This is a genomic window from Corynebacterium sp. HMSC064E07 (assembly GCF_001815745.1).
Taxonomy (GTDB): Bacteria; Actinomycetota; Actinomycetes; order Mycobacteriales; family Mycobacteriaceae; genus Corynebacterium; species Corynebacterium jeikeium_D.
On record NZ_KV821828.1, the window covers coordinates 114,546 to 227,972 of the forward strand.

Consider the following 113,427-nt stretch of genomic DNA (forward strand, 5'->3'; position numbering starts at 1 on the left):
CTGCAGAAGAGCTATTGAAATCGCCCTCCGGAGCAGCATCGTCATCCATGGTGGTCTGCGCCGCCGCAGATGAGCTAGTGGAGCTGCTAGAGCTGCTCGACAAATCGGAGGTGCCAGCGGTTGAGTCAGTTTTCATAGACAGTGCAGCAGCCGAGTCTGAGGAGGAGTCAGAGGAGCAGGCACCGAGAGCTAGACCCAATGCGAGGCACAGGGATGCCGCGATACGGGTACGAGTGCGCGAAGCATCCAGCGATTTCGTATTCATACGTCCGACGGTATGTGCGCAGTTGCGGAATTTCAACAAGTTGAACTGCAAAAGTCGAGGTCAAAGTTATTTGTTGTCAAAGTGTTGCGCAATAGTAATAAAACAGGGGTGAACGCTGCGACCTAAGACCCAATCGCAGAGGCACTCAATTACGCTTAGGTGTATGAGCCAGGCCAAATTTGATACCACCTGTTCCGCTCAGATGGCTGAGCCGCTTCCCGGTACTGCAAAAGCCGGAAAGCTCTTTATTGCGTTGGAGCACCAACTCGGTTGGTCTCACGATATTTTTGACGGCGGGGTATGGGGAGCAGAGATCACCGGTCAGGTAGAAGCCTGGTTATCTGAGCGCGGTGGCGCGTTGCAGCTAATTCGCAAACCAGGCCGAATCGGCCAGCAGCCGTGTGATGGCGTTAACGTCTATATCGCGCATTGCGAGTCAGCGGATGGCTCTGAGGTTTTCCTCGAACATCGCATGGTTGCCGATGTTAAAGGCCTGATGACTCTGGATATCCGGCTTGGACAGCCCACCGAGGGGGCCACTCGTCTAGACCATCCACTGTTTCTCATCTGTACGCACGGTAAGCGCGATCGTTGCTGTGCGATTAAAGGTCGCCCGCTCGCTGCGGCGATGCACAACCTCTACCCAGAGGTCGTGTGGGAAACTTCCCACTCTAAGGGGCACCGCTTTGCGCCGGCTAGCGTACTGCTGCCATGGAATTACAGCTTTGGACGTCTGAGTGCGGTGGACGCCAAGGGGGTTATCGAAGACGCTCAGCGGGGCATCGTGCATGCAGAGGGCTGCCGCGGCCGTGGTATCTACACCCCGCAGGGGCAGGCAGCCGAGTTGGCTGTGCGTCGTCAAGCAGATACGTGGGGCGTAGACGACGTCGCACGCGTTGACGTCGACGGTACGACTGCGGTCGTCGTGCTTTACGACGGCCCCAGCGACCGCGACAAGGTCGTGGAATACGAAGTGGCCCTGGAGAAAATCACCACAGAAGGTGTTGTGTCTTCCTGCGGTGATGCTCCAGGGCCAAAGAAGGGCTGGGCTGCGGTCGAAGTAACCCGCCGCTAGCTAATGGCTAGCTAATGTGTGCGGCTACCTGCGCATAATCTTCTTGGAGAGCCAGTTGCCGAAGATCTGCGCCAACTGGACGATGAAGATGATGACCAGGGTTGTCACCAGAGTGACGTTCCAGTCGAATGCCTGGTAGCCGTAGGTGATTGCGAAGTTGCCCAGTCCGCCGCCGCCGATGTAGCCGGCCATAGCCGACATGTCGACCACGGCGATGAATGCGAAGGTGTAGCCAAGTACCAGTGGGCCCAGTGCCTCCGGCACGACGACCGTACGGATGATGCGCCACGGACTTGCGCCCATCGCACGGGCGGCCTCAATCACGCCGGGGTCGATGGACATCAAGTTCTGCTCCACCAGTCGCGCGATGGCGAATGTGGCGGCAATCGACATGACGAACACCGCGGCTTCGGTGCCGATCGTGGTGCCGACCACGTTCTTTGTCAGTGGGCCGATGGCCGTAACCAAGATGATGAACGGGATTGGGCGAACAAAGTTAATCAGGACATTGAGGACCTGGTAGACAAACTTGTTGCGCAGTACGCCATCATCGCGGGTGGTGTAGAGCAGCACGCCGATTGCTAGACCTGCGACACCGCCAATCAGCATGGCGACACAGACCATGTAGAGCGTCTGGCCGAATGCCTCGCCCAGCATCGGGCCGAGGCTATCCCAGTTGGTGTCCTTGCCACTCACCGATGGCAGAGAGTTTAAGAGACCGATCATGATGCAAGCTCCTCTACCTGTGTCAGTTCGGAAATAGCAGCAATGGCGGCATCGAAATCAGAGGAATCCGAGGCGGAATTGCCTGTCAGCGGAGTCAATCGCAAAGTAAGGCGGCCGTAGGACTTCGCCTGCACATTGGCGACCGCGCCGTGTGCCACCGAGGCGGCGACACCGTGGGCACTAGTGGCCTGTGCTAGGGCACCGAGGTCAACACCGTCATTGATAGTGATGGTGACCAGGCGAGCTGCTGCGCTCTCGGCAGACTGATTCACCGAATCGCGTTCACGGCCAATTGGAACATCGCGCAGTGCGGTGGTGGCGAAGCGGCGGCCAACCTCAGTCTTGGGGTTGGCAAAAACCTCGTGGACCGTACCGGTTTCGACGATGTGACCATTTTCCATGATGGCCATGCGGTCAGCGATACCGCGTACAACCGACATATCATGGGTGATCAGCACGATAGTGACACCCATTTCGCGATTGATGCGACGCAGCAGATCCAGGACGCCGGAAGTAGTTTCCGGGTCGAGTGCCGAGGTGGCTTCGTCGGCAAGCAAGAGCGTCGGTTCGGTGGCGAGCGCACGGGCGATGCCGACACGCTGCTTCTGCCCACCCGAGAGCTGCTCGGGGAAGGACTCCGCCTTGTCGCCGAGACCGACGAACTCCAGCAGCTCCTGGGCGCGAGCGCGGCGCTTGGCCTTCGGCATGCCGGCCAGTTCCAGCGGGTATTCAACGTTGCGAATCGCGTTGCGCGAATGGAAGAGGTTGAAGTGCTGGAAAATCATGCCGATATTGCGGCGCAAGCCCCGTAGCTGGCGCTCGGAGATGCCGACGATGTCGGTGTCATCTAGCAAAACCTGCCCGGAGGTTGGCTTTTCCAGGCCGTTAATCATACGGATGAGCGTTGATTTACCGGCGCCGGAATAACCGATGACGCCGAGGATTTCGCCGGGTTCAACGGTTAGGTTGATGTCGGCGAGCGCGGTGACGTCGCCGAATTGCTTGTTCAGCTCGCGGAATTCGAGCTTCGTTCCCCTGTTGGTCACGAATGAATCAGTGCCCCTTGGTCTGTGTTCCCTGGTGTTGGGCGGTACTTAAGTGGCAGTGGCGTTAGTTCTGCTCGCGCTGCTGCTCTTCGACGCGGTCCAAAATGTCCTGCAGCTCCTTAGCCGAACGGTCAACCGGAACCGAGGTGCCCTTGGAGTCCTCTGCGACTGCGTCCTGGACCTCCTTGGAGTGCCAGATCTTGGAGAGCTCCGCGTACTTCGGGTTGTCAGCATTTTCAGCCTTGGTGACAAAGACGTTGATGTACGGCTCTGCCTCCGTGGAGTTCGGGTCATCCTGGAAGATGGCGGTGTTCGGGTCGATACCGGCGCGGTCCAGGAAGGAGTTATTAATAATGGCAGGCTTACCCTCGCCGTAAGCGGCCGGGGTCTGAGCAGCATCCACTGGCAGGACCGTGACTGTGGAAGCTTCCTTATCGATGTCGGCCGGGGACGGAGTCAGCAGGTCATCCTGCTTCAGCTTTAGCAGGCCAGCCTGAGCCAGCACGTTAATAGCGCGCCCCTGGTTGGAAGGGTCGTTCGGGATAACGACCTCGGTGCCCTTCTTTAGCTCATCAACTGACTTGTGGTCCTTCCAGAACAGAGCCAGCGGGACAATCTCGCTCGAGCCAATCGGAGTCAGGTCCGACTTAGCGCCGACGTTGTACTCAGCCAAGAACTTGATGTGCTGGAAGAGATTGACGTCGAGCTGGCCCTCATCGAGTGCACGGTTCGGGGTCTGGTAGTCGGAGAAGGGCTGAACATCCAGATCGATGCCCTGTTCAGAAGCCTTCTGCTCGAAAACGGTCCAGGCCTTCTTGCCGGCATCCGTGGTACCGATGCGAATGGCGTCATCCGAGCTGCCACAGGCAGTAAGGCCGGTTGCGGCGAACGCGACAGTAAGTACACCGGCGGAAAAACGCTTGAGGTTCATCGAGGGGTCTCCTTATTTAATGGGATTTGTTAGCTGAAGTTTTAAGGCAGAACTAGACCAAGCTGTCTTTAATTCTGGGGTTAAGGCTAGCACTTGCCCAGGTAGTGCTGAAAATTCAACTTCAGCCTAAGCAGTCGAGCGTGGCTGAGGTGTGACTTACGGATGCGTCCCGGGGGTAGCGCTTAATACACATAATAATCGAAAATGCGTTTGAATACAGTCCGGAGGGTGGGTTAATGTTCGTGGCATGGAAAACATCTCGGGCGGACAGTCGGAGCAGTCCGGTCGGCCACTGAGCTGGTCGCGGATTGAGCGTATTCTATCGGGTAAATTTTCAGGAAAACTACAGCCTAATGGCAGCTTCAATGGCTGGCGGGGGCAGCTGTCAGATTCCATCGTTGGGGCTTTTGAAGCTCCGGAAAGCGGTGTTAGTGGCGGAGGTGGCGTGTCATTTTCGCCTGCGGATATTAAGGCGGAATTGCACTGTCGTTCGAGCTATTCATTCCTGCATGGCGCATCGGATCCGGAAGAATTGGTGTCCGAGGCTGCGCGTTTGGGGTTAAACGTGTTGGGGCTCGCAGATCGCGATGGTTTCTATGGAATCGCTCGTTTTGCCGAGGCTGCAGCGGAGGCTGGTATCGCCACAATCATCGGCGCGGAGCTGGGGCTTCCGCAGCGGCCCCTCACAGTGCTGGGGCGGGGGCCCGAGGGCTATCGGCGCCTGAGCCACACGCTGTGTGATGCGCATATGTCGGCAGGGGAGAAGTCCGTCGTCCGCTATCCCTCGCTGCCAGAGTTAGGGGAGGCCGCAGGTGGTTTCTGGCAGGTGCTTGCCGACGTCAGCTGGGTCGGCGACTTGGAAGAGCTCATTGCGGCCTTCGGTGCGGAGAACGTGGCGCTCGAGCACCGCCTGAGCTCCACAGCAGAGGCGGCCGATGATGAGGAGGCTATTTCGGCCGCAGCTGTGAAGTATGGCCTGCGGGAGGTGGTTTCCTCTGCTGCGACGGCGGCCTCGCCTGCGGCAAGCCGGTTGGCCGGGGCGAAGCAGGCCCTTGCTGTGCGGGAGGACTTAGACGGGTTCGAGTCACGGCTGGAGCCCGCAGGCGGAGCTTGGTTGCGTTCGTGGGAGGAGCTATCGGCGGCAACACGGTATCTGGGGGCGCAGGTGCTGCAGGCAACACAGGACATTGCAGGTGAGTGTGCTTTTACGCTTGATCTCATTGCGCCTGAGTTGCCTCGCTGGGAGGTTCCTGCTGGTCACGATGAGGATTCGTGGCTACGGGAAATTGCTCGTGCGGGGGCGCGGCGGCGGTATGGTCCGGCCGATGGAGCTGGGGATAGCTCCGTGCAAGCGCGGGCGTGGGCGCAGTTAGAGAATGAGCTGACTGTGATTCGAGAGCTGGGTTTTCCAGGCTACTTCCTCATCGTGCATGACCTCTGTGAGTTCTGTCGCCGGGCGGGAATTCTGGCGCAGGGGCGCGGTTCGGCCGCTAACTCGGTGGTGTGTTTTGCGCTGGGGATCACCAATGTTGACCCCATTAGTGCCGGGCTGTTGTTCGAGAGGTTTTTGTCGCCAGAACGGGATGGGCCACCGGATATCGATGTAGACATTGAGTCTGGTCGTAGGGAAGAGGTCATCCAATACGTCTATGAAAAGTATGGTCGTGACAATGCCGCGCAGGTGGCCAATGTCATTACCTACCGGCGGCGCGGTGCATTGCGCGATGCGGCGCGGGTGTTGGGGTACTCGCCGGGCGTTATCGATGCGTGGGTCAGAGACCGGGAGGCGTGCCCGCCGGAGCCGGTGCAGCAACTGGCGGAGCAGCTTCGTGGGCAGCCTCGGCATCTAGGTATTCACTCTGGCGGAATGGTGATTTGTGATCGGCCGATTGCGGATGTCGTGCCAGTGGAATGGGCACGCATGGAAGGTCGCTCGGTAGTGCAGTGGGATAAGGATGACTGTGCGGCAGCGGGACTGGTGAAGTTCGACCTGCTTGGCCTCGGAATGCTGGAGGCCATCCACCATTGCATTGACTTGGTCTATGAACAGCATGGGCGCCGAGTGAACCTGTGGGAGATTGATGTCGCTGAACCGGAGGTTTACGAGATGTTGGCACGCGCGGACGCGGTGGGCGTGTTTCAGGTGGAATCGCGCGCGCAGCTGGCCACCTTGCCCCGACTGAAGCCGAGGGAGTTCTTTGATCTGGTGGTGGAGGTGGCACTCATTCGCCCAGGCCCCATTCAAGGCGGTAGCGTGCACCCCTACATTCGCCGCCGAAATGGACTCGAACCGGTGACCTATGAGCATCCGGTGTTGGAGAAGTCCCTCGGGAAGACACTGGGCATTCCGCTATTTCAAGAGCAGCTGATGCAAATGGCCGTCGATGCGGCGGGTTTCAGTGGGGCGGAAGCGGACTCGCTGCGTCGCGCTATGGGGTCGAAGCGCTCAGTGGCCAAAATGGAAGCGCTTCATGCCCGTTTTCTGGCTGGGCTGGAGCGCACCAGTGGCATTGATGCGGATATTGGAGAACAACTGTGGAACAAGATAGTGGCCTTTGCCGCCTACGGTTTCCCGGAATCACACGCGCAGTCGTTTGCCTCCTTGGTGTATTTCTCGGCTTGGTTTAAGTACCACTATCCGGCGGAGTTCTGTGTCGCATTGCTCCGTGCTCAGCCCATGGGGTTTTACTCTCCGCAGTCGTTGATTGCCGATGCCCGCCGGCACGGTATCGGCTGCGATGGTCCGGATATCGCAGTTTCAGGCGTGGAAGCCAGCGTCATCGATGGTCGTATTCGTTTGGGGATCGGTGCCATTGCCGGTGTGGGCAATGACGTGGCGGAACGTATCGTCGCAGCGCGGCCATTTGTCAACGCAGCAGATGTCGCCCGCAGAGCTCGGCTGGGTGTTGGGCACATGGAAGCACTGGCGCGCGCAGGAGCACTTGGGTCGCTGGGGATTGACCGTCGTCAAGCACTGTGGGCGGCGGGCGTGGCGGCGACGGAAAGTGAGGGCATGCTGCCGGGGCTCACGCTTGCCGACGCACCGGCGTTGCCCGGCATGACGGAGTTTGAGCTGGCAGCTGCCGATTTGATGGCAACGGGAGTGACCCCGGGGCAGTACCCGGTGGCCGCGTTGCGGGCAGACCTGCAGGAACGTGGAGTGGTGCCTGCGGCAGAACTGAAAGCAGTGCCCGACGGAACACGAGTAGAAGTGGCGGGAGTCGTGACACATAGGCAACGTCCAGGGACAGCTGGCGGAGTGACATTTTTGGGAATGGAGGACGAAACTGGGCTGGTGAATGTGCTGTGTACACCGGGGCTGTGGAATCGATTTCGGCCGGTAGCGGTGAATTCGCGGGCGATGGTGGTGCGCGGTATCGCGCAGACAGCCTCTGGTGCGGTGACAATCGTGGCCGATCGTCTGGTGGATATGTCCGAGGCTCTGGGGCAGCCAGTGGTGGCAGGTCGAAGTAGAGATTTTCGCTGACTACTAGAATGGATTGTCATGCGCCAGACCTATGAATCCTCGTTAGCACCGGATGGGAGTGCAATCGCCTTTATTGTCCGCGATAGCGGCTACCCGCGTGCGGTACAGCAGGAGATTACTCCGGAGGGGCTAGGGGCGGAGCGCCCCGTGAAACTGCCGGTGGAAGGCCCGGTTACCAGGGTGCTGCACTCCCCGGATGGAAAGTGGATCGCCTGCGAGGTCTCTCCGTACGGTACGGAGCGACTGCAGACCTGGCTGGTATCCACCGATCCGGAGGTCGACGGTGCCCGCCCCCTGCGTATGGATGCGGATATGCGCGCCACACTGGTGGAATGGGATAACGATCTCCTAGCGATGAACGCGGTCGATGCCCAGGGCATTAACTATGCGCGTTTGGTCAACCCGACGAACTCAAAGTATGAGGTCATTGATAAACGCACTGACAGCCAGCTGGTAGCGGCTGAAGGCGGGTTTGGCCTCGTGCGGGTGGGGCCGCGAGGCCACCGTGAGCTACTGCTGGTCGGGCCGGGGCAGCAGTGGCAGCCGCTGTTGCCGTCCGATCCCGGCTCCACCACAGATGCCGGTGTCTTATTGGCGCATCCGGGGCAGGAGAAGCTGACCGCATTCGTACTCTCAGATCATGGCGCGGAACAGCGTCGCATCCTGCGCCTGGGTATTACTCCCGATAGCGGTATCAGCACTACTGAGCCGCGCACAGCGGAATCGACCGCAGCGGAGATTTTGGATATGAAGATCGGCATCGAAGTTGATGTCGAGGAGTTCATTGGCAATCCGGATCAAGACGTCGAAGAATTTGTCATCAGTGAGGATTCCTCCACTGCGGCTGTGCTGTGGAACAGCGGTGGGGTCAGCACGCTTGAGGTGCTTACCCTTGGCCTTCACCCGCAGACTGACGACATGCGGGTGATGGTGCGCCGCAATGTGGAATTGCCGGGCATGGTTGCGCGTGAGCTGTCAATCTCCGGTGACGGTGAGCTGATCTCCCTGACAGTAGAAGGGCCAGGCCTTGCGCCAACGGTGGAGATTCTGCGCAATATCGGTGGTGTCATTGAGCCATTGGACATGGATCGCACCGAACGGATTTTGGCTCTGGAAGAGAAGAATCTGGAGACTATGCCGGCCCCAGAGCTGGTCTACTTTGTCTCCCGCGATGGGTTGGAACTGTCTGGTTGGCTCTACCTTCCGGAGTCGGTGCGCAATAGTTCTAATGACGTTTCCGGAAACGCACTACCGCCGGCTTTTATCCACATCCACGGCGGACCAGAGCTGCAGGCGAAACCCATCCACCACGATGTTCTAGCCAGCATTGTGGAGGCGGGCTTCGTGGTGTTCACTCCTAACGTGCGCGGTTCCTCGGGGTCCGGTAGGTCATTCGAGCACGCAGGTGACCGCTATGGACGCTTTGCCGCTATTGCGGATATCGCAGCGGCGCGTGCCTTCCTCGTTGATGCCGGGTTGGCGGACCCAGAACGCATTGCTCTGGGCGGGCGATCCTACGGTGGCTTCATGTCGTTGTTGGCCTCGGCATGGTATCCGGATCAGTTTGCGGCCATCGTCGATGCCTGCGGAATGACAAGTTTTGAAACCTACTACCAATCCACCGAGCCCTGGTTGGCGCAGGCCGCGTTCCCCCGATACGGCTACCCGTACCAGGATGCTGAGCTTCTGCGCGATATCTCGCCGCTGCACCGTGCGGAGGAAATGAAGGTTCCAACTCTCTTTATCCACGGCGAGTGGGATACCAACGTGCCTCCGCGAGAGTCCGGTCAGATGCGCAACGCCATGGACGCATACGGCGTGCCCACCGATTTTCTAGTGGTCGAGGGAGAGGGCCATAAGTTCTCGAAGCCGAGGAGCCGAGCGCTAATCGGTGAGACCATCATCGCGTTTTTCACCGAGCACGGTGTGTGCGATGCGGCGCCTGCCACGACAGCGGCAGCAGAAACCAACAACGAGCAGTAAAAGAAGCAGCGGAAAAGAACTGACGGAAGAAATGAATAGCGCCACGACCGAGCCAACGAACGCCGAGCCAACGAACTCCACAGACTGGATTACGAGCCACACCTGCCACGTGCTTTTTGACCGGCCTGTCATCCCGCCGAACACCGGAAACGCTATCCGCATGTGTGCGGGCTCTGGAGCTATGTTGCATCTGGCCAAGCCACTGGGGTTCAACTTCGATGACAAGAATCTGCGTCGCGCCGGGCTGGATTACCATGACCTGGCCGATGTGCGTATTCACGATTCCATCGATCAAGCGTTGGAGACCTTTGCCAGCCAAGGGTGCCGCATCTTTGCCTTTACCGCACACGCTGACACTTGGCACACAGACATTGAGTACACGAACACCGATGTACTGCTCTTTGGCCCGGAGCCAACCGGGTTGGAACAGTCAGTGCTCGATGATTCGCGAATTACGCAATTAATCCGAATTCCCATGTTGCCCGCTCGTCGCAGCATGAATCTTTCCAACGCCGCTGCAGTGGCTGCTTATGAAGTCTGGCGTCAGCAGGGCTTTATGGGCGGTAAATAGGGTCAAAGGCGAGGGCGGTTACAGGGCGTTTCTGGGCATTATTAGCTCCTGTGCCTAAGATAAATGCCATGGCAGCGACAAAGCTTGATGGCAAACTCTACCGAGACGAAATCTTCGAAAACCTGGAAAAGCGCGTTGAGCGTTTGAAGGAAGCCGGCTACACCCCGGGGCTGGCCACCGTGTTGGTTGGTGATGATCCAGGCAGCCACTCTTACGTCAAGATGAAGCATCGCGACTGTGAGCAGATTGGTATCGCCTCTATCCGCCGTGATCTCCCAGCTGACACCACGCAGGAAGAACTCGAGGCAGTAATCACCGAGCTGAACGAAAGTCCGGAGTGCACAGGCTACATTGTTCAGTTGCCACTGCCGAAGCACCTGGATGAAAACCGTATTCTGGGCCTCATCGATCCGGAGAAGGACGCCGATGGCCTCCACCCGGTAAACCTGGGCAAGCTGGTCCTCAACGAGCCAGCACCGCTGCCGTGTACCCCAAACGGCTGTATCCACCTGCTGCGACGCTTCGGCGTCGAGCTCAATGGAGCCAAGGTTGTTGTTATCGGCCGCGGTGTCACCGTCGGTCGCCCGATCGGACTGATGCTCACTCGCCGCAGCGAGAACTCCACCGTGACGCTGTGTCACACCGGCACCAAGGACTTGGCCGCTGAAACCCGTCAGGCTGATGTCATCATCGCAGCCGCTGGTGTCGCCCATATGATTACTGCAGACATGGTCAAGCCTGGCGCTGCTGTACTCGACGTGGGAGTTTCGCGTGTCGACGGCAAGCTGGCCGGTGACGTTGCTGATGACGTCTGGGACATTGCCGGTTACGTATCCCCGAACCCAGGTGGTGTCGGCCCACTGACTCGCGCTTTCCTCGTACGCAATGTCGTCGAGCGCGCTGAAAAGCTCGCTGGCCTGGCCTAGTCAGCCAGGAGGAAGAAGTCATGTCGAAAAGGGAAATTGCGCAGCGTGCCCGGCGGGAAGATCTGCCGGATCCAATGCTGAACCCGCATAGTCCGAAGACCCCGCCGCCGGGGGCATCGTGGCCAATGTGGGTGCAGTATACGATTTACGGCGCGCTCTTTTTCGGCATGTCCGCCTTCGTTGTGTTCCTGGGGCTGGAGCGGTGGCGACGCGCCACATTCATGCTGGGAAGCACAATGATGCTGCTCGGCGTGGCTAGGCAGTACCTGCCGGACAGCATTTTAGGTGTGTTCTCCGTACGATCCCGGGCCTTTGACTTATGGTTTTGCTCCATAATCGGGATGGGAATCGTATTCCTCGCAGTCAGCGTGGATGCGCTGGGAAGCTAGCTGACATTAACTGACATCGCGAGCGAGGAAACTACGCACAATCGAATCCACTCGCTCGAACTCCGTCAAGAATCCGTCGTGACCCACGGCGGATTCAATCTTTTCCAGCCCCAAGCAGTTGCCCAGATTGCGGGCGAGGTGCTCCTGCTGGTGGAAAGGGTAGAGAATGTCCGTGTCCACACCGGCAACCATGGTCGGCACGGTTGACGAGTGCAGCGCCTCGTTGAGGCCACCGCGACCACGGCCAATATTGTGCCGATTCAAGGTATCGGTGAGCACGACATACGAGCCGGCATCGAAACGCTGAGCCAGCTTCTTCGCCTGATGATCCAAGTAGCTTTCTACCTGGAAGCGATCTTCCGTGCGCATCGCGCCCAGCGGATCCTCACCGGGCTGCGCTGCCGCGCCAAAGCGGTCATCCATCTCCAGCTCGCCACGGTACGTCAAATGCGCGACCCTGCGTGCAAAACCCAGACCTCGGGCCGGAGTCACACCGCGGTCGTAGTAGTCGCCGCCATGCCAATCGGGATCGGACTCAATGAATTGAATCTGCGCAGACTGAATACCAATCTGCCAAGCAGACGCACGTGCGCCGACACACATCACCAATGCCTTGCCGACGAAATCCGGGTGCATCAGTGACCACTCAAGCGCTCGGGCCCCACCCAAGGAGCCGCCAATGACAGCTTGGAGGCGGGAAATTCCCAGTTCTTGCAGCGCCAGGTGCTCCACCGTCACCGTGTCGCGCACGGAGATTGCGGGGAAGCGAGAGCCCCAGGGCTTGCCGTCGTCCGGATGTGGACTGGAAGGGCCGGTTGTACCGCGACAGCCACCGATGACGTTGGTGCAGATAATGCAGTACTCGTCGGTATCCAGGGCGCGGGCAGAGCCAATCATCCCGTTCCACCAACCCGCAGTCGGGTGGTACTCATCCGAGGGGCCGGAAGCGTGGGCGTCGCCGGTTAGAGCGTGCTCGAGGAGGATGACATTCGAGCAGTCGTCGTTAAGCCGGCCCCAGCGTTCGAACTCGACAGTGACGTCGGGGATGACCGCGCCAGCCTCGGTTGTGACATCGCCGATAAAGACACGCCCCGGTTCGCCCTCGGGTGCGAGGGCGGCCGGGGTAGATGGGGAAAAGCTCATGCCTTATAGACTACTTAGTCCGTTCTGTGTCTGTGTACAAACGGTCTACGCGAGTGCTGCGAAGCCGCCCTCGAGATCGGCGATGATGTCATCGATGTTCTCGATACCGACAGAGAGGCGAACGGTGGCCTGGGAAATGCCGGCGCGGATCAGACCCTCCTCATCGGACTGGGAGTGAGTGGTGGTGGCCGGGTGGACAACCAGCGAGCGGACATCACCGATGTTGGCGACGTTGGAGTGCAGCTTCAGAGCGTCAATGAACTTCCACGCCTTGGCGGTGTCGGCATCCTTCAGGTCGAAGGAGAGCACGCCGCTGGCGCCGGAAAGGTCCAGCTTGTTCAGGGTCTCGTACCACGGGGAGCTCGGCAGTCCAGCGTAGTTGACCTTGGCGACCAGCGGGTGGTTCTCGAGGAACTCAGCGACAGCCTTGGCGTTCTCATTGTGGCGCTCGATGCGCAGAGCCAGGGTGTCGAGGCCCTGAGCCAGAACCCAAGCGTTGAACGGAGCCGGGGCAGCGCCGGTGTCGCGGAGAATGCCAGCGCGAGCACGCAGTGCGAAGGCCGGGGCGCCCAGGTCGGCGAACTTCAGGCCGTGGTAAGCCTCGTCGGCCTCGGTGAAGTTCGGGAAGATGGAACGGCCGTTGCGGGTCTGAGTCCAGTCGAACTTGCCGCCGTCGACGATGACACCGCCAAGGGAGGAGCCGTTACCAGTCAGGAACTTGGTGGTGGAGGAAACCACGACGTCAGCACCGTGCTCGAGCGGGCGCAGCAGGGCCGGGGTCGGAACCGTGTTGTCGACAATCAGCGGAACGTTGTTGCGGTGTGCAACCTCGGCGATGGCCGGGATATCGAGGACGTCGATCTGAGGGTTGGCGATGGACTCACCGTAGAAACCGACGGTGTTGTCCTGAACTGCTGCCTGCCAGGACTCCGGGTCATCCGGGTTCTCGACGAAAGTGCAGTCGATGCCAAGGCGCGGCAGGGTGACCTTGAACAGGGTCTCAGTACCGCCGTAGAGGCGTGGCGAAACGACGAAGTGGTCGCCTGCACGAGCCAGGGTGAGGACAGCAGCGGTCTCAGCTGCCTGGCCGGAGGAGAACAGTACGGCAGCGACGCCGCCTTCGAGGCTGGCGATGCGCTGCTCGACGGCATCCACAGTCGGGTTGGTCAGTCGGGAGTAAATCGGGCCTGCATCCGAGAGGTTGAAGCGGTTGGCAGCGTGCTCAGCGGAATCGAAGACGTAGGAGGAGGTGTTGTAAATCGGCAGGTTGCGCGCGGAGGTCTGTGCGTCCGGAGCGAAGCCGGCGTGAATAGCGCGAGTGGACAGGCCCCAGTTGGCGGCGTTGCTGTTGTCGTACTTGGTGGTCATTTCAGATACTTCCTTGCGGTTTTTTGAGGTCGTTCAAAACGTTGCTTACAAACAATAGTGAACCAAGCTGTCTATTGCAAAGTTTTGGAAAAACCCAAGGTAAGAGGGTGTGTGTATCTGTGTCGAGAGTGCTATAGCCCGCTTAGTACGGATTGGTTTGATTAGTTCTGGGGCGTGGTCGGTTGTGGGGGGTGGAGGCTGCTGTATATGGGGGCGTGGGTGGCGCGTGGTGGGTGGTGGGTGGTGCGTGGCGAGTGGTGTTCGACGGGTGGCGGTTTGCCGAAGGAGTTAGTGCCTACCTTTATGACAGTTTGAAGGCAATTTTTTGGACAAAAGTGTCATAAAGGTAGTCAGTAACTCATGGGGTGAGGCACTGCGGTGCCGGGGCATCGGGCACTGCGGTGCCGAGTGTCGGGGCGAGCCAAACAGGGGACTGAGTATGGGCGAAGGGTACCGTAAAGCGCCGAAAAGCACTGGATACTGTCAAGCCCGTTAAGGAAGTCAGGGTATAGAAAAAGCCCCTCGCACCATGTGCATCAAATGCAACATGAGCGAGGGGCTATCGCCCGAAACCGGCGGTCAGCCTAGGTCGGCCTAGGCCAGCCTGGGCTAACCAGGCCAGTCAGGAGCAAGCAGCTAGTCCTACTTCTTCAGACCGTCGATGATCTCGTTGAACTCAGCGGACGGACGCATAACTGCGGAGGTCTTCTCATCGTCCGGCAGGAAGTAGCCACCCAGGTCAGCCGGGGAGCCCTGAGCATCAATCAGGGTCTTGGTGATGGACTCTTCCTTCTCCGTGAGAGCCTTAGCAACCGGGGCGAAAGCTTCCTTCAGCTCGGAGTTCTCGTCCTGCTTGGCCAGCTCCTGTGCCCAGTAGAGAGCCAGGTAGAAGTGGGAGCCGCGGTTGTCGATTTCGCCAGCCTTGCGGGACGGTGACTTGCCCTCGTCGAGCAGGGTAGCGGTTGCCTTATCCAGGGCCTCAGCCAGGACGCGTGGACGTGGGTCGTCGTCATGCTCAGCGGCGTAGCGCAGGGACTCGGCCAGTGCAAGGAACTCACCCAGGGAGTCCCAGCGCAGGTGGTTTTCTTCCTGAACCTGCTGGACGTGCTTCGGTGCGGAACCGCCTGCGCCGGTCTCGAACAGGCCGCCCCCGGCCATCAGCGGCACGACCGACAGCATCTTGGCGGAGGTGCCCAGCTCCATGATCGGGAACAGGTCGGTGAGGTAGTCACGCAGAACGTTACCGGTTACGGAAATGGTGTTCTCGCCGCGGCGGATGCGCTCGAGGGAGAACTTGGTAGCGGACACCGGATCCATGATGCGGATATCCAGACCCTCGGTGTCGTGGTCTGCCAGGTACTCGTTGACCTTGCTGATCAGGTTGTTGTCGTGCGCACGCTGCGGGTCCAGCCAGAACACTGCAGGGTCGCCAGTGATACGAGCGCGGTTAACGGCCAGCTTCACCCAGTCGCGGATTGGGGCGTCCTTGGTCTGGCAGGAGCGCCAGATGTCACCCTCGGCGACGTGGTGCTCAATCAGAACCTCGCCAGCGGAGTTGATGACCTGCAGGACACCGTCAACCGGAATCTGGAAAGTCTTGTCGTGGGAGCCGTACTCCTCAGCCTTCTGAGCCATCAGGCCGACGTTCGGGACAGAGCCCATGGTGGCCGGGTCGAAAGCGCCATTGGCGCGGCAGTCCTCGATAACAGCCTGGTAGACGCCTGCGTAGGAAGAGTCCGGGATGACTGCGAGGGTGTCGCGCTCCTCACCATCCGGACCCCAGCCCTTGCCGCCGTTGCGGATCAGGGCCGGCATGGAAGCGTCAACGATGACGTCAGACGGAACGTGGAGGTTGGTGATGCCCTTATCGGAGTTGACCATGTAAAGGGCCGGACCTTCCTTCAGGTCCTTCTCGATAGCGGACTTGACGGCCGCCGCAGTAGCGTCGTCAAGCTTGTGTAGACCATCGAGCATGGCGCCCAGGCCGTTGTCCGGAGTCAGGTTGGCGGCAGCCAGCTTGGACTCGAACTTCGGGAAAACAGATGGCAGGAAGGCCTTGACAACCTCGCCGAAGATCAGCGGGTCGGAGACCTTCATCATGGTGGCCTTCAAGTGGACGGAGAACAGGATGTTCTCGCGCTGTGCGCGACGGATCTGAGCGCGCAGGAAGTTGTCCAGGATGTGGACGTTCATGCCCGTGCCGTCAATAATCTCGCCCTTGAGGACCGGCATGTCCTTCTTCAGGGTGATGATCTGGCCGTCGTTAGCCTCGAGCTGGTAGGTCAGCTTGTCGTCGGCCGGCATGACAACGGACTTCTCGTTGTGGCGGAAGTCGTTGGAGGCCATGGTGGCGACGTTGGTCTTGGAGTCTGCGGACCAAGCGCCCATGCGGTGCGGGTGCTTGCGGGCGTAGTTCTTCACCGGCTCCGGAGCGCGGCGGTCGGAGTTGCCCTCACGCAGTACCGGGTTAACGGCAGAGCCCTTGACCTTGTCGAACTTGGCGCGGTCGGCGGTCTCTTCCTCGCCTTCCGGCTGCGACTTGTACTTCGGAATGTCATAGCCCTTTTCCTGCAGCTCTGCGACAGCGCGCTTAATCTGCGGGACGGATGCAGAGATATTCGGCAGCTTGATGATGTTGGCGTCCGGCTCCTTGACCAGCTTGCCCAGGGCTGCCAGCGCATCCTCTACCTTCTGTTCGTCCGAAAGACGCTCCGGGAACTGAGCCAGAATGCGGCCTGCGAGGGAGATGTCGCGGGTTTCAACATTGACACCAGCCTGGCTTGCAAATGCCTCCACGATTGGCTTCAGCGAGTAGCTCGCCAGCAGAGGGGCTTCGTCAGTACGGGTCCAAATAATTGTCGCCATAATTCATGTCTCCTATCTGTTTTGTTCCACGATAACCCAGTTTTGAATCTTGGGTTGTGTCGGGGCATAGCGCAAAAACAGTGATAGTGATATGAATAACGCAATTATGTGAGGTAAGTCACGAAATGCGCAATTATTTGTCGCTTATTCGCCGCTTTTCATTCCATTTTTCGCTTTACGACGGCCCCCGCGCTCAAACCCTTCAAATACGAAAAACCGCGCTGGGGTGTCGTGCACGCCGGCGCGGTTGTTCAGGGCAGCCTAGTTAGTTCTGTGTATTGTTCGGAGGATTGTTCTGGCCGAACTGGTAGCCCTGAGTGTTCTGAGACTGGGGGTACTGCGGAGCATAGCCCTGCCCCGGCGCCGACTGGGTAGTCCTGACCAGTTTCTGGCCGCGGAACCATGCGCGCATGTCCTTGAGGAACATAAGAACGCAAGCCGCGATCAGCATGGCACCTGCGAGGAAGAGGACTACATCCACCCAGGAGCTCAAGAACAGGAGGGGGATGATGGTCATAGCCAACGCCAGTGGTGCCACGGTGACGCAGAAAAAGATTGGTGCCGTCGAGTCTTCACCGCGGAGGATGGAGTGAATCCAGTATGCGGTCAAGGTGACAAGCATCATTCCCAGCAGTAACAGGAGTGGAACAAGAACGAGGGCGGCTGCAGCGCCCATGATGTAGCCGATGTCATCCCAAGTGCCCCCCAATGATGACTCTAGGCTGCCGAGATCGTTGGCGCCCTGGATGCCGAGCGTGATTGCGTACAGAACTGCGATGATGCCAATCAGAGTTGAAAAACTGACCAAGCCGGTAGTGATTCGGGGGATGAGTGGCATGCGCTGCCACATGTTCTGCAGTGTGGCGTTTGCAGGCAGCGGTGGTACATCCGTGGTCACCGTGGTGGTTACTGTCGCAGGACTGGTTTGAGTTGGGGCGGACCACTGTGCTTGCTGGGTTTGCGTCTGGAACGAGGATTCCTGCGCAGTGGGTACCGGGCGATTTGCCAGCCCGCGCAGCGTCGCAATGGTGATGGTGGCGTTCTCATCGGCCAGCAAAGCGTCGTATTCGCGACGACGTCCCTCATCGCCAAGCACTTGCAGCGCAGTGAGCTTCTCCTGGAACTCGCCGGAGTACTCCGAGACTCCAGCATCTCGCAGTTCGGAGAGTTGATTAGAAAGATTTGCATGGAGCTCTTCGGTGCTGGCTGCGCTATCCAGCGTCAGAGACTCATAGAGGTTGTAGCGGTCGCCCATAGTGAATCAAGATCCTATCGGTATTGCAGTTCGAAATATCTTTTAAAACAATTTACCCGGTAGCTAGTACGGCAGCATCGAAGACCCGGAGCGCTCGATGGTAGGAAGTCCGTCACGCTCGAAGGGAATTCGTAGTCCTCGGCAAACAATGCCGATTACAAAATGCTTTGGGAAGAACTTGAGTGAGCGACTTCCACTAATGGCCGCAGATGTTATTCCGCGCACAAATACCCGGGGAACAGGCGGATTAAATAGCGAAATTTTTGTGTTGCGGAGTAGAGTCTCATTTTTCCCTTGCGGCTCCCCTCACGGTTTTGCGAGCCCGTCTTGGGTCGAAAGTCGAGGGGAACTGAGAGTCCACCAACTGGCGTAAGAAGAGAAAAGGAGACGGTCGCAATGACGTCGTCAAGCGAAGTAACAACCCACAACGACGACCACAAACCGCGTGCGCGTCGTGCGGGAGCGTTTAGCTCGCATCGCCGTCCTGTTCCGGTGCAGGACGACATCTCTGATCTACGCCGAATCTTGGTGATTGTGGCTCTGTCGGTCGGTGCATTCGGCATCGGCGTTACCGAGTTTGTGGCCATGGGCCTGCTGCCTTACATCGCTGATGCCTTCGGACGTGATGAGGATGCCGCAGGGCGCATGATTTCGATGTACGCACTCGGTGTTGTCGTGGGCGCACCCCTAATTACCGTGCTGACCGGCTCGATTCCGCGCAGGCGCATGCTCCTGCTGCTGATGGCGGCATTTACCATCGGCAATGGTGCCACGGTTTGGGCAGGCACACTGGGCTCTTTCGAAGCAGTCATGGTCTCGCGCTTCATTGCCGGTCTGCCGCACGGCGCGTATTTCTCGGTAGCGGCGCTGGTGGCGGCCTCCCTGGCTAAGCCGGGACAGCGCGGCAAGATGGTGGCTCTGTCGGGCGTGGGGTTGTCGGTGGCGACTGTGATTGGTGTGCCGGCCGCGCAGGTGCTGGGACAGATCTACGGTTGGCGCAGCGCCTTCGCGTTTGTCGCGGTCATCGGGCTGATTGCATTTGTTTCGCTGTGGTTCGCCGTGCCGCATATGAACCGCATGCCGAAGACACGTCCGATGGATGAGCTCTCGGCTCTGGTGACACCGCAGGTGCTGCTGACCGTCGCAATCGGCACCGTTGGTTTCGGCGGCATGTTCGCGGTTTACACCTACATCACCTGGACTATGACTCGCGAAGCGGGCATGAGCGAAAACCACATCTGGATTGTGCTGATGGCCTACGGCATCGGCATGGTTGTCGGTACTTACATCGGTGGCTGGCTCTCCGACCGCATCGGGGAGTGGGGCATCATGGTTGCGCTGGTGCTGATGGTAATCATGCTCAGCGTCTTCTACTTCACCTCACAGAATGCTGTGCTGGGCACGATCAACTTCCTCCTTATCGGTCTGCTGGGATCGGTATTGGTGCCAAATCTGCAGACCCGTCTGATGGATGTCGCCGGTCGCGCACAGACGCTGGCGGCAGCTCTCAACCAGGCCGCATTGAACATGGCCAACGCCTTTGGAGCGGCGCTCGGTGGTTGGGTCATTGCGTCCGGTTATGGCTACCGCGCACCGGCTTTGGGCGGCGCGACGTTGGCGATGTTGGCTATCTTCATCGCTCTGCCGACCATTGTTCTTTACCGCCGCTCACAGGCGAAGAAGGCTGAGCGCATCGAACTGCGCTAGGGGTCTTCAAGGCGTAGTGCACGCATAGGTAACGTATGAGGGCATGAGCCTTACAATCGCGACAATCAATGTCAACGGCATCCGCGCCGCCGTCAAGGAGCGCAGCGAAACCAACCTGGGATTGCTGGAGTGGTTGAAGCACACCAGTTCCGATGTCGTTTTGTTGCAGGAAGTCCGCGCCACCGACGACCAGGCACGCAAGGCCCTCGCGCCCGCTTTTGATGCCGGATGGCATTGGGTCGGCGCTGAAAACCTGGGTGCAAAGGGGCGCGCCGGCGTGGGCATTCTCTCGCGCTTTCCGCTTAACGACGTCCAGGTGGGCATCGGCTCCGAGGAGTTCGAAGAATCCGGTCGGTTTATCAGTGGTATTGCCCCGGCAGCGGACACCGGCCTGGATGTGGATGTCCAGATTGCCAGCCTCTACCTGCCCTCTGGTGCTGCCCTGAGCGAGAAGCAGGATGAGAAGTACCGCTTCCTCGATGCCTTCTCCGACTACCTGGCGGAACTGGGTGCCAAGGGGCGCGACGGTCACCACGCAGTCATCGGCGGCGACTGGAACATCTGCCACCGCGAACAGGATTTGAAGAACTGGAAGACCAACCGCCGCAAGAGCGGTTTCCTACCGCAGGAGCGTGCCTGGATGGACTCGGTCTTCGGCTGCTGGCCCGATGAGGTTCCCCAGGATTCGCAGGTTCAGGCCAGCGAAAAGGAGCTGGAATCCGGTGCCTTCTCCGATGGTTCTGTGTGGGAGGCCCCGAAGCTCAATGCAGATCCGGTGTGGTTTGATGTCACTCGCCGTCTGCACCCAGAGGCCGACGGCCCCTGGTCCTGGTGGACCTACCGCGGTAAGGCGTTCGATACCGATGCCGGCTGGCGCATCGACTACCAGGCGGTAACCGAACCAATGCTCAAGCGTGCCGTCAGCTCGGTAGTGGATAAGCCTGCCGCCTACGACCTTCGCTGGACGGACCACGCGCCGGTGATCGTGGAGTACGCCTAAACCCGGCATACGCCTAACCCCGAGTGGACTAGTGTGCTCCGACGTCAGCGAACTCTGGGATTATCTCAGGCTCGGGAGCAGTTACGAGATGCCGGTTCTGCCGCAACATCGAGGCGATGCCGTCAACGATGGCGTCGGCCCATTTGTCCTGCATAGCGGGGTCGGCCAAATCGCGGGTGAGTTTTTCAGCGCCCACCGCTCCCAGCGATAGCGCAATTGTCGGCGCATGTGGCCGCGAACTCTGGTTCACCGCCACTGCCGGCGCCAGGCCGGTGCGAAACTCGGTTGGCACCCCGTTTGTGCTGTAACTGCTGTGCGGATTGAAACCTCGGTACACCATTCCGTCGCGCACACCCGCCGCCAACTGCCAATCGGCAGGAGCATCGTCCTCAGGTTCGAGAGACTTCACCACAGCGGATACCGAAAAGCCACGATCGCCGATGTTATCCCCAGAAAGAGTCTGGCCCTCTGATGAGCGACCGACGATTACGGTGGCTGCGCTCGCCGTGTCGTCGGCAAGCGAATGTGCGCCAACGATTGCGCCGCGCTGACGGAGCTTGTCGCTGGCGCGTTGCACGATGCTGTCGATGTGAGCGGAAGTATCCCCACTCAAACGCAGCGCGCGAGGCAGGTCGGCGTTGATAGCCTCGATGGCCTCGCGGCGGGAGTCGACGGTGATGTGCGCGCCGGCGAGCGGATCGACAGCCTCGTCAGGGGAGGGGACGATTGGCTGGCGCGGAGGCATCCACAGCGGATTGGGGCGCGCCGGGCGGCGTGGGGAACTGTTGACAACAGCGTGCAACTCTTCCGGTGAAAACATCTTGTTGACCGCGAAAATCATCACCGAACTGTCGTGATACACAGGCGTGAGCCCCGGCGCGTGCCATGCCCAGGAACGCATCGACAGCGCCTCCGTGCCATCCGTGTTCACACCCGGCGGGGAACTAATGATGTAGTGCACTCCCAGTTTCTTCGCCATGGCATCGAATTCCGGATGTGAGCCCAGCAGGTCAACGTTGATCGGCAGCTTGTTGCTCGCCTCGGCAGTTTTGTCAGAGAAGGAGAAATGGCGGAACAGCGTCGGCAGCCCGTTGATGGCGTACATCCACGCAGAACCGTCACGACGGTCATTGAGAATATGCCCCTCAAACGCATGCGGCTGTGCGGACAGCCAATCAATAGCTTCCATATCCGCAGCGGTCACAAACGTGCTTCCGAAACTCTGGCGAATTGCCTCGCGCTGAGCAGGCCCACTCGCCCAGGTCGCAGGCACAATCGCCAGTGCCGCTACGAGCCCCATCGCCAGCGCAGGATTCCACGACTTGACCGGCTGATTTCGCTTCGCGACGATCCACTGCGCCGCAGCCACAATCCCGACAACGGCAGCCGCGACTGCGTAGCCGACCAGCACTGCGCGCAGAATTCCCATAACCGCCTGCATGCGGTACGGCATGTCGTAGAAGAAAGTGCCAATAAACTTCAGATAGGTGCCGAACGGCTCAGACCAACGGGACTGCGCACTGTCGGACACCACAAAGAGCAGCCCGAAAACCAGCGCCGGCCACGGCGCCCATGGGCTGTCTGGCAGGCGAGAGACCAGCGCCACCACCAGGCCGATGAGCACAAGAACCAGAACAGTCCGGGAAAAGATGGGCTCGTCAGCATAGCGGGAAAATCCGATGAGTGTTCGCCACAGCGATTCGGAGCGGGAAATCTCAATTTGGCCGGTAAAGCCCGCAACGGATTCGCCTTGCCCCCTCGCGGACAAAGCCGCCGGGAGAGTCATCACCAGAGCGAGCGCTCCGATAATTAGCGTGCGAACTAGGCCACTGACGCTCGGTTGGGTGATCAACCACAAGCCAACAAAGAGCACGGCAGCAATTGCGCCGGCCGGGTGCGTGATAAACGTGCCGACCAGGGCAAGCGTAGCGGGGACAATATAGCCCCGCATGGTCAAAGCCGCAGCAATCGGCAAAGCGGCCACCGCGAGCAGATACGGCATGGAGGAGGTGCGCCAAAGAGCCACCCAAATCTCCGGAAGCATCAGCGTCGCGACGGCAGCTGCAGGACCGGCATAGGCCGCCCACTTAGGACCAACTGCGGTGCGGGCTAGCACCGCAGTTGCTGCGGGAAGAAGCAGCGCCGGGGCCAAGAACGCAAACACGTTGGAATCGAGGAAGACCGAGCCGGGCAGCAGCCCCGCCATGGCATGCCAGCCGGTGGGGTAGAACATTTCGGCCCCGGTCTCCTGATTCATCAGGTCACCGGCCGCGGTGGGCGAGGCTATTGCATGTTCGTCAATGAACCGGAGGAAGTTGGTATGCCAGAGCATGTCCCAGGCTTCGCGGATAGCGCCGGGGCCGCCAGGGACGTCGTTAAGCACGAGCATGGCGCGCATCGAGCCGACTACCGTAACTCCGACGACAATCATCGCGGTGACAACGCCGGAATCGAAGCCGTCTTCGGGCGTTGCTCGGGGGACGAATCTGCGCACCAGATAGCCAATAGCACAGAACCATGCCCACATGCCGGCCACGAAGAGCCAGGTGTAATCCAGCCCGAGCGCGTGAGACAACCATGCGGAAAAACCGGTCACACCCAGCATTAATGGGCCGGCAGATGCCAACGCGAGCGTGGGACGTAGCCCACTGGCCCAACCGAGAACTGCGCCTGGGACCAGCAGGATGAAGACGGCAACCGCAATGGCAGCGAGCATGGGACTCCTGACGGATAAGAGAATTGAATTAGTCCAATAATACCTGTGGGTTAGTTCGGCACTTGGGACGCGAGCGCCTAAGATTTGAAGAAGGACTGATGGGACTTCAGCCGCTGTAAAACCCAAGCGCGAATCTGCGCGGGACTTGAAGCGAGCTCGGTGCGGACCAGGAAAGGAGAGGACATCCCCAGTGAAAAACGGCGAGAGCGATAACAAGCGGCACCAGATGGCCGATTTGGAAGCCATCGCACGGAGTCTGCAGAACGACCCTGGCACTGCTGTCAATGTCCCAGTGGTCGTGACTTCCGGTGTCATTGTTGCGTTTATCGTGCTGTCTTTTGCCTACGCGTGGCCACTGTGGATTTCCCTCGGACTCATTGTTCTGCTGGGAGCCGTGATGGTCGTGTCCTACACCCGTAGGCCACCCGTAGCCCCGCTCGAGTTGACCCAGGGGGAGCGTGAGCGTGTTCGCCGTGTTCTCTCTGAACACGGCATTCGCCCAGCGATCACGTTGGTGCGCGCACTGTACCCCGAGGAATCGCCAGCCGCTGCGGCGCGCACCGTCAAATTGCTATCCGATCGAATGCTTGTGGAGCAGGGGGACGAGGGGCGTCGGGGCTAGCTTTTGGCAGTCGGTTTCCTGCAAAAGCCCGTGGTGTTGTCGAAACGGGTACGTCGTCGACTCTCAACTGCGGGCCTCGCGCTAGACTTATTGGCTATGAGTGAAAGCAAGGGGCCTGAAGCAACTAATCCTGCACCGAGTGCTCGTAAGCAGCGCGTTCTGTCCGGCATTCAGCCGACCGCAGATTCCTACCACCTGGGCAACTACCTGGGAGCATTGAAGAACTGGATTAATCTGCAGGATGACTTCGACGCTTACTACTTCATCCCAGACCTGCACGCCATCACTGTCGAGCAGAATCCGAAGGAGCTGCGTCAGCGCACTATCGCAGGTGCCGCACAGCTGATTGCACTTGGTATTGATCCGGAGAAGTCGGTGCTGTTCGTGCAGTCGCATGTGCCCGAGCACGCGGAGCTCGGATGGGTGCTGACCTGCTTGACTGGCTTTGGTGAAGCCAGCCGTATGACGCAGTTTAAGGACAAGTCCTCTCGTCAGGGCGCGGAACACACCTCCGCTGGTTTGTTTGCGTACCCGATGCTGATGGCTGCCGACATTCTGCTCTACCGCCCACAGCTGGTGCCGGTGGGCGAGGACCAACGCCAGCACCTCGAGCTGACGCGTAACCTGGCGCAGCGCTTCAACTCCCGCTACAAGAAAACCTTCGTTGTGCCGGATCCGCACATCATGGAAGGCTCCGCCAAGATCTATGACTTGCAGGATCCGACCTCGAAGATGAGCAAGTCGGGTGCAAATCCGAAGGGCATTATTAACCTCTTGGACGACCCAAAGGTCTCCGCCAAGCGCATTCGCTCGGCCGTTACCGACAATGATGGCGAAATTCGTTTCGACCGTGAGAACAAGCCGGGCGTTTCCAACCTGCTGGTCATTCAGTCGGCGTTGACCGACAAGCCTGTCGACGAGCTCGTTGCCGGCTACGAAGGCGCAGGCTACGGCCAGCTGAAGGCTGATACCGCAGATGCGCTGGAAGCATTCACCACGCCACTGCGTGCACGCTATGAGGAACTCATGGCTGATCGCGGTGAGTTGGAACGGATCCTGGCCGAAGGCGCTGACCGCGCACGTGAAGTTGCTGCCAAGACACTTGCAGATGTGTACGAGCGCGTCGGGTTCCTGAAGGCCGCCAACCGTTAATTCAGCTGTAGACTCTGCACTTCAGTCTCCGTACCGAAAGCTGGCACGTTAAGGTAGAGGACATGGCAACCTCTACTCAAAAAGATCCGAAGAGAACGGACCGCTATGGCATCGAGCGTGTACACGCCGATGAGCCGAGCGCAATCGACCGCCTCCGCGAAAAGTGGGCGTGGTTCGATCACGTTATGCGGATGCAGGAGCGCTACTCCGAGCAGGGCGGCAACTTTTTTGCCGCCGCTGTCACGTACTTCTCCGTGCTGTCGATTTTCCCCCTTATCATGACGGCATTTGCCATCCTCGCACTTGTGTTGCGTGGTAATGAGCAACTGCTCGAGCAAATTCAGTCCGCTATCACCGACTCCATCGATGGGTCAATGGGCGACACCATCAACGCAATTATTGAAGGCGCGATCGATCAGGCCGGTGGCGTTTTCACTGTCGGTTTCATTGCCACCCTGTGGTCGGGTCTTAGTTGGATGAGCAACCTCTCCAACGCAGTGACACAGCTGTGGAAGCGCCCGCTGGGCGCTAGCAACTTCGTGATGGGAAAGGTTCGCGACCTGCTGCGTCTGCTGGGCATGCTGGTTATGATCCTGCTGACCTTCGCTGTCACCGCGGCCGGCTCTTCCGGACTGACACAGTCCCTGCTGGACAAGATTGGTCTGGCCGATGTCCCGGGAATCACAATCATCGCGGGATTGATTGCCATCGCCATTGGTCTCGTTGCCAACTGGCTGCTGTTCTTCTGGATGCTCGCTTTCCTGCCGCGCGGGGGCGCCCCGTTCCGCTCTGCGGCAAAGGGTGCGATTATCGGTGCGATTGGCCTTGAGGTTGTCAAGCAGCTCGGTAGCGTTTTCTTCTCCAACGCCCTGTCGAACCCGGCCGGTGCAGTTTTCGGTCCGGTCATTGGTCTGATGGTCGTTTTCTACCTCATCTGGCGCATCACTATGTACGCCACCGCCTGGACCGCGACGACCGAAGAAGCGCTTGCCGACGAGGAGCTGGATGCACCTGCTCCTGCTGTCATTAACGTCCGTGCGGAAGCGGCCAACCCGTCCGGATTGAACCGCCTGCTCGGTTCGAAATAACTAACCGCGATTGCGTCTGCCGAAGCGGTAGGTGACCATCGCAATCAATGCGATGACACCTACGATGGCAGCGCTGACAGTAATTTTCAGCCCGGTTCCTGTTGACTCGTCGTCCAGGATATCGGGCAATTTTTCTACCAACGTATCCTCAGTCGCTTCCGCTTCGAGGACACCGACAGAGCTGTCCTGCGGGGCCGCGAAGCCGGCGTCGAGAAGCGATGCCGCCTGCTCCCAGGGGCGCGGTGAATCCTCCACAGTGACATCGAGAACGATGACGCCGAGACGACGGCCGTCGCGCTCAGCCACCCCAGCGAAGGTGTGACGGGCATCGTCGGTAAAACCGGTTTTGCCTCCAAGCGCGCCGGGATAGTCCTGGGCAATCAGCTGATTGTCGTTGGCGATTTCGAAGTCATCGACCTCGAGAGCTTTGTCTCCGGGGATGGTGGCCAGGCGGGTGGCCGAGAGTTTGCGATAGGTCTCATTGTTGAATGCGTGCTGGAAGAACAGTGACATGTCGTATGCGGACGTCATCTGGCCCGGAGCATCGAGACCAGTCGGGTTGACCACTCGCGTATCCGTCGCCCCCAATTTCTTTGCCAGGGCGTTGACTTTTTCGGTGGTCTTATCCATGCCACCAAGTTCGCGGGCCAACGCGTGGCCGGTGTCGTTGCCGGAATTGAGCAACAGGCCAGTCAGGAGCGTTTCTACCGAGTAGTTCACGTCCTCGACGATGCCGACACGAGAGCCCTCCATGTTCGCGTCCTCGAATGTCGCTTTAACCGAGGTGTCGAGCTTCAAATCCTCGAGCGCCTCCATCGCCAGCAACACCTTAATAATCGATGCCGGACGGTAGCGGCCGTGCGGGTCCTTCGCCGCAAGGACATTGCCGGATTTCAAATCGAACACCGTCCATGCAGAGGCGGAGAGGTCTTTCGGAACGTCAAACCCCTCACCGCTGACAATGCCGCAGGCGGACATTTTGCTACCTCCAGCCGGTTTTTGGGGAACCGGAAGTGGAGGGGGAGATGTTTCGCCGGGAGCCGGAACCTCCGAGGAGTCCACTGGTGCTGGTGGGAGGGTCTTGTAGGGGCAGCCCTCCGTGTCACGGATGTCAGGTGCGGGGCCGACAATCGGGGCGTCGTCGGTAAGCGAGGTGCTCTGCGCCATGGCTGCGGGGGCAGTGCTCGGCAGAAGCAGAGCGCTGGTGGCTAGCAGCGTAACGGCAGATGAGTAGCGGCGAGAGGGAAACATGATGAAATAAGGGTAGTAAAACGTCACCCGGAATGACGTATTTCTCGTGTGTGGATGGGGGAAAACGGGGGAGAGAAAGTCTTTGTGCAAAGCGGAAATACGATTCCGCGGCAGTGAAGTAGAAGCGGAGGGCGCAGTACCGATAGTCTGGCCATTATGACTAATTCTTTGCACAGTGATGCTCAGTCTCTGGACACACAGTCTTCGGCATCGAATCTCGATGAGATGCGCAAGGTTGTCGCCAGCCTGCCCAAGGTACTGCTTCACGATCACCTCGATGGCGGCCTGCGCCCGCAGACCGTTATCGACCTGGCCGCGGACTGCGGTTACACCGATCAGCTGCCCACCACCGACGTGGATGAACTGGAGAAGTGGTTCATTGACACCGGCAACTCTGGCTCGTTGCCGAGCTACCTGACTGCCTTCGCGCACACCTGCGCCGTCATGCAGACCGCTGAGTCGCTGACGCGCGTGGCGCGTGAGGCCGTAGAGGATTTGGCTGCCGACAACGTTGTCTACGCTGAGCTGCGCCTCGCTCCGGAAAACCATCTGGAAAAGGGCCTGGATATGCAGGCTGTTATCGACGCTCTGGTCGAAGGCCTGGCGCAGGGTGAAGCTCATGCCGCCGCTGAGGGAAAGCACATCACCGCACGTCTGTTGGTCTGTGCGATGCGCCAGAATAACAATTCCAAGGAAGTCGCACAGCTGGTCATCGACAACTACGGGAAGAACTCCGACGGGTACGTTGTCGGTTTTGACATCGCTGGACCGGAAAACGGCTTCCCGCCGGCTAACCACGCCGAAGCATTTACTATGCTGCGGGAGAACCTCATTCCGGTCACCATTCACGCAGGTGAAGACGCCGGTGTGGATTCGTTGCAGGACGCTGTCGTGCAAGGTGCTCACCGCCTGGGGCACGGTGTGCGCATCTACGAGGACTTCGGTGCTTCCCTCGAGGGCATCGAATGTCAGGAGGTTGCCTCCGCTATTCGTGATCGCCAGATTCCGCTGGAAATCTGCCCGACCTCCAACGTTCAGACGGGTGTCTGTGACAGCGTTGCGGACCACCCGTTCTCGCTTCTCGACGATATGAGTTTCGCCTGCACCGTCAACACGGATAACCGCCTGATTGGTGCGACTTCCATGACCAGGGAGTGCATGGAGCTGGTGGAGAACTTCGGCTACGGCTACAGCGAGCTGTTCGAACTGACCTCGAATGCGCTGAACAACGCATTCGTGGACCTGCCGACCCGCGAACACATCATGGACACCATTATTTACCCCGCTTACCTGCAGCTTATCGACAACAGCGACGAGGACATCGAAACTGATGTCAACGGTGCGGGTTTCGGTGCCGAAGATGAACTGAACCTGACGCTGGACTAGCCAGCGCCGGCCAGCTTTGCTGGGTGGGAGCTAGATCTTGGTCGTAAACCGAGCGGCCAAGTCCTTCTCCAGCTGCCTCCAACCCTTGGCCTCATCGTCGTAAGGCGGAACTGGCTCGGACAGCTCTCCGGTGTCCAGCAGGAAGTTCAGCAGCCACTGCAGCTGCTGGTTGCCCGCCAGTACTTCGTTCACGGCATCATCACCAGCCCAGTCAGCGGCGTCTGCGAGTAGCTCGTACGCGCGGGCGAGCTGGGCGGTGTCCACGGCGTTCGGGCCCTTTTCAATATCCTCGGCCAGACCGGTAAACGAGTACTCATTGTCCTCGTGCACCACGGCCTCTAGCTCACCTGCGTTGGCTGCGGTGATGATTTCATCCCACGTCGTCAGCGCCGACATGTCGTGATGCTTGTTCTCCAGCAGCCAACGCACCATCGTGCGTGGCTGCGAGAACGTGTGAATCTCACCGGCGCTGCCCAGGAATAGCGGGCGACGCCCCATGTAACAACGCAAGGTGTATAGCGTGCGGCCAGCGATGGAGATCTTAATCGGGTCGATGCCAGCGTTGGCCCACACCGTCTGATCGTACGGATCGCCGACGGTCTCCTCTGCGGACTTCTTTTCCTCTTCGCGCTTCTTCTCCGCTGCTTCACGACGCTCACGCTCCGCGGCCTCCGCTTCCTTTAGTGCGGCTGCAGCAGTGGTTTCAGACTCTTCATCGATGTTCGGAGTATTTGCGCCGATGGCGTCGATAGCGTCAATGCAACTGTCCCAGTTGGTCAAGATGACATTGCCGATAGCCGACCACTGAGCGGCGCCACCGCCCTGGAAGTGATCAGCACCATTTTGCGTGGCAGCCAGGACAGAGTGAGAGGCGAACATCTGGTTGATCGGATTGAGATCCGCGATCGCACCAATCGAGCGAGTGATGGCAAGAATGCGGTCTGCGCGCGAAACATGGTCGTAGTCGGCCCGGCCAGCCAAAATTTCTGGCAGCCCAATCAGGTCATAACGGTGGCGTGGCGCCGCGATGGCCGCTCCCGGTAGCTGCTGGTTGAAGTTGCGCCAGCTGGGGTGCTGCGTGAAGTCGTGAGGAGCATCCGACTGAAGGAAAGCCAGGAGCTTTGCCGCTGATGAGAACAAATAGATGTCATCGCCGCGGCCGAGCAGAGCCTGCCACTCGGAGCTACCTTCACGCCAACTTGGAGCCCACAACGTGTAAAAGGTGCCCGAGGTCAGCTCGAGTTCGATAGGAACGATGCCTTTCCTGGCCATAGTTTTCGTCGCAGCCCTTCTGCTTGTCGGTGATTATTAGAACTCAAAAATTGTCATACCTGCAGCGCCCCCACGGGTGGCAAGTTTGCGTAGTCCTATCTTAGAAGTTTTACGACGCAGATACCCACCGCACTATCCGGTCGGGCGGTAGAACCCTTTAAACGGCATGCCGATGTTGGTTGTACGCACGGGGTTTACCTGTACCGGATCGCCCGCTTCGACCATCTTTCCGTCGCCGATAACCATGGCGACATGGCCGTCCCACACTGCAAGATCGCCAGGCAGCAGTTCATCCTGGCTCACCTGTCGGCCGACGGCCTGTGCTTCTGCCGTGCGGGGAATATCAACACCAGCTTGCCCGTAGGCCCAGTGCGTCAAGCCTGAGCAATCGAGCGCCTGCCCCGGAGTATTTCCGCCCCAACCGTAGGGCGTTCCGACGGCACTGAGTGCAGCCTTCACCGCAGCTTGGGCTTCTGGTGTCGGCGCGCCAGCCCCCGCATCCGCAGGCACCGGCGCGCTGCCCGAATCGGACGACGCCTCCGAACCATCTGCAGCATCGGTAGCGCTGGCCGATCCTGGGGTGTTCGTAGACGTAGAAGCGAGGGCGGCTTGAGTGGTTGCTGGGGCCTCCAACTGCGCCGGACGGGGTGGGGTAGGGGTGTCCACCGCGGCGCTTGCCTGCTGTATCAGCGACTGCACCAGAGGCCGCAGTTCTTGTTCTAGTTTCATAAGCCGCGCAATGGCCTGTGAGATCGCGGAACTGGCCGCTGAGACTAGGCTGGCACCGATCGCGGCGAGACCTGCGGGCCCCGCAGCCGTCGCAGTCAGCGAGCCCATGGCGGAAGTAACAAAATCCATGGCGATCCGGGCCAAATCAGTGGCCGCTGACATTACTGCGGCTAGGCCCTTGGCAATGTCACTGTCAATGGTTCCGGCGCGAGCTTCCAAGTCGGCTGCCGCATTTGCAGCCCGTTTGAGGCTTGTTCCCGCGGCTCCTGCCCCGGAACCAGCACCATCGCCCCAGTTGCGGTCAACGGAATCTGCCACTGAGCGCCAGGCAGTACTCGCGGCGGGGATTGCGGCCCCAGCAAGTCCCGCCAGCGCGGGTGCGATGGCAGGACTTAGCTGTTGTGCAATCGCGCTGGGGACCTCCGTAAGTAGATTGGTGGGAAGCATCACGCACCGCCAATCCCGCGAGCTGCAACGGCTCCCATTTTCGGTGAGATGGACTGCAACGCATGTGCGCCTGCATCTTCAGCAGTGGACACCGCAGAGACAAGAGCGTTCAGTGCACGAGCAGCGCTGGTGCCGTACTCATTCAGCTCAGCCACATGCTCATGCTGGTGCTGTAGAGCAGTGGCTGCAGCGTGACAGAAGGGGCCGGCAAACGGGACGTCGCCAAGCGAGTGCAGTGCGCTGATGTCCAAGGCAGTGCCGCTGTCCTGCTGCGACAATGCGTCAAGGCGCGCGGCATTGGCAGAAATAAGCTCTGGCACCAGCGTAAAGACTGAGTCATTCCCGCTAGTGGCCGGAGAGAGAAATGATTGGCTGTGGGGACTGTGCGGTGATGGACGGGACAAGATTTACGGCCTCTCTAGGAAATTCGCGTGTGGTTAAACACTCAGTGCTGTGGCAGAACGGCTTGCGGGGTTCGGACGGCGGCTGAGTGGTAAGTGGATTTGGTAGTAAGCGGGCTTACACAAATGGGGCGTAGTAAAAAGCCCTCGTATTGTTAGGCGCGAAAAAGGCCGATTCGGTTCCATCTTTTTTTGGGGAACGCGGTTTCAGAAACTTGCGATGCCGGCACCAGAGCGGCAAAAGCAAAGCAATGTATTTTGGAAGGCATGGAGATTACCGTTGTCAACCATCCCTTGGCACAGTCACGTTTGACCATTCTGCGCGACGCGCGCACTGATAACGCGGGCTTCCGTGCGGCACTCGCCGATCTGGGCGCAATGCTGATTTACGAGGCAAGCCGGGAGCTGCCCGTCGATAACTTCGATGTTCAGACTCCAATCACCACCGCGCCGGGTTACCGTCTGCAGGATCCGCCGATTATTGTTCCCGTCATTCGTGCGGGGCTTGGCATGATTGATCCGTCGCTGTCGATGATTCCGGATGCGCAGGTGGGCTTTATTGGCCTGGCTCGTAATGAGGAAACCCATGAGCCGGTGCCGTACCTCGAGGCGCTGCCGGAGGATCTGTCCGGGCGCACTGTCTTCCTGGTCGACCCAATGCTGGCAACCGGTGGTTCACTGCTGCATGCCCTGAAGCTGTTGGCAGATCGCGGAGCGGACAACATCACGGCCGTGTGCATCATTTCCGCACAGCAGGGTGTCGACGCCTTGAAGGAATCCGGTTTCCCGGTGCGTCTTGTCACCACTGTGGTGGACCCGGATCTTAACGAGGATGCCTACATTGTGCCGGGGTTGGGAGATGCGGGCGACCGTCTCTACGGTCCCCGCAACATTGATCTTTAAATTAATCTCTTAGGCAGTTCCCCAGGCTTCTGCGGCGTACTTTTTGACGACCTCGTTGTCCTTGGTCACAAGAACTCCGTCGGGGGACATCTGGTACTTGTACGAGCCGTTTTGTGCAACAACGCGGTCGCCCTCATCGACGATGATGTCCATCGATCCGGAACCCTGTGGTGTATCCGAGCGGTAGTACTTCTCGCCGGAGCGCGTCTCACAAGCAGCAGCCTTAATTCCCTGTTCAGCGGCGATAACAGCAAAGGCGCGGTCACCGTTGTCGCAGCGTGCGGAGCTGCCCACGAAGCCCAGGCCGTCCAAGTCGGAGCGGCCAGTGCCGAAGTCCTGTCCCTCCGGAGCTGTTGTCGGCTCAGAGCTCGTCGTCGTTGATGATGAAGACGTGGTGCTCGGCGTCGACGACGAGGAAGATGTCGAAGTGCTCGGCGTGCTTGACGACGTCTCGGAGGTCTTCGACGGAGTTGTCGTCGTGGTGGTCGTCTTGCTCGTAGAAGTCGAACTCGTCGAGGACGGCGGTGTCGAACTGGGCGACGTCGGCTGCGAGGAGGAGGGGACCTCCGGACGCTGGGGCTCATCATTATTGTTCAGCGACAGGCCGATGGCGATGCCGATGACAACCACGAGTGCTGTGGCCACGATGATGATGGGGATGCTGAGAGACTTAGGTGTGCCATTGCCGGACATGCCTATTATCATCGCAGACTTCCTCAAAATGTGAAACATCTGATAATTGAAGAGGTCAAAGTTAAAGAAGTGGCTCCTGGTCATGTGTACGTCTGGCGCTGACATTCAAGCGCTTGCCGGCCACTGCTATCGCTGGCGCAGTCGTCGGTAGGCCTCTTGTTACGGCCTGTCGGCGGAGCGCTTACACTGGAGAGTTGTGATTGAGGAGTTTATTAAGCACTGGTGGGCTGAGCACGCGAACGAGATTCTCGAGTGGCGGCGGCATCTTCATGCGCACCCAGAGCTATCTCACATGGAGCACGCCACCACGGCTTTTGTGGAGGAGAAGCTGCGTGCTGCAGGGCTGAAACCAGTGCTGTTTCCCAACACCGGCTTGATGGTTGACATTGGTGAAGCCGAACTCGCCGGTAGTGACGCCGGAGGTGAACTCCCAGGGCGTCTCGCTTTCCGCGGTGACATAGACGCGCTTCCAATTACTGAGACCACGGGGCTGGAGTTTGCCAGCACCAACGATGGCGTCATGCATGCCTGCGGGCATGATTTTCACACCGCGATTACGCTCGCGACGGCATTGGCCATGGCTGAGTACCACGAGAAGCACACGTTGCCTACTCCGCTGCGTTTCATTTTCCAACCGGCAGAGGAAGTCATGGTTGGCGGCGCGCCCGAAGTTATTGCCGCCGGTGCGCTCAATGGGGTTGAACGTATTTTTGCTGTCCACTGTGAGCCGAAACTACGTGTCGGTCACGTTGGCGTTCGAACAGGTGCCATCACCTCTGCAGCTGACACCCTGGAGATTCAGGTGCATGGTCCGGGCGGGCATACCTCCCGTCCGCAGATGACGGCCGATGTTGTCTATGCGCTGGGTAAATTGATTGTAGATTTGCCGGGCTTGCTGTCGCGACGCGTCGATCCTCGTACAGGCACCGTGCTGACGTTCGGCTCCGTTCACTCCGGGTACGCGCACAACGCGATTCCGTCGGAAGGCAGCGTCAGTGGCACCCTGCGCACCGCGGACATCAAGACCTGGCGCGACATCGATCCACTGGTGCGCGAACTGATTGAACAGGTCCTCGCTCCGACCGGCGCCGATTGCACCATCAACTACGAGCGTGGCGTGCCGCCTGTGCTTAACGACGAATACTGCACCGCCCTGATTGCGGAAGCGGTGCGACGAGTGGACGAGAATGCTGTCATTCAGGCCCCACAGTCGTCCGGCGGCGAGGACTTCGGTTGGTATCTCGAGCACGTCCCGGGTGCGATGGCTCGTCTGGGCTGCTGGTCCGGTCGTGGAGACAAGCACGATTTGCACCGAGATGATCTAATCGTGGACGAGCGTTGCCTGGGCGTTGGTGTGAAACTCTTCGCTGGCATCGTCGCACGCTATGAGGATGGCGCGCAGTCAACCATGACTGTCCGTTAGACTATTGGGGCAAAGCGGGGAAAACGCCTCCCGCGGTAGTTACATTGTGATATCCACGGCAACTTTGGAGGATTTGTGGCACAGAGGATCGTAATCATTGGCGGCGGCCCAGCCGGCTACGAAGCAGCGCTGGTTGGCGCCAAGTACGGTGCTGAAGTCACTGTGGTTGAGGATGCCGGTATGGGCGGTTCTTCCGTCCTGTGGGATTGCGTTCCCTCTAAGGCCTTCATCGCGGCGACGGGCGTTCGTACCGATATGCGCCGTGCGGACGAGATGGGTCTTCGCCCGGACTTCTCCCAGCGTAAAATCGACTTCACTGCGGTCAACGAGCGCGTTAAGCGCCTGGCGCAGCAGCAGTCTGACGATGTTCGCGCACAGATGGAGCGCGAGGGCATCAAAATGCTGCAGGGCCGCGGTCGTCTCGATGACCACGACCCGGGCCGTGTAACTCACTACGTCACCGTCGACTTGCTCGAGGGCGGCGAGGTCACTCTTGAAGCCGACCTGGTGCTGGTCTGCACCGGTGCGTCCCCACGTATTCTGCCGGGTGCAATTCCTGATGGTGACCGTATTTTGACCTGGCGTCAGGTTTACGAACTGGAGGAGCTGCCGGAGCACCTCATTGTGGTCGGTTCTGGTGTTACCGGTGCTGAGTTCGTATCCTCGTTCACCGAGTTGGGTGTGAAGGTCACCATGGTCGCTTCGCGTGACCGTATCCTGCCGCACGAGGATGCTGACGCTGCAGATGCCCTGGAGGAGGTCCTGCTGGAGCGCGGTGTGGACGTTGTGAAGAACGCCCGCTGTGATCTTGTCGAACGCACTGAGGACGGCGGCGTTCGCGTCGTCACTTCCGACGGCCGTGAGGTCTTCGGCTCCCACGCGTTGATGACCGTCGGATCGATTCCGAACACTGCGGATATGGGTCTGGACGCAAGTGGTGTGAAAATGACCCCGTCTGGCCACATTCACGTTGACCGTGTTTCCCGCACCAACGTGCCGGGTATCTACGCTGCCGGTGACTGCACCGACTTGTTCCCGCTGGCTTCCGTTGCAGCTATGCAAGGTCGTATTGCGATGTACCACGCCCTCGGTGAAGGTGTTTCGCCAATTCGCCTGCGCACCGTTTCCTCGGCAGTGTTCACCCGCCCGGAGATTGCGACTGTTGGTGTCTCCCAGGCTCAGATTGAGTCCGGTGAGGTCTCCGCTCGTGTTGAGGTTTTCCCGCTGGCAGGTAACCCGCGTGCGAAGATGCGCTCGCTGCGCCACGGCTTCGTCAAGCTGTTCTGCCGTAAGAATTCCGGCATGATTATCGGTGGTGTGGTGGTCGCTCCGACCGCCTCGGAGCTGATTCTGCCAATTGCTGTGTGTGTCTCCAACCAGCTCACCGTCGATGACCTGGCAAGCTCCTTCTCTGTCTACCCGTCGCTGTCTGGCTCGATTACTGAGGCTGCTCGTCAGCTGATGGCACACGACGATCTGGACTAATGCTGGTATCGCGACTGGCAACATGACCGGCCGCACTCGTAATTAAAACAAGCCGAGCCCCGAAAGTGGGGCTCGGCTTTTTGGCTGTGCAATAAGAACGTACCGATGCGCTTATGCTGCGCTTACTTGCTGGAGAGTTCAGCGTACTTAGCGGTGACTTCCTCCACAGACGGATTCGTGGCGTGCTCGCCATCGGAGTACAGCACAGTCGGCACAACGCGGTTGCCGTCATTGACGGACTCAACCCACTTCGAAAGGTCGTCGTGCTTTTCGACGTCCCAAGCCTCAAACGGAGTGCCGTTTTCCTTCAGGCCAGCAATGAGGTTCTGGCAGAAAGGGCACCAGGCCGCAGCGTAAATGGTCACGTGTTCGGTGGTCTGTGGAGTCTTCACATCAGTCATACTTAGTCCAACGCGCGGACCAAGGCCGATATTCCATTGCGCAATACGTCCGCCGGGCAGTAGCCCCACCTCAGAGCCTTGCTCGGCACCCTTCCCAGATGCTCTTCGGAGGCTTTCCTTCCGAGGCTTTTAAAGGAAGCTAATCCTCTAGACGCCGCCACGTGCAGAAGCGGTAGCGTAGGCCGGTCGTTGACGTCTGCCACGGGCCATCCTCGACACGAACCCAGTCGTAGAGGTCGGGAGCCATGACCGGTACCGGGACATTGACATCAGTATCAATGTCGGTGACCACGCATTCGTCGGCAAGCGAAAGTGCATCGCGATAGACACGTCCGCCCCCGATAATCCATGCTGCGGGCTCGTCGGCGACGGCTGCGAGTGCCGCTTCGAGGCTGGCTGCGGATTCAGCGCCGGGGAAATCGGACACGGAGCGCGAAAGGACGATGTTTCGACGACCCGGGAGTGGACGGAACTTGGGATTCAGCGAGTCCCACGTGCGACGCCCCATGATGACTGGTGCGCCCATCGTCGTTGTTTTGAAATGCTGAAGATCTTCAGGCAGATGCCAGGGCGTAGTCGCGCCGTCGCCGATAATGCCGGCCCGAGACTGCGCCCAAATCATCCCTACAAACGGGGGCTTTGCGCTGGTGGAAGCGGTGGACTCGTTCATGTCGACACTCACCTTTCGTTGACTTAGACAGCCACCTGACCGCGAATCAGAGGATGCGGGTCGTAGCCGATGACCTCGATGTCCTCGTAAGCGTAGTCGAAAATGCTGTCGGCCTTCCGAAGCTTCAGCGTGGGGTAGGGGCGTGGCTCACGGGAGACCTGCAGTTCGCACTGTTCAATGTGGTTGTCGTAGATGTGGCAATCACCACCGGTCCAGATGAACTCACCAACGTCCAAGCCCGCCTGCTGCGCCATCATGTGCGTCAACAGTGCATAGGAAGCGATGTTAAATGGCACGCCCAGGAACATGTCCGCGCTGCGCTGGTAGAGCTGGCAGCTGAGCTTGCCATCTGCGACGTAGAACTGGAACAGCAGATGGCATGGCGGCAGCGCCATATTGGAAATCTCGGAGACATTCCATGCGCTGACGATGTTGCGGCGGCTATCCGGGTTGGACTTCAAAGTCTCCAGCGCCTGTGCAATCTGGTCGATGTGGTGCCCATCCGGAGTGGGCCAGGAGCGCCACTGCACGCCATAGACCGGGCCGAGGTCGCCGTTGTTGTCTGCCCACTCATCCCAAATAGTCACTCCGCGGTCCTGGAGCCACCGGACGTTCGAATCGCCGCGGAGGAACCACAGCAGCTCGTACACGATGGACTTCAGGTGCACCTTCTTAGTGGTGATCAGTGGGAAGCCCTCGTTCAGATCAAAGCGCAGCTGGCGGCCGAACACTGAGCGAGTGCCCGTGCCAGTGCGGTCTGATTTAGCTGCTCCGTCAGCGAGAATTTCGCGCAGCAAATCCTCGTACGGAGTCTGAATGCCCTGATGAGCCTGTGTTGTGATGTCAGTGGAGTCGGTCATAGCCGCCCTAGCTTACCTACTTCTGCTCTTGATTCTTGAATTCCTTCACCGCTGCCAGAATCTCCTCCGACAGGTCCGGTCGGCAGAACAGCATATCCGGCAGGAAAGTATCGACATTATTGTAGGTCGGCGCGGAGCCGTCTAGGCGGCTGACATGCAAACCGGCGGACTTAGCGACACCAACCGGCGCTGCCGAATCCCACTCGTACTGACCACCGTCGTGGATGTAGGCGTCGTAGTCACCGAGCAGTACGTGCATTGCCTTCGCACCAGCGGAGCCCATCTCTACCAGCTCCATGCCCAGCTTGTCAGCGACGTACTTCGCCACAGCCGGTGGGCGAGTACGCGATACGACAATCTTGCCCGCACGCGGCCCCTGGACAGCCTTGGCCTCACCCGTGTGGAAAACCTGGCCGTGATCCGGCAGACCAACAGCAGCGTGGGTCGGCTGACCGTCCTCTACCAGAGCGACATGAACTGCCCAGTCCTGGCGGCCCGAAGCGAACTCACGCGTGCCATCGAGTGGGTCAATAATCCACACCCGCTTTGAGTCCAGGCGCTCACGGTTATCCGCGGCTTCCTCCGACAGCAGTCCGTCGTCCGGACGGTGCTGCTCCAGTACGCGGGCAATCCACTCCTGTGCCAGTGCGTCGCCGGCATCTCCCAGAATGCGGCCACGCAGCAGGCCTACGTTGCGGACACCCTTGAGAATTTCACTGGCGCCCACGGCAAGTCGATAGGCAAGAACATCATCTTCAATGTAGGCAGACATGACTTAGATACTATTAGCTTTTTCCCAACCCCGCTTTGCGACGGGATGCCGCGCCCCATCCTCACCGCAACCGAGTGGCCATATAAATAACAAAAGTCCGCCCGCAGCGAGAATCAGTTCAAGCCGAGGGCGGACTGTTAGTTATCTAGGCCAGTTGGCCAGAAGACGTTAGCGCTTGTCGCGGTACCAGGTCAGCAGCGCATCGGTGGAGGCATCGCCCGAATCCGGTGCAACTTCACCGGTAACAGCAGGCAGTAGGTCGCCAGCCTGCTGCTTGCCCAGCTCGACGCCCCACTGGTCGAAGGAGTTCAGGCCCCAAACAATGCCCTCGACGAAGGTGATGTGCTCGTAGAGTGCAATCAGCGCACCGACAGCGTCCGGGGTCAGTTCCTCGGCCATGATGGTCGTGGTCGGACGGTTACCTGGCATGACCTTGTGCTCTACGAGTTCCTCGGCAACGCCCTCTGCGCGAATTTCTTCTGCGGTCTTACCGAAGGCCAGCACCTTGGTCTGTGCGAAGAAGTTACTCATCAGTAGGTCGTGCATAGAACCTTCGCCGGAAGCCGTCGGCAGATCCTGGCGTGGACGGGCAAAGCCGATGAAGTCAGCCGGAACTAGGCGAGTTCCCTGGTGAAGGAGCTGGAAGAAAGCGTGCTGGCCGTTCGTTCCCGGCTCACCCCAGAAGATTTCTCCGGTGTTGTAGTCCACCCTCTTGCCGTCGGTACGCACGGACTTACCGTTCGATTCCATGGTGAGCTGCTGAAGGTACGCCGGGAAGCGAGAGAGATCTTCAGAGTAGGGCAGCACGGCATGCGACTGAGCGTCGAGGAAGTTTGAGTACCAGACATTCAGCATGCCCATCAGTACCGGCACGTTCTGCTCCAGCGGAGCGTTGAGGAAGTGCTCATCCATTGCGCGGAAGCCCTGCAGGAAGCGCATGAAGTCCATCGGACCAACGACGGCCATGATGGACAGGCCGATGGCGGAGTCGACGGAGTAGCGGCCGCCGACCCAGTCCCAGAAGCCAAACATGTTCTCAGTGTCGATGCCGAATTCGGCGACCTTTTCGGCATTCGTGGAAACGGCGACGAAGTGCTTGGCGACGGCATCTTCGCTACCCAGCTGCTGGATAAGCCAGCGGCGAGCTGCGTGAGCGTTGGAGAGCGTCTCCTGCGTGGTGAAGGTCTTGGAAGCGACGATAAACAGCGTGGACTCCGGATCGACCTCATCCAGAACCGCATGTAGATCAGATGGGTCAACGTTAGAGACAAAGCGGGCATCAATGCCGGCAGTGGCGTAGGTGCGCAGCGCCTTGGTCACCATTGCCGGGCCCAAGTCGGAGCCACCGATGCCGATGTTGACCACAGTCTTAATAGTGTGACCCGTGTATCCCAGCCAGTCTCCACTGCGGAGGCTGCGAGCAAAGTCGCGCATGCGGCCGAGCACCTCATGCACGTCGGCAGCAACATCCTGGTCGCCGACGGTCAGATTTTCCTCTGCTGGCAGGCGCAGCGCTGTGTGCAGCACGGAGCGGTTTTCAGTGGTGTTGATCTTGTCACCGCGGAACATCTTCTCGCGTGCTTCTTCGATGCCAGCGGCGCGAGCGAGCTCAACCAGCTCGGCAAAACCGTCGAGGCACATCAAGTTCTTGGAAAGGTCAACGTGGAGAGTGCCCGCATCGAAAGTCAGCTTCTCAGTGCGGCCATCTTCATTGGCGAAAAGCTCACGCAGCGAGGTGGCGCGAACATTGTCCACGCGCTTAGCCAGCTGAGCCCACTGTTCGGTTGCGGTGATATCTACAGTCATTCCTGCTCCCAGGTGAGTTTTGACGAAATGCACTTTATACCTCCCCAGACTAGTTGCGTTTTGGCGCTCTCGCCGGGCGACAGTATTCGATCAGGCGTGACCACAATCTGCTGGCAGCTCGATTCCGCGGTGCCTATGCTCCGCCTATGCGCCGACCATCCGTCGACTATCCGCCACCTACGAGTCCCTAGCCCGCTTCAGCAAAGGCACCTACCCTGGAAAATATGACTGATTTCACCCCTGATTACGACAACATCCTCAAAGATGTCCCCACAGGCCTTCTCCTCGGCGGCGAGTTCCGTCCCGCGTCGAATGGTGAGACCTTCGATGTCGTTAACCCCGCGACAGATAAGCCGCTGGTCCAGGTCGCCTCCGCCACAGAGGAGGACGCCAGGCAGGCGCTTGACGACGCCGTCGCAGCCCAGAAGGAGTGGAAGGTAACCCCGCCCCGCAAGCGCAGCGAGATTCTTTACCGCGCTTTTGAACTCATCCGTCGGGATGCAGACAAGTTGGCCCAGCTGCAGTCCCTGGAGATGGGCCGTGCGTTGCCGGATTCCAAGGCTGAGGTCGGCTACGGTGGCGAGTTTTTTCGTTGGTTCGCTGAGGAGGCCGTGCGTATCTCCGGCGATTACCGAATTTCTCCGAGCGGAACCTCGCGCGTCGCGGTGATTAAGCAGCCGGTCGGCCCGGCTTTGGCTATTACGCCGTGGAATTTCCCGCTGGCTATGGGTACCCGCAAGATCGCCCCGGCACTCGCCGCCGGCTGCCCGGTCATTATTAAGCCGGCGTCCAAAACTCCGCTGACCATGCTCTACCTGGGCAAACTGCTTATCGAAGCCGGTGTCCCCGCAGGCGTAATCTCCGTGCTGCCAACAGGACACTCAGCCAACGTTTCGGCCCTGCTTTCCGATGACCGCCTGCGCAAGTTCACCTTCACCGGTTCCACCGAAGTTGGCCAGATGCTCGCTGCGAAGGCCGCGGAAACTTCGATGAAAGTTTCCCTTGAGCTCGGCGGGAATGCTCCGTTTGTCATTCTCTCTGATGGTGATGTTGATAAGGCTGTGCAGGCAGTCAGTGACGCCAAGCTCCGCAATGGCGGCCAGGTGTGTATCGCCCCGAATCGCTTTATTGTTCATGAATCCAAGAAGGATGCGTTCGTCGAGGGCGTCGTCAAGCGTTTTGCGGAACTGAAGTTGGGCGAGGGTACCGATCCGGCGACGGACCTTGGGCCACTCGCGCTGCGTGATCAACAGGAAAAGGTTCGTGATCTGGTTGACGATGCGGTCAAGCGCGGTGCGAAAGTAGAGTGCGGCGGCAAGATCCCAGATCTCGGCGGCGCGCTTTCCGACGGCTACTTCTTCGAGCCCACAGTTCTGACCGATGTGCCCGAGGATGCGGATATTGTCCGCGAAGAGATTTTCGGTCCGGTGGTTGCAGTGACAACCTTCACGGACGATGAGCACGCGATTGAGCAGGCAAATGACACGATCTTTGGTCTGGCGGCGTATGTGTTCAGTGAGAACCTGACCAAGGCACTTGGTGCGGCAGAGGCATTGGAGTCCGGCATGGTTGCGGTCAATAAGGGCTCGCTGTCGGACCCGTCGGCGCCGTTCGGTGGTGTCAAGCAGTCCGGTCTTGGCCGTGAGGGCGGCTTCACCGGTATCAATGAGTTCCTAGAGGAAAAGCTGATTTCCCTGGAAGGCTAGCAGGACAGGTAGCTGGCGAGGGTTAGCCCAGGCGACCGCGTCCCATGCGCAGCAGCGCCGACGCGATTGCCGGGCCCTCTGGGCCAAGTGCGTCGCGGAACTCGTTGATGATCTGCACCTCTCGGCCGTGCACGAGACGCGTGCCGCCAGATCCCAGGCGGGTTTTGCCGACGGCCTTACTGATTGCGGTGCGGCGTTGAATGGCATCGATAATCAGCCCGTCAAGGCGGTTGATTTCCTTGCGGTACTGTTCGATCTCCGCGGAGCTCAACGGGTCATCGGTACCGGTGGGGGTGCGGACTTCAAAAGGGGATACTGCCGCCGCCTGCTGGCTGTGCTCGGCGCCGTCGGTGTTGTCGGTGTGTGCGGCGCGAGTGTCCGCAGGGTTTTCGCTCATAGTTCTTATTGTGCCAAAGGATTCGAACAGTCCAATCCGGGGGCTCGGCTACTGTAGTAGCCATCATGGGAAATGAAACTGGAATGCTGTTCGGGTCCTTCAATGCTGACGATGGACGTAGTGGCGATAGCCATGCTGGTTCGAACCACGGTGAGGCGGGCGGTGCTACGCCTGGCCGTGGTGGGTTCGGCCACTTCGCCAGCGCTGGTAGCAATAGCGCACCGAGTGACGCTGCCAGCTTTGGCGGCGGTTTTGGCGGTGGCTTCGAGCCCAGTTTTGATTCAGAGTCGCTGCTAGAGGGGCTTAATCCGCAGCAGCGCCAAGCAGTGGAGCACATTGGTTCACCACTGTTGATTGTGGCTGGAGCGGGTTCAGGAAAGACATCTGTGCTGACGCGCAGGATTGCATACCTGATCGGTGCGCGTGGGGTCCTGCCAAGCCAAATTTTGGCTATTACCTTTACCAATAAGGCCGCAGCCGAGATGCGCGAGCGTGTGGCGGGACTGGTCGGTGACCAGGCGCGGCGTATGTGGGTGTCCACGTTCCACTCCATGTGTGTGCGCATACTGCGCATGCAGCATGCGCTAGTACCGGGGCTTAATTCCAATTTCTCTATTTATGATTCGGACGACTCCCGGCGTTTGCTGTCCATTATCGCTAAGGACATGGACCTAGATGCCAAGAAGTTCACCGGCCGCGTGCTCTCGTCGCGTATCTCCAATCTCAAGAATGAGTTGATTGACCCGGAGAAGGCCCTCGCGGACGCGTCGACGACGCGCAATCCTTTTGATGACGTCGTTGCACGGGTTTACCTGGAGTACCAGACCAGGCTACGGGCGGCTAATGCCGTGGACTTTGACGATCTAATCGGTGAGGTCGTTCGGATTTTCACCAATCACCCGCAGGTTGCAGAGTATTACCGTCGCCGTTTCCGGCATGTGTTGGTGGACGAATACCAGGACACCAACCATGCGCAGTATGTTTTGGTCTCGACGCTCGTCGGCAAGCCCGGTGGAGATGTGCCTCCGAGTGAGCTGTGTGTGGTGGGCGATTCGGACCAGTCCATTTATGCCTTCCGTGGTGCGACTATTCGCAATATTGAGGAGTTTGAGAAGGACTATCCGGAGGCCACGTCGATTCTGCTGGAGCAAAACTATCGCTCGACGCAGACGATTCTGTCGGCGGCCAATGCGTTGATTGCGCGCAATGAGAACCGCCGGGAGAAGAAGCTGTGGACCGATCTCGGTGAGGGCGGCAAGATCAAGGGCTACGTGGCGGACAATGAGCACGATGAGGCTCGGTTTATCGCTAACGAGATTGAGCAATTGGTCGACTACGGGCCGTACTCGTATTCAGATGTGGCGATTTTCTACCGCACCAATAATTCCTCCCGTGCGCTAGAGGATGTCTTCATTCGTATGGGCGTTCCGTACACGGTGGTTGGTGGCACCAGGTTCTATGAGCGTAAGGAAGTACGCGATATTGTCGCCTACCTGCGCGTTATTGAGAACTTCGACGATGATGTTTCGCTGCGTCGCATTATCAATACGCCGCGCCGCGGAATCGGTGACCGTGCGGTGGCTCATGTGTCGCTCTATGCCGAGGACGAGAGGTGCTCGTTCGGCACGGCGCTACGTGCCGTAGCGGAGGGTAAGGTTCCGGCGGTGGCGGCGCGGAGTCGAAACGCGATGGCGGCGTTCGTCGAGATGATTGATGGCTTGGCGGCGGATATGGCATCCGGTGAACTGGCCGATATCGGTGATTTGGTCAACGCGATTATTGATCGCAGTGGGTACAAGTCGGAGCTCGAGCGCTCCAATGATCCGCAAGATGCCACGCGCCTGGACAACCTCAATGAGCTCGTCAGCGTTGCGCGGGAGTTCTCTGCAGAGGCGCGGATGATGTCGTCGGTGGATATTAGCGCTGATGTAAATGAAGGCTCTGGCGCTGCAGCTGATGCTGAAAGCGGTGCTGATACTAGTGGCGAGTCCGAGGTGGAATCTGGAATCGCGAATGACCTCGCGCGTGATTTCGCGGCCGACTTCGACAACGATGGGGAAGCGGAACCGGGAAGTCTGCAGGCATTCCTCGAGCGAGTTTCTCTGGTGGCCGATGCGGATCAGATTCCGGATGATGACACCGGTGTAGTGACGTTGATGACGCTACATACGGCTAAGGGCCTGGAGTTTCCGGTGGTATTTCTCATTGGCTGGGAAGACGGACTGTTCCCGCACCTGCGCGCCCTGGGCGATCCGAAGGAGCTGGCTGAAGAGCGACGTCTGGCCTATGTGGGTATTACCCGAGCTCGCAAGCAGCTGTATCTCACGCGCGCTGTGACTCGGTCCTCGTGGGGTTCGCCGCAGAATAATCCGCCTTCACGTTTCCTGGGGGAAGTCCCAAGCGACCTGATCGATTGGCTGCGCGAGGCTCCGGCTCGCAGCTGGGGCGCCGGTTCTGGTGGTTTTGGTTCTGGTGGCTACGGCGCGGGCAGCGCGTTTGGTCGTGGCCATGGTGCCTCGTCGGGCTTCGGTTCCAGCTCGGGCTTCGGCTCTGGTGGATCCTCTAACTCTGGTGCGTCATCCCGAAAGAAGAATCAGGTCTTGCACCTAGAGCCCGGTGACAAGGTTGTTCACGACAAGTACGGCTTAGGCACTGTGCTTGAGGTCCAAGGGGCCGCGCCCCGGGCAACTGCGATGATTGACTTTGGATCCGCAGGTAAGGTCCGCATGATGCTTATCGGCGGCGTGCCCATGGAGAAGTTGTAAAAGAACAACCACCGCCCGACTGGCCGTCCCTACCCGCGGCCGTGCACGTGCCACTATCGCGTGGAGGCTACTTAGGCTTCTTCGCTGTCACCCAGCAGTTGATGGTGGCATCTTGTACTTCGGTGCCGTTGGCATCGGTCAGCACGATGTGGACGGGAAAATCTACCCCACCAGTCTCCGGTGTGATGGTGGAGAAGTCCGGCAACTCAGCCTTGGCCACAGCCGTCAGGCCACCAACGGAGATGCGCTTGTAGTTCGTCGTCATGCCCTTTGGAACCCAGCGATGCGTTGTCGGTACGCTGGCCTCACAGAGCATGCCCATCGCGAATTCAGCGAGGTTACACGCAGCAATCGCATGCACGGACTTAATGTGATTACGCACGCCCCACCAAGCGGGCATGCGCGCTACCGCCAGTCCAGGCTGCATCGTCTCTAGCTTGGGACAGATTGTGCGGAAATATGGCGCCGTCAATGCGGCGGTTAAGGAAAATAGACGCTTGCCGACGACTGGAGTCGCAGCCAACTTCTTCCACATGCGGAATGTTTGAGTCTCTGCCATGTGTCAAGAGTAAAGCCCCAGTACCGGCGGCGATGCCGGTTTCTGAAAAATTTAATCAGGGGAGGCTTGCAGCCGCGGTCAAACAGGGGCCGGTGCACAGGTAGGGCCTTCGCAGAGCGGCCAGGCTTGCTCGTACCTGTGCCGATACCTGATTAGTTCAGGTTCAGACCACGCTGGATGAACCAGGTCACCGGGTCGACCGGAGTGGTGCCATCCGGGTGGATCTCGAAGTGGAGGTGCGTACCGGTGGAGAAGCCGCGGTTGCCCATACCGGCGATGACCTGACCAGCTCGGACAGCTTCTCCGACAGCAACGTAGATGGACTCGATGTGGCCGTAGACGGAAACAGAGCCGTCGTCATGGCGAACGCGAATCCACTGGCCGTAGCCCTGAGCCGGGCCTGCATCGATAACAGTGCCGTCCATGACGGACATGATTGGGGTGTTGGTGACGTTAGCCAGGTCGACACCGTAGTGGAAGGTTCCCCAGCGTGAGCCGAACGGTGAGGTCAGCAGCCCCACGGTCGGGATGGAGAGTTTCGGAGCGCGGGCAGCCTGGTCGCGAGCAACGCGCTCCTGGTTGTACTGCAACGCCGTAGCGAGGTGGTCGCTGAGGTTAGTGCTCGGATTGAAGGAGCTGGAGGCCAGCACCATCGGAGCGTTGTTCTTCGGCTGAGCAGCGCGGGTCTGAGTCGAAGCTGAGTTCTCCGGAGCCTTATTCTCGGTCTCAGCTGCGTGGGCGACCGCGTTGGAGGAAGCGATCGTCGATGCGGACAGTGCGACCAGTGCTGCGCGAGAAGTTGCGGAAACCTCTACCTTGCGGTGCTTTCCGCCTCCGCGACGAGCATTGAAAAACGTCACTTCAATCTCCCTGCCAACGAAACTCTTTGTAACCCAACTGTTATCTAACTTCTGCGATAATAACGGTTCGATATAGGGCAAGCAACTTGTTTTTAGAGAACTTGTTCGCTGATTCGTCAGTTTCAGTTCAATAGGGCCGTGCTGTGGCCGTGGGGCTGTTGTCTTGTATCACGGATCCGGTGAAGCGCAACCGGTGTGTTGCCAGGGGATTTATGGCGGATGCCCCTTAATCGAGGGGCTGGGTAGGGGGGGGATCGGCAAGTAGTTTCCGGGTGAACTAAGGGTGTGGTCGCGGGGGTGGCAAAAAGTAACCCATCGGCGTTGACAAATGGAAACCAAAGGTGAAGCCACTTTGGGGGGGGGAGGGGGCAAAAGGAGATCGGACTCAACGGATACCGTCCGTCCTGGGATCCGTACCTTCAAATTAGACTCTGCAATGCCTAAACAAAGAGGCGTTGTATGTATGGCACTATATGGCCATGGCTGTGACGCACCCTTGCGTGGCACCCTATCTATATAGGTGGGCAATCAGCTGTCAATGATTAGACGCGGGAAGGACGATGTCACTGTGAAAGGCGCGGATTCGCGGAGAGGTTCCTCCGGTAGCGATCGAAATCGGCGAAGCCGCACCGGTGCCGGTGGCAGCGGCGGGGGTTCCCGTAGCGTCCGCAGCGAGCGCACTGCCCGCGCATGGCAGAATACGCAGGCCGGTCAGACTGGCGGTGCGCGCAGCGTCGGTGCCGACAGCAATCGAGCCGCCACGACGAAGATGAAAGCGGGGGGCTCCGGAACGTCGTCACGCAAGGGGCGTCCCTCGGGGTTCCGTCGTTTCATTAACTCGCCTCGTACACGCCGGTTTGGGCTGTCTGTTGCCGGTTCTTACGGCGTCGTATTGCTGTTCATCATCTCGGTAGCTCTGATTGGCGTCATCGTCAGTGGCGCTGGAATGTCTCCGCTTCCAGCGAGTATCGCGTCGATGTGGATGATCTTTAACCTCGCGCCGTTCCGTTTTAACGGCACGACGCTGGGGCTCACACCAGCACTGCCCGCGGTGCTGATGGTGTTGTTCATCGCCTGGCGTGTACGCCGCGAAGTCGCTGACCGCATCAGCATCAAGGATGTCCGCGCGTTGGTCGGCGCGTATCTGGGCACGCCCATTGTTCTCACCATCATCGCGTGGCTCATGCTTTACGACGCGTCGAAGGTGTTTCCCCGCGTTCAGACCCCTAGTTTCGGCCTTGCGATTGCAGCCGCGCTGCTTGTAAATCTCGTGGCCTTGGTGCTGGGAATGGGGCAGCGGTTGCTGCGTGCACTACTGCTGCGCCGGAAGCTGCCGGAGTGGTTGCTCGGGTCGGCCCGTCTGGCGGGCAGCTACGTGGCATGGCTGTGGCTGGCCGGTGTTGTGGTGACACTCGTTTCGCTGATTTGGCATCGAGAGTTGCTGGCAGAGACATTTGCAATCACGGATACCGTCGGTGAAAGTGTTGCGGTCAGCGGCCTCTCGCTGCTGTACCTGCCAAATGTGGCCTTCGGTGCTGTCGGTGTGCTGGTGGGCGGAAAATCGACGTTTGGGCCAGCGGAGGCTGGGCTGTTCGCAGTGCACCCGGCTCAGCTGCCACCGCTGCCGATTTTGGCTGCCATGCCTCAGTCGCTGGTGCACTGGGCTTTCGGAGTGCTGATTGTGCTACCGCCAGCCGTTGCGGCTTGGCGCGTCGTGGCATTCCTGAAGAAATCTGCACCGAAGCAGCCCTACCTGGTCGTCGTTCTCGCTGCCGTGTGGTCGATCATCTTCCTCATGGGGCTGGCTTGGCTGCTCGGCGGTGAGGTTGGCATCTTTGGGTGGGCCGGTGCCTCCTGGTGGCTGACTGGACTGCTCGGCTCGATGTGGCTGGTTGTTCCGGGGGCCATCGTGGTTGTTGCGATGACCGGTGTGCCGTCACTTGGTAGGGACAAGGGAGTCTCGGAAGTGGCCGCCGAGAAGTTCCCGCCGAAGCCTGCGGGAGATGGAAACGGTCATGCTGAGGCTGAGGATGCCGGCGACGCCGATAAGTCCGACAATGACGGGAGCGGTTCGGAGGAGTCGGAGGAGATTGTCGACGGGGAAGTCGTAGCGACCTCCGAAGATGAAGCGACCTCCGAAGACGAAGCCGAGTCCGACACAGAGGAGGAATCAGAGTCCGGTGCTGAGTCTGAAGACACTTCAGAAGACGCTGAGGAATCGGACGACTCTGAAGAGGATTCAGAAAGCGCCGCAGGCGGAGAAGCATCGGGCGAAGTAGATGCGACCGACGAGGACGAATCCGATGAGGACACCGAAGACTCGGAGGAAGGCGGCGACGGGGAACCGTCGTCAAGCCAAAAGAGCTAAGCCAACTTAGGGGGAGCGGAATTTGGGGTCTCTGCCGGGCTGGGTAAGCTAAACGCCGTGACTGAAGCACAGCCCGTCGCAGAAATTTCGCACAATAATTCCTCCAGCAAGCAGCTCCGCATCGTAGTCCTGGCCTCTGGCCTGGGCTCCCTTTTGCAGTCGATGCTGGAACTGCTGGACGCTGAAAAGGTTCAGATTGTCGCGGTTGGTTCGGACAAGGATTGTCCGGCGCTGGAGAGGGCTCAAAACCTCAATATCCCAACTTTTCGGGTGCCTTTCGATGCTGAGGCAAAGAAGGACCGAGAAGGTTGGGATATTCGTGTTTTAGAGGCCGTGAACAGTTTTTCGCCGGATATCGTTGTCTCGGCGGGTTTCATGCGCATTCTGGGGCCATCATTTGTGGAGGCCTACAGCAATCGCATCATTAATACGCACCCAGCGCTGCTGCCGTCCTTCCCAGGGGCGCGTGCGGTACCGGATGCACTTGACTACGGGGTGAAGGTCACCGGCACGACCGTGCATATCGTTGATAATGGAGTGGACACCGGGCCGATTCTGGCGCAACAGCCAGTGGCCGTCGAGGACGACGACACGGTGGAGACCCTGCACGAACGAATCAAGGTTGTCGAACGCCGACTCCTGGTTGATGTATTGCACTCGATTGCCGATCACGGAATTGAGCGTGACGGACGAAAGGCTTATCTGAAATGACCAACGACAACACGCAGCGTAAACCGATCAAGCGCGCTCTGATTAGCGTCTACGACAAGACTGGGCTCGAGGAGCTGGCTCGCGACCTGCACGAGGCTGGCGTGGAAATCGTTTCCACCGGTTCCACGGCTGGCAAGATTGCTGCAGCTGGCGTGCCTGTGACCCCGGTTGAGGATCTCACTGGTTTCCCGGAGTGCCTCGAGGGCCGCGTGAAGACGCTGCACCCGCGTGTTCACGCCGGCATTCTGGCTGATACCCGCAAGGAAGACCACCTGGCTCAGCTGAAGGAGCTCGGTGTGGAGGCTTTCCAGCTCGTTGTCGTTAACCTGTACCCGTTCCGGGAGACCGTTGCCTCGGGCGCTTCCTACGACGAATGCGTGGAGCAGATCGACATTGGAGGCCCGTCGATGGTTCGCGCTGCGGCGAAGAACCACCCGTCGGTTGCCATCGTCGTCGACCCGGCTCGTTACGGCGATGTCGCTACCGCCGTGAAGGAAGGCGGCTTCACCCTCGAGCAGCGCCGTGAGTTCGCTCGCGACGCATTCCTGCACACCGCTGATTACGACGCAGCTGTGTCCAACTGGTTTGTTGAGCAGCTCGGTGGCGCTGAGGGATCCACTCCGACTCCGCTGCGCTACGGCGAGAACTCTCACCAGTCGGCAACTCTGACCCGCATTGGTACCAAGGGGCTGGCAAACGCCAAGCAGCTGAACGGCAAGGAGATGTCGTACAACAACTACCAGGATGCCGACGCCGCATGGCGTGCCGCCTGGGATCACGAGCGCCCGTGTGTGGCAATCATCAAGCACGCTAACCCGTGCGGCATCGCAGTCTCGGATGAGTCCATCGCCGCAGCTCACCGCGCAGCTCACTCATGTGACCCGATGTCCGCATTCGGCGGTGTCATTGCCGTCAACCGCGAGGTCTCCGTTGAGATGGCCGAACAGGTCAAGGACATCTTCACCGAGGTCATCGTCGCTCCGTCCTACGAAGACGGTGCCGTTGAGGTGCTGAAGGCCAAGAAGAATCTGCGTATTCTCGTCGCCGAGTACGAAGCACCGACCACCGAGAACAAGTTTATCTCGGGTGGTCTGCTCACCCAGGATCCGGATACTTACCAGGCAGAGGGTGATAAGCCGGAGAACTGGGAGCTGGCCACCGGCGAGGCATTGAATGCTGAAGAGCTGGCTGAGCTCGAGTTTGCATGGCGCTCCGTCCGCGCTGTGAAGTCCAACGCCATCCTGCTGTCCAAGAACAACGCCACCGTCGGCGTCGGCATGGGCCAGGTCAACCGCGTGGACTCCGCAAAGCTCGCCGTTGAGCGCGCAAATACGCTTGCCGACGGAGAAAACCGTACTCAGGGGGCCTACGCTGCGTCCGATGCCTTCTTCCCGTTCGCTGACGGTCTGCAGGTCCTGATTGATGCCGGTGTGAAGGCAGTTGTCCAGCCAGGTGGTTCCATCCGTGACGAAGAGGTCATAGCTGCTGCCAAGGAAGCTGGCGTCACCATGTACATGACAGGTACTCGTCACTTCTTCCACTAATTCCTTACTGGATTAGGGGCTAACCGCCGCGGTGCTAACTGTCACCTCGGCGGTTTTTCTCTACCCGGACGTGTGGGGACCTGTGGGCGAGGATGTGTGTCTGTTGTCGAGCCGTGGTCTATGTGAACACACGCTGAGGGCAGGCGCTGGTGATAATTATGCAGACGAAATGGCTCCAATGCGTTTAACATAAGGGCTTATGTCACGTAGAACCGAAGCGCGACGGCGTCGAGAAGCAGAGATTCTCTCCGCTGCTGCTGCGATCCTGGCCGACCGAGGGTTTCATCAGACTCGGTTGGAGGATGTTGGCTCCGCTGTCGGCATTTCTGGCCCAGCTCTTTACCGTTACTTCAGCGGCAAGGAAGAGCTGTTGGCGCAGATCCTCATCGATATTTCTATCCGACTTGTCGATGGTGCGCGAGCAGTTCTCGATCGAGCAAAGAGCAATGATTGGGAGCCAGAGGAGACTCTTCGGGGCCTCCTTGCGCATCACGTGCATTTTGCAGTCACGGAGCCCGATCGCATTCGTGTCCAAGAGCGCGAAGGGGGAAATCTGGCGCCAGAGCAGAGCGCAAAAGTGCGTTCCTTGCAGCGTCTTTACATGGTCTTATGGGTGGACGCTCTGCGTGAACTACAGCCCGAACTCACCTCCGACGAGGCGCAGCTTAAAGTCCAGCTCACCGCTGGGTTGATTAACTCTTCCAGGCATGTGCTCAAATGGGCGGGCCCCGAGGCGACAAGGGAAAATGCCTTTGAGATGGCCCTCGCTGCGCTGGGCATTAACAACCAATAATCCGTATTCATTCTTCTGCCGTCTGGCCTCACTGTGCTCAGCAGTGTGAGGTCAGGCGGCTTTGTTGTGCGGTGCAGGGCGCTCACATTCAGTTGAATTCACCCCCGAAACAGATTTCTAGGGGAAACATAAATCTCTATTGGAAACATGTTGCGACCTCGGGGAGAGGTGTGTATTTCAAGCTGCATAAAAGACTTCCGGGGGTGAAAGTGTGGTCTAAGAAACAAAATTTGTTGTGAGGTGACTGGGGTCACATTAATCTTTTCGTCAAGAAAGTTAATAGTCATTAACGGAAAGTATTTCGCCCATGACTCACGCTCCAGCATTGACCAACCGACAGCGCCACGAAGAGCTCGTCGCAGAGCTCAAAGAGCTGCTTAGCACAACAGCACGCGGTGGTTCCGAACGTGCCCGTGCTCGCCATATTTCCCGCGGTAAGCTGCTGCCACGTCAGCGCATCAACCAACTGCTTGACCCCGGCAGCCCTTTCCTTGAGGTCGCACCGCTAGCGGCCCACGAAATGTATGGCGGCAAGGTTCCGGCTGCTGGCGTCATCGCCGGCATTGGCATCATCGAAGGTCGTCGCTGCCTGGTTGTAGCCAATGACGCAACCGTTTCCGGCGGAACGTACTACCCGTTGACTGTCAAGAAGCACCTGCGCGCACAGGAGATTGCCAGCCTTAACCACTTGCCGTGCATTTACCTGGTCGACTCCGGCGGGGCCATGCTTCTCAACCAGGATGAAGTTTTCCCTGATCGCGATCATTTCGGTCGCATTTTCTACAACCAGGCCAACCTTTCCGCTCGCGGGATTCCGCAGATTGCCGCCGTGATGGGATCCTGTACCGCCGGTGGCGCCTATGTGCCGGCGATGAGCGATGAAGCGGTCATTGTGAAAAACCAGGGCACCATCTTCCTGGCAGGCCCGCCACTGGTTAAGGCTGCAACTGGTGAAGATGTCACACCAGAGGAACTCGGTGGCGGCGAACTGCACTCCAAGACCTCCGGCGTTACTGACCACCTCGCGGTTAACGATGCCGACGCACTGCGTCGTGTCCGCGATATCGTCGCAACGCTCCCCAAGGACCCGGAAGTTCCGTGGGACACAGAATCCACCGTCTCGCCGACTCGCAACCAGACCGATCTTTACGATGTCGTCCCCGTCGATGCCAAAGTGCCTTACGACGTTCACGAGGTTATTGAAATTATTGTGGATGGAGGTCAATACCAGGAGTTTAAGGCCGAATTTGGTACGACCCTGGTCACTGCTTTCGCCCGCATCCACGGCCACCGCGTCGGCATTATCGCCAACAACGGCATTCTCTTCGCGGAATCTGCGCAGAAGGGCGCGCACTTCATCGAGCTGTGTGATCAGCGCGGCATCCCACTGGTATTCCTGCAGAACACCACGGGCTTCATGGTTGGTCGCGAATACGAGGCCGGCGGTATCGCAAAGCACGGCGCCAAGATGGTCAACGCCGTGGCTACCACCCGCGTGCCCAAGTTCACCGTAGTCATCGGTGGTGCCTTCGGCGCCGGCAACTACTCCATGTGCGGTCGCGCATATTCGCCGCGCTTCCTCTGGATGTGGCCGAATGCTCGCATTTCCGTCATGGGCGGTCCACAGGCGGCGATGACGCTGTCGACGGTTCGTCGCAACCAGATTGAACGCTCAGGTGAGAGCTGGTCGCAGGAAGAGCAGGAGGAGTTTGAAGCTCCGATCCGCGAGCAGTTTGAGCGCCAGTCGCACTGCTATTACTCATCGGCTCGCCTGTGGGATGACGGTGTCATCGATCCCGCAGATACCCGCCGAATTCTTGGCATGGCCCTCGATGTGGCAAGTGGCGCGCCCCTGGATGAACAGGGCTTCGGCGTCTTCCGCATGTAGTAACCAGCTAAAAACTCTCGACACCGCATTTTCTGGAAAGGAAACACAGGGCACATGACAGCGCACAACACGCAGCCCCACGCAGCTGGCGGCAGCCTGAGTACCGTATTGGTCGCAAACCGCGGGGAGATTGCCTGCCGCATTATTCGAACCCTTCGTGACAACGGAATTCGCTCCGTCGCGGTCTACTCGGATGCCGATGCCGACGCCCCTCACGTCCGCATGGCGGATATGGCCATCCACATTGGCCCATCTCCGGCACGTGAGTCCTACCTGGTTATCGACAAGATTATCGATGCCGCTCGCCGCTGCGACGCAGACGGAATCCACCCCGGTTACGGCTTTCTGTCTGAAAACGCAGACTTCGCGACCGCCTGTGAGGAAGCAGGTATTGAATTCATTGGCCCACCGGCCAGTGCCATCAACACCATGGGTGACAAAATCTCCGCCCGCGCTGCCGTCGAAGCCCGCGATGTTCCCACCGTGCCGGGTCTGTCTCGCCCCGGGCTTAGCGACGAGGACCTCATTGAGGCAGCCCCATCGATTGGCTTTCCGGTACTGATTAAGCCGTCGGCAGGCGGTGGCGGCAAGGGGATGCACCGCGTGGAAAACGCTGCTGACCTGCCGGCTGCGCTCGCGACGGCCCGTCGTGAAGCGGCGGGTGCCTTCGGCGATGACTCCCTGTTCATCGAGCACTTCGTCGACACCCCGCGGCATATCGAGGTGCAGATTCTCGCAGATAAACACGGCAATGTAATCCACTTGGGCGAGCGTGAGTGCTCGCTGCAGCGACGCCATCAGAAGGTCATCGAGGAAGCACCGAGCCCTCTGCTGGATGAGGAAACGCGCAGCGCAATTGGTGAAGCGGCCTGTGACGCGGCCCGCTCGGTCGGCTACGTCGGCGCGGGCACGGTGGAGTTCATTGTGCCGGCGAAGGACCCGTCGTCGTTCTTCTTCATGGAGATGAATACGCGCCTGCAGGTTGAGCACCCCGTGACTGAGCAGGTCACCGGCCTGGATCTGGTGGCGCTGCAGGTTGACATTGCCTCGGGACGCCCACTGCCGGTTGCTCAGGAAGATGTAACTCTCACCGGTCACTCGATTGAAGCTCGCGTGTATGCCGAAGACCCGGCGGCGGGATTCCTGCCCACCGGTGGCACGGTCACACGTGTCGTCGAGCCGAGCGGGGCGGGAATCCGGGTGGATTCCGGCATTGTCGACGGTTCCGAGGTCTCATCTCTCTATGACCCGATGTTGATGAAGATCATCTCCCATGGGGAAAACCGTGAGCAGGCGCTCGAGCGGTTGGACCGAGCGCTCGGAGACACCGTTGTCGCAGGTGTCGGAGTCAATATCGACTTTTGTCGCTACCTGCTGAACGTCCCCGAGGTTCGCGCCGGCGATCTTGATACCGGTCTGCTCGACCGCGTGGCGGAAGGCTTCGCCACCTCCGAAACACCGGACGATGTCTACCTCGCCGCTGCGATGGACTGGCTGACTTCCCGCTTTGAACAAGCCACCGACTCACCGTGGCTGACCCCGGATGGCTGGCGTGCCAGTGCGCCTGCCGCGCAGCGCATTCGCTTTGGGGCAGGGGAGGACTCGCGTCTGATCTCGATTGTGGGCACCCCGGCGAGTGCTGACGTCGTTGTCGGTGACGTAGTCGCAGGTCTGTCGGCCGAAGCGGAGAACGAAGATATCGACGTTCCAGAACCGCGAAATTACAAAGTTTCGGTCTTTCGCGACGGGGAACATCTGCGCATCGTCCGCGACGGAGTCGCACAGCACTTCCTGGTCGAGACCATCGACAATGCGGGGTCGGCGAACCACGAAGAGTACGTCGTCGCCGGTGCCCACGGCACCTGGGTATTGCCCCGCACCGAGGTAGTCACCACCGGTGCCGAAGCCGATGCAGGCGGCTCTGGCGTCATCCAAGCTCCGATGCCCGGCGCGATTATCGCGTTGGCGGTGGAGGAGGGAGCCCGCGTCGAAGCTGGTGAGGCTCTGTTGGTCATGGAGGCCATGAAGATGGAGCACACTCTCACTGCCGAAATTGCAGGTGAGGTTAGCTTCACCGTCGCGCCGGGCGATCAGGTCACCGGTGACCAGCAACTGGCGGTCATCACTGTGGCCGAAGCCGAGGAATAAAAACCCACACGAAACGCACCAACCAGGTCTAACGCCAATCAAGTCCCACACCTACAAAATCTTTTAAGGAGCACTCATCATGTCCGAAAGCACCAAGATTGCAACCGCCATCCTCGACGACGAATACGTGGAACTGCAGAAAGTAGTTCGCGAATTTGCCAACGAAGTTGTCGATCCGGTTTCCGCCGAGCACGACCGCAACCACACCTTCCCGTACGAGATTGTCTCGCAGATGGGAGAAATGGGCCTGTTCGGTCTGCCATTCCCTGAGGAAGTCGGTGGAATGGGCGGCGACTACCTGTCCTTCGGTATCGCTCTGGAGGAGCTGGCTAAGGTCGATCAGTCGGTCGCTATCACCCTGGAAGCGGGCGTTGGCCTAGGTGCCATGCCGATCTTCCACTTCGGCAATGACAAGCAGAAGGAGACCTACCTGCCCGAGCTGACTGCTGGTAAGAAGCTCGCCGGTTTTGGTCTCACCGAGCCGGATGCAGGTTCCGACGCCGGTGCCACCCGCACCAACGCCCGTGAAGACGGCGATGATTTCGTCATCAACGGTGCCAAGCAGTTCATCACCAACTCCGGCACGGATATTACTTCGCTGGTTACTGTCACCGCAGTCACCGGCCAGAAGGACGATGGAAAGAAGGAGATTTCTACCATCATCGTCCCGAGTGGCACGGAGGGCTTTGTCGCGGAACCGGCTTACGACAAGGTCGGTTGGAATGCCTCCGACACCCACCCACTGACCTTCACCGATGTCCGCGTCCCCCAGGAGAACCTGCTGGGCACCCGTGGACGCGGCTTCGCTAACTTCCTGTCCATCTTGGCGGAGGGCCGAGTCGCGATTGCAGCGCTTGCCACCGGTGCCGCCCAGGGCTGTGTCGATGAGTCGGTCCGTCACGCCAAGGAACGTCAGTCCATGGGCCGTGCAATTGGCGAGTATCAGGCTGTTTCCTTCAAGATCGCACGAATGGAAGCGCGTGCGCATGCCGCACGCATGGCGTGGTACGACGCAGCCGCAAAGATGGCCGCGGGCGCAGATTTCCGTCGTGAAGCGTACATCGCCAAGATGATCGCCTCCGAGGCAGCGATGGACAACGCGCGCGACGCGACACAGATTTTCGGTGGCTACGGATTCATGAACGAGTACCGCGTGGCACGTCACTACCGCGACTCCAAGATTCTGGAGATTGGCGAGGGCACCACCGAAGTTCAGCTCATGCTGATCGCACGTGGATTGGGGCTGTAAAAATGGCTGACAACAACGCAACCGAAGTCACCCACGACGTCGTCCAGCGCGGACTGTGGTTCGAAGAGTACGAGGTCGGCGCGCGCTACCTGCACCGTCCGGGGCGAACCGTCACTGAAACCGATGACGTCCTCTTCACGACGCTGACCATGAACACCCAGCCACTGCATCTGGATGCGCACTGGTCGAGCCAGCAGCCGGGATTCGGCGGCGAGCGTCTGGTCAACTCCATGTGGACGCTGTCGACGGTTGTCGGGCTGTCCGTCGGGCAGCTGACGCTCGGCACCATCGTCGCCAACCTCGGCTTCACCGAAGTGGCGTTTCCCGCACCGATGTTCCACGGCGACACCCTGTATGCAGAGACCGTCTGCCGTAACAAGCGTCGGTCCAAGTCTCGCCCCAACCAGGGCATTGTCGAGCTCGAGCACATCGGTCGCAATCAGGACGGCACGATCGTCTGCCGCGCCGTCCGGTCCACGCTCGTCCAATGCGCACCGACTTCGCTTGACGACGGCTCCGAGAACGCAGCTTCAGCGGGGAAGTGAGTGGCTCATGTCTACGCATAAATCCTGGCAGCCGCTGGGCCCTGCAATTCTGTTTGCGCCGGCAGACAGGCCGGAACGATTCGCTAAAGCTGCTGACCGTGCCGACATGGTGATTCTGGACCTGGAGGACGGCTGTCGCGCAGAAAACCGTGAGGCTGCCCGCGAGGATATCGCCTCCTGTGACCTCGACCCGGCCCGCACGATTGTGCGTGTCAATCCACCGGAGGTTGAGGACTACGCAGCGGATATTGACATGCTGCGTGGCACCGCTTTCCGCCAGGTGATGCTGCCCAAGGCTTCCTCGGCTCAGCAAGTGGATGAGTTGGTAGCGGCACTGGGGGAGAAGACCCAGGTCATTGCCCTTATTGAAACTCCGCTTGGGGTCATGCGCGCCGAAGAGCTGGCGCAGGCCGATGGTGTCGTTGCACTGTTCTGGGGCGCAGAGGACCTGGTGGCGGGATTGGCGGGAACGTCATCACGCTTTAGCGAAGCAGAGGCTGCACTCGCGCCGGGCCGTATCCATGCGGGTAGCTACCGCAGTGTGGCGGTACATACCCGCAGCCACGTTCACCTGGCTGCAGCGGCGCACGGTAAGGCCAGTCTGGATTCCATCTACGTCAATATCTCCGACGCAAATGGGCTAGCTGCGGAGGCCGCAGATGCCGCTGCGTTGGGATTTGCCGCCACCGTCTGTATCCACCCCGGTCAGGTCCCGACAATCCGCAAGGCTTACCGCCCCAGCGACGAGGAGATTGATTGGGCGCGTCGGCTCTTGGCGGAAGCGGAAAAGAACACCGGTGCCTTCAGCTTTGACGGCCAGATGGTGGATGCGCCGCTCTTCCGTCAAGCAGAAGCCATTGCTCGGCGAGCTGCTGTAACCGGTTAGTCCCACGGCCGGTAACGACCACTGATTTATCCCCCTAAAGAACACATTTTCCTCTCACACACTCCGCACTCTGCGGAGTCACTTAAACTAAGGAGATCTCCCCATGACCGCGACATTGAAGAACCACGCAGAACAGCGCACTGCTGATCCTTCGAAGCTGCCGGAGGGCTTCACCACTGTGCCGGCACCATACGGCAAGGATGTTGTCGATGCCGATGGCAACAAGATGAGCCACGTGTTCGGCGCCGGTGTCGAGCAAGGCGCCGCTCCACTTCGCGATGAGACCCTCGGTGAGAACCTGCGTGCGATTGTGGAGAAATTTCCTTCCCGCGACGCCGTCGTTGACGTCTACGCGGATGTCTCCTTTACCTTTGAGCGTTTCTATAACCGGGTTCTGCGCCTGGCCAGCGCTTTCATCCGGGAGGGCTACCGTCCAGGAGACCGCATCGGCATTTGGTCCACCAACCGCTGGGAGTGGACCGTGGTGCAGTACGCCTGCCACCACATCGGCCTGGTGCTGGTCAACATCAACCCGGCTTACCGCCAGCACGAACTGAACTACGTGCTGGAAAAGGCAGGTGTGCGTATGGTGTTTGCCGCTCGCCGCTACAAGGACTCCGATTACCGAACCATGCTGATTGAGGCCTCCAAGCAGCGCGGTGTGCGCTTGGACAAGGTCATTTACTTCGGTTCGTCCGAATGGTACGAGCACATGCACAGCGAAATCGACGACCTGAGCGAGTACACCTCCCAGCTGAAGCCGGATGATCCAATCAACATCCAGTTCACCTCGGGCACGACAGGCTTTCCCAAGGGCGCTACGCTAACGCACCGCAACCTGCTGAACAATGGATACTTCATCGGTGAGCTGTTGGGCTACACCGAGACCGACCGCATCTGTGTGCCGGTGCCGTTCTTCCACACCTTCGGCATGGTGATTGGCACCTTCGCCGCCTTCACCCACGGTGCCGCTATTGTCATCCCGGCCCCGTCGTTTAAGGCGCGTGAAACACTCAAGGCTGTGCACTCGGCCAAGGCCACCAGCCTCTACGGCGTGCCGACGATGTTCATCAATGAGCTTGAAGAAGCTCATGATCAGGAGGAATACGGATCCCCCTACGACCTGTCGCTCCTGCGCACAGGAGTGATGGCAGGTACCTCGTGCCCGTCGAAGACCATGCGTGATGTGATGGATAAACTCAATATGCGCGAGATTGCCATCTGTTACGGCATGACGGAGACCTCGCCGGTGTCCTTCCAGACCCGCGCAGATTCTCCTCTGGAAAAGCGCGTCAACACCGTCGGCCAGATTATGCCGCACTTGGAAGCCCGCATCATTTGTGAAGAAACGGGTGAGACGCTGCCGCGAGGCGAACAGGGCGAGGTTGTCGTTCGCGGTTACTCCGTTATGAAGGAGTACTGGGAGCACCCGGAAAAGACCGCCGAGGCCATCGACGCCGACGGTTGGATGCACACCGGCGACTTGGGTGTGCTTGACGACGAGGGCTACCTGTCCATCACCGGACGTATTAAGGACATGCTCATCCGTGGCGGTGAGAACATCTACCCGCGCGAAATTGAAGAGTTCCTGTTCACCCACCCGGCTGTCGTCGATGCGCAGGTCATCGGTGTGCCGGATGACAAGTACGGCGAAGAGATTATGGCATGGGTAATTCTGCACGACGATGTGGAAGACTTCACCGCTGACGATGTGGCGGCCTTTGCCCACGGCAAGCTGTCGCGTCACAAGATTCCGCGCTACGTCCACGTCGTCGAGGAGTTCCCGATGACCGCGTCGGGCAAGGTCCGCAAGGTCGAGATGCGTGAGATGGCTCCGCGAATCCTGGGCTGGGTGTAGAAGAATGTCAAAAACAACTGATCAGACCGGCCGTGAGCTTGTCGCAGGCCTTGTCACTGATGGAATGACCCTGGCAGTTGGCGGCTTTGGCCTGTGTGGTGTGCCATATACCCTCATCGAAGGCGTGCGCGACTCCGGGGCAAAAGACCTCACCATCGTGTCCAACAACATGGGCATTGACGGTACTGGGCTCGGCATTCTGTTGGAGAACAAACAGGTGGCAAAGGTAGTGGCCTCCTACGTCGGCGAGAACAAGGAGTTTGCCCGCCAGTACCTCGAAGGAGAAATCGAGGTGGAGTTCACCCCTCAGGGAACTCTGGCTGAGCGGCTTCGCGCAGGGGGCGCAGGTATTCCGGCGTTCTACACCGCAACCGGCGTCGGCACGCTCGTTGCAGAGGGCAAGCCCCACGCCGACTTCGACGGGCAGACCTACGTGCAGGAGCGTGGCATCGTTGCCGACATTGGCCTGGTGCACGCCTACCACGGCGATATCGACGGCAACCTTGTCTATCGCCGGACCGCGCAGAACTTCAACCCACTGTGTGCAGCATCCGGCAGGGTGACCGTTGCGGAGGTGGAGCACTTGCTTGGCCGCGGTGAGATCGACCCGGATCTGGTGATGACTCCGGGTGTGCATATCCAGCACATCGTCCGCGGTGACGGCCGCGAGAAGCTCATTGAAAAGCGCACAACTCGGCAACGCAATACCGATTCCAGCCACGATGCCGGTGACGCGGCAGCAGGGGAGGAGATTTAAATGGCACCTGCGAAGACAATTATGGACAAGGGCTGGAGCCGTGACGAGATGGCACAGCAGGCCGCCGAAGAGCTGCGCGATGGCGACTATGTGAATCTGGGTATCGGCATTCCGACACTGGTGGCAAACCATATTCCCGAAGGTGTGCGTGTTCTGCTGCAGAGTGAAAACGGAATTTTGGGAATGGGCGCCTTCCCATATGAAGGTGAAGAGGACGCCGACCTTATCAATGCGGGTAAGCAGACCGTGACATTGGTGCCGGGCGCGGCAATCTTCGACTCCGCCACCAGCTTCGGCATGATTCGCGGCGGTGCTGTGAAAATGGCCGTGTTGGGCGCAATGGAGGTTAGCCAGTGCGGTGACCTGGCCAACTGGATGATTCCGGGAAAGATGGTAAAGGGCATGGGCGGCGCGATGGACTTAGTCGCTGGTACCCCTCGAGTGGTGGTTTTGACCGATCACGTTTCCAAAGATGGCAAACCAAAATTGGTAAAAGCCTGCGAACTGCCCCTCACAGGTGCAAAAGTAGTGAAAAGGATTATTAGCAACCTGGGAAGCTTCGATGTCGCTGATGATCACCTGGTGCTACGCAGGCTGGCACCTGGAGTGACGCTAGCCGATATCGAGGCCAACACCGAAGCCGCATACGTGGTTGACCTCGAGAATTAAATACGCAGCAATCATGGTCAGTCCACACTCATCAGATTTGACTTAGGAGAATCCATCCATGAGTAACCTTCCAGCTCCCAGCCCGAATGATGTCGTTATCCTCGCCGGTGCCCGCACCCCGCAGGGCAAGCTGCTCGGCCAGCTGGCACCGCTTACTTCCGTCGAACTCGGCGCACATGCTGTCAAGCACGCTGTCCAGCGTTCCGGCGTTGCCCCGGAAGAGGTTCAGCACGTCGTTCTGGGCCAGGTGATTCTCGCAGGTGCTGGCCAGAACCCGGCTCGACAGGTCGCCATTAAAGCAGGTCTGCCATGGAATACGACCGCTGAGATCGTTAACAAGGTCTGCCTCTCGGGCCTAAACGCTGTCATTCACGCCGCTCGCTTGATTCGTCTCGGTGATGCAGACGTCGTCGTTGCAGGCGGTCAGGAGTCCATGACGCACGCTCCGCACGTTGCACGCGGTGTTCGTCAGGGCCAGTCCTTCGGTGCGCTGAAGCTGGAGGACACCTTGGAGCGCGACGGTCTGGTCGACTCCTTCGATGGTGTGTCCATGGGTACGCTTACCGACGGTCCGAACAGCGACCTCGGCATTAGCCGCGAGCAGCAGGACGAGGTTGCGGCCGCTTCTCACCAGCGTGCGGCTAAGGCGCAGGAAGACGGTATTTTCGCGCAGGAAATCGCTCCAATCGAGATTCCGCAGCGCAAGGGTGACCCGGTAGTTGTCGACACCGACCAGGGCATTCGCCCGGAGACCACGGTGGAGACCCTGGCTAAGCTGCGCCCGGTCTTCCTGAAGGAAAACGGCACCATCACTGCCGGTAACTCCTCGCCGATTTCCGACGGTGCCGCAGCAGTTGTGCTGGCATCGCGTGCTTACGCAGAAAAGCACGGCCTGGACTACCTCGCAGTTGTGGGCAAGGCTGGCCAGACCGCAGGTCCGGATAACTCCCTGCACGCTCAGCCTGCGGACTCTTTGAAGGAGGCCCTGCGTCGCGCTGAGTGGGACGCGCAGGAGCTCGACTTCATCGAGATCAACGAGGCATTTGGTGCGGTGGCCGTCAAGTCCCTGCGTGAGCTGGACTACCCGCTGGAGAAGACCAACATCCACGGTGGCGCGATTGCCCTCGGCCATCCGATTGGCTGCTCTGGTGCCCGCCTGACTCTGACCGCTGCGATGGAGCTGAACCGTCGCGGTTCGGGTCGCGCTGGTGTGTCCCTGTGCGGTGGCGGCGGTCAGGGCGATGCGCTGCTGCTGTACCGCGACTAATCGCCAAAGGCTGAAAACTCAGCAAGCCCGCGTTGTGGTTTCCACTCTATGGATGCCACAACGCGGGTTTTGTTGTCTCCTGGGGGAGCCCCTGCACGAAGGTGATTCGAGTTTTCAATTAGGTTAGGAGCTATGACAGGCTTTAGCTCCCTCGATGGTGAACAGACCTTCCCTTGGCTTCCCTCTGGCCCGGCGCTACTCTTCGCCCCGGCTGACCGTCCGGAACGTTTCCAGAAAGCTGCTGAACGATCGGACATGGTCATCATTGACCTGGAAGACGGCGCTGCCGTTGACAATCACGAGCAGGCACGTGCGAACATCATCAACAATCCGCTCGACCCGGAGACGACTATTCTTCGGATCACCGGTCCCGGGACTCCGACCTTCGCGGAGGATGTCGCCTTTGCCCGTGCATGTGACTACGACATCGTCATGGTGCCCAAGATTCGAGACTCCATCCCCGCAGAGCTCGAAGGGTTGAAGATCATCGCGATGATTGAAACCCCGCAGGCCATGATTAATATCCAGCAGATTGCCATGCACCCGGACGTTGTGGGTCTGTTCTGGGGCGCCGAAGACCTGACCGCCGAACTCGGTGGCGTGTCCTCGCGCCAGAGTGTGGATGAAAACCCTCGTCGCCACTACCGCGATCCGCAGCGATTGGCTCGTGCACTCGTTCAGGTGCATGCAGCTGCGGCGGGTATTGCCGCCATTGATGCCGTTCATACTGACTTTCGCGATGAGCGCGGCCAGTACCTAGAGGCTCTCGATGCCGTGGGCTGTGGTTTCCTGGCTACGGCCTGCATCCACCCGGCGATGGTGCCGCCGGTGCGCAAGGCATATAAGCCGTCGGAAGCAACGCTCGCCCGCGCCCGGAAGATTGTCGATCACGCAGGTACGCACACTGGCGCCTTTCAGCTCGATGGCGAGATGATTGACGCGCCCGTCGTAAAGCAGGCGGTGGCAGCGCTCGCGCGTGCGGGAATTACGGAGTAACTAGCGGCGGGATTTCGCCAGGTTCTCGGTGACCTTCCGATCGATGCGGCCGAAGTTGTAGTACGCCGCACAAGCGCCTTCGGGGGAGACCATGCAGGTGCCGATGGGGGTCGCCGGGGTGCAGGCAGTGCCGAAGACCGCGCACTGCCAGGGCTTGATGTGGCCGGTGAGCACAGAACCGCATTCGCAGGTCACGGGATCTGGGATACGGCGCCCCGGCACCTGGAAACGACGCTCGGCGTCGAATGCCGCGTATTCCTCAGAGATGCCGAGGCCGGAGTTTTCAATCCAGCCGAGGCCACGCCACTCGAAGGTGTCGCGGAGAGAAAAGACGCGGTCCATAAGTTTCTGCGCGGTGGTGTTGCCGGAGGAGCGAACGACGCGCGCGTACTGGTTGTCCACCCGCGACTTACCGGCAGCAACGTCGCCGCTGACGAATTGATCCAGCAGCATGACGACGGCCTGGAGCACATCCAATGGCTCAAAACCGGTGACCGCCACTGGCAGATTAAACTCGCGCGGCAGGAACTCAAAGGCGTCCGTGCCGGTGGTTGTAGCCACGTGACCTGGGCCGATGAAACCATCGACCTTGGTTTCGCCGCCGTTGACGATGGCGCGCAGTGGCGGCTCGATGAGTACGTGGTTGGAAAATACGGAGAAGTTTTCCACTCCCTGCCGGCGCGCGGCCTCAACGGTCACGGCAGTCGACGGGGCGGTTGTCTCAAACCCGACGGCGAAGAAAACGACCTGCTTATCGGGGTTATCGGTGGCAATCTTCAGCGCGTCGAGAGGCGAGTAGACAAAGCGCACATTGGCGCCGCGCGCACGTGCCTGCATCAGCGACGTTTCGGACCCCGGAACACGCATCATGTCGCCGAAGGTCGTGAAAATGACGTCTTCTTGCTGTGCCAGCCAAATGGCATCGTCGACGCGGCCCATGGGGATGACGCAGACGGGGCAGCCGGGCCCGTGGATCAGCTCGATGTTCTCGGGTAGGAGGTTTTCCAAGCCGTAACGGTAAATGGTGTGCGTGTGCCCGCCACAGACTTCCATCAGCGCGATGGGCTTTTCCAGCTTGGTGGCCTCGCGTTCAATGCGTGCGAGCAGCTTCTTCGCAGCGGCGGGGTCGCGGAATTCGTCAACGTATTTCATGGTGCCGTCCAGCCCCTCAGTTGATCTGTGACGATGAGAAGGATTCCAGCTCATCCTCGTAAGTGTCGCCGCCTAGCTGTTTGATTTGCTGGAGCGAAAGTCTGGCTTCTTCCTCGTCGATCTTGCTCATGGCGAAACCGACATGTACGAGAACCCAGTCACCGGCGGTGAGGTTCTCGTCAACAAGTAAATCGGTGGAAATCATGCGTGCGACGCCACCAATTTCCACTGTTGCACGGGCAGCATCGTGGACTTCTGTGATGACGGCAGGGACACCAAGACACATACGCTTCTCCTCGTTTGCAATACTTATCGAGACTACCATCAGAGGCAGCGAACCTCGTTTTCGAAGGACGAGTGACGCAAGCAGTTTTGTCCGCCACCAGCTGTGAAGTTAGGGATAGTGAGCATGCAGCCGAAGAATCGTCTGAACACCAACGAAGCCAAGGTAAACACCAATATTGGTCGCGTTCGGGCACGTCCGTTCAGGCTTCTCGACGATTACGTCACCTTGCAACACGGCTCCGGTGGAAAGGCCTCCGCAGCTCTGGTTGAACAGGTCTTTTTCGACGCCTATGGCAATGAAATTTTAGGGCAGGGTGGCGACTCCGGGCTGTTCGCTGCCGAAGCCGTCGTCGAGGCTGCGGCAGCTTCTGCACATGGTGGGGCGCGGTTGGCAATGTCCACCGACTCCTATGTGGTCAATCCCATCGAGTTCCCGGGCGGCGACATCGGGGATTTGGCCGTCAACGGCACGATTAACGATCTGGCGGTAGCTGGAGCCAGGCCCCTGGCGCTGACCGCATCGTTCATTCTGGAAGAGGGGCTGGAGATTGCGACTCTGCGCCGCATTGTGGCGAGTATGCGCGTCGCTGCCGATGCCGCAGGGGTGAGCATCGTCGCCGGCGACACCAAGGTTGTGCCGAAGGGCGCAGGTGACCAGGTCTACATCACCACGGCCGGGATGGGCGTGGTCCGCGGCGACTACGCCGGTGCCGCTACGAAAGGATCTGTCTACGCAAACATCGAGGCCGGAGACCGCATCCTCGTCTCCGGTCCAATCGCCGATCACGGCATGGCCGTCATGCTCGCCCGCGGCGACTTGGCTCTGGCCGCGCCTATCGAGTCCGATACCCGTGCCGTCAACGGCCTGGTCGAGGCACTACTTGAAGCTGCCCCCGGCACTCGCTGGATGCGCGATGCCACTCGTGGCGGCCTCGGCACGGTCGCCAACGAGCTCGCCCGTGGCACCGGTCTTGGTGTCGTACTTGACGACGATTCCATTGCGGTCCGTGAAATGACCCGTGGCGCCTGTGACATGCTCGGCATAGATCCGCTCTACGTCGCCAATGAAGGCACCTTCGTCGCCGTTGTCCCCGCCGGGCAATCCGAGGCAGCGCTCAGTGCGCTCCACGCAGCCGGGGCTTCCGAGGCTTGTGATATCGGCTCCATCGAGGACGAGCCCGCCGCTTCCGTGGTACTGGTCACCGGATTCGGTGGCACCCGCATGGTGGACATGTTGGTCGGCGACCCGCTGCCGCGCATCTGCTAGACATCCATGCCCGTTGCCGCCAGCAGGCGGCCGGCCACCGCCTGACCAAGACTCAAGCCGCCATCGCCCGGTGGCACAATTTGATGCTGCAACAGAGTAAAGCCCTCAGCTGCAACTTCGCGCCGCAGCAGCTCCATCAACAGCGCATTATTCGCGCAACCCCCGCTGACGCCGACAACATCGGTGCCGGCTTCCTCCGCAGCCTGCACCAATCGCTTGCCGACGACACCCGCGACCCCACCGTGAAACACAAATGCGGCCTGCTCAGCGTCAGGCGATGCTACCGCCTCCCGAATGGCGTCCTGGAAGGGCACTGGCTTGGTCTCTGAACTGACCGCTTCAAGCGCTTCCGCATGTGACCTCACGTAGCGAGTCGCCGCTGCCTCCAACTCCATGGCCGCTTGCGCCTCGTAGCTGATGGCTCCGCCACCGCGCCAGCGAGGAAGCAGCAGTGCTGCGGCGGCATCGAATATGCGGCCGAGAGATGAAGTTTGCACTGTGCCAACTCCCGTCGCCAACTGGCTTTTAACCAGGGCTACTTCGCGCTCGTTGGAGAGGTTGCGCACAAGGTGGTCGTCGTGAAGCTCCCATGCGTGAGTGAGACCGAGGGCGAGCCTCCACGGGTGCGTGACGGCGCGATCTCCACCGACCAACGGGAAAGTGGGGCAGTGCCAGGTGCGTTCCCAGTTTGCGGAACTGCGACTGAGCGTGAGGATCTCGCCGCCCCAGATGGTGCCATCAGTGCCGTAGCCGGTGCCGTCGAGGGTGGCGACGACGGCACGGCCCGCGTTCAGGGAAAGGAGACGGTGCTCGGCGAGTAGGGAAAGCGCGTGGGCGAAGTGGTGTTGAACCGCGAGCAGCTCGATGTCGTGCTCGGCGGCGAAGCGTTCGGCGAAGGCGGTAGTGGCGTAGTCCGGATGCAGATCGCAGACGACAAGCTCCGGGGTCGCGTCACGCATGGAAAGCAGCTGGTCAACTGCTCTCTGGAAGGCCTTCTGACTGGCCCACGAACCCATGTCGCCAATGTGCGCGGAGACGTGAGCGAGGTCCCCATGCGCGATAGCGAAAGTGTTCTTCAGCTCTCCGCCGGTCGCGAAAATGGTGGGTTGGGACGTGTTCCGGGCGCTGGTGCCAGGGCCAGTGTCAGTGCCAGGGCCAGGGCCAGTGTGGCTACGAGAATCGGTGGGCGTGATTGAAACGGGGACGGGAGCGAAGCCGCGGGACCGGCGTGATGGGGCGGTGCCGATGAAAACCGAATCTTCAACGGGTACGTGGATTTCGCGGTCGTGGAGGATGAAAGCGTCGGCGATGTGACCGAGTTTCTTCAGCGCATCGACATTGTCGGTACACACGGGCTCGCCACTGAGGTTGTCGCTGGTGACCACGAGCGGGCGATCGCAAAGTAGCAGGTGAATGCCTGAGTACGGAAGCATAATCCCGAAGCTGTCGAGGCCCGGTGCGATGAGATTGGAAAGCGGCCCCGACCGCTGCTTCGGTGCAATCACAATCGGTGCCTCAGGGGAGTCGAGGAAACGCTTCTCCTGCTCAGTTAACTCAACCAGTTGGGCAGCGGTGTCAACAGTGGGGGCCATTACCGCCAACGGTTTGTCGGGTCGACGTTTGCGCATCCGTAGTTTCTCGCAGGCAGCGTCATTGGTGGCATCGCAGACCAGGTGAAAACCACCAATACCTTTGACGGCGAGCAGGGCGCCGTCGTCAAGCAGTGCGTGTGCGCGACGAAAGAGCGCGAGAACCTCCTCGCGGGAGGTGGCGGTGATGGTGCCGCCTGCATCGTGCCAGCTCAGACGCGGGCCACAGTCGAAGCAGCTGATTGGCTGAGCGTGATAGCGGCGGTCGGTGGGGTCGGTGTACTCGCGCTCGCACGGGGTGCACATCGGAAAGGCCGCCATAGTGGTGCGCGGGCGGTCGTAGGGCAGTTCAGTGATGATGGACAGGCGCGGTCCGCAGTTGGTGCAGGAGATGAAAGGGTAGAGGTAGCGCGGGTTGGTAGGGTCGAAAAACTCACGGCGGCAGTCCGGGCACAGTGCAGTGTCGGGCGGAAGCAGTGCGCGGCCGGAGTAGCTGTGGCGAGAGGGCACGATGGTGAACTCGCGCTCATGGCCCAGTGTCGCGATGTGCTCGGCGGAGTGATTGATGATGCGGGCAAGCGCCGGCAGTTCGGTGAAAAGCTGGCTGCGGAAGGCAGCGAGGGCGTCCGACGTTCCTTCTACCTCGATGAATACGCCCTGCTCATCGTTGCCACAGAAGCCGACGAGACCCGCGCGCCGGGCGATGGTGGCGACAAAAGGGCGGAATCCGACCCCCTGGACGATACCTTCGATACGCCAGCGAATGCGTTGAATGCTCGTACCCATCCCCGCCCCGGTCGTGCCTGCCTTTTCCATACATTCAACTTTACGTAAGCGGCTCGGGTCCGTTCGCACTGCTAGTTTGGAGATTGTGCACGAAGTAGCGTTGAGCATGCAGTTGGCGAAGGTTGTCACGAGAGCAGCCGAAGGTCGAACTGTACGCACTGTGCACCTGCGGATAGGCGCTCTACGGCAGGTTGTGCCAGAAACCCTTTCATACGCGTGGGATTTCGTCAGTCGCGATACCGGTTTGAGGGACGCGAAATTGGATATTGACTGGGTACCTGCGGTTGTCGAATGCGCGCACGGGCATCGCGAACAGGTGGGGCCACTCGACGGCCTGCTGTGCCCCACGTGCGGAAAGCCAGGACGCGTAATCTCGGGGGAAGAGTTCACAATCGTCGACATCGACGTCGACACGCACAAGTAGGAAAGACGGTTTTATCATGGGACGTTTCCACCGGCATGACGGCGATGACGCACACCACCATCACCACCATCATCATGACCACGACCATGACCACCATCACGGCCATGACCACGTTCATCTCGCCGATCCCGATGACACTAGCCACGGCGACCATTCGGGTTATGAAACCGGCGTGGAACGCGTGACCATCCTCGAGGACATCTTCAGCGAAAACGACCATCGCGCGGAGCACAATCGCGAGCTGCTTGCTGAACATGGCGTGGAAGCCATCAACCTGATGAGCTCCCCGGGCTCAGGCAAGACTGCGCTGTTGGAGAAGACACTGGCGGCTGCGCAGGGAAAGCTGCGCGTCGGCATTATCGAGGGCGATATTGAGACGGCTCTCGATGCCGACCGCTTGGAGGGCTACGGGGCACAGATTTCGCTGCTGAACACGGGCAACGGATTCGGTGGTGAATGCCACTTGGACGCCCCGATGGTCTCCCGCGCGCTCGAGGGGCTGGATTTGGCCACGCTTGACCTGGTCATGATTGAAAATGTGGGAAACCTTGTCTGTCCGGCTGAGTTTGAGGTCGGTGAGACTCGCAAGGCAATGGTCTACTCCATCACCGAGGGGGAGGATAAGCCGGTCAAGTACCCGGTGATGTTCCGCTCTGTGCAGGTAGTGGTTATCAACAAGATGGACCTTGCCCCGTACCTTGACTTCGACATGGAGCTCTTCCGCGCCAACCTGGAAAAGGTCAATCCAGGCGTGAAGGTGATTGAGGTCTCCGCTAAGACCGGGGAGGGCATCGACGAATGGCTCCGTTGGGTCAACCCTGCGCTGGTTGATTAAGCGCGCGCCGGGGGCCGTCGTGAAGCAATGGGGGCAGCACGGCATGCTTGACGACGGCCCCGCTGCCCCCTCGCTTCGCTCCACCTTAGTGGGGGATAGGTGATATCCCGCTGTAATCTGCGGCGGTTTTTCACGTTCATTACCTGTACCTGGAGCTATATTTACGCAACATTTATCTTGCATATTATTTTGTTATAACCGCAGCGCAGCGCCATTATTCAGGTTGTTCTTAGGTCGCTATACTTGGCCATGTATAGGCAATGGGCCTGGGTAGTTGTAAAACCTCGAAACCAATATTCCTAATAACTAAGCAGAAGGCGCAGCGAAAAAATGATTAGTGGCGCGAATTGGCAGGAAGGGACCCTCGGCGAAAACCTCGCTAGAGCTGGTGTCTCACGGCGCAGTTTCATGAAGTTTTGTGGCACTATGGCGGCAATTTTTGCCGCCGGAACTCCGAATGTCGGTGAGGCTGCGGCGCAGTCACTGACTCCCTCGGCGGAGGAAATCGCAGATAAGCTCTCGGCTGTAAAGAAGCCGAAGGTGGCTTGGCTGCAGTTGCAGGAATGTACCGGATGTATGGAATCCGTATTGCGTTCCGGAGGCACCACTGCTGAAGATGTGGTGCTGAACCTGGTTTCGATGGACTACAACGAGCTGCTCATGGCACCGTCCGGGCATGCGGCTGAAAAGGCTTTGGACGACATGAATGCCGAGGATCACATTCTGGTGGTCAATGGCTCGATTCCGACCGGCGAGAACGGTGCGTACTGCACCATTGGCGGTAAGTCGGCAGAACAGGTGCTGCTCGAGGCTGCTGAGAAGGCCACGGCAATCCTGGCCGTTGGTGCCTGCGCAGTCTGGGGTTCTGTCCAGGCTGCTAAGCCGAATCCGACCGGTGCCAAGGGTGTCGATGAGATTATCAAGGGCAAGCCGGTGATTAACGTCTCTGGTTGTCCGCCGATTGGTGAGGTGATTACGGCCACCCTGACGTACGTACTCACTTATGGCAAGACACCGGAGGTCGACGCTGAGGGGCGGCCAAAGTTTGCCTATGACCAGCGTATTCACGACTCCTGCCCGCGTCGTGCGCATTACGATGCCGGTCAGTTCGTGAAAACCTTCGACGACGAGGGCGCACGCAACGGTTGGTGCCTTTACGAGGTCGGCTGTAAGGGGCCATCCACGTTTAGCCCATGCCCAATCGTGCAGTGGAACCTTAAGTCCGGTTGGCCAATCGGTGCTGGTCACCCATGTATTGGCTGTACTGAGAAGGACTTCTTCGACCAGTTCACTCCGTTCTACGACAAGCTGCCGGGAATCCCGGGTATTGGAGTGGAGTCCAGCGTGAACAAGGTCGGCGTTGGACTGCTGGCTGCCACTGCCGCGGGTGCCGCGGTCCATGGCGGACTCACATTGGTGAAGGAACTGAAGATAAGGCGCTCCAACGGCGAAGAAAAGGTGTTGGCTGCGTTTGGTGGTGTGGAAGGCCGGAAGCCACCGATGGTCGACCTTCCTTCAAACGCACCAGGCACGCAGAGCGAGACAGCATCCGATTCGAAGGACAACTAAGGGGGCATAGGACATGGCTACGGAAAAAGTTGTAATCGACCCGATTACCCGAATCGAGGGACACCTTCGCATTGAGCTGGAACGCGAGGGAGACCAGATCAAAACCGCGTGGAGTGAGACTACTCAGTTCCGCGGTATCGAAACCATTGTGAAAAACCGCGATCCTCGCGATGTCTGGGCATTCGTTGGTCGTATCTGTGGTGTGTGCACGGGTACTCACTCGGTGGCGTCCATTGCCGCTGTCGAAGATGCCATTGGCTCGACACCGCCCCCGCAGGCACGTCGTATTCGCGACCTGGTGATTGGCTCGCAGGAGATTCACGACCACGTCGTGCATTTCTACCATCTTCACGGTCTGGACTGGATTGATGTCACGAAGGTTCTCGAGGCCGATCCGAAGAAGACCGTTGAGTTCGCGCAGTCGATCGGTTCGACGTGGAAGGGCAATAACGAAGAAACCTTCGCCCGGGTCAAGGAGACCGTGCAGGGCATTGTGGACTCCGGCCAGCTGTCCATCTTCACCGGCGGCTACTGGGGACATGAGGACTACCGCTTGCCGCCCGAGGCCAACCTGATGGCAGTGTCGCACTACCTCGACGCCTTGGCTTTCCAGCGCTCTATCATCCGCATTAACACCGTCTTCGGCGGTAAGAACCCACACCCGAACTTCCTGGTCGGAGGCATGGCGTGCTCCATCGACCCGGAACGCTCGGAGACTGTCAACCAAGTCGGCATTGATCAGATCAAGTCCTGGATCGACGAGATCGTGGAGTTCGTCAATGACTGCTTCTACCCAGATGCAGTCGCCATCATGAGCGTTTACAAGGACTACTTCGACATCGGTCGCTCCTCCGACAGCTTCCTGGCGGTAGGCATGGCCGGCGCCACTTACTCCGGCGACCCGGCTAAGTCCCGTGTCCAGACCGTGCATCCAGACATCAAGCCCGGTGTCATTCTCGACGGTGACTACACCAAGCTCCACCCATTCCAGCCGGAAAAGATCGAGGAATTCATCAACTCCGCCTGGTATACGCAGGAAGCCGGCGATGATGTCGGCCTCAAGCCGTATGACGGCGAAACAACTGTGAACTACACCGGCCCGAAGCCGCCGTACGAGTGGTTGTCGGACAATGAAAAGTACACCTGGTCGAAGGCGCCGCGTTACGACGGTCGCGCTGTTCAAGTTGGCCCGGTTGCTCGTGTGCTGTTGGCATACCTGCAGAAGGAGCCGGAGACAATGCGCCTGGTCGACGAGGTCATGGATAAGCTCGACCTGCGCATTGAGCAGATGAACTCCACTGCGGGACGCACCTACGCACGTGCTGTGGAGTCTGTGACCACCGCCAATTACTTGGCAGATCACATTTTCCCGGAGTTCGTTGAGGCCCTGAAGAACGGCGACATCGATGTCTTCGACAACAGCTGTTGGGAGCCGACCACGTGGCCGGAAAAGTGCCAGGGCGTGGGCTTCCTCGAGGTCGCTCGTGGCATGCTCAGCCACTGGGTCAAAATTGAAAATGGCAAGGTGACCAACTACCAAGCCGTGGTTCCCACCACGTGGCTGGCCGGTGGCCGTGACCCGAAGGGGCAGCTTGGCCCATACGAGCACGCGCTGGCTGGCGATGGCACACATCCGCTGGTTGATCCCGAGCAGCCGCTTGAACCACTTCGCACGATTCATTCCTTCGATCCATGTATGGCCTGCGCAGTCCACATTTTGGATCCGGCTGGTCAGGAAATGTTTAAGGTGACGACGGCATGACACCCCCAGTGAGTGAAAATCCGGAACTGCGACTAAAAGATTCCAAGGGCAACCCCCTGGTTATTGCGGTTATTGACGCACACACCAGCCACTGGTTGTCGCCATCCGAGGTCATTCAGGCCGCAGCAATTGTCCCGGACGACTCCCGCGATCCTGTCGACCTTGCGCTAAAGGTCAGCTTGCGTCGTCGTCGTGACGATCTTTTCCACCTCGACGGCACGCCACTGATGAAACTGACCCCGGATTCCTACGACCCGGCGACGCCTGACCGCCGTTACTCCATTGCCAAGGTGCACGGCCTCAACATTGCGGATCAAACGGTCGATGTCGCCATCATGCGCGGTGAATTGAATGCGGTCGTTGAGGCATCCACGATGTCCCGTGAGGAAGGCGTTCTACTTCGTCGTAACGCGAACATGCATCATGGTCGCGGGCACCGCAGCATGGGCGTCGCGCTTGCGCCCATTGACAAAGACGGAAATATCATCGGAGAGTTCATCTTCGAAGGATTCGTGGCAATGGGGCTGCGGAAACTCGACGAGGCCATTGCGGAGAACAAGAAGGGCTCCGGTTCGTGGGTCGAGGTTCACCTGTGGGGATGGGCGCTGCGCGTTCAACATTGGTTGAACCTGGCGCTGATGTTGGTGATGACCTTTACTGGCTGGTACATCATGCAGCCCTATTTGACTGAGCGCACCTATGACGGCTCGGCCGCGGGATTCGCGATGGGATATGTCCGTTTCGCGCACTTCTTAGCCGGATTCCTATGGATCGCGGTGGGGCTATGGCGTGTCATTCTGCTGTTTGTTACCCACGACCGACAAACACGATGGCGTGCGCTATGGCCGATTTATAACAAGCAGGATGTTAAAGACCTCTGGCACACGATGCAGTACTACCTCTTCCTGCGCAAGGAAGGGCCGTTCTACTTCGCACACAATCCGCTGCAGCAGCTGGCGTACACCGGCATTTACGCGATGTGTTTCATCCAGATGCTCACAGGTTTGTCGCTATACGCGATGATGGACCAGTCCAACTGGTTCTTCCAGCTGTTGGCTATGCCCACGCACTGGATTGGCATCGGCTACTTCCGCCTGATTCACACAATCATCATGTACCTGATTTGGCTCTTCGCCATCATTCACGTCTACCTGGTTATCCGCTCTGATGCGGTACACAACCACGGTGGTCTGTCCTCGATGATTGGTGGCTCTGTCTGGCTACCGCGCGGCACGCAACCGGTTGACTCTCCACGCATTGGATAGGAGATCATTGGGTAACGATAAGGTGTCCGACGCAGTCACCGGTGCTGATGCTGGCACTCCGTTGGTGACGGTTCTTGGCATCGGCAACCCCGTCATGGGCGACGACGGCATTGGTCTCGAGCTGCTGAGGCGCCTTGCCCCAGAACTGGAATCTGCAGGCATGGGGCAGACAACGCAGGCCGGGGATTCTGCGCATCTGGTCTGGTCGCCCTCCAACCTCGATGATCCTGCGAACCTCGCCGGGCGAGGGGACGAATGGACGGGTGCGGTTGCCTACATCGATGGTGGCACCTGCGGTATGGAGTTGCTGCCCATCGTGCAGGAGGCCAAGAACCTATTGTTGCTCGACGCTCTCGCTGGTCCGGGGGATCCCGGTACCGTCGTCAAGCTCGTCGGTGACCAGATCCCTAGACTATTGGCGGCAAAGCTGTCCGCGCATCAGGTCGGCTTGCTGGATTTGCTCACCGCGGCGCGACTGCTGGGGCAGGAGCCTGAGCGCGTCGGTGTGGTGGGAGTGGTCTACGAGTCTGCCGACATGGTGGTGGGGCTCAGCAACACGGCACTTGGCGGCATTGAGGAGGCGACTGAGGTTGCGCGCGAGCTCATCGACAGCTGGCTTGCCGACGAGCGCGACAGTGACGTCTAACCCTCGCCCTCAGCGCTGACCTCAATACTGGAGATTTCAAACTCGCGGCCGTGCCGCAAATCCGCAGTTGGGGTGCCGCAGACAGGGCAGGTTAGAGCATAGAATTCATCAATTTCATGCTCAGCCTCGCAGGTGGGGCAGTAGACCGTCGAGACAATGAGCTCGGCATCTAACTCGGCGCCCTCACACTGCGTCGCGGCACTGGCCACAGGCCATGCGGCGATGAGGGAATCGTAGACGACCCCGGAGCGGTCGCCCACACGCATTGACACCTTTGTCACGGTACGTCCCGGGCAGACCTCGGCAATCTTTTCCACCACGCTGGTCAACAATCCAAGCTCATGCACAGATACCATTATGGCGAAGCACTCAGCGCGAAGGAGGCGCAGGCGGACCATGTCATCCAAATCCGTTCCGGTTACCCAGCACATCCAGCTCGATGAGCTTGTTGACCCATTCGAGGCACGACTGGATGTCTATCGCGATGACAACGGCGCCATCACACAGGTGTCCTTCGACCTTTCAGGGCTGCCGCGTATCGACGGGATGCTCGTGGGCAAGCAGGCGCTGGCTGTACCAGATATCACCAAGCGGCTGTGTGGCCTGTGCCCGGTTGTGCATCATCTTGCAGGCGTGCGGGCGGTAGAGGACCTTTACGGGGTCTTCGACATTCCTCGAACCGCACAGTTGATTCGAGAGCTGCTGGCGGCCGGGTCGACCTTGGATAATCTAGCGACCAAATTTGTGGCCGTCGACCGCGAGGGGGCGCGGGCAATGAAGCGTGCCGGAAAAGCTCTGATGCGTGCAGCGGGGGCACCGTCGCACTTCCCGGATGTCGCCGTCCCCGGCGGTGTGCGCGCGACAGTGGATAAGACGCTGGTTTCTGAGGCAGAAACTGCTCTGGAGGTACTGGCTGAGACGGCGGTAATCAAGGAAGTGGAGCTTCTTCCCACTCCCGATGCCCCTGATGCTTGGACGGATACTTTTGACGGCCTCGACGTGGCAGTTGTCGATGCCGACGGTGAGCTTGCGCCGCTGGGAAATTACCTCGCAGTCGCGCGGCATGACACCGATACCGCGGCGGAGATTTTCCCGGCTGCTGATTGGCCCACACGCGTTCGTGAATCCCGTCCGGGCGATGCCGCTCCCAGACCGGTGTTTGATGCCTCGAAGGAGTTGGGCAAGCATGGCTGTGAAGGTCAGCGGGCCGATTTCTACCGGGTGGGGCCGGTCTCCAGACAGGTTGTCGTCGATAAGCGTGGGGTGAGCCCACGCGACGCCCAACGCCAGCTTCTCGCTGACACCGTGGCTTGGGCGAGGCGGGTGCTTTCCGACGGGGAACTGCTCGGCGAGCATGTGTGCGATCCGAATGCTGCGACAGCGATTGAGAATGCTGACTTTGAAGGGCATCGCAGTGGTGTCGGGATGATTGACGGGCCGCGCGGGCTGTTAGTGCATCGCTATACGGCAGGGGCTGACGGCATCATCACGGATTGTCAGATCATGACACCAACTGCGCAGAACGAACCCTGGCTGACTCGTATGCTCACCGAGCAGCTGTGCGGCGGCGGAGAGGCTGCGGGGGTCGAGAAGTCCATCTGGGCCGCTGATCCGTGCTTACCGTGTAGTTCGGCACCTGCGGGAGTGATGACATTCACGATGCAGGAACATGCCGGTGCACCTGCGGACAATATGACAACGGATAGCCGTGGTTCGGCGGACGCCCCGACTGTAGCGGAGAGGACGAAGTAACACGATGTGTCTTGGAATTCCTGCCCGGGTTTTGGCAATAGCCGATGGTCCACTGCCGATGGCGACAGTGGATATGGCGGGGCAGAAGCGGCAATGCTCGGCAATGTACGTGCCTGAGCTGGTGGCAGGTGATTGGGTGTTCGTCCAGAACGGGTTCATCATGAACGTGCTGGACGAACAGGAGGCCAAGGAGTCCTTAGCCGCAATTGAGGAATATAACCTCATCGAACATGTCGCTGAGGTCTCCCCGAAGGGGCGGACCTAGTTCACGCAGGTCACGCCAGCGGCGTCAATAGCGGGGCGATCTTCCTGCGGAATTTCGCCGCCCTCTTGGCCGATGATGTCGCCATTGGAACCATCTTCAACTTCAGGCGCAGGTTCGGCACCGTCGCCCGAATCAGTGGCCATTCCCTCTGATGTCAATCCTGGGCCGTCGTAGTCACCGGCAATTGTCACTGAGATGTGGTGCGGATCGAGGTATGGATCGTGGACAATCGGTACGCCACCGAGTGCTTCAGAAATGGCCTGAGCTGCCGGATCCTCTGGGTCAGCCGCATTGATCTGGCTGGAGGCAACGCCGGCGAACTCAGCGTTGCCGACCTCTCCCTGGGTGTAGCCCTTTTCTGTTAAGAAACCTGAGACGCCGCTGGCCAAACCTTCAATGCCTGTGGCGTTGTAAACGCTGACTGTAGTTTCAGCCGCGTTGGGGTCAGCCTTCTTATCGTCTTCTTCCTTCGTCGGAGCTTCTTCTTCCTTGGTGCCCAGCAGGGTCTCGAAGTACTGGTGGACTTGGCCCTTATCGATTGTGACCACCGACTCGCCATAGTCACCAACACCGTCAATCGAGGTCACCGGGATAGTTTCAAACTTCACGTTGCCACCACTGAGGCCCTGCATCTGGGTAGCAAATCCGGTGACATCCCAGTTGTCGTCGAGCACCACTGAGCGCTGGACAGCGTTGCCCAGTTCAGACAGCTTCGCGGGATTGGACAGTGTGCCAGCGCCGAGCAGCTTATTGGTGAACGAGGCCATGAAGACCTGCTGGCGAGTAATTCGGTCGAGGTCACCGCGGGGCAGGCCGTGGCGCTGGCGGACGAATGAGAGCGCGTCGGCACCCTTCAACGTCTGTGAGCCCGCCGGGAAGTCCGCACCAGAGAACTCGTCGTAAACAGCCTCATTCAGACATACATCGACACCGCCGATGGCGTCGGTGAGCAGGACGAAGCCGAGCAGGCCAACTTCTGCGTAGTGGTCAACGGTGATACCGCTGAGGTCGCTAATGGTTTCAATTAGAGCTCTACGTCCGGCCTCGGTCGAGCGACGCTCAATGTCTTCCGGCGAGGCGCCGCTTCCTGCGAGTTCCTCTTCGACCATCTGCTTTGTGTTGCCGTAGACACCATTAATCTTTGTGTTGCCTAGGCGATTGGTGTGGACATAGGTATCGCGCGGAATGGAAATTGCCGTCGCTGAAGAACCATCGGCAGGAACACGAATCACAATAATCGTGTCTGTATTCGTGGCTTCTTCGTCGCCGGCACGCAGAAGCTCAACTTCTTCCGGAGTCAGCGGGTTGCCCTGGGCATCGGTGCGAGAGTCGGAGCCGACGAGCAGAATATCGGTTGCACCGTCCTTCTCACTGCCCAGACCGAAGTCGCCACCCGAACCCAAGTTGTCGGTGGTTCTACCAAGTGTCCACCAGCCAACTGCGGAAATAACCAGGATAATGGCTGAGAGCAGCACAAGCGCATTGCGTAGCATCGGCGGCCAAGCCTGGGCTGTACTCTCTGCAGAGGACGGTGGCGCTTGAATATCGCGTGCGTGACGCGCGCGTGGCGTGTGGCTGCTCAAACCGGGGCTCCTCTTAAACCGTTTTTCGAAAATATAATTTGTGCTGCAAGTCTGCGTGGGCATTCCACACATCGTGGAGCGCAGTAAGCAGCTGCGGAAACTACATAAACCTTAACCGTCCAACCGTGTGCGGTTGCACCTCAACACAGTGTCAATCCGTATCCGGTTACACCTCAACACAGTGTCAATCGTATCTACGATAGTGATAAAGAAGAATATGTCCGAAATTTCAGTCTCGCATTTCGCCACTCCTGGACCAACCCACAGCAACTCGCGGCGTCCCATTGTCGCCATAACTGGCGCGGCGGGACAGCTGGGTACTGCGCTTCAGTGTGATTCTTTCGCCGCCGATGTTGAGGTGCTCGCTCTTACGCGGGCACAGTTGGATATCACTGATTCGGCTGCTGTGGAGGCAACGCCTCTGCTTGACGACGTCGACATCATCATTAACGCGGCAGCGGCGACCGATGTCGATGGCGCAGAATCCGATCCCGGTTCGGCGCACCTTATCAATGCACTTGGACCGAAGTACTTGGCGGCTCGGGCGAAAAAAGAAGGCGCGTATCTCATTCACATCTCCACCGACTATGTCTTCGGTGATGTAGCAATCGATGAGATGACGGGGCAGCGCCGAGCGCTGCGAGTTGATGATTTCACCGCGCCTCAGACTATGTATGGACGTACCAAGTTAGTGGGGGAGAATAATGTGCGTGATTCGGGTGCGCGTTTCGCTATTTTGCGCACGGCGTGGGTCTGGTCGGGGCCCACACAGCCGGAGGCCAAGGACTTCGTTTCCACGATGATGCGTCTGGCAGAGACGGCGACTGACGACAAAGGCAATCCGGCAATTATTAAGGTCGTTGACGATCAGCACGGAAACCCCACATTTGTCGGTGATCTCGCCGGAGCTATCTGGGAATTGTCCGAACGTGTGTTGTCCGAACCGAGCAGCGCACCGACCGGCACCTTCCATGTCACGGGCAGCGGTGAGGCGACATGGTTCGAAGTGGCTCGCGAAGTGTTTCGGCTCACCGGTCACGATCCGCAGCGTGTGGCGGCTTGTACCAGCAGTGAGTTCCCACGTCCGGCCCCACGTCCGGCCTGGTCCGTGTTGGATGGTTCGGCATGGAGTGAGGTAGGTCTACATGCGCTTCCGGAGTGGCAGGACACTTTGCGGGCAGTCCTGACCTAGGGTCTAGGTTTGTGATTGAAACCTCGAATTCCCCGCAACCCTCGCAGCTTCCGCTCGGTGTGGTCACCGTGACCTTTTCGCCCGGTGAGCACCTGAGCAAGCTGGTGGATTCGCTGGGCCCCGCCGCCAGTGCCTCCACGCGCCTGATTATGGCCGACAACGGCTCGACGGATGGTTCCGTGGAGAAGGAAGAAGCTCGGGCCAAGGAGACCGGAGCGGATGTTCAGCTTCTGCGCACCGGCGGCAACATTGGCTATGGCGCGGCCGCCAACCGTGGCATTGCGGAGCTGGGGCGGGCTCGCCGTGCCGGTGAAATCAATCCTGATTACGTCATGCTGGTCAACCCTGACGTGGTGTTTGCCCCTGGCGCAATCGATATTCTGTTGGAATGCGCGCAGCGCAATCCCAAAGCCGGAGCGATTGGTCCGCTGATTCGCGAGGCGGATGGCAGCGTGTACCCGTCGGCACGCGCGGTTCCTAAACTTGTCAGCGGTATCGGGCACGCGCTGCTTGCCGATATCTGGCCTACTAACCCTTTCTCACGGCGCTACCGGGATGACACGGATATGGATCGTGAGCGATCGGCGGGATGGTTGTCGGGCGCATGCCTGCTGCTGCGGTGGGATGCGTTCGACCAGATTGATGGCTTTGATACCCGCTACTTCATGTACATGGAGGACGTGGATTTGGGTGACCGACTGGGCAAGGCCGGTTGGATCAATATTTTCTGTCCCCGTGCAGAGATTCGTCACGCGCAGGGGCATTCTGCCAGTAAGCACCCGGAAATTACCGTAAAGGCCCATCACGAGTCGGCATACCGTTTTATGTCAGATCGCCTGCCGGGGCCGGCGCTGGCACCTGTGCGACTGGCATTGCGTTTGGGGCTGTTCCTGCGTGGCAAAGTCATAATCGCGGTCAAAAAGCGTAGGAATTAATTAACTGTTGGAATGATCCATCGAAGAAAGTTACCGATTTCATGACTACCGAAGTTCGTCCGAGTGCTGGGCATGGCTCCGCCTTCCAGCCGGGAGCGGATGCTGCACAGCAGGCGGGAGCCACGTTGGCTGAACAGACTGACGCTGTCATTCTGGTTGGCGGGCAAGGTACGCGTTTGCGTCCCCTTACCGTGAATACGCCGAAGCCGATGCTGCCCACGGCAGGGCATCCATTCCTGGAGCATCTGCTTGGCCGCATTCGTGCAGCAGGTATGAAGCACGTGGTATTGGGCACCTCCTACCGAGCTGAAGTATTTGAAGAACACTTCGGCGACGGTTCGGATTTGGATCTCGAAATTGAATACGTCTTTGAGGCTGAGCCGCTGGGAACCGGTGGCGGTATCCGAAACGTCCTAGACAAGCTGCGCTATGACACCGCGATGATTTTCAACGGCGATGTCCTCGGCGGTACCGACTTGCGTGCGGTGTTGGGTACTCACGCGGAGAAGGATGCGGACGTCACGATGCACCTCGTACGTGTGCCGGATCCACGCGCGTTCGGCTGTGTCCCGACCGATGAGGATGGGCGCGTCCTGGAGTTCCTGGAGAAGACCCAGGATCCGCCAACCGATCAGATTAATGCCGGTATCTACGTGTTCCGCCGCGAGATTATCGAATCGATTCCGGCTGGTCGTCCTATTAGCGTTGAGCGTGAAATCTTCCCAGCGCTGCTTGACCGCGGTATGAACGTCTACGGTCACGTTGATTACGCCTACTGGCGTGACATGGGGACTCCGGGTGACTTCGTCCGCGGCTCCTCCGATTTGGTCCGCGGTATCGCGCCGTCACCGCTACTAGAGGGTAAGCACGGCGAAGCGCTTGTCGACGAATCAGCGTCGGTCGGTGGCGGCGCTCTTCTCTACGGTGGTTCTGTCGTCGGACGTGGGGCGGAGATTGGTGCGGGAGCTCGGATTGATCAATCGGTGATCTTCGACGGCGCACGCATCGGTGCCGGTGCTGTGATTGAGCGCTCTGTGATTGCCGATGGCGCCGATATTGGCCCGCGGACGGTCATCAGTGATGCCATTATCGGCGAGGGTGCCGTCGTTGGTGCGCGCTGTGAATTGATCAACGGTATCCGTGTGTGGCCGGGCGTCCAGATCCCCGATCACGGAGTACGTTTTTCGACGGATGTCTAGTCTGCAGCCTTCGGCGTGTCAGACTTTTGTCGGCAATATCTGATTAGAGTTGCCGAAGTGTCGTCAAAGTTGCTGGTGAGAGGCATGTGGCGAATGTGATTGAGTTCAGGTGGCAGGTTTAGGGTTCGGGCGCCATCCTTCAACCTGAACTTAATCCCCAACGCGGGGGGAGGGGCTTCAGGGGCAATGAAAAGTATTGGGGCAAATTCTCTATTCGGCTTGACCGATGGTGGGTTACACGTGTGTAATCACAAATGTGTGTTTCGCACACTAAGCCCAATTTAAAGACCCGCAGCAACAACCATCAGGAGGCCCTCGGCATGGAAAAGTCCAGCATGTTTGATGGCGGCTCTGCTGTGGATAGTGAGACGAATGCGGGTGACATCGCTGTGAATGATAGCTCCTCTGAAAACCAGCCTCGGCCGTTGACAGAGTGGGCAGATGACCTTTCGGGGTTGTTTGAAGCCGTCGATCAGGACTGGCAGGAGCAAGCTCTGTGTGCCCAGACCGATCCAGAAGCTTTCTTCCCTGAGAAGGGTGGATCCACTCGCGAAGCAAAGCGTATTTGTCGTGCTTGTGGTGTGCGAGATGAATGCCTGGAGTTTGCTCTCGAGCATGATGAGCGCTTCGGCATTTGGGGTGGCCTCTCTGAGCGTGAGCGCCGCCGTTTGAAGCGGCAGATTGGCTAGGGCAGCCGGGTCTGTATTTTATCCTTCGCTCGACCTCGCAGTTTCCCCTTGGGTAATACCCTGGGGGATTTTTCGGTGAACGAGTTTTTCCTGCTCTCTAGGGTTAATAGACGAAAATATGTCCGCTCAGCATGTCGCTGGGTGGGCCCTTTTGTCGCTTAGTTCTTAATGCGAGTTACTGACTGCGTTTATGACAAAAAACGCCCGAAAAATGGCCTGAAAGTGTCATAAACTTGCACAGTTTCACATTTGCAGCCCGTATTTACGTGTGCAGCCCGTAATTTATGGGGCCTGACCAGTTACTATCTTGAGAATCACAGACACTTTTTGTCTATATACCCGGTTTCTAGGGAGCTCCTTAGGAGAAAGCTTTCTACAGGAAGTTCTCGTTGAAACTAGGGTCCACCTCAACCGGGTCAATGCCCAGATATACCGCTACCAGGCGGGTCAGTACATATTGCAGCATCTGGTCGAGTTCCACTCGGCCCGAGACACGGCGCTCAATGGGGCGGCGGAACACTACTACGCAGGGGCGGGTGGGGTTGCCTACGCGGTCAATGCCAGCGGGGATAAGCCGTCCCAGTGGTACAGGTCCGTCAGCGACAATCTCTTCCGGGAAGTACATGTACGGGCGTAACTGCATGCGAGGAATCGTGTCGATGGCGATGTCCAGGTGTGACAGTTGTCGGGACCAGCGCTGATCCAATGGGGCGTAGGCGTCAATAACCGCCTGGTCAAAAGCTTCTGAACGGCTCTTCCAGCGGGGTACCTCCGGCGGCAACAGAGGTCCCCGAGGTCCGCGACCGCGTCGCAGTGAGCGTCGCAAAGAGCGCGGAGTATAAGCCGATGAATTCATATTTGTTGAGCTTAATCGGTCGGATCGTCAACGTGGGTGAGGCCAGCTTCCGGCCATGTCGCAGGTTTACTGGGTAAGGCTGGGGTGCCCCGGGGGAGCGTCGGAAAGCGAAAAACGCCCGAGTGGGAGAAAAACTATCGAAACTTAAAGTTAGGGTCTAGACTTTGATGCCGTGAGTGTTTTTAGACGTTGTTGCCGGCCCGGCTGTGGCAAACCTGCCGTAGCTACGTTGACGTATGCCTACGCGGAGTCGACGGCTGTGGTGGGTCCGCTCGCCGCCGCGTCCGAACCGCATAGCTGGGATCTCTGTGAGAAGCACGCGCGTTCTATCACCGCACCGCTGGGGTGGGAGCTCGTGCGTTACGACGTGCCGACGCCCGCCCAGGACGATGATGATTTGACCGCATTGGCGGAAGCCGTCCGTGAAGCTGGCCGCAACGCGACTGGCCTGGTGCTGCGGGATGAGGTCGACAACCGTCCTCAGACCTACAAGATTGATTCCAGCCGTCACCCGTCGACGCGGAAATCCGCGCGCGGTCACCTGCATGTAGTTCGCGATCCGGAGGATTCGGACGACTAACGGGTCGGGCGCCGTGCCCCAGCTCATGCCATCTTGCCGCGGCATTTCTTTGTGAGAGCCTCTCTGGGGCTAGTATCATTTTTCACAAAACTGATACTTACCCAGAGAGGTTTTTCGTGGGCACTTACAATCGTTCCGATTTGGATGCCGTCATCAAGGCCTATGACGTGCGCGGTGTTGTCGGTGAGGGCATCGACGCGGACCTCGTCGGAGCCATCGGCGCCGCCTTTGGGCACATCATGCGTTCAGAGGGCGCAACGCGTGTCGTAGTTGGCCACGATATGCGTGAGTCCTCGCCGGAGTTGGCGGCTAGTTTCGCCGATGGCGCGGCAGCGCAGGGGCTCAATGTCACCCTGCTCGGCCTGACCTCTACGGACGAGCTGTATTTCGCCTCCGGAGTAAGGGAATGCCCGGGCGCGATGTTCACTGCCAGCCACAACCCAGCTGAATACAACGGCATCAAGATGTGCCGTTCGCTGGCCCGCCCAATCGGGCAGGAGACAGGGCTTGCTCAGATTAAGGACCTGCTTGTCGACGGAATTCCGGAGTACACCGGCACTCCGGGCGAAATTGATCGTGAGGATGTTCTGCAGGATTACGCGGCGTTCCTCCATGGGCTGGTCGACATTCGCTCCGGCCGTCGCCTGAAGGTTGCAGTCGATGCCGGTAACGGTATGGGGGGACTGACAGTTCCGGCAGTGCTCGGAGAAGACATGGATGTTGCTGATCTCTACTTTGAGCTCGACGGCAACTTCCCGAATCACGAGGCCAATCCATTGGAGCCCGCCAACCTCGTTGACCTACAGAAGTTTACGGTGGAGCAGGGCGCAGACATCGGTATTGCCTTCGATGGCGACGCTGACCGCTGCTTCGTCGTCGACGAGAAGGGCAACCCGGTCAGCCCATCGGCCATCTGTGCGTTGGTGACCACCCGCTACCTGGAGCAGAACCCGGGTGCGGCTATCATCCATAACCTGATCACATCGCACGTCGTGCCGGAGATGATTGTGGAAAACGGCGGAACCCCGGTTCGTACCCGTGTTGGGCACTCCTTTATTAAGGCGCAAATGGCCGAGCACAGTGCTGTTTTTGGTGGCGAGCATTCAGCGCACTACTACTTCAAGGAATTCTTCAACGCAGACTCCGGCATGCTGGCTGCCATGCATGTCCTGGCCGCACTGGCCGAGCAGGATAAGCCGCTGAGTGAATTCATGGCCGAGTACAACCGCTACGAGGCCTCCGGTGAGATTAACTCCCGCCTGGGTAGTGCCGAGGAGCAGCAGGCCAAGCAGAAGGAAATCGAGGCCGCGTTTGCCGATCGCACGGAGTCCTCGGACTGGATGGATGGCCTGACCATTGAGCTGGCGGACTCCAAGGCGTGGTTCAACGTCCGGGCCTCCAATACGGAGCCGCTGCTGCGTCTGAACGTCGAGGCTCCGACGCGTGCTGAGGTCGACGCTCTTGTCGACGAAGTTCTCGGCATCATCCGCGGTTAATCAACCCCACGCGCCCGTTTTCAGGCATGCTTGGGAGTATGACCTCGTCATTCGACTCCTCCCATAACCCGCGCCAAGAGGCCCTGTTCTATCGTATGGCCACTGCCGGTGCAGGTCTCAGAGCTGCTGCTTCCGCGACTCGCGGGGGTGCGTTTGCTCAACTTTCACTGCCGCGCAGTGCGGTCATCCTCGTGGGAAATCGTCGGGCGCAGCTCGCTGCCGAATCCGTGCGCGCGCTTGCCGACGATATCCGCTGTCCGGTGGTAATTGCGCATCAGTTGCCTAGTTATGTCGGTGCCCTCGACTTGGTCATAGTCTGTGACGACAACCCCGGCAGCCCACTGGGGGCAGCTCTGGCTGAAGCTGATAGGCGAGGTGCTGCCACGGTCGTGGTGGATCCCGGTGAAGGGCCACTGCGTGCCGCCGGTAGCCCCGATACGGTTGTGGTTCCGCGCCCGGCGATGGCGGAGTCCGCGTCCTTTACCGCCTATGTCGGTGCCATCTCCAGCGCGCTCACCGAATGTGGTGCCACCGCCCTGGCTCCGGCCGGGGTAGTGGAGGAAGTCGCTGATGCGGTGGACGCCGATATTGCTGCCTGTGCTCCGCAGCGAGATGAAACAGTTAACCCCGCGCGGCAGGTAGCGCAGTGGGTGGCAGGCCGCAGAATGCTTGCAGTGTCGACGACCTCGGCGCTGGCACCGGTAGCGGAACTGGCATCGTTACAGATGCTTGAGGCAGGCGTGGTCTCGGCAGCGTCGTCGATAAGCGAATTGTCTCTTAGCGTGGGCGCGTTGCTCGCTGCAGAACCCCAGGAAAGCCGCGATATTTTCTATGACCCGTTTATTGATGGTGGGGATGAAGGGGCGACAGTGCTACCGTTGGGGGCGATTGTTTTAGCTGCGCCGAACAATGTGGGCCACTACCGGGACCACTACGGCGAGGTTGGATGGGCTCGTGTGGAGTGCCCTGCGCTCGATGCGGAGACTCATCATCCATTGGTTGAAGTATGTGTTGCTGCAGCCAGAGTTGGTGCGATTGCGGCGTTTTCTGCGTAATCGCCGGGTGTCACCGAAGGCTTTTGGGCCTTCGGTGAGATTGGCGTGCTCGCGCCAGAAGTGACTATTAGAGGAGTGATACGGGCATGGAGCTGTTGGACCCCGTGCTGCAGTCGTACCCCTGGGGGTCTCGTACACATTTGGCGAGAATCACCGGTGCGGACGCTCCCACATCGAAGCCCTGGGCGGAACTGTGGTTTGGTGCGCATGCACTGGCATCGGCCACGGTGGCCGGCACGCCGCTGGATGAGCTCATTGCGCAGGATCCGGCAGCTGCGCTCGGATATGCAATTGACACCGACAACGGCAGGCTGCCGTTCCTGTTGAAGCTGCTCGCAGCCGATGAGCCGTTATCGCTGCAGGCACACCCCACCTTGGCAGAAGCTCAGGAGGGATTTGCACGCGAAAATGCGGAGGGCATTCCGGCCACTGCACATTTCCGAAATTACCGGGACAACAACCACAAGCCGGAACTTATTGTCGCCCTGACTACCTTCGACGCGTTGGCCGGATTCCGCCCGGTGGAGCGCACGAAGGAGTTGCTCGCGACGCTGGCGGTACCGGAGCTCGACCATTACATGGGACTGCTCGATGCCGCCGATGACGAGAGTGCTCTGCGGGCATTGTTTACAACGTGGTTGACGTTGCCCCAGGATGTCCTCGATGAGCTGGTCGAGGCCGTGGCTGCCAAGTGCGCGGATTACAGTGGCGATGACGAGGAGTTCTCGCGAGTAGCCGAGACCACTTGCGAACTGGCTCGAAAGTATCCGGGGGACCCGGGAGTCCTGGGGTCGATGCTGCTTAATCGCCTTCGCTTACAGCCGGGCGAAGCCATCTACCTTGGTGCTGGACAGCTGCATGCTTACCTCAATGGCATGGGCGTGGAAATCATGGCCAACTCCGACAACGTGCTGCGCGGAGGGCTGACCTCTAAGCACGTCGATGTCGTGGAGCTACTGCGCGTGCTCTCTTTCCGACCGCTGCCAGATCCGGTGCTGCAGTCGCGGCTGACCGATGATGGCTGGAATGACTATGACGCGCCGGTGCGCGAGTTTCGCCTTCGTTCGCGGGATCTGGAGCCGGGCGAACATGTTCTGCTCGACGAAGAATCCGCCACGGTTGTGTTGTCTACAGCGGGCACGGTGGCGTTGCGTCACGACGACTCCGTGGTTGAGGTTCCCAGCGGCCATGCGGCCTGGGTTCCGGCTGTCGACGCAGTCGATATTGAGCTGACTGCGCGCCAAGACGGGGCAACCGTCTTTGTCGCGACCGTCCCGCGGGTGGGTTAGTCCTCGTCGTTATCGAAGAGATTTCCCAGGAATCCGGAGTCCTTCGGCTTTTCCGGGATTGGGGAAATCTTGCTATTGCTAGCCCCATTGCCGCCAGTGGTGTCCTTCTCCGTCGAAGGGGTCTGGTCCTTCGGAGGTGTCGGCTCCTTCGAAGGAGTCTTCTGAGGAGTCTCGGACGGAGTTGTGGTTTGCGTACCCGACTGGGACTGCGCCTGCGATGAAGGCGGCTTCGGCTCAGCTGCTGCACCACCATCGCCTTCCGGAAGACTGTCGTTCGGCTTTTCCGAGTTATCTTCCGGTAGCAGTGGCACCGGCTTGCTGGGCGTCGGCGAAGATATGTCGTCCGAGGTGGGCTCTGTGGTCTCCGTGGTCGTCGGAGGTGTCGATGTCGTCGACGTCGGAGTTGTCGCACTTGAGCTTGTGGAAGTCGGGGGGATGTACGCCTGCGGTGGCAGGTACGGATCCTCAACGATCTCGGTGCTCGATGACGTGGTCGGACGAGATACTAGACTGTCGTTCGTCTCAGTCAGCGAGGAATCTGAATTCGGTTCAGTGGTCTGCTGCAGCTCGGCATCACTAGGAACTGGAGGCAGTGGAGCAGAGGTCTCCATTTCCGACTGAGAGCCGGCGTTTTCCGGATTTGCACCCTTGGCGGCATTGCTATCGGAGCAGCCTACGAGCGAAGCGCTCAGGGGAAGGGCTGCGAGCAGAAGAGCTCCAAAAGCCTTCTTCACCATGGTAGGTACTCCTTTCGTGTCATGCGTGAGGTCGCCCTGTAACGAAAAAGATAACAGTTGCATTACGAGGTCTGGGAACTAACTTAACATGCCCGTTATCGTCTCTCTAGGGTGAAAATTGTGTTGAAGGGATTAAATATGTCTCTCGAACTGTAAAAGTGACGAAAAGTCGGGTAGAACTTCGGTAAGGCCACATGCGGTTTTCCGGCTAGCGGTACGTGCAGGCGACAGCTTTTAGGTCGGCGGCCAGATTACCGTGGGCTCGTCGAAAAGCGCTCTTTGGAAAGCGCTCGTCGATAGACGAAAACTGGCTATTGGTTCGAAGCGCGAAAGGAGCGTGGCCACCTATCATGTCCATCTGGGATACTGAGATTTTTGGTAGCGATTCGGTCATTGAACTCTTCGATGAGGTTCAGGATCTCGACTCACAGGATCGTGTTGGTGCATTGATTGATGCTGGCCGCATTGGGGTGGATTCGGAAAATAGCGATGAGAAAGCATGCGCACTCGCGGCGGCTGTGATCATTGCAATTTGGAATGGTGCGCCATTTAGCGGCGGTGACATTGTGGAGGACTACAGCTTCATCCGGGAGGGAATCTCCGAGGCGCACGGCAGCGAGGAAGATGCGTTGGCTATCGCATCCGAGGTCTTCGATAGTCTTCTGGGGGAACTCAGTGAGTCTGACCAGGCGGCGCTGGAAAACTGCATCGAAGCGGTAGAGTAACTCTCGCGTCCCCAGTAGTAATTCTTTAAGAAGAATCTCACGTCAAAGAATCTAGAGAAAGCGTTACATGTCCTCGAAGAACATTGATTTCAAGGTTGCAGACCTCTCCCTGGCTGAGGCCGGTCGTCACCAGATTCGTCTGGCTGAGCACGAGATGCCAGGCCTAATGGCGCTGCGCGAAGAGTACGCAGAGCAGCAGCCACTGGCCGGCGCCCGTATTTCCGGCTCCATTCACATGACGGTTCAAACCGCAGTGCTCATCGAGACGTTGACGGCGCTGGGCGCACAGGTCCGCTGGGCCTCGTGCAACATCTTCTCCACCCAGGATGAGGCCGCTGCGGCAGTCGTCGTTGGGCGAAACGGCACTCCGGAGGACCCGCAGGGTGTTCCGGTTTTCGCTTGGAAGGGCGAGACACTGGAAGAGTATTGGTGGTGCCTCGACCGCATCTTCGACTGGGGCGATGAAGATGCCAACATGATTCTGGACGACGGCGGCGACGCCACCATGGCTGTCATTAAGGGCATGGAATTCGAGGATGCTGGCCTGGTGCCGCCTGCAGAAGAGTCGGATTCGGATGAGTTTATTGCCTTCAAGGACATGCTTCGCGCCAGCCTGGAGAAGGATGCCGGCCGTTGGCACCGAATTGCAGAGTCGGTCAAGGGTGTCACAGAGGAGACCACCACTGGTGTCCACCGTCTCTACCACTTCGCAGAGCAGGGAGTGCTGCCATTCCCGGCCATGAACGTCAACGATGCGGTCACCAAGTCCAAGTTCGATAACAAGTACGGCACCCGGCACAGCCTTCTGGACGGCATCAACCGCGGTACCGACATGCTGGTTGGCGGCAAGAACGTACTGGTCTGTGGCTACGGTGACGTGGGTAAGGGATGCGCAGAGGCACTGGCTGGCCAGGGCGCTCGCGTTCAGGTCACCGAGGCCGATCCGATTAACGCATTGCAGGCTTTGATGGACGGTTTCGACGTTGTCGCTACTGAGAGCGTCATCGCAGATGTCGACATTGTCATCACCGCCACAGGCAACAAGGACGTCATTACTTTCGAGCACATGCAGCAGATGAAGAACCACGCGCTGCTGGGCAACATCGGGCACTTCGACAACGAGATTGACATGCACAGCCTGCACCATCGCGATGATGTCCGTCGTGTGGAGATCAAGCCGCAGGTCACCGAGTATATCTTCCCGCATGCAGACGGCGAAGAGCGCTCTCTGATCGTGCTTTCCGAGGGGCGTTTGCTCAACCTGGGCAATGCCACCGGACACCCGTCCTTCGTAATGTCGACCTCCTTCGCCGACCAGACGATCGCTCAGGTTGAGCTCTACTGCAACGGCGAAAAGTACGACAACTCTGTCCACCGTCTGCCGAAGATCCTGGATGAGAAGGTCGCTCGCATTCACGTCGAGGCACTTGGCGGCGAGCTCACCCGGCTGTCCAAGGAACAGGCCGAATACATCGGCGTTGATGTCGAGGGTCCGTATAAGCCAGAGCACTACCGCTACTAGTTCTAGCCAAGGCTAGGTCGTAGCCATGTGTGCGAGGAGAAAAATTTGATTATCGCAGTCGAAGGAATCGACGGTGCTGGCAAGAACACGCTTGTCACAGCTGTTACCAATCAACTCCGAAGTCAAGGGCACTCCGTTTCATCGATGACCTTTCCGGCGTACCGGCAGACGATCTTCGCTGATTTCGCCAATCAAGCTTTGCACGGTCAGCTCGGCGACACTGCGGACTCCGCTTGGGCAATGGCACTCCTGTTCGCTCTGGACCGCAAAGAACGTCGTCAAGCGATTGTTGATGCAGCACGCGAGAACGATGTTCTGATCATCGACCGCTACGTCGGGTCCAACGCGGCCTACTCCCTGGCGCGCACGCAGGATCCGGCGATCGTCGAGTGGATTGAGAAGACCGAATTCGGAGATTTCCAGCTTCCGCTTCCCGACGTTCAGGTCTGTCTGGCCACGTCGGTGGGAGTGGCAGCCGACCGCGCACGCAATCGGGAAGCCTCTGATGTGCAGCGAACTAGGGATACCTACGAAAAAGACGCGGGTTTGCAGGAGCGCACGCTGGCAGCGTACCAGAAGTTCGCGGGGGGCTCGTGGCAGTCACCATGGTTGATGCTTACGGGGGATGATGGGGCGGACCGTCTTGTGGAATGGATTAGTGCACGCCTGCGCTAGCCACCTCAACCGGAAACTACAGAACTAGATAGCTTTACGTTTAGAATATGACGCATGAGCTCAAAAATCCTGGTTGTTGATGATGATCCGGCCATCGCCGAAATGCTCACGATGGTGATGGAGCGCGAGGGCTTCGACACAGTAGTAGTCGACGATGGCCTCGAAGCTGTCAAGGCAGCAGAGCGGGAGAATCCAGATTTGATTCTGCTGGATCTCATGTTGCCGGGCATGGGTGGTGTCGATGTTTGTCGCACTGTGCGAGAGACATCGGCGGTGCCGATCATCATGTTGACTGCGAAGACCGACACGGTCGATGTGGTCCTCGGCCTGGAATCCGGTGCGGATGACTATGTCACGAAGCCCTTTAAGCCGAAGGAGCTCGTGGCGCGTGTGCGCGCTCGGCTGCGTCGTCAAGAGGACAGCCCGAGTGAGACCCTCGAGGTCGGCGACCTGACTATCGACGTGCCCGGTCACGCCGTGTTCCGCGATGGCAAGGAGATTTCTCTGACCCCGTTGGAGTTTGACCTATTGCACACTCTTGCATCCCGTCCGAAGCAGGTCTTTTCCCGTGATGAGTTGTTGGAAAAGGTCTGGGGATATCAGCACACCTCGGATACTCGGCTCGTCAACGTTCACGTTCAGCGGCTGCGCTCGAAGATTGAACTGGATCCGGAAAACCCCCAGATTGTGCTGACCGTCCGCGGTGTCGGGTACAAGACGGGTGACTAATCAAGGCCAGTCAGCTTTAGTGGGAGCCGATTCTTGCGTCGATTAATAACGAAGCTTCGAGACTTCACCAATAGGGGAGTGACCTGGGCGGTTACGCTCTGGCGCACGTCTATCCAAGCGCGCATTCTGACCTCTGTGGTGGTACTGAGCGCGATGGTGATTGCGGTACTCGGTTTCGCGCTGGCAACTATTGTTACCCAGCGGCTTATCGACGCAAAGGTTACCGCTGCCGACGAGGAAATTGACCGTGCTCGCGCGGTGGTGGAGCAGGCGATTGAGAACTCTTCGTCCAACGAGCTGCAAGCTCTGCTCAACGTGGGGCGCGATGCCCTTGTGAACCGTGCAGCCGGTTCCGGTGCTGCGCCACTGACAAGCTATGAACCGCTGCTCGTGGCGCCGGTGCCACGAGGCACGGTGTTGGCTTCATCGCCGATTAAGGCCGATGTCCCAGAACGATTGCATGAAGTAGTCCGACAAGGGCAAATTGCGTATCAGGTACGCCAAGTCACTGATAATCGCGGAGATACGTACTCGGCGTTAATCATCGGTAGCCCTACTTCTACCTCGGTTGATGGGCTCGAGCTCTATCTGGTCACCTCTATGGCTGCAGAGGAATCGACTATTAAGTTGGTTCGTGGTCTGCTCGCCGGTGCGACTGTAGTCATCATGGCGCTTCTCGGCGGTATTACTTGGTTCTTCTCCAATCAGGTGACGACACCAGTGCGTTCCGCCGCCCAGATTGCCCAGCGCTTTGCCGACGGCCACTTGCGCGAACGCATGGTCGTGCAGGGTGAAGATGACATGGCGCGACTGGCCATGAGCTTTAACAAGATGGCCGAATCGCTGTCGACGCAGATTAGACAGCTGGAGGAATACGGCAGTCTGCAGCGACAGTTCACCTCCGATGTTTCGCATGAGTTGAGGACGCCTTTGACCACGGTGCGTATGGCCGCCGATCTTATTGCTGACGGCGCTGAGGACCTCGATCCGGCGACTCGCCGCGCAGCTGAGCTGATGAATGAGGAGCTTGAACGTTTTGAGATGCTTCTCAATGACCTGCTTGAGATCTCACGTCACGATGCCGGCGTCGCTGACCTGTCCGCAGAAAAGGTCGATGTCCGTCGCTGCGTGGATGCTGCCTATCAGCAGGTAACGGTCGTGGCTAAGGAGACCGGTACACCCATCCGCTTCCACCTGCCCGATGAACCGGTAATGGCAACAGTCGACTCGCGTCGTATCGAGCGCGTGCTACGCAATCTTATGGCCAACGCTGTTGACCACAGTGAGGGCAATCCGGTGGATGTTACCGTGCGGGCGAGCGACTCCGCCGTCTCGTTTACGGTTGTTGACCACGGTGTGGGGCTCAAGCCGGAGCAGCAAGAGCTGGTGTTTAACCGGTTCTGGCGTGCTGACCCCTCGCGTGTCCGACGCACCGGCGGTACCGGACTTGGCTTGGCGATCGCGCGTGAGGACACACAATTGCATGGTGGGGAACTGGAGGCATTTGGCGTGCCGACGGTCGGTAGCTGTTTCCGCCTGACTGTGCCACTGGAGCCCGATGCGAGCTTCGGTGAGCATCCGCTCGGTCTGGAAGTTCCTCCGCTGCCCGATCAGATTCCGCATCAGCAGGAAATTGGTGCACGGGAGTTGGAATCGGATTCGATTGCACCGCAAGTCAAGAGCCAGGATCAGGATAAGGGGCAGCGGACTAGCGATAGCGAATCCCGACAGGCACGAGAGGAGGATATCTAAATGACGGCGCAGCAACAGTCAAAGGCTCGTCGCGTCCTGCGTAAGACAGTGGCGCTTAGCTCAGTGATCATTTTGGGCACGGCCGCAGGATGTACCACCATTCCGAGAAACACCAGCCCACAGGTGCTGCGTCCGTTTGAGCCGCCCCAAGTTCGTATTGAAGTTCCTCAGCCACGACCGAATGTCAATGCAGACATTGTCCTGCGCGACTTTTTCGCCGCGGCCGCGCATCCGGTTGATGATTTTCAAGCTATGCGTGCCTTCATGACCCCGGAACTTGCGGCCAGTTGGAAGCCGCATGATAGCGCCCGCATTCTTGACGGTGTCAACCTCATCGCCCAGAGGGATGAAGGAGGATCGCGACAGTCCTTCGTTGCCCGAGGTCGCAGCGTTGGTCAATTCGGTACTGATGGTGCGTATGAGCCCCAGTCCGGTGACTATGAGGAAACCGTGGAGATGAAGCTTGGTTCGGATGGGCAGTGGCGCATTTCCTCGCTGCCCGACGGTGTTGTCATGGAGCGTCAGGCATTCCTGGAAAACAATGTGCCTCGCAATATCTATTTCCTCGATCCGGCGGGTAATCATTTGGTCACAGATCGTCGTTGGCTCTATCGTGGCGTCACCGATGGCGCGACCAATCTGTTGACGAAGCTGAAGAACGGCCCATCAGCACCACTGCGGCCGGGCGTCACCACCGTGCTCAAGCCCAATGCCTCAATTGCGGTGGAAGCAGGACCTGTGTCCAACGCGGACGGTCGCAGGGTCGAAATCACCGGATTGGGTGATGTTTCCGAGGAACTGCGTGTCATGCTCGCGGCGCAGATTATCTGGACTCTCGACTCGGCAGATTTCCGTGGTCCGTGGATCCTCATGGCCGACGGCGAACCACTAGTTGCCAGCCACGACGAGCCGTGGACGAAGGACACCGACACAATCCAGCTCTACGACCCGAATCATCTACCGGCTGATAACGCACCGTTACGGACGGTCGACCGCAGCGGTATCTACGAGATCGCTGACGGCCACGCCACACCTGTGGGACGCGGCTGGACCGCCAGCGGCAGCACCGCGGTGTTCTCCGCGGCAGTGGGCACCAACCCCAATGGCAGCGAGCTCATTGCCGCCGTGTTCCGCTCGGCCGTGGATGGTCGTGCTGGGTCGTATGACCTCGGGGAGTCCACATTGATGCTCGGCGGAATACAAGATCAGCCGGTTCCTGTGCTGACTGGCGAGAGTCTCACCCGTCCGACATGGTCTCCAGACGCCGAGGCGGTCTGGACAGTGAAGGACGGTACAACCGTCGTACGCCTGGTTCGGCAGTCGACGTCATCTCGGATTCAGCAGGAGGAGGTTGATACCTCTGAGCTCAATCACCTTCTTGACGGCGGCGCAGGCACGGGGCGCCCGAGCGCCGGTATTTCTGAATTCCGCGTCGATTCTTCAGGCACGCAGGTAGCGATGATTATCGCTGGTGAAGTCTATATCGCCACCATCGAAAGGCATGACGATAAACCGTGGAAGTTGACGCACCCGCGTGCTCTGCCGCTCCCTGAAAACGTTTCCCCGGTGTCGCTGACGTGGTCGCCGAATCAAACGGTCACGGTGGGCGGTTACAGCGGGGACACCCCGATGTGGAGCGCCTTCCCGGACGGTGCGACCAGCTCTGTTCTGCCGAAGCTCAACCTGACACCGCCAATTCCTGTGGTTACCGCGACCTCGTCGAAGCGTTACGCATTAGATGCCACCGGTGTTATGGAGCTGATCTCCAGCGAGGGGCAGCAGCAGTTCTGGCGCCAGGTTCCGGGTGCGCGTGGTCGAATGGCTCCGGTGTCTGTGGAATAAGCGCAAATCGGGGAGGGGATTAATGGCGCAGGGGAGGTCATCGCAGGAATTTCTGCGCGTGCTTTACGACGTTACCCGCGATGCAATCGGCCTCGTGATACCGGAAACCTGTCCGGTGTGCGGCTGCTCCGGGACGCTGTGTCGCGATTGCAAGGACGATCTTCAGCAACCTCCAGTGCGGTTTTCACCGCGGGCTGCGTTACGCGCAGCAGCGTGGACCTGCGGTCCGTACTCGGGTGCGAGGAGACATCTCATTTTGTCGGCCAAAGAACGGGGCAGTGGTGAAGCCAGACGAATCATGGGGGCCGTGTTCGCCGCTGCGGTACGAAGGCTAGCCTCTGATGGCCATATAATGCCCCCGGAAATTACCCCCGTCATTTTGATTCCCGCGCCGACAAGATCGTCATCCCGTCGACAACGGGGTGGGGACCCGGTAACAATTGCCTGCGACTTTGCTTGCAGTCAGCTCCCCTCCAGTTCGGTATTGCCCCTGGTGCGCATTGGCGGGCGCACGCGGGATTCCGCGGAGCTGGGGGCTTCTCAACGCAGACGAAATCTTTCTGGCCACATTGTGCCGCTGACGCAATTCAAGCGCGGAATTAGCGACAAGCTGCGACAACGCTGTGCGCAGGCGACAGTAATTCTGGTTGATGATGTGGCCACCACTGGTGCCACTGCAGCGGAAACCGAGTTGGTGGCAGCGTCATTGGGGATTCGCATCGACATGGTGTTGGTGCTCGCCCGGGCGTAGACGCAGGGGGTGTCGTCGGCAAGCGAAAAATAAACGAGGGGAACGTGGCATTGGTTACCCCCGGAACTGTATCCTGGGGGTGCAGAAAGACTCGTCACCGTAGACGCCGTGAGTAATCCCGCTCACGGAAGGGCGGTGGCCATACCGGGAGGTAGGTAGCAAGTGTCCACACCTGCTGACAACAACGAGGTACTCAGCCCGAACGCTCAGGTGACCATCACCGGGCGCAATGTTGAGGTTCCAGAGCACTTCGCAGATCGTGTTAAGGCGAAGCTGGCGAAGATTGAGCGCCTCGACCCGACTTTGACCTTCTTCCACGTGGAGCTCCAGCACGAGCCGAATCCGCGCCGTGCAGACCGCTCTGACCGTATTCAGATCACCGCTACTGGCAAGGGTCACCTGGCTCGTGCGGAAGCCAAGGAAGATAGCTTCTACGCTGCACTGGAGTCTGCTCTGGGCAAGATGGAGCGCTCCCTGCGTAAGGTGAAGGCTCGCCGCAAGATTAGCCGTTCTGGCCACCGTGCACCGATGTCCGTCGGCGAGGCAACTGCTTCGCTGGTTGCAGAGGCTGAGGCAGCGGCTCCGGAAAAGGCTGATCCGTACGAGGATCTGGTTGAGGACGTGACCCCGGGCCAGGTTGTGCGTACCAAGCAGCACTCCGCAACTCCGATGACGGTGGAAGATGCTCTGTCTGAGATGGAGCTCGTCGGTCACGACTTCTACCTCTTCGTTAACGAGGCAACCTCTCGTCCGTCCGTGGTCTACCGTCGTCACGCGTACGACTACGGTCTGATTGAGCTGGCAGACGAAGACGAGAAGTAAGTCTTCACCAAAAAGAGCACGCAATACCGCGCAGAGCTGTGTATTGGTAAGTAATTGCTCACATGAGCCCGTCTTCTCTTAGAAGGGAAGGCGGGTTCGTCGTATAATCAACCGTTGCACATTAAAGTTCGACGTGAATCGGCCGGAAAGGTCCCAATTTAGTGTTTTCGCTCAGCAAGTTGCTCCGCATTGGTGAAGGCCGCGCTGTCAAGAGGCTTGGCAATATTGCAGATCAGGTCATCGCCAAGGAAGACGAGTACGCAGCTCTTTCAGACGATGAACTCCGTGCCAAGACCGAGGAGTTTAAGAAGCAGCTGGCTGACGGTGCCGATGTAGACGATTTGCTTCTGGATGCTTTCGCCACGGCGCGCGAGGCATCCTGGCGCGTGCTGGGGCAGAAGCACTACCGCGTCCAGGTTATGGGCGGTGCGGCACTGCACTTCGGCAACGTTGCCGAGATGGGTACTGGTGAAGGTAAGACCCTGACCTGTGTGCTGCCCGCATACCTCAATGCGTTGGCAGGCAAGGGCGTTCATGTCGTTACGGTTAATGACTACCTGGCTAAGCGTGACGCGGAGTGGATGGGTCGAGTCCACCGCTTCCTGGGGCTTGAGACTTCCGTGATTCTCTCTGAGCTCAGCCCGGATCAGCGCCGCAAGGCCTATGCTGCCGACATCACCTACGGCACGAACAACGAGTTCGGCTTTGACTACCTGCGCGATAACATGGCGCATTCGCTCGACGATTTGGTGCAGCGTGGGCACCACTTCGCCATCGTCGATGAGGTTGACTCGATTCTGATTGACGAGGCCCGTACTCCGTTAATCATTTCCGGTCCGGCAGATGGCGATCCGCACTGGTACCTGGCGTTCTCCAAGATTGTGCCGCGTATGAAGCGCGATATTCACTACGAAGTCGATGAGCGAAAGCGCACCATCGGTATTCGTGAAGAGGGTGTTGAATTCGTTGAGGATCAGCTGGGCATTGCCAACCTGTATGCTCCGGAAAACTCTTCGCTGGTCAGTTACCTGAACAATGCCCTGAAGGCCAAGGAGCTGTTCACCCGCGACAAGGATTACATTATCCGTAATGGTGAGATTCTCATCGTTGATGAGTTCACCGGTCGCGTGCTGGCAGGCCGTCGCTATAACGAGGGCATGCACCAGGCAATTGAGGCCAAGGAAGGGGTGGAGATTAAAAACGAGAACCAGACGCTGGCAACCGTTACGCTCCAGAACTACTTCCGCCTCTACGACAAGCTGTCCGGTATGACCGGTACGGCTGAGACTGAAGCGGCTGAGCTGCACCAGATTTACAAGCTGAATGTCATGGCGATTCCGCCGAATCGCCCGAAGCAGCGTGAGGATCTGCCCGACCTGATTTACAAGACGCAGGAGGCAAAGTTCGCCGCTGTTGTCGAAGACATCCGCGAATGCCATGAAAAGGGGCAGCCAGTTCTCGTTGGTACGACGTCAGTCGAGAAATCCGAGTACCTTTCCAAGCTCCTGCAGCGCGAAGGTATTCCTCACTCTGTGCTGAACGCTAAGCACCACGAGAAGGAAGCTGAGATTGTCGCAGTGGCGGGTCGTCTCGGAGGCGTTACCGTGGCAACTAACATGGCCGGTCGTGGTACTGACATCGTGCTGGGCGGTAACCCGGACATTATCGCTGACCTGAATCTGCGCTCTCGTGGTCTGGACCCGGTGGAAACTCCGGAAGAGTACGAAGAGGCGTGGGACGCTGAGATTGAGCGTGTTCGTCAGCAGTCGAAGGAAGAAGCTGACAAGGTACGTGAGGCCGGTGGCCTCTACGTCCTGGGTACTGAGCGTCATGAGTCACGCCGCATTGACAACCAGTTGCGTGGTCGTACCGGTCGTCAGGGTGACCCGGGTGTTACCCGCTTCTACCTGTCCATGCGCGATGATCTCATGGTTCGCTTCAACGGTCAGCGCATGGAAGCGCTGATGAACACTCTGAATGTCCCGGATGACGTTCCTATCGACTCCAAGGTTGTCTCCAACTCCATTAAGAGCGTCCAGGCTCAGGTGGAAAGCCAGAACTTCGAAATCCGTAAGAATGTTCTGAAGTATGACGAGGTTATGAACCAGCAGCGTAAGGTCATCTACGCTGAGCGCCGTCGCATCCTCGAAGGTGAGGATTTGAAGACTCAGGTCCGTGACATGCAGGACGACGTCGTCGATGCGTATGTCAACGGTGCCACCGCTGACGGTTACGTGGAGGATTGGGACCTCGACGAGCTGTGGAATGCCCTTGAGCAGCTCTACAGCCCGACGTTTACGGCGCAAGAGCTTATTGATGGCTCTGACTTCGGTACCCCAGGTGACCTCTCGGCCGATGAGCTGTCCAAGGCTCTGCACACGGACATCTCGGCCAGCTACGACCAGCTTGAGGATGCGGTCTCCGCAATTGGCGGCGACGACCAGATGCGCAACATCGAGCGCTTCACCATCCTGAACGTCATGGACCAGAAGTGGCGCGAGCACCTCTACGAGATGGACTACCTCAAGGAGGGCATTGGCTTGCGCGCCATGGCCCAGGCTGACCCGCTGGTGGAGTACCAGCGTGAGGGCTACGACATGTTCACCGCGATGATGGACGGCATCAAGGAAGAATCGGTTCGTCAGCTGTTCCTAATCCGTAAGCAGGTTATGCCCGCAGTGGAAAACGCCGAGGGGCAGGAGAACCAGGCTCCAGCTCTGCCAACGGAAGCTGCTGAGCAGAATCAGCAGATGACTTACTCCGGCCCCAGCGAGGACGGCAGTGCAGAGCAGCAGCGCGTGGATCAAGAGTCTGAGGGCAACCGAGCGCAGCGTCGGAAGGCGGCTCGCAAGCGCCGTCGCTAAGCACTAAAGCACCCGAAACGCGGTCATGGTCCATGGCCGCGTTTTTGCTGTTCCGCGGCGGAAAGTGCCCGTGAACGCGCGAACGCGCGGACCGACACGGCAACTACCCAGGAACTCGACCTTCTTGCCGTCCGCGGAAGCGCTGGCGTGAAAGGATTGCAACGCGACACCCTTGAGGCTGGTGTTTTTCGACAGCGTGAGTATCGCAGCGTGAATAATCGGGTCGATATTGATGCGACGTAGATCGTTGACTCGCCTGCGACCCGCGATGATGTCGAAGACGCGGCGAGTAATCGTGCCAAGCTCCTGTCTCAGATTCTGTTCACAGTGCTGGACGACGTGCGGTGTTTGCGGCGTCTTTTTTGCAGCAGGAGCGGCCGCGACGGGCGGTAATGCCGTCATGACAGCGGCTCCGGTGGCAGCCGAGCATCCGCTGTAGGTCGGTGCCACTTTTGCGGTTTGAGAGGCGGCGGCATTAGCTGACTGGCCGAGTTGAATTGTGTGGAGAAGCGAAAAGCCCGTTGCCGGTTCAATGGATTCCCTGCCACTGGAGCGGTGCTCAGCGGCGTGCGACAGCGCGTAAGGCATCGGTGTCTGAGATTTTGGTACGTGAGACGTTGGTGCCATGGATTAATCCCCCTAAAAACTCTCCATTGGCAAGTTCCCCCTTGCTGAAGACCATTGTCCTACAAGTGCTTTAAGTGTGCAGCTTGTGAAGGGGAATTCACGGCCGGCGTGGGGGGATTGTGGAGAAGGCGCAGTCGCGAAATGGGCTGAGTGTTTCGCTGTTAATGGTCCTATCGGTTTCCGTCAAGGCCGTTCTGGTCGTCTACAAATGGGCGTAACGAACAGCCAATTAACACGCTGAACTGGAAAAAAGGCAAACGTGCAGGTCATGCGATAAACTACAGGCCATGCGCGGAATGATTATCGATTACTGTGGTGTCCTTGACGGCACGGATGAAGACCAGGCACGTTGGCGTAATTTGCTGGTAGAGGCGCGTGCAAATGGTGTTGGCCTGGCAGTCCTGTCGAATGACCCAGGTGGCCCATCGGCGGATCCGATTCGCAAGCTCGAAGATGAGGGCCTGGTAGACGCAGTTGTGCTCTCTGGTGAAATTGGCCATGAGAAGCCTTCGGCAGAGGCTTTTAATGCAGCCGCTGCGGCTATTGAACTGCCGGCACGGGACTGCGTGCTGGTAGATGATTCGATTGAGAACATCCATGCGGCCGTCTCTAACGGCATGGTGGGAGTCTTCTATCAGCAGTTCGACCGCGCAGTGGTCGAGATTGCCGGTCTACTGGGTCTCGAGGGCGAGTTCTAATGCGCGTCTATATCCCAGCGACTTTCTCCATGCTTGAGGCGCTGAAGGAGGATGAGCTCTTCCACGCCCGCGGTGGTTGGGGCTTTGCTGTCACTGAATCGCTGCGCGATTTCTTTACTGAGGGCGATGATGAGGAACTGGCAGACGTAGCCTTTGATGAGGCTGCGCGTGCGTCGCTCCGTCTGCTCGATGCCGCAGAAGAGAAGTTCCCGCACCGTCGAGTGGTCATTTCCGTTGATGTGGAGGCGGAGCCGCAGTCGGATATGGGAGATGCCGTGGTTAAGGTCGGCGGCCCAATTTCGCTTGCCGACGTTGCAGCGCTCCACATTGATGTGAAAGAGGCGGAAAACAAGGTTGAGGCTGCGATTGATGCCGTCGATAAGGCGGATCTCGGTGACGAGGATGCGGAGCTCACTGTCGGCGACGCGCTGGAGATCCCGCTGGCGTGGTATGACGTAGCTGAGCTCGGCATGGTGGTCGACTTCCTGTAGTAGCGCGTGCTCGGCGTTAAAGAAGGGGACTGGGTTTAGGAACCCAGCCCCTTTTTTGTATGGCACAAGTGTTTTCAGCGGGGGTATAAAAGGCGGGATTGTTTTGTGTGGATAAGCTCCATGTCAAAGGGGGTGTTTCGCACGGGAGTGGGGGTAATGACAATTTCGCTATTTGTGTCAAAACCATTTGTTTCTCTTGACCAATAACTTACCGCTCCGTAGTCTACGTCTAAGTAACCTACGGACACGTAATAATGAATCGGGTGGGGCATGCCTGCTGATGAACAGTGTTATTGCGTGTTCGCCCGTGATAGTCAGGAGGGCCAAAAATGGGACTTAAGACCAAAGTTTCCCGGGTATTCAAGCATTTATCCACGCCACTTTTGCCCGATGACTACACGCATTTGCTAAATCCGCTGTGGTCAAGTCGCGAGCTGCGCGGTCAGATTGAGGCCATTAATCCCACATCTCCTACTTCAGCAGAGTTGATAATCCGTCCGGGTTGGGGGATGCCAACAGACTTCAAGCCAGGCCAGTTCATCGGAGTCGGCGTAGAGGTCAAGGGGAAATACCTGTGGCGCTCCTACTCGCTGACAAATGCGCCGCGGCCTCATGACGGGCTGCTGACTATCAACATCCGTGCGCTCAACGACGGCTACGTGTCCCAACACCTCGTCGCCAATGTAAAGCCGGGTACTGTCGTCCGCCTCGCTGCCCCGGCTGGAGACTTCTATCTTCCGGAGCCGCTCCCAGCCCGCATTGCGTTTGTTACCGCAGGCTCCGGCGTCACTCCGGTGATTTCGATGCTGCGTGATCTTTCAGCTCGCAATGCCTCGGTGGAAGTCGAGCATATTCACTCCTACCGCGGCGAGAAAGAAGCTGTGTTTGTCAACGAACTTCGCGAGCTGGAACAGCACAGCGCCACTAGCGCGTTGAAGTATCGCCTGCATGCCCGGAATACGGAGACGCAGCCGCGGATTGACGCTGCGGCGGTTACCAGCATCATTGCTGACTTTGGAGCGCTGGCATCGTCGGCAAGCGCCTATGCCTGTGGTCCGGTTGAACTGCTGAAAAACCTTGAGCCGGAGTTTCCCGGGCTGCGGACGGAACGTTTCACCGTTGACCGCTCGGCGGCGGGGGAGGTCGGCGGCACGGTGAGTTTCGGCAGCCGAGGCGATATCGACGTAGACGGTGCAACCACCATCCTGGAGGCGGCCGAGAGCGTCGGGGTCGACCTGCCGTACGGCTGTCGGATGGGAATTTGTGCGACGTGCGTGCAGCAACTCTCCGACGGCACAGCGCGGGACATCCGCACCGGTGCGACGTTTGTGGCGGGCGAGCGGGTCCGAACGTGCGTCTGTGCGCCGGCGGGGCACGCGCGTATCGAACTGTAAGTTCGCCCCACATCTATCTCAACCTACATTAACCAGGAGAAACTACCTAAAGGAGTTGGGACCCTTCCCATGGCAATTTCCGATATCGCATCGTATGCGCACTTGAGCGAAGAAGACGTCGCAGAGATTGGGCGTCGGTTTGCGGAAATCGAAAAGCAACACCGCGATTCGCTGGGGCAGAAGGATGCTCGCTACATCCGCACGCTCATCCGCATTCAGCGCACCCTTGAGGTGACTGGTCGAGGTCTGCTGATGGTGCCGACCGCAGGCATGGCCCTAAACAAACTAGGGATGCTGCCGAAGTCGTGGAAGAACACCGCGCACTGGGGTTTCAAATGGGCGGGTGCCTCAGCGCTGGGGCTGGCAAAGATTTTGGAAAACCTCGAAATCGGCCACAACACTATGCACGGTCAGTGGGACTGGATGAATGACCCCGAGATTCACTCGGCCACCTGGGAGTGGGACAATTCCTGCCCATCCAGCGGGTGGAAGCACTCCCACAACTTTGTCCACCACAAGTACACCAATGTGCTCGGTATGGACAACGATGTGGGATACGGCATTCTCCGGGTGACTCGTGACCGCCGTTGGAAGCCTTCGACGCTGCTGCAGCCGGTGACAAACGTGGTGTTGGCCAGCCTTTTCCAATGGGCAGTGGCCTTCTACGACGTCGAGCTCGGGCGCGTGTTCGCAGGCAAGAAATCCTGGGATGAGGCTCGGCCGCAGCTCATGGAGGTGCTCAACAAGTCGGGGCGCCAGGTGCTCAAGGACTACGTTCTCTTCCCGGCGATGGCGGGTCCGCGTTACCGTGAGGTGGCCTTTGCGAACATGATGGCCAACCTCGCCCGTAATCTTTGGGCCTACGCGGTCATCTTCTGCGGACACTTCCCGGATGATGCCGAGACTTTCACCAAGGAGCAGTACAACACCGAGGACAAGAGCGAGTGGTATTTGCGCCAAATGCTGGGCTCGGCGAACTTCCACGGTGGGCTGGCGCTGTCGGTGCTCTCGGGAAATCTGAATTACCAGATTGAGCACCACCTCTTCCCGGACATGCCATCCAACAGGCTTGCGCAGATTTCGAAGCAGGTTCAGCAGATCTGCCGGGAATACGACCTGCCATACAACACGGGGTCGTTCCCGAAACAGTTCTTCCAGGTCCAGCGCACGCTGCTGAAGTTGTCGCTGCCGGATCGCTTCTTAGTCGCTGACCCGGACAACGCCCCAGAGGTACGTTCGGAGGCGGCGTTCAAGAAGTATCCGCAGGTTGAAGCGGAGCTCCAGTCCAGTTCCCCGCAACGCAAGGGCTTAGCGACGGGCCTGCGAATGCTCCGCCGTCTTCGCCCAGGCGTCCGGGAAATTGTCCGGGCCTACACAGGTCGCTCGACGCACACTGTTGCGCGCGGTTAGCCCTCGGCTCGCTTGCGGACCGCAGCCGCGACTGCCGGTTCGCGGTTCCATGGCATTGATTGCTTGTGGGGGAGCCGTAGCCAGGCGCGAATCATGGTCACGGTCAGCGTCGCAGTTGCACCAGCGAGGAAGAGCGCTAAGTAAGCCGAGGAATTCTGGCCGGTGAACTCCACGGTCACGATTAATGCGAAAAGCGGAGCTGCCATGGATGCCGACAGGAAGGCCGCCGCGCCGAGAATCGCAAAGTCGCTCAGCGGAACTGAGGGCATCAATGGCTGTACGAAGCAGCCGACGATGAAACCGCTGAGCGCGCCAAGGGCAAAGCCGGGAGTCAAGAGACCACCGACGGCACCAGAACGGAAAGTAACGAGAACCGCGATAGCTTTCGCAATCAGCAGGATGACTGCAAAACCCAGCAGCGGGCGGTCCATGAGAACTGTGGTCGCAGCGATACGGCCATTGCCCAATACTTCTGGAACCCACAGTGAAATCACACCAACCAGTGTGAATGCGAGGGGGATGGCCCAGGCAGAGTGCCAGCCAGTCGGTGCTGTGTCCGACATTCGAGAGCTGAGAATGCGAAATGCGTAGCCAATGGCACCGCAGATAACACCGATGAGCAGTGCTGCCCCGAGGTTGCCCCAGCCGTCTGAGAGATTAATTGGGCTGTAGAGCGGGCTACTGCCGACCACGATGCCCGACGTCACCGTGGCGATGGCTGAACACGCCAGCACCACCATCACCGCGGTAATGCTCAGTGAGCCCAGCAGAATCTCCAACGAGAAAACCGCTCCAGCCAACGGGATGTGATAAATCGCCCCCAGGCCGGCACCGGCTGCTGCTGCGACCAGAATACGGCGGTGTAGCGGATCGATGCGCAGTCGATGCGACATCTGTGAAGCCACCATCGCACCGAGCTCACGCGGGGCATTCTCGCGTCCCATGGATGCACCTGCAGCGACGGTCGCCATCTGCAAAAACACATTGACAAGAGTTGACCACACCGGCATGAGTCGACCGTTCATGCCTGCCTCAACGCTCTCAATGGGCGTGGCCTTTGTGCGCAGCGCTGCCCACACCGGTCCTGCAATCAGTCCCGCCAACACAATTCCGACAAAGCGCTGGAGGCCAGTGGTGCCATCGGTCACGACGGCTACGTCGCCCTCATGTTGTCCGTAAACTGCGTACTCGATGCCGTGCATTATTAGTGCGAGGCCGGCTGCGCCGAGTCCTGTCGCAAGACCCACGATAAGCGTGTAGATACACAGCCGAATCCAACTGCCGGGAGCAGGGTAGAGTCCGGAGCCCGCTTTGTCCGACTCAGCACCAGCCGAAGCTTCAGTGGGCGTCTCCACAGAATCGGTGTGGCTAGTCTCTTTCAATGTCCAGCTCCCAATCCTCGTTGTCGCTGATTGCACTCAACAGGCGACGCACAGCCATCGCTCGGCGGTGCTGAACTCCCTCCAGCTTGTCGAGGGCACACTCTGGATCCGCGGGCGGTCCCAAATGGGTGCAACCACGTGGGCATTCATCTGTCGCTGCCTGGATATCTGGAAACGCCGCCAGCAGCGTCTCCGGTGTCACATGGGCTAGACCAAAGGAACGAATGCCCGGGGTGTCAATGATCCACGACGTCGCGCTGTCTTCGCTTTCCGACGGCAGCATCAGCGCCACCGACTGTGTGGAGGTATGGCGGCCCTTACCCACACCGCTGACTTCGCCGGTCTCACGGTTGGCTTCAGGAACAATCCGGTTGACAAGGGTTGATTTCCCCACACCGGAATGCCCAACCAAAGCTGTCACTCGTCCGGGGACATCGATGAGCTCTGACAAGGGAGCCAAGTCATCATTAATACCGCAGACAACGACATCCACTCCGAGTGCCGAGAACTCCCCGGCAAATTCCTTTGGGTCGGCCAGATCGGATTTAGTCAGACAGAGCACGGGGCGGACACCGCCGGCGTAGGCCGCGACCAGCGCGCGTTCGACAAAACCGGTGCGAGGTTCAGGATCGGCGACTGCGCACACAATGAGCAGCAGGCTGGCATTGGCCACGACGATGCGCTCATACGGGTCATTGTCATCGGCGGTGCGACGCAAAACCGTGCTGCGTTCTGCCAGCTTGACGATGCGGGCCAGTGTGCCCTCACGGCCGCTGACATCGCCTACGACACCGACACGGTCACCGACAACGATATTGGTGCGACCGAGCTCGCGGGCACGCATGCATGTCACTGCAACATCAGGGTTGTTATCGAGGACTACACCCCAACGACCACGATCCTTGGTCACCACCATGCCCCAGTGGGCATCGGCGTGGCGGGGGCGATCCTTCGTCCGTGGCCGCGACCCTTTACCGGGGCGGATGCGTACATCGGACTCGTCCCATTGCCGTCCACGCCTGCGTGCCGCCACTGTTATTTCCCTGCCTCGGTTCCGTTGTCCACACCATCAAGTCGAGCTTCGACTGACTTTTCCAACGAACTAGGGCTGGGGGAGGCCAGTCCGAGCATCTCCAGCCAGCGCAGATCGAATCCAGGCATGGTCTTAGCAGTGGTACCGATATTTTCGACTTCCACGCCCTCCGTGCGCAGGCCAACAATGGCACCAGCGGTGGCCATTCGATGGTCGGCGTAGCTGTGCCAGAGACCACCGTGGAGCGGAACGGGGTCGATCGCAATGCCGTCGTCAAGCTCGGTCGCGCGACCGCCGAGACGGTTGATTTCCGTGGTGAGCGCGGCAAGACGGTTGGTCTCGTGACCGCGCAGGTGTGCGATACCCGTCAGCTCGGTGCGGGTAGTGGCCAAGGCGGCGATGGCCGCGACGGTGGGGGTCAGCTCGCCAATCTCGGACATGTCCAGCGTGATTCCGCGCAGCTCGGACGGCTTTGGGCCCACGACGGTGAGGCTGGTGCGGCCACCTTCGTGACGGTTGAACGTCACGGTAGCGCCCATAGCGGTGAGGATCTCGCGGATGCGGTCGCCCGGCTGCGTGGTGTGCTCTGGCCAGTCGGGCACGGTGACGCTGCCACCAGTGACAGCCGCAGCGGCCAGGAAAGCGGCGGCGTTAGACAGGTCGGGTTCGACCTGCCAAGTACGACCCATCATTTCGGTCGGGTGAATGGTGAACGTTGTGCGTGGTCCCTCAGGTGTGTCGGCCGTGGTCTCCTCGACCTGCACACCGGCCTCGCGAAGCATGTCCAGGGTCATGTCAATGTGCGGGCGGGAAGGAATCTCACCGGTCGGGCGAAGTACCAGGCCACGGCCGTAGCGCGGTGCTGACAGCAACAGACCAGAGACGAACTGGCTCGAAGCCGAAGCGTCAATTTCCACTTCGCCGCCGATGTCCGGCAGATCCTGCTCCTGGACCGAGTCACCGAGGCGGTTGCCCTGATTCGGACCCTGCGGATTGACCGTGAAGGGAAGCCCATTGCCCGCGATGTTCACACCGAGGCTGCGCAGGGCATCCAGCACGGCCGACATCGGGCGAGCCTTGGCTTCTACGTCGCCTTCGAAGAACACCGACCCCTGCGCAAGAGCTGCGATAGGTGGCACGAAGCGCATAACCGTACCTGCGAGACCACATTCCACGACACCACCGCGAAGCATGCGTGGAGTGACGCGGAGCGTGTGGTTCGGGGCACCCGAATATGTCGAGTCGGCACTGATGTCAGTTCCCAGGGCCTGCAGTGCGCGAATCATAAGATCGGTATCGCGAGAGCGCAGAGCACCATGGATAACCGATGGTGTCGAAGATATCGCCGCGATGACAAGGGCACGGTTCGTAATCGACTTCGAGCCGGCAATCTGCACCGTGGCGCTAAAAGGCTGTCGACCGGCCTCGGCACCGTCGACACTTACAGTAGGGGCGGACCAATTCTGATTTTGGGAACACACACAACCAATTATGGAACACTTTCACTCCATACCTCGACTAGAGGGGGAGTCAACGGCACAATCAGTTGGTATGTGTGGTCGTTTCGTCAATTTCACAGTCGCCGAAGAACTGCTCAGCACCACGGCTGAGATTCCCGGTTTGGCGCCCGTGCGTGCCGACGGCCCGTTGCCCACCTCCCGCTACAACATCGGACCGACCATGCCAATAGTTGCTCTTGCCCGCGAGCACCCCGGCCGCACAGGAACCATTGCTGCCACCGTGCGCTGGGGTTTAATTCCGCAGTGGGCCCGCGAAGTGCCAACAACACCTTTCTTCAATGCTCGTGCGGAAACCTGGCAGTCCAAACCGACTTTCCGGGACAGCCTGCCCTGCGCAATCCCCATGAACGGTTGGTACGAGTGGAAGAATCGCCAGCCCTACTTCGTCAGCTTCAGCGATGACGCACCGCTTTTCACCGTCGCGGGGCTGTGGGCGCGCTGGGGCGATATCGTCTCCGCCACAATTCTCACCACCGACGCCGTGGGACAGCTCGCGGATCTGCATCATCGTATGCCGCGCGTGCTTGCCGACGACGAAGTCAGTGACTGGTTGGATCTCTCGGCCTGGGCAGCAGACGGAAATGTTGGCATGACCAGCGCAGAAGTGGTGGACAAGCTGACCATCCGACCGGTCAACCGCGCCATCGGCAATGTTGCGAATGAAGGGCCGCACCTGCTGAATGGGCCCGATGGAGCAGCACCCGGCCACAACGAGGAGCTGTTTTAAGGCCGTATCAGCGGGGAGGTTGCAGGAGTAGCCGCAGGGTTAGCGGGCGATGTCGGCGACCGTGGCGTCGCAAAGCGAAACCAGATCAGCGGGTGACAGTTCGATGTCCCACCCGCGGCGACCACCGGAGACAAACACAGTGTCGGCGAGAGTGGCTGTCTCATCAATGACTGTGGGGAGCTTGCGGCGACCGCCAAGCGGGGAGATGCCGCCGGGAACGTAGCCGGTGGCAAGTGACGCGTCATGGGGGTCGGCCATCGTTGCCTTGGAAGCCCCGACAGCCGCGGCGGCGGCCTTGAGGTTGAGCATTCCGGTGGCGGGGACGACGGCGATGGCCAGCCCAGTGCGTTTGCCGGATAGCTCGATAATGAGAGTTTTGAAGATGCGTTCGGGCTCGACTCCGAGATGCTCTAGTAGCCAAGAGGCGGCCTCTTCGCCGAAGTTGTCGCTGCCGTGGGGGAATTGGTGAACGTGGAAGTCGATTCCGGCGTTCTGACAGACGGCGATTGCCGGGGTGGCGGCAGCGGATTTCTTGGCGGACTTCTTCGACATAATTTCCCATCGTTGCACACCAGTGCAGCTACGCGACGAAATGCCTGGTGACGGGGGTCTGGCCGACTCGTGGGTGCGGATGTTTTAGGATAGGTAGCATGTCAGGTGATCAGACAGGAACATCGGCCATCCGGACTGATGAGTCGGATGAGGAGCTTGCGCAGCGCTTTGAGCGTGATGCCATGCCGCTTTTGGATCAGCTCTATGGAGCGGCGCTGCGGATGACACGCAACCCCGCCGATGCCGAAGACCTGGTGCAGGAGACCTATATCAAGGCCTTTCAGGGCTTCCGCTCCTACAAGCCGGGCACGAACCTGAAAGCGTGGCTCTACCGCATTCTGACGAATGCGTACATCAACAACTACCGCAAGGCGCAGCGACGTCCTGCCGAGTACGCCACCGATGACATCACGGATTCACAGATCGCGGAAACCGCGTCGCACACTTCGATAGGGCTGCGCTCTGCTGAGGTTGAAGCGCTGGAAAAGCTTCCTGACGAGGAAATTCGTGACGCTTTGATGAGTCTCAAAGAGGATTACCGGATGGTGGTCTACTACGCCGATGTCGAGGGATTGCCCTACAAGGAAATCGCCGAAATCATGGGCACGCCCATCGGAACTGTGATGAGTCGGCTCCACCGTGGAAGAAAACAGCTCCGAGACGCGTTGCACAACGTGGCCGCGGAACGTGGATTCTTGAAAGAAGAGAAGGGAGATTCTCCGCGATGAGCCGAGAGTCGAGCCAAGATATGGAGCAGACGCCAGAGCGCGGGCACGCCTGTGAAGATGCTTTCTGTCAGGATGTCCACTCGCGCCTACACGCATTTTTGGATGGCGAGTGTGATTCGGAGGAGCGCCGCTTTCTCGAGGAACACATTCACAAATGCCCTCAGTGCTTAGAAGATTTCGGTTCCGAGCAAGCTATCCGACGGCTGCTGCGCCGGTGCTGCCAGCAACCTGCCCCTGAGGACCTCCGCCAGCGCATTACCACCCGTATTCGCGTGTCCTATACGCGGGTGGAGTACCGCAGGTAGTTGCTGGCGGCTGGGTTAGGTGCGTCATCTTTTGGCGCGTATTCCTTTGATGCTTAATGCGATGTTGCGTAATACGGTAATGCGTAATGCGTAATGGGGGTTAAGTAGCAAAAAGTGTGTCTGACTTTCAGCATTACTGCTGATTAGGCTGGGTAAATCGGGCGGATATAAGCATCAAGACCTTATATCCGCCCGATTAGTGTTCAATCCACCGGAATGGCACCCGCATGTGCTAATCGGGGGTTGGTGTGCTTTCCGGGTGAGTAAAAACAGACCACGATGCCCGATATGCGCTGGGCAAATGAAGAAAAACGGAACCACTTCTAAAGGCACAACCAGGTGGCGATGCAAGGACCCGAACTGCGGCAGTTCCACGACACGAACCCGCACCGACCGCACGCAGACCCGCGACTTTAAAGCCTTCGTCTCTTATGCCACCTCCACAGCAACGTTGTCTGAACTCGCCCAGCAACAAGGGGTAAGCCGTTGGACACTTGACCGCCGATTCAAACCGTTCTGGCTCATCGACATCCCCAACGACGGTGACCCACAGCGCATCTACGACCAGATCTTCATCGACGGTACCTACACCGCCGCCGGATGCTTGCTCGTCGCAGCCAGCCACGACCACGTCATCGCATGGCACTGGACCAAACACGAAACCGCCCACGCCTACACGCAGCTACTCCGCAAAATCGCTGAGCCGCTCTGCGTCGTCCTCGACGGCGGACAAGGCGCACTTACTGCGATTAAAGCCTGCTGGCCGAACGCGATAATCCAACGATGCCTCGTCCATGCGCAACGCGTCATCCGCCGCTACACCACATCACGACCACGCACCGACGCCGGCAAAGCCATCTACGCCCTGGCGTTGAAACTGACCCGTATCA

General features: G+C 59.2%; 99 protein-coding genes (1 of these 99 cut by a window edge). 65 read left to right on the top strand and 34 right to left on the bottom strand.

The genetic code is table 11. The annotated features are described in order from the left end of the window. Positions 1–265 carry the 5' portion of an AMIN-like domain-containing (lipo)protein gene (locus HMPREF3053_RS09105; RefSeq protein WP_049190345.1) on the bottom strand. 416 nt of this gene lie to the left of the window's left edge, so only the first 265 of its 681 coding nucleotides appear in the window; the start codon lies at positions 263–265; its stop codon lies beyond the left edge, outside the window. 163 nt (positions 266–428) lie between these two features. Between HMPREF3053_RS09105 and HMPREF3053_RS09110 the strand changes: the two genes are divergently transcribed. After that, complete coding sequence (locus HMPREF3053_RS09110; protein ID WP_070545690.1) at positions 429–1,340, top strand: sucrase ferredoxin; 912 nt, start codon at positions 429–431, stop codon at positions 1,338–1,340. Positions 1,341–1,364: 24 nt separating this feature from the next. Here HMPREF3053_RS09110 and HMPREF3053_RS09115 read toward each other — a convergent pair whose 3' ends face one another. The 3 genes from HMPREF3053_RS09115 to HMPREF3053_RS09125 form a co-directional block, all read right to left on the bottom strand. Then, positions 1,365–1,997, bottom strand: a complete 633-nt coding sequence (locus tag HMPREF3053_RS09115) for a methionine ABC transporter permease (RefSeq protein WP_224783781.1) — start codon at positions 1,995–1,997, stop codon at positions 1,365–1,367. A gap of 65 nt (positions 1,998–2,062) precedes the next feature. Continuing rightward, the gene (locus HMPREF3053_RS09120; protein ID WP_049169931.1) at positions 2,063–3,112 is read right to left on the bottom strand and encodes a methionine ABC transporter ATP-binding protein; all 1,050 of its coding nucleotides are present in this window, start codon (positions 3,110–3,112) and stop codon (positions 2,063–2,065) included. A 64-nt stretch (positions 3,113–3,176) separates the two neighbouring features. Further along, positions 3,177–4,043, bottom strand: a complete 867-nt coding sequence (locus HMPREF3053_RS09125; protein ID WP_070767601.1) for a MetQ/NlpA family ABC transporter substrate-binding protein — start codon at positions 4,041–4,043, stop codon at positions 3,177–3,179. Between the two features lie 247 nt (positions 4,044–4,290). On the opposite strand from HMPREF3053_RS09125, the gene HMPREF3053_RS09130 reads away from it, so the two are divergent. From HMPREF3053_RS09130 to HMPREF3053_RS09150, 5 genes are all read left to right on the top strand, one after another. Beyond that, positions 4,291–7,530: an error-prone DNA polymerase gene (locus HMPREF3053_RS09130; RefSeq protein WP_070767602.1), complete on the top strand. Its 3,240-nt coding sequence runs from the start codon at positions 4,291–4,293 to the stop codon at positions 7,528–7,530. Between the two features lie 18 nt (positions 7,531–7,548). Then, a complete protein-coding gene (locus HMPREF3053_RS09135; RefSeq protein ID WP_048731546.1) occupies positions 7,549–9,513 on the top strand; it encodes an alpha/beta hydrolase family protein in 1,965 nt (654 codons plus the stop codon). Positions 9,514–9,544: 31 nt separating this feature from the next. After that, entirely contained in the window at positions 9,545–10,084 is a 540-nt protein-coding gene (locus tag HMPREF3053_RS09140; protein WP_070606709.1) for a tRNA (cytidine(34)-2'-O)-methyltransferase, read from the top strand. 68 nt (positions 10,085–10,152) lie between these two features. Continuing rightward, positions 10,153–11,010, top strand: coding sequence for a bifunctional methylenetetrahydrofolate dehydrogenase/methenyltetrahydrofolate cyclohydrolase (locus tag HMPREF3053_RS09145; protein ID WP_070549723.1), 858 nt, complete (start codon positions 10,153–10,155; stop codon positions 11,008–11,010). Positions 11,011–11,030: 20 nt separating this feature from the next. Then, positions 11,031–11,399, top strand: a complete 369-nt coding sequence (locus tag HMPREF3053_RS09150; protein ID WP_005510063.1) for a DUF3017 domain-containing protein — start codon at positions 11,031–11,033, stop codon at positions 11,397–11,399. Between the two features lie 6 nt (positions 11,400–11,405). Here the strand turns inward: HMPREF3053_RS09150 and HMPREF3053_RS09155 are convergent, their stop codons facing one another. The 4 genes from HMPREF3053_RS09155 to HMPREF3053_RS09170 all read right to left on the bottom strand — a co-directional run bounded on the left by HMPREF3053_RS09155 (position 11,406) and on the right by HMPREF3053_RS09170 (position 18,030). Continuing rightward, positions 11,406–12,542 (bottom strand): homoserine O-acetyltransferase MetX, encoded by a 1,137-nt coding sequence (locus tag HMPREF3053_RS09155; protein ID WP_070549724.1) that lies wholly within the window; start codon positions 12,540–12,542, stop codon positions 11,406–11,408. A 45-nt stretch (positions 12,543–12,587) separates the two neighbouring features. After that, entirely contained in the window at positions 12,588–13,910 is a 1,323-nt protein-coding gene (locus tag HMPREF3053_RS09160) for an O-acetylhomoserine/O-acetylserine sulfhydrylase (protein ID WP_049193268.1), read from the bottom strand. 642 nt (positions 13,911–14,552) lie between these two features. After that, a complete protein-coding gene (locus HMPREF3053_RS09165; protein WP_070767603.1) occupies positions 14,553–16,775 on the bottom strand; it encodes an NADP-dependent isocitrate dehydrogenase in 2,223 nt (740 codons plus the stop codon). 265 nt (positions 16,776–17,040) lie between these two features. After that, positions 17,041–18,030, bottom strand: a complete 990-nt coding sequence (locus HMPREF3053_RS09170) for a hypothetical protein (protein ID WP_070767604.1) — start codon at positions 18,028–18,030, stop codon at positions 17,041–17,043. 396 nt (positions 18,031–18,426) lie between these two features. On the opposite strand from HMPREF3053_RS09170, the gene HMPREF3053_RS09175 reads away from it, so the two are divergent. Then, the gene (locus HMPREF3053_RS09175) at positions 18,427–19,737 is read left to right on the top strand and encodes an MFS transporter (protein ID WP_016422141.1); all 1,311 of its coding nucleotides are present in this window, start codon (positions 18,427–18,429) and stop codon (positions 19,735–19,737) included. 43 nt (positions 19,738–19,780) lie between these two features. Then, positions 19,781–20,737 carry an exodeoxyribonuclease III gene (locus HMPREF3053_RS09180; RefSeq protein ID WP_049171950.1) on the top strand — a complete coding sequence of 319 codons (957 nt, stop codon included), beginning with the start codon at positions 19,781–19,783 and terminating at the stop codon, positions 20,735–20,737. A gap of 28 nt (positions 20,738–20,765) precedes the next feature. Here HMPREF3053_RS09180 and HMPREF3053_RS09185 read toward each other — a convergent pair whose 3' ends face one another. Then, on the bottom strand, positions 20,766–23,453 hold the full coding sequence (locus tag HMPREF3053_RS09185) for a DUF6541 family protein (protein WP_070767605.1): 2,688 nt from the start codon (positions 23,451–23,453) through the stop codon (positions 20,766–20,768). A 190-nt stretch (positions 23,454–23,643) separates the two neighbouring features. On the opposite strand from HMPREF3053_RS09185, the gene HMPREF3053_RS09190 reads away from it, so the two are divergent. The 3 genes from HMPREF3053_RS09190 (at position 23,644) to HMPREF3053_RS09200 (ending at position 26,315) form a co-directional block, all read left to right on the top strand. Continuing rightward, complete coding sequence (locus HMPREF3053_RS09190) at positions 23,644–24,075, top strand: hypothetical protein (protein ID WP_016422144.1); 432 nt, start codon at positions 23,644–23,646, stop codon at positions 24,073–24,075. Positions 24,076–24,171: 96 nt separating this feature from the next. Further along, on the top strand, positions 24,172–25,227 hold the full coding sequence (trpS, locus tag HMPREF3053_RS09195; protein WP_049171954.1) for a tryptophan--tRNA ligase: 1,056 nt from the start codon (positions 24,172–24,174) through the stop codon (positions 25,225–25,227). Between the two features lie 62 nt (positions 25,228–25,289). Further along, positions 25,290–26,315: a YhjD/YihY/BrkB family envelope integrity protein gene (locus HMPREF3053_RS09200; protein ID WP_070767606.1), complete on the top strand. Its 1,026-nt coding sequence runs from the start codon at positions 25,290–25,292 to the stop codon at positions 26,313–26,315. On the opposite strand, the gene HMPREF3053_RS09205 is transcribed toward HMPREF3053_RS09200, so the two are convergent. Further along, complete coding sequence (locus HMPREF3053_RS09205) at positions 26,316–27,566, bottom strand: D-alanyl-D-alanine carboxypeptidase family protein (protein WP_070767661.1); 1,251 nt, start codon at positions 27,564–27,566, stop codon at positions 26,316–26,318. It abuts the gene before it with no gap. A 156-nt stretch (positions 27,567–27,722) separates the two neighbouring features. On the opposite strand from HMPREF3053_RS09205, the gene HMPREF3053_RS09210 reads away from it, so the two are divergent. Then, entirely contained in the window at positions 27,723–28,952 is a 1,230-nt protein-coding gene (locus HMPREF3053_RS09210) for an adenosine deaminase (protein ID WP_070767607.1), read from the top strand. A gap of 30 nt (positions 28,953–28,982) precedes the next feature. On the opposite strand, the gene HMPREF3053_RS09215 is transcribed toward HMPREF3053_RS09210, so the two are convergent. From HMPREF3053_RS09215 to HMPREF3053_RS09225, 3 genes are all read right to left on the bottom strand, one after another. Further along, on the bottom strand, positions 28,983–30,224 hold the full coding sequence (locus tag HMPREF3053_RS09215; protein ID WP_070767608.1) for a hypothetical protein: 1,242 nt from the start codon (positions 30,222–30,224) through the stop codon (positions 28,983–28,985). 132 nt (positions 30,225–30,356) lie between these two features. Continuing rightward, entirely contained in the window at positions 30,357–31,400 is a 1,044-nt protein-coding gene (locus HMPREF3053_RS09220; RefSeq protein WP_070767662.1) for a C40 family peptidase, read from the bottom strand. After that, positions 31,400–31,720 (bottom strand): hypothetical protein, encoded by a 321-nt coding sequence (locus HMPREF3053_RS09225; protein WP_070767609.1) that lies wholly within the window; start codon positions 31,718–31,720, stop codon positions 31,400–31,402. The genes HMPREF3053_RS09220 and HMPREF3053_RS09225 overlap by 1 nt, the downstream gene beginning before the upstream one ends. Before the next feature lie 348 nt (positions 31,721–32,068). Here HMPREF3053_RS09225 and upp point away from each other — a divergent pair, with 348 nt between their 5' ends. After that, positions 32,069–32,704, top strand: coding sequence for a uracil phosphoribosyltransferase (upp, locus tag HMPREF3053_RS09230; RefSeq protein WP_049171962.1), 636 nt, complete (start codon positions 32,069–32,071; stop codon positions 32,702–32,704). A gap of 9 nt (positions 32,705–32,713) precedes the next feature. Here the strand turns inward: upp and HMPREF3053_RS11030 are convergent, their stop codons facing one another. Then, the gene (locus HMPREF3053_RS11030; protein WP_141758951.1) at positions 32,714–33,397 is read right to left on the bottom strand and encodes a hypothetical protein; all 684 of its coding nucleotides are present in this window, start codon (positions 33,395–33,397) and stop codon (positions 32,714–32,716) included. Between the two features lie 196 nt (positions 33,398–33,593). Between HMPREF3053_RS11030 and HMPREF3053_RS09245 the strand changes: the two genes are divergently transcribed. Together HMPREF3053_RS09245 and HMPREF3053_RS09250 are read left to right on the top strand one after the other, a co-directional pair. After that, complete coding sequence (locus tag HMPREF3053_RS09245; RefSeq protein WP_070545714.1) at positions 33,594–34,820, top strand: M20 family metallopeptidase; 1,227 nt, start codon at positions 33,594–33,596, stop codon at positions 34,818–34,820. 75 nt (positions 34,821–34,895) lie between these two features. Continuing rightward, positions 34,896–36,305, top strand: a complete 1,410-nt coding sequence (locus HMPREF3053_RS09250) for an NAD(P)H-quinone dehydrogenase (RefSeq protein ID WP_038627803.1) — start codon at positions 34,896–34,898, stop codon at positions 36,303–36,305. Between the two features lie 122 nt (positions 36,306–36,427). Here HMPREF3053_RS09250 and HMPREF3053_RS09255 read toward each other — a convergent pair whose 3' ends face one another. The 5 genes from HMPREF3053_RS09255 to pgi all read right to left on the bottom strand — a co-directional run bounded on the left by HMPREF3053_RS09255 (position 36,428) and on the right by pgi (position 40,814). Then, positions 36,428–36,706: a mycoredoxin gene (locus HMPREF3053_RS09255; RefSeq protein ID WP_038627805.1), complete on the bottom strand. Its 279-nt coding sequence runs from the start codon at positions 36,704–36,706 to the stop codon at positions 36,428–36,430. Between the two features lie 139 nt (positions 36,707–36,845). Then, positions 36,846–37,376 carry a dihydrofolate reductase gene (locus tag HMPREF3053_RS09260; RefSeq protein WP_070767611.1) on the bottom strand — a complete coding sequence of 177 codons (531 nt, stop codon included), beginning with the start codon at positions 37,374–37,376 and terminating at the stop codon, positions 36,846–36,848. A gap of 23 nt (positions 37,377–37,399) precedes the next feature. Beyond that, entirely contained in the window at positions 37,400–38,236 is an 837-nt protein-coding gene (locus HMPREF3053_RS09265; RefSeq protein WP_070545720.1) for a thymidylate synthase, read from the bottom strand. Positions 38,237–38,252: 16 nt separating this feature from the next. Further along, on the bottom strand, positions 38,253–39,008 hold the full coding sequence (locus tag HMPREF3053_RS09270) for a 3'(2'),5'-bisphosphate nucleotidase CysQ (protein WP_038627816.1): 756 nt from the start codon (positions 39,006–39,008) through the stop codon (positions 38,253–38,255). A gap of 168 nt (positions 39,009–39,176) precedes the next feature. Then, positions 39,177–40,814 (bottom strand): glucose-6-phosphate isomerase, encoded by a 1,638-nt coding sequence (gene pgi / locus HMPREF3053_RS09275; RefSeq protein ID WP_070545722.1) that lies wholly within the window; start codon positions 40,812–40,814, stop codon positions 39,177–39,179. Between the two features lie 224 nt (positions 40,815–41,038). Here pgi and HMPREF3053_RS09280 point away from each other — a divergent pair, with 224 nt between their 5' ends. Beyond that, a complete protein-coding gene (locus HMPREF3053_RS09280; RefSeq protein ID WP_070429817.1) occupies positions 41,039–42,520 on the top strand; it encodes an NAD-dependent succinate-semialdehyde dehydrogenase in 1,482 nt (493 codons plus the stop codon). A 22-nt stretch (positions 42,521–42,542) separates the two neighbouring features. On the opposite strand, the gene HMPREF3053_RS09285 is transcribed toward HMPREF3053_RS09280, so the two are convergent. Continuing rightward, positions 42,543–42,917 (bottom strand): chorismate mutase, encoded by a 375-nt coding sequence (locus tag HMPREF3053_RS09285; RefSeq protein WP_049171980.1) that lies wholly within the window; start codon positions 42,915–42,917, stop codon positions 42,543–42,545. Between the two features lie 65 nt (positions 42,918–42,982). Here HMPREF3053_RS09285 and HMPREF3053_RS09290 point away from each other — a divergent pair, with 65 nt between their 5' ends. Then, on the top strand, positions 42,983–45,682 hold the full coding sequence (locus HMPREF3053_RS09290; RefSeq protein WP_016422162.1) for a UvrD-helicase domain-containing protein: 2,700 nt from the start codon (positions 42,983–42,985) through the stop codon (positions 45,680–45,682). A gap of 67 nt (positions 45,683–45,749) precedes the next feature. On the opposite strand, the gene HMPREF3053_RS09295 is transcribed toward HMPREF3053_RS09290, so the two are convergent. Both HMPREF3053_RS09295 and HMPREF3053_RS09300 read right to left on the bottom strand, forming a co-directional pair. Further along, entirely contained in the window at positions 45,750–46,241 is a 492-nt protein-coding gene (locus HMPREF3053_RS09295; protein WP_038627827.1) for a hotdog fold domain-containing protein, read from the bottom strand. Between the two features lie 152 nt (positions 46,242–46,393). Then, entirely contained in the window at positions 46,394–47,101 is a 708-nt protein-coding gene (locus tag HMPREF3053_RS09300) for a M23 family metallopeptidase (protein WP_016422164.1), read from the bottom strand. Between the two features lie 538 nt (positions 47,102–47,639). Between HMPREF3053_RS09300 and HMPREF3053_RS09305 the strand changes: the two genes are divergently transcribed. The 14 genes from HMPREF3053_RS09305 (at position 47,640) to HMPREF3053_RS09370 (ending at position 64,780) form a co-directional block, all read left to right on the top strand. Beyond that, positions 47,640–49,469 carry a cell division protein PerM gene (locus HMPREF3053_RS09305; RefSeq protein ID WP_016422165.1) on the top strand — a complete coding sequence of 610 codons (1,830 nt, stop codon included), beginning with the start codon at positions 47,640–47,642 and terminating at the stop codon, positions 49,467–49,469. 57 nt (positions 49,470–49,526) lie between these two features. After that, the gene (purN, locus tag HMPREF3053_RS09310) at positions 49,527–50,180 is read left to right on the top strand and encodes a phosphoribosylglycinamide formyltransferase (RefSeq protein ID WP_016422166.1); all 654 of its coding nucleotides are present in this window, start codon (positions 49,527–49,529) and stop codon (positions 50,178–50,180) included. Next, positions 50,177–51,724 (top strand): bifunctional phosphoribosylaminoimidazolecarboxamide formyltransferase/IMP cyclohydrolase, encoded by a 1,548-nt coding sequence (gene purH, locus HMPREF3053_RS09315; RefSeq protein WP_049172751.1) that lies wholly within the window; start codon positions 50,177–50,179, stop codon positions 51,722–51,724. Before purN ends, purH begins: the two co-directional genes overlap by 4 nt. A gap of 199 nt (positions 51,725–51,923) precedes the next feature. After that, positions 51,924–52,517, top strand: a complete 594-nt coding sequence (locus HMPREF3053_RS09320; protein ID WP_016422168.1) for a TetR/AcrR family transcriptional regulator — start codon at positions 51,924–51,926, stop codon at positions 52,515–52,517. A 307-nt stretch (positions 52,518–52,824) separates the two neighbouring features. Beyond that, the gene (locus tag HMPREF3053_RS09325) at positions 52,825–54,405 is read left to right on the top strand and encodes a carboxyl transferase domain-containing protein (protein WP_049172754.1); all 1,581 of its coding nucleotides are present in this window, start codon (positions 52,825–52,827) and stop codon (positions 54,403–54,405) included. 54 nt (positions 54,406–54,459) lie between these two features. Continuing rightward, positions 54,460–56,553 (top strand): acetyl-CoA carboxylase biotin carboxylase subunit, encoded by a 2,094-nt coding sequence (locus HMPREF3053_RS09330; RefSeq protein ID WP_069359441.1) that lies wholly within the window; start codon positions 54,460–54,462, stop codon positions 56,551–56,553. Between the two features lie 79 nt (positions 56,554–56,632). After that, positions 56,633–57,802, top strand: coding sequence for an acyl-CoA dehydrogenase family protein (locus tag HMPREF3053_RS09335; protein ID WP_049193284.1), 1,170 nt, complete (start codon positions 56,633–56,635; stop codon positions 57,800–57,802). A 2-nt stretch (positions 57,803–57,804) separates the two neighbouring features. Beyond that, complete coding sequence (locus tag HMPREF3053_RS09340; RefSeq protein WP_049172760.1) at positions 57,805–58,347, top strand: MaoC family dehydratase; 543 nt, start codon at positions 57,805–57,807, stop codon at positions 58,345–58,347. Positions 58,348–58,354: 7 nt separating this feature from the next. Further along, positions 58,355–59,233, top strand: coding sequence for an HpcH/HpaI aldolase/citrate lyase family protein (locus tag HMPREF3053_RS09345; protein ID WP_049172762.1), 879 nt, complete (start codon positions 58,355–58,357; stop codon positions 59,231–59,233). 103 nt (positions 59,234–59,336) lie between these two features. Next, positions 59,337–61,091: an AMP-binding protein gene (locus HMPREF3053_RS09350; protein ID WP_048731620.1), complete on the top strand. Its 1,755-nt coding sequence runs from the start codon at positions 59,337–59,339 to the stop codon at positions 61,089–61,091. Positions 61,092–61,095: 4 nt separating this feature from the next. Beyond that, positions 61,096–61,848 carry a CoA transferase subunit A gene (locus tag HMPREF3053_RS09355; RefSeq protein ID WP_049172764.1) on the top strand — a complete coding sequence of 251 codons (753 nt, stop codon included), beginning with the start codon at positions 61,096–61,098 and terminating at the stop codon, positions 61,846–61,848. Further along, positions 61,849–62,517, top strand: a complete 669-nt coding sequence (locus HMPREF3053_RS09360) for a CoA transferase subunit B (protein WP_005509864.1) — start codon at positions 61,849–61,851, stop codon at positions 62,515–62,517. Between the two features lie 58 nt (positions 62,518–62,575). After that, positions 62,576–63,784: an acetyl-CoA C-acetyltransferase gene (locus tag HMPREF3053_RS09365; protein WP_049172766.1), complete on the top strand. Its 1,209-nt coding sequence runs from the start codon at positions 62,576–62,578 to the stop codon at positions 63,782–63,784. 132 nt (positions 63,785–63,916) lie between these two features. Further along, a complete protein-coding gene (locus HMPREF3053_RS09370) occupies positions 63,917–64,780 on the top strand; it encodes an HpcH/HpaI aldolase/citrate lyase family protein (RefSeq protein ID WP_049172768.1) in 864 nt (287 codons plus the stop codon). On the opposite strand, the gene hypD is transcribed toward HMPREF3053_RS09370, so the two are convergent. Together hypD and HMPREF3053_RS09380 are read right to left on the bottom strand one after the other, a co-directional pair. Next, a complete protein-coding gene (gene hypD / locus HMPREF3053_RS09375; protein WP_049172770.1) occupies positions 64,781–65,932 on the bottom strand; it encodes a hydrogenase formation protein HypD in 1,152 nt (383 codons plus the stop codon). It lies immediately after the preceding gene. A 16-nt stretch (positions 65,933–65,948) separates the two neighbouring features. Further along, the gene (locus HMPREF3053_RS09380; RefSeq protein WP_049172773.1) at positions 65,949–66,218 is read right to left on the bottom strand and encodes a HypC/HybG/HupF family hydrogenase formation chaperone; all 270 of its coding nucleotides are present in this window, start codon (positions 66,216–66,218) and stop codon (positions 65,949–65,951) included. A gap of 123 nt (positions 66,219–66,341) precedes the next feature. Here HMPREF3053_RS09380 and hypE point away from each other — a divergent pair, with 123 nt between their 5' ends. Further along, on the top strand, positions 66,342–67,484 hold the full coding sequence (gene hypE / locus HMPREF3053_RS09385; RefSeq protein WP_049172775.1) for a hydrogenase expression/formation protein HypE: 1,143 nt from the start codon (positions 66,342–66,344) through the stop codon (positions 67,482–67,484). Here hypE and HMPREF3053_RS09390 read toward each other — a convergent pair. Beyond that, a complete protein-coding gene (locus HMPREF3053_RS09390; protein ID WP_083317240.1) occupies positions 67,481–69,889 on the bottom strand; it encodes a carbamoyltransferase HypF in 2,409 nt (802 codons plus the stop codon). The genes hypE and HMPREF3053_RS09390 overlap by 4 nt on opposite strands. A 55-nt stretch (positions 69,890–69,944) precedes the next feature. Here HMPREF3053_RS09390 and HMPREF3053_RS09395 point away from each other — a divergent pair, with 55 nt between their 5' ends. The 6 genes from HMPREF3053_RS09395 to HMPREF3053_RS09420 all read left to right on the top strand — a co-directional run bounded on the left by HMPREF3053_RS09395 (position 69,945) and on the right by HMPREF3053_RS09420 (position 76,360). Then, on the top strand, positions 69,945–70,283 hold the full coding sequence (locus HMPREF3053_RS09395) for a hydrogenase maturation nickel metallochaperone HypA (RefSeq protein ID WP_070566214.1): 339 nt from the start codon (positions 69,945–69,947) through the stop codon (positions 70,281–70,283). 16 nt (positions 70,284–70,299) lie between these two features. Further along, entirely contained in the window at positions 70,300–71,118 is an 819-nt protein-coding gene (gene hypB / locus HMPREF3053_RS09400; RefSeq protein WP_070566216.1) for a hydrogenase nickel incorporation protein HypB, read from the top strand. Positions 71,119–71,448: 330 nt separating this feature from the next. Then, positions 71,449–72,687, top strand: a complete 1,239-nt coding sequence (locus HMPREF3053_RS09405; protein ID WP_070549734.1) for a hydrogenase small subunit — start codon at positions 71,449–71,451, stop codon at positions 72,685–72,687. Positions 72,688–72,700: 13 nt separating this feature from the next. Next, positions 72,701–74,449: a nickel-dependent hydrogenase large subunit gene (locus tag HMPREF3053_RS09410; RefSeq protein WP_070767612.1), complete on the top strand. Its 1,749-nt coding sequence runs from the start codon at positions 72,701–72,703 to the stop codon at positions 74,447–74,449. Further along, on the top strand, positions 74,446–75,714 hold the full coding sequence (cybH, locus tag HMPREF3053_RS09415; protein ID WP_016422187.1) for a Ni/Fe-hydrogenase, b-type cytochrome subunit: 1,269 nt from the start codon (positions 74,446–74,448) through the stop codon (positions 75,712–75,714). The genes HMPREF3053_RS09410 and cybH overlap by 4 nt, the downstream gene beginning before the upstream one ends. A gap of 61 nt (positions 75,715–75,775) precedes the next feature. Further along, the gene (locus tag HMPREF3053_RS09420) at positions 75,776–76,360 is read left to right on the top strand and encodes a hydrogenase maturation protease (protein WP_049191165.1); all 585 of its coding nucleotides are present in this window, start codon (positions 75,776–75,778) and stop codon (positions 76,358–76,360) included. Here HMPREF3053_RS09420 and HMPREF3053_RS09425 read toward each other — a convergent pair. Next, complete coding sequence (locus HMPREF3053_RS09425) at positions 76,357–76,716, bottom strand: hydrogenase maturation nickel metallochaperone HypA/HybF (protein WP_172954599.1); 360 nt, start codon at positions 76,714–76,716, stop codon at positions 76,357–76,359. The genes HMPREF3053_RS09420 and HMPREF3053_RS09425 overlap by 4 nt on opposite strands. Before the next feature lie 40 nt (positions 76,717–76,756). On the opposite strand from HMPREF3053_RS09425, the gene HMPREF3053_RS09430 reads away from it, so the two are divergent. Together HMPREF3053_RS09430 and HMPREF3053_RS09435 are read left to right on the top strand one after the other, a co-directional pair. Continuing rightward, positions 76,757–78,112, top strand: coding sequence for a nickel-dependent hydrogenase large subunit (locus tag HMPREF3053_RS09430; RefSeq protein WP_049172780.1), 1,356 nt, complete (start codon positions 76,757–76,759; stop codon positions 78,110–78,112). A 4-nt stretch (positions 78,113–78,116) separates the two neighbouring features. Beyond that, positions 78,117–78,377: a HypC/HybG/HupF family hydrogenase formation chaperone gene (locus tag HMPREF3053_RS09435; protein WP_049172782.1), complete on the top strand. Its 261-nt coding sequence runs from the start codon at positions 78,117–78,119 to the stop codon at positions 78,375–78,377. On the opposite strand, the gene HMPREF3053_RS09440 is transcribed toward HMPREF3053_RS09435, so the two are convergent. Further along, positions 78,374–79,960 carry an LCP family protein gene (locus tag HMPREF3053_RS09440; protein ID WP_049172784.1) on the bottom strand — a complete coding sequence of 529 codons (1,587 nt, stop codon included), beginning with the start codon at positions 79,958–79,960 and terminating at the stop codon, positions 78,374–78,376. The genes HMPREF3053_RS09435 and HMPREF3053_RS09440 overlap by 4 nt on opposite strands. A 217-nt stretch (positions 79,961–80,177) precedes the next feature. Between HMPREF3053_RS09440 and rfbD the strand changes: the two genes are divergently transcribed. From rfbD to HMPREF3053_RS09460, 4 genes are all read left to right on the top strand, one after another. Next, a complete protein-coding gene (gene rfbD, locus HMPREF3053_RS09445) occupies positions 80,178–81,152 on the top strand; it encodes a dTDP-4-dehydrorhamnose reductase (RefSeq protein WP_070642938.1) in 975 nt (324 codons plus the stop codon). Between the two features lie 11 nt (positions 81,153–81,163). Continuing rightward, on the top strand, positions 81,164–82,087 hold the full coding sequence (locus tag HMPREF3053_RS09450) for a glycosyltransferase family 2 protein (RefSeq protein WP_070767613.1): 924 nt from the start codon (positions 81,164–81,166) through the stop codon (positions 82,085–82,087). 41 nt (positions 82,088–82,128) lie between these two features. Next, positions 82,129–83,286: a mannose-1-phosphate guanylyltransferase gene (locus tag HMPREF3053_RS09455; protein ID WP_070767614.1), complete on the top strand. Its 1,158-nt coding sequence runs from the start codon at positions 82,129–82,131 to the stop codon at positions 83,284–83,286. A 320-nt stretch (positions 83,287–83,606) separates the two neighbouring features. After that, positions 83,607–83,975, top strand: a complete 369-nt coding sequence (locus HMPREF3053_RS09460) for a WhiB family transcriptional regulator (protein WP_005510060.1) — start codon at positions 83,607–83,609, stop codon at positions 83,973–83,975. 373 nt (positions 83,976–84,348) lie between these two features. On the opposite strand, the gene HMPREF3053_RS09465 is transcribed toward HMPREF3053_RS09460, so the two are convergent. Beyond that, entirely contained in the window at positions 84,349–84,831 is a 483-nt protein-coding gene (locus HMPREF3053_RS09465; RefSeq protein WP_070767615.1) for a metallopeptidase family protein, read from the bottom strand. A 172-nt stretch (positions 84,832–85,003) separates the two neighbouring features. On the opposite strand from HMPREF3053_RS09465, the gene HMPREF3053_RS09470 reads away from it, so the two are divergent. The 4 genes from HMPREF3053_RS09470 to manA all read left to right on the top strand — a co-directional run bounded on the left by HMPREF3053_RS09470 (position 85,004) and on the right by manA (position 89,251). Further along, a complete protein-coding gene (locus HMPREF3053_RS09470; protein ID WP_005509890.1) occupies positions 85,004–85,411 on the top strand; it encodes a DUF3499 domain-containing protein in 408 nt (135 codons plus the stop codon). Positions 85,412–85,527: 116 nt separating this feature from the next. Beyond that, positions 85,528–86,907, top strand: coding sequence for a phosphomannomutase/phosphoglucomutase (locus tag HMPREF3053_RS09475; protein WP_083295704.1), 1,380 nt, complete (start codon positions 85,528–85,530; stop codon positions 86,905–86,907). Positions 86,908–86,945: 38 nt separating this feature from the next. Then, the gene (locus HMPREF3053_RS09480) at positions 86,946–87,962 is read left to right on the top strand and encodes a hypothetical protein (protein WP_070767616.1); all 1,017 of its coding nucleotides are present in this window, start codon (positions 86,946–86,948) and stop codon (positions 87,960–87,962) included. A gap of 86 nt (positions 87,963–88,048) precedes the next feature. Then, positions 88,049–89,251, top strand: coding sequence for a mannose-6-phosphate isomerase, class I (gene manA / locus HMPREF3053_RS09485; protein WP_049172794.1), 1,203 nt, complete (start codon positions 88,049–88,051; stop codon positions 89,249–89,251). Here the strand turns inward: manA and HMPREF3053_RS09490 are convergent. Further along, positions 89,248–89,988 (bottom strand): hypothetical protein, encoded by a 741-nt coding sequence (locus tag HMPREF3053_RS09490; protein WP_070767617.1) that lies wholly within the window; start codon positions 89,986–89,988, stop codon positions 89,248–89,250. The genes manA and HMPREF3053_RS09490 overlap by 4 nt on opposite strands. A 350-nt stretch (positions 89,989–90,338) precedes the next feature. On the opposite strand from HMPREF3053_RS09490, the gene HMPREF3053_RS09495 reads away from it, so the two are divergent. The 9 genes from HMPREF3053_RS09495 to secA all read left to right on the top strand — a co-directional run bounded on the left by HMPREF3053_RS09495 (position 90,339) and on the right by secA (position 101,670). Next, complete coding sequence (locus HMPREF3053_RS09495; protein ID WP_070767618.1) at positions 90,339–90,713, top strand: DUF4259 domain-containing protein; 375 nt, start codon at positions 90,339–90,341, stop codon at positions 90,711–90,713. Between the two features lie 67 nt (positions 90,714–90,780). After that, a complete protein-coding gene (ahcY, locus tag HMPREF3053_RS09500) occupies positions 90,781–92,235 on the top strand; it encodes an adenosylhomocysteinase (protein WP_070767619.1) in 1,455 nt (484 codons plus the stop codon). 45 nt (positions 92,236–92,280) lie between these two features. Beyond that, a complete protein-coding gene (locus HMPREF3053_RS09505) occupies positions 92,281–92,910 on the top strand; it encodes a dTMP kinase (RefSeq protein WP_070767664.1) in 630 nt (209 codons plus the stop codon). 54 nt (positions 92,911–92,964) lie between these two features. Further along, positions 92,965–93,639 carry an MtrAB system response regulator MtrA gene (gene mtrA, locus HMPREF3053_RS09510; RefSeq protein ID WP_048731669.1) on the top strand — a complete coding sequence of 225 codons (675 nt, stop codon included), beginning with the start codon at positions 92,965–92,967 and terminating at the stop codon, positions 93,637–93,639. A gap of 78 nt (positions 93,640–93,717) precedes the next feature. Continuing rightward, positions 93,718–95,391 carry an MtrAB system histidine kinase MtrB gene (gene mtrB, locus HMPREF3053_RS09515; RefSeq protein WP_070767620.1) on the top strand — a complete coding sequence of 558 codons (1,674 nt, stop codon included), beginning with the start codon at positions 93,718–93,720 and terminating at the stop codon, positions 95,389–95,391. Then, entirely contained in the window at positions 95,392–97,233 is a 1,842-nt protein-coding gene (locus tag HMPREF3053_RS09520; protein WP_070767621.1) for an LpqB family beta-propeller domain-containing protein, read from the top strand. Between the two features lie 493 nt (positions 97,234–97,726). Further along, a complete protein-coding gene (locus HMPREF3053_RS10925) occupies positions 97,727–97,984 on the top strand; it encodes a hypothetical protein (protein WP_141737802.1) in 258 nt (85 codons plus the stop codon). Between the two features lie 162 nt (positions 97,985–98,146). Next, positions 98,147–98,806, top strand: a complete 660-nt coding sequence (hpf, locus tag HMPREF3053_RS09530) for a ribosome hibernation-promoting factor, HPF/YfiA family (RefSeq protein ID WP_016422210.1) — start codon at positions 98,147–98,149, stop codon at positions 98,804–98,806. Positions 98,807–98,967: 161 nt separating this feature from the next. Continuing rightward, entirely contained in the window at positions 98,968–101,670 is a 2,703-nt protein-coding gene (gene secA, locus HMPREF3053_RS09535) for a preprotein translocase subunit SecA (protein ID WP_049193304.1), read from the top strand. Between the two features lie 3 nt (positions 101,671–101,673). Here secA and HMPREF3053_RS09540 read toward each other — a convergent pair whose 3' ends face one another. After that, entirely contained in the window at positions 101,674–102,297 is a 624-nt protein-coding gene (locus HMPREF3053_RS09540; RefSeq protein WP_049172812.1) for a hypothetical protein, read from the bottom strand. Positions 102,298–102,584: 287 nt separating this feature from the next. Here HMPREF3053_RS09540 and HMPREF3053_RS09545 point away from each other — a divergent pair, with 287 nt between their 5' ends. The 4 genes from HMPREF3053_RS09545 (at position 102,585) to HMPREF3053_RS09560 (ending at position 106,290) form a co-directional block, all read left to right on the top strand. Further along, positions 102,585–102,995 (top strand): HAD-IA family hydrolase, encoded by a 411-nt coding sequence (locus HMPREF3053_RS09545; RefSeq protein WP_038627918.1) that lies wholly within the window; start codon positions 102,585–102,587, stop codon positions 102,993–102,995. Beyond that, complete coding sequence (locus tag HMPREF3053_RS09550; RefSeq protein ID WP_070429792.1) at positions 102,995–103,486, top strand: DUF6912 family protein; 492 nt, start codon at positions 102,995–102,997, stop codon at positions 103,484–103,486. Before HMPREF3053_RS09545 ends, HMPREF3053_RS09550 begins: the two co-directional genes overlap by 1 nt. Before the next feature lie 329 nt (positions 103,487–103,815). Continuing rightward, positions 103,816–104,880, top strand: coding sequence for a flavin reductase family protein (locus tag HMPREF3053_RS09555; RefSeq protein ID WP_070439526.1), 1,065 nt, complete (start codon positions 103,816–103,818; stop codon positions 104,878–104,880). A gap of 69 nt (positions 104,881–104,949) precedes the next feature. Next, entirely contained in the window at positions 104,950–106,290 is a 1,341-nt protein-coding gene (locus HMPREF3053_RS09560; protein ID WP_070439529.1) for a fatty acid desaturase family protein, read from the top strand. Here HMPREF3053_RS09560 and HMPREF3053_RS09565 read toward each other — a convergent pair. Genes HMPREF3053_RS09565 through aroA form a run of 3 tightly spaced genes read right to left on the bottom strand, consistent with a single transcriptional unit; the run spans position 106,287 to position 110,186 of the window. Continuing rightward, entirely contained in the window at positions 106,287–107,672 is a 1,386-nt protein-coding gene (locus HMPREF3053_RS09565; RefSeq protein ID WP_070767622.1) for a chloride channel protein, read from the bottom strand. The two genes, HMPREF3053_RS09560 and HMPREF3053_RS09565, sit on opposite strands and share 4 nt — an antisense overlap. After that, positions 107,659–108,705, bottom strand: coding sequence for a ribosome small subunit-dependent GTPase A (gene rsgA / locus HMPREF3053_RS09570; RefSeq protein WP_070429789.1), 1,047 nt, complete (start codon positions 108,703–108,705; stop codon positions 107,659–107,661). The genes HMPREF3053_RS09565 and rsgA overlap by 14 nt, the downstream gene beginning before the upstream one ends. A 2-nt stretch (positions 108,706–108,707) precedes the next feature. Then, positions 108,708–110,186, bottom strand: coding sequence for a 3-phosphoshikimate 1-carboxyvinyltransferase (aroA, locus tag HMPREF3053_RS09575; protein ID WP_070429788.1), 1,479 nt, complete (start codon positions 110,184–110,186; stop codon positions 108,708–108,710). 70 nt (positions 110,187–110,256) lie between these two features. Here aroA and HMPREF3053_RS09580 point away from each other — a divergent pair, with 70 nt between their 5' ends. Beyond that, complete coding sequence (locus tag HMPREF3053_RS09580) at positions 110,257–110,952, top strand: SOS response-associated peptidase (protein WP_070767623.1); 696 nt, start codon at positions 110,257–110,259, stop codon at positions 110,950–110,952. Between the two features lie 39 nt (positions 110,953–110,991). Here HMPREF3053_RS09580 and ybaK read toward each other — a convergent pair whose 3' ends face one another. Continuing rightward, a complete protein-coding gene (gene ybaK / locus HMPREF3053_RS09585; RefSeq protein ID WP_049193314.1) occupies positions 110,992–111,504 on the bottom strand; it encodes a Cys-tRNA(Pro) deacylase in 513 nt (170 codons plus the stop codon). Positions 111,505–111,602: 98 nt separating this feature from the next. Here ybaK and HMPREF3053_RS09590 point away from each other — a divergent pair, with 98 nt between their 5' ends. The 3 genes from HMPREF3053_RS09590 to HMPREF3053_RS09600 form a co-directional block, all read left to right on the top strand. After that, entirely contained in the window at positions 111,603–112,232 is a 630-nt protein-coding gene (locus tag HMPREF3053_RS09590; protein WP_070545775.1) for a sigma-70 family RNA polymerase sigma factor, read from the top strand. Positions 112,233–112,252: 20 nt separating this feature from the next. Further along, on the top strand, positions 112,253–112,537 hold the full coding sequence (rsrA, locus tag HMPREF3053_RS09595) for a mycothiol system anti-sigma-R factor (protein ID WP_070545803.1): 285 nt from the start codon (positions 112,253–112,255) through the stop codon (positions 112,535–112,537). A 301-nt stretch (positions 112,538–112,838) separates the two neighbouring features. Beyond that, positions 112,839–113,427 (top strand): transposase (locus HMPREF3053_RS09600; RefSeq protein WP_141758956.1); only part of this gene is annotated, 589 nt, incomplete at its 3' end.

Coding starts and splice junctions, on each gene's coding strand:
- HMPREF3053_RS09110 (WP_070545690.1), top strand. CDS start 429: ATGAGCCAGGCCAAATTTGATACCACCTGTTCCGCTCAGATGGCTGAG.
- HMPREF3053_RS09115 (WP_224783781.1), bottom strand. CDS start 1,997: ATGCTGGGCGAGGCATTCGGCCAGACGCTCTACATGGTCTGTGTCGCC.
- HMPREF3053_RS09125 (WP_070767601.1), bottom strand. CDS start 4,043: ATGAACCTCAAGCGTTTTTCCGCCGGTGTACTTACTGTCGCGTTCGCC.
- HMPREF3053_RS09130 (WP_070767602.1), top strand. CDS start 4,291: ATGGAAAACATCTCGGGCGGACAGTCGGAGCAGTCCGGTCGGCCACTG.
- HMPREF3053_RS09135 (WP_048731546.1), top strand. CDS start 7,549: ATGCGCCAGACCTATGAATCCTCGTTAGCACCGGATGGGAGTGCAATC.
- HMPREF3053_RS09140 (WP_070606709.1), top strand. CDS start 9,545: ATGAATAGCGCCACGACCGAGCCAACGAACGCCGAGCCAACGAACTCC.
- HMPREF3053_RS09145 (WP_070549723.1), top strand. CDS start 10,153: ATGGCAGCGACAAAGCTTGATGGCAAACTCTACCGAGACGAAATCTTC.
- HMPREF3053_RS09150 (WP_005510063.1), top strand. CDS start 11,031: ATGTCGAAAAGGGAAATTGCGCAGCGTGCCCGGCGGGAAGATCTGCCG.
- HMPREF3053_RS09155 (WP_070549724.1), bottom strand. CDS start 12,542: ATGAGCTTTTCCCCATCTACCCCGGCCGCCCTCGCACCCGAGGGCGAA.
- HMPREF3053_RS09160 (WP_049193268.1), bottom strand. CDS start 13,910: ATGACCACCAAGTACGACAACAGCAACGCCGCCAACTGGGGCCTGTCC.
- HMPREF3053_RS09165 (WP_070767603.1), bottom strand. CDS start 16,775: ATGGCGACAATTATTTGGACCCGTACTGACGAAGCCCCTCTGCTGGCG.
- HMPREF3053_RS09170 (WP_070767604.1), bottom strand. CDS start 18,030: ATGGGCGACCGCTACAACCTCTATGAGTCTCTGACGCTGGATAGCGCA.
- HMPREF3053_RS09175 (WP_016422141.1), top strand. CDS start 18,427: ATGACGTCGTCAAGCGAAGTAACAACCCACAACGACGACCACAAACCG.
- HMPREF3053_RS09180 (WP_049171950.1), top strand. CDS start 19,781: ATGAGCCTTACAATCGCGACAATCAATGTCAACGGCATCCGCGCCGCC.
- HMPREF3053_RS09185 (WP_070767605.1), bottom strand. CDS start 23,453: ATGCTCGCTGCCATTGCGGTTGCCGTCTTCATCCTGCTGGTCCCAGGC.
- trpS (WP_049171954.1), top strand. CDS start 24,172: ATGAGTGAAAGCAAGGGGCCTGAAGCAACTAATCCTGCACCGAGTGCT.
- HMPREF3053_RS09200 (WP_070767606.1), top strand. CDS start 25,290: ATGGCAACCTCTACTCAAAAAGATCCGAAGAGAACGGACCGCTATGGC.
- HMPREF3053_RS09205 (WP_070767661.1), bottom strand. CDS start 27,566: ATGTTTCCCTCTCGCCGCTACTCATCTGCCGTTACGCTGCTAGCCACC.
- HMPREF3053_RS09210 (WP_070767607.1), top strand. CDS start 27,723: ATGACTAATTCTTTGCACAGTGATGCTCAGTCTCTGGACACACAGTCT.
- HMPREF3053_RS09215 (WP_070767608.1), bottom strand. CDS start 30,224: ATGGCCAGGAAAGGCATCGTTCCTATCGAACTCGAGCTGACCTCGGGC.
- HMPREF3053_RS09220 (WP_070767662.1), bottom strand. CDS start 31,400: ATGCTTCCCACCAATCTACTTACGGAGGTCCCCAGCGCGATTGCACAA.
- upp (WP_049171962.1), top strand. CDS start 32,069: ATGGAGATTACCGTTGTCAACCATCCCTTGGCACAGTCACGTTTGACC.
- HMPREF3053_RS11030 (WP_141758951.1), bottom strand. CDS start 33,397: ATGTCCGGCAATGGCACACCTAAGTCTCTCAGCATCCCCATCATCATC.
- HMPREF3053_RS09255 (WP_038627805.1), bottom strand. CDS start 36,706: ATGACTGATGTGAAGACTCCACAGACCACCGAACACGTGACCATTTAC.
- HMPREF3053_RS09260 (WP_070767611.1), bottom strand. CDS start 37,376: ATGAACGAGTCCACCGCTTCCACCAGCGCAAAGCCCCCGTTTGTAGGG.
- HMPREF3053_RS09265 (WP_070545720.1), bottom strand. CDS start 38,236: ATGACCGACTCCACTGACATCACAACACAGGCTCATCAGGGCATTCAG.
- HMPREF3053_RS09270 (WP_038627816.1), bottom strand. CDS start 39,008: ATGTCTGCCTACATTGAAGATGATGTTCTTGCCTATCGACTTGCCGTG.
- pgi (WP_070545722.1), bottom strand. CDS start 40,814: ATGACTGTAGATATCACCGCAACCGAACAGTGGGCTCAGCTGGCTAAG.
- HMPREF3053_RS09280 (WP_070429817.1), top strand. CDS start 41,039: ATGACTGATTTCACCCCTGATTACGACAACATCCTCAAAGATGTCCCC.
- HMPREF3053_RS09285 (WP_049171980.1), bottom strand. CDS start 42,917: ATGAGCGAAAACCCTGCGGACACTCGCGCCGCACACACCGACAACACC.
- HMPREF3053_RS09290 (WP_016422162.1), top strand. CDS start 42,983: ATGGGAAATGAAACTGGAATGCTGTTCGGGTCCTTCAATGCTGACGAT.
- HMPREF3053_RS09295 (WP_038627827.1), bottom strand. CDS start 46,241: ATGGCAGAGACTCAAACATTCCGCATGTGGAAGAAGTTGGCTGCGACT.
- HMPREF3053_RS09305 (WP_016422165.1), top strand. CDS start 47,640: ATGATTAGACGCGGGAAGGACGATGTCACTGTGAAAGGCGCGGATTCG.
- purH (WP_049172751.1), top strand. CDS start 50,177: ATGACCAACGACAACACGCAGCGTAAACCGATCAAGCGCGCTCTGATT.
- HMPREF3053_RS09320 (WP_016422168.1), top strand. CDS start 51,924: ATGTCACGTAGAACCGAAGCGCGACGGCGTCGAGAAGCAGAGATTCTC.
- HMPREF3053_RS09325 (WP_049172754.1), top strand. CDS start 52,825: ATGACTCACGCTCCAGCATTGACCAACCGACAGCGCCACGAAGAGCTC.
- HMPREF3053_RS09330 (WP_069359441.1), top strand. CDS start 54,460: ATGACAGCGCACAACACGCAGCCCCACGCAGCTGGCGGCAGCCTGAGT.
- HMPREF3053_RS09335 (WP_049193284.1), top strand. CDS start 56,633: ATGTCCGAAAGCACCAAGATTGCAACCGCCATCCTCGACGACGAATAC.
- HMPREF3053_RS09340 (WP_049172760.1), top strand. CDS start 57,805: ATGGCTGACAACAACGCAACCGAAGTCACCCACGACGTCGTCCAGCGC.
- HMPREF3053_RS09345 (WP_049172762.1), top strand. CDS start 58,355: ATGTCTACGCATAAATCCTGGCAGCCGCTGGGCCCTGCAATTCTGTTT.
- HMPREF3053_RS09350 (WP_048731620.1), top strand. CDS start 59,337: ATGACCGCGACATTGAAGAACCACGCAGAACAGCGCACTGCTGATCCT.
- HMPREF3053_RS09355 (WP_049172764.1), top strand. CDS start 61,096: ATGTCAAAAACAACTGATCAGACCGGCCGTGAGCTTGTCGCAGGCCTT.
- HMPREF3053_RS09360 (WP_005509864.1), top strand. CDS start 61,849: ATGGCACCTGCGAAGACAATTATGGACAAGGGCTGGAGCCGTGACGAG.
- HMPREF3053_RS09365 (WP_049172766.1), top strand. CDS start 62,576: ATGAGTAACCTTCCAGCTCCCAGCCCGAATGATGTCGTTATCCTCGCC.
- HMPREF3053_RS09370 (WP_049172768.1), top strand. CDS start 63,917: ATGACAGGCTTTAGCTCCCTCGATGGTGAACAGACCTTCCCTTGGCTT.
- hypD (WP_049172770.1), bottom strand. CDS start 65,932: ATGAAATACGTTGACGAATTCCGCGACCCCGCCGCTGCGAAGAAGCTG.
- HMPREF3053_RS09380 (WP_049172773.1), bottom strand. CDS start 66,218: ATGTGTCTTGGTGTCCCTGCCGTCATCACAGAAGTCCACGATGCTGCC.
- hypE (WP_049172775.1), top strand. CDS start 66,342: ATGCAGCCGAAGAATCGTCTGAACACCAACGAAGCCAAGGTAAACACC.
- HMPREF3053_RS09390 (WP_083317240.1), bottom strand. CDS start 69,889: ATGGAAAAGGCAGGCACGACCGGGGCGGGGATGGGTACGAGCATTCAA.
- hypB (WP_070566216.1), top strand. CDS start 70,300: ATGGGACGTTTCCACCGGCATGACGGCGATGACGCACACCACCATCAC.
- HMPREF3053_RS09405 (WP_070549734.1), top strand. CDS start 71,449: ATGATTAGTGGCGCGAATTGGCAGGAAGGGACCCTCGGCGAAAACCTC.
- HMPREF3053_RS09410 (WP_070767612.1), top strand. CDS start 72,701: ATGGCTACGGAAAAAGTTGTAATCGACCCGATTACCCGAATCGAGGGA.
- cybH (WP_016422187.1), top strand. CDS start 74,446: ATGACACCCCCAGTGAGTGAAAATCCGGAACTGCGACTAAAAGATTCC.
- HMPREF3053_RS09425 (WP_172954599.1), bottom strand. CDS start 76,716: ATGGTATCTGTGCATGAGCTTGGATTGTTGACCAGCGTGGTGGAAAAG.
- HMPREF3053_RS09430 (WP_049172780.1), top strand. CDS start 76,757: ATGTCATCCAAATCCGTTCCGGTTACCCAGCACATCCAGCTCGATGAG.
- HMPREF3053_RS09435 (WP_049172782.1), top strand. CDS start 78,117: ATGTGTCTTGGAATTCCTGCCCGGGTTTTGGCAATAGCCGATGGTCCA.
- rfbD (WP_070642938.1), top strand. CDS start 80,178: ATGTCCGAAATTTCAGTCTCGCATTTCGCCACTCCTGGACCAACCCAC.
- HMPREF3053_RS09455 (WP_070767614.1), top strand. CDS start 82,129: ATGACTACCGAAGTTCGTCCGAGTGCTGGGCATGGCTCCGCCTTCCAG.
- HMPREF3053_RS09460 (WP_005510060.1), top strand. CDS start 83,607: ATGGAAAAGTCCAGCATGTTTGATGGCGGCTCTGCTGTGGATAGTGAG.
- HMPREF3053_RS09465 (WP_070767615.1), bottom strand. CDS start 84,831: ATGAATTCATCGGCTTATACTCCGCGCTCTTTGCGACGCTCACTGCGA.
- HMPREF3053_RS09480 (WP_070767616.1), top strand. CDS start 86,946: ATGACCTCGTCATTCGACTCCTCCCATAACCCGCGCCAAGAGGCCCTG.
- manA (WP_049172794.1), top strand. CDS start 88,049: ATGGAGCTGTTGGACCCCGTGCTGCAGTCGTACCCCTGGGGGTCTCGT.
- HMPREF3053_RS09490 (WP_070767617.1), bottom strand. CDS start 89,988: ATGGTGAAGAAGGCTTTTGGAGCTCTTCTGCTCGCAGCCCTTCCCCTG.
- HMPREF3053_RS09495 (WP_070767618.1), top strand. CDS start 90,339: ATGTCCATCTGGGATACTGAGATTTTTGGTAGCGATTCGGTCATTGAA.
- ahcY (WP_070767619.1), top strand. CDS start 90,781: ATGTCCTCGAAGAACATTGATTTCAAGGTTGCAGACCTCTCCCTGGCT.
- mtrA (WP_048731669.1), top strand. CDS start 92,965: ATGAGCTCAAAAATCCTGGTTGTTGATGATGATCCGGCCATCGCCGAA.
- HMPREF3053_RS09520 (WP_070767621.1), top strand. CDS start 95,392: ATGACGGCGCAGCAACAGTCAAAGGCTCGTCGCGTCCTGCGTAAGACA.
- HMPREF3053_RS09540 (WP_049172812.1), bottom strand. CDS start 102,297: ATGGCACCAACGTCTCACGTACCAAAATCTCAGACACCGATGCCTTAC.
- HMPREF3053_RS09545 (WP_038627918.1), top strand. CDS start 102,585: ATGCGCGGAATGATTATCGATTACTGTGGTGTCCTTGACGGCACGGAT.
- HMPREF3053_RS09550 (WP_070429792.1), top strand. CDS start 102,995: ATGCGCGTCTATATCCCAGCGACTTTCTCCATGCTTGAGGCGCTGAAG.
- HMPREF3053_RS09555 (WP_070439526.1), top strand. CDS start 103,816: ATGGGACTTAAGACCAAAGTTTCCCGGGTATTCAAGCATTTATCCACG.
- HMPREF3053_RS09560 (WP_070439529.1), top strand. CDS start 104,950: ATGGCAATTTCCGATATCGCATCGTATGCGCACTTGAGCGAAGAAGAC.
- HMPREF3053_RS09580 (WP_070767623.1), top strand. CDS start 110,257: ATGTGTGGTCGTTTCGTCAATTTCACAGTCGCCGAAGAACTGCTCAGC.
- ybaK (WP_049193314.1), bottom strand. CDS start 111,504: ATGTCGAAGAAGTCCGCCAAGAAATCCGCTGCCGCCACCCCGGCAATC.
- HMPREF3053_RS09590 (WP_070545775.1), top strand. CDS start 111,603: ATGTCAGGTGATCAGACAGGAACATCGGCCATCCGGACTGATGAGTCG.
- rsrA (WP_070545803.1), top strand. CDS start 112,253: ATGGAGCAGACGCCAGAGCGCGGGCACGCCTGTGAAGATGCTTTCTGT.